The 115,343-nt window shown below is 69.8% G+C and carries 89 protein-coding genes, 2 tRNA genes, 1 pseudogene and 1 riboswitch (1 of these 93 running past the window's edge); of the genes and pseudogenes, 28 read left to right on the top strand and 64 right to left on the bottom strand.

The annotated features are described in order from the left end of the window. From SSP08S_RS06125 to SSP08S_RS06115, 3 genes are all read right to left on the bottom strand, one after another. A protein-coding gene (locus SSP08S_RS06125; protein ID WP_026178223.1) for a 4-hydroxybenzoate 3-monooxygenase crosses the window boundary here: on the bottom strand, window positions 1-543 show its 5' portion. Its footprint begins 660 nt before the window's first position; only the first 543 of its 1,203 coding nucleotides appear in the window; the start codon lies at window positions 541-543; its stop codon lies off the left edge, out of view. A 138-nt stretch (window positions 544-681) separates the two neighbouring features. After that, the gene (locus SSP08S_RS06120; RefSeq protein ID WP_026178222.1) at window positions 682-1,587 is read right to left on the bottom strand and encodes a class I SAM-dependent methyltransferase; all 906 of its coding nucleotides are present in this window, start codon (window positions 1,585-1,587) and stop codon (window positions 682-684) included. A 44-nt stretch (window positions 1,588-1,631) separates the two neighbouring features. Beyond that, a tRNA-Leu gene (locus SSP08S_RS06115) sits at window positions 1,632-1,715 on the bottom strand. Window positions 1,716-2,107: 392 nt separating this feature from the next. Between SSP08S_RS06115 and SSP08S_RS06110 the strand changes: the two genes are divergently transcribed. Then, window positions 2,108-2,878 carry an ABC transporter ATP-binding protein gene (locus tag SSP08S_RS06110; RefSeq protein ID WP_019066687.1) on the top strand — a complete coding sequence of 257 codons (771 nt, stop codon included), beginning with the start codon at window positions 2,108-2,110 and terminating at the stop codon, window positions 2,876-2,878. 60 nt (window positions 2,879-2,938) lie between these two features. Beyond that, window positions 2,939-5,467, top strand: coding sequence for an ABC transporter permease (locus SSP08S_RS06105; RefSeq protein ID WP_019066686.1), 2,529 nt, complete (start codon window positions 2,939-2,941; stop codon window positions 5,465-5,467). Window positions 5,468-5,550: 83 nt separating this feature from the next. Here SSP08S_RS06105 and SSP08S_RS06100 read toward each other — a convergent pair whose 3' ends face one another. The 16 genes and pseudogenes from SSP08S_RS06100 to SSP08S_RS06030 form a co-directional block, all read right to left on the bottom strand. Next, on the bottom strand, window positions 5,551-6,843 hold the full coding sequence (locus SSP08S_RS06100; RefSeq protein ID WP_026178221.1) for a class I SAM-dependent methyltransferase: 1,293 nt from the start codon (window positions 6,841-6,843) through the stop codon (window positions 5,551-5,553). A gap of 236 nt (window positions 6,844-7,079) precedes the next feature. After that, the gene (locus tag SSP08S_RS06095; RefSeq protein WP_026178220.1) at window positions 7,080-8,480 is read right to left on the bottom strand and encodes an NAD(P)/FAD-dependent oxidoreductase; all 1,401 of its coding nucleotides are present in this window, start codon (window positions 8,478-8,480) and stop codon (window positions 7,080-7,082) included. Window positions 8,481-9,018: 538 nt separating this feature from the next. Then, window positions 9,019-9,294, bottom strand: coding sequence for a hypothetical protein (locus tag SSP08S_RS06090; protein ID WP_019066683.1), 276 nt, complete (start codon window positions 9,292-9,294; stop codon window positions 9,019-9,021). 164 nt (window positions 9,295-9,458) lie between these two features. Then, window positions 9,459-10,436, bottom strand: a complete 978-nt coding sequence (locus tag SSP08S_RS64450; RefSeq protein WP_026178219.1) for a Ppx/GppA phosphatase family protein — start codon at window positions 10,434-10,436, stop codon at window positions 9,459-9,461. A 180-nt stretch (window positions 10,437-10,616) separates the two neighbouring features. Then, a pseudogene (locus tag SSP08S_RS64445) lies at window positions 10,617-11,021 on the bottom strand (DUF501 domain-containing protein); the annotation flags it as partial. A gap of 48 nt (window positions 11,022-11,069) precedes the next feature. Continuing rightward, window positions 11,070-11,546, bottom strand: coding sequence for an FtsB family cell division protein (locus SSP08S_RS06080; RefSeq protein ID WP_019066681.1), 477 nt, complete (start codon window positions 11,544-11,546; stop codon window positions 11,070-11,072). Window positions 11,547-11,661: 115 nt separating this feature from the next. Then, a complete protein-coding gene (gene eno / locus SSP08S_RS06075; RefSeq protein WP_019066680.1) occupies window positions 11,662-12,948 on the bottom strand; it encodes a phosphopyruvate hydratase in 1,287 nt (428 codons plus the stop codon). Between the two features lie 313 nt (window positions 12,949-13,261). Next, window positions 13,262-13,951, bottom strand: coding sequence for a LysM peptidoglycan-binding domain-containing protein (locus tag SSP08S_RS06070; protein WP_019066679.1), 690 nt, complete (start codon window positions 13,949-13,951; stop codon window positions 13,262-13,264). Between the two features lie 9 nt (window positions 13,952-13,960). After that, window positions 13,961-14,134: riboswitch (cyclic di-AMP (ydaO/yuaA leader) on the bottom strand. Between the two features lie 193 nt (window positions 14,135-14,327). Further along, entirely contained in the window at window positions 14,328-15,293 is a 966-nt protein-coding gene (locus SSP08S_RS06065; protein WP_019066678.1) for a transglycosylase family protein, read from the bottom strand. A 190-nt stretch (window positions 15,294-15,483) separates the two neighbouring features. Beyond that, window positions 15,484-16,812: a cytochrome P450 family protein gene (locus tag SSP08S_RS06060; protein WP_019066677.1), complete on the bottom strand. Its 1,329-nt coding sequence runs from the start codon at window positions 16,810-16,812 to the stop codon at window positions 15,484-15,486. Next, window positions 16,809-19,184, bottom strand: a complete 2,376-nt coding sequence (locus SSP08S_RS54855; RefSeq protein ID WP_051105856.1) for an ATP-binding protein — start codon at window positions 19,182-19,184, stop codon at window positions 16,809-16,811. The genes SSP08S_RS06060 and SSP08S_RS54855 overlap by 4 nt, the downstream gene beginning before the upstream one ends. A gap of 41 nt (window positions 19,185-19,225) precedes the next feature. Then, entirely contained in the window at window positions 19,226-20,239 is a 1,014-nt protein-coding gene (locus tag SSP08S_RS06050; RefSeq protein ID WP_019066676.1) for a nucleoside triphosphate pyrophosphohydrolase, read from the bottom strand. A gap of 85 nt (window positions 20,240-20,324) precedes the next feature. Next, complete coding sequence (locus SSP08S_RS06045) at window positions 20,325-20,972, bottom strand: SurA N-terminal domain-containing protein (protein WP_019066675.1); 648 nt, start codon at window positions 20,970-20,972, stop codon at window positions 20,325-20,327. A 144-nt stretch (window positions 20,973-21,116) separates the two neighbouring features. Further along, window positions 21,117-21,740 (bottom strand): type 1 periplasmic-binding domain-containing protein, encoded by a 624-nt coding sequence (locus SSP08S_RS06040; protein ID WP_019066674.1) that lies wholly within the window; start codon window positions 21,738-21,740, stop codon window positions 21,117-21,119. After that, window positions 21,741-22,211, bottom strand: coding sequence for a hypothetical protein (locus SSP08S_RS06035; RefSeq protein ID WP_019066673.1), 471 nt, complete (start codon window positions 22,209-22,211; stop codon window positions 21,741-21,743). Between the two features lie 33 nt (window positions 22,212-22,244). Continuing rightward, window positions 22,245-23,072 (bottom strand): glycoside hydrolase domain-containing protein, encoded by an 828-nt coding sequence (locus SSP08S_RS06030; protein ID WP_026178217.1) that lies wholly within the window; start codon window positions 23,070-23,072, stop codon window positions 22,245-22,247. Between the two features lie 412 nt (window positions 23,073-23,484). Here SSP08S_RS06030 and SSP08S_RS06025 point away from each other — a divergent pair, with 412 nt between their 5' ends. Next, a complete protein-coding gene (locus SSP08S_RS06025) occupies window positions 23,485-23,841 on the top strand; it encodes a hypothetical protein (protein WP_043259279.1) in 357 nt (118 codons plus the stop codon). Window positions 23,842-23,860: 19 nt separating this feature from the next. Here SSP08S_RS06025 and SSP08S_RS64145 read toward each other — a convergent pair whose 3' ends face one another. Both SSP08S_RS64145 and SSP08S_RS06015 read right to left on the bottom strand, forming a co-directional pair. Next, on the bottom strand, window positions 23,861-25,624 hold the full coding sequence (locus SSP08S_RS64145) for a peptidase M16 family protein (RefSeq protein WP_019066670.1): 1,764 nt from the start codon (window positions 25,622-25,624) through the stop codon (window positions 23,861-23,863). Then, window positions 25,621-26,577 carry a hypothetical protein gene (locus tag SSP08S_RS06015; protein WP_019066669.1) on the bottom strand — a complete coding sequence of 319 codons (957 nt, stop codon included), beginning with the start codon at window positions 26,575-26,577 and terminating at the stop codon, window positions 25,621-25,623. The genes SSP08S_RS64145 and SSP08S_RS06015 overlap by 4 nt, the downstream gene beginning before the upstream one ends. 187 nt (window positions 26,578-26,764) lie before the next feature. Here SSP08S_RS06015 and SSP08S_RS06010 point away from each other — a divergent pair, with 187 nt between their 5' ends. Continuing rightward, window positions 26,765-27,208, top strand: coding sequence for a hypothetical protein (locus tag SSP08S_RS06010; RefSeq protein ID WP_019066668.1), 444 nt, complete (start codon window positions 26,765-26,767; stop codon window positions 27,206-27,208). Here the strand turns inward: SSP08S_RS06010 and SSP08S_RS06005 are convergent. Continuing rightward, window positions 27,198-27,632 carry an ATP-binding protein gene (locus tag SSP08S_RS06005; protein WP_019066667.1) on the bottom strand — a complete coding sequence of 145 codons (435 nt, stop codon included), beginning with the start codon at window positions 27,630-27,632 and terminating at the stop codon, window positions 27,198-27,200. The two genes, SSP08S_RS06010 and SSP08S_RS06005, sit on opposite strands and share 11 nt — an antisense overlap. A gap of 172 nt (window positions 27,633-27,804) precedes the next feature. On the opposite strand from SSP08S_RS06005, the gene SSP08S_RS06000 reads away from it, so the two are divergent. Genes SSP08S_RS06000 through SSP08S_RS05990 form a run of 3 tightly spaced genes read left to right on the top strand, consistent with a single transcriptional unit; the run spans window position 27,805 to window position 29,091 of the window. After that, complete coding sequence (locus SSP08S_RS06000; RefSeq protein ID WP_019066666.1) at window positions 27,805-28,641, top strand: helix-turn-helix domain-containing protein; 837 nt, start codon at window positions 27,805-27,807, stop codon at window positions 28,639-28,641. Between the two features lie 9 nt (window positions 28,642-28,650). Further along, on the top strand, window positions 28,651-28,875 hold the full coding sequence (locus SSP08S_RS05995; protein WP_019066665.1) for a DUF397 domain-containing protein: 225 nt from the start codon (window positions 28,651-28,653) through the stop codon (window positions 28,873-28,875). 9 nt (window positions 28,876-28,884) lie between these two features. After that, entirely contained in the window at window positions 28,885-29,091 is a 207-nt protein-coding gene (locus tag SSP08S_RS05990) for a DUF397 domain-containing protein (protein WP_019066664.1), read from the top strand. Window positions 29,092-29,180: 89 nt separating this feature from the next. Here the strand turns inward: SSP08S_RS05990 and SSP08S_RS05985 are convergent, their stop codons facing one another. Both SSP08S_RS05985 and SSP08S_RS05980 read right to left on the bottom strand, forming a co-directional pair. Further along, on the bottom strand, window positions 29,181-29,654 hold the full coding sequence (locus SSP08S_RS05985) for a DUF6924 domain-containing protein (protein ID WP_043259278.1): 474 nt from the start codon (window positions 29,652-29,654) through the stop codon (window positions 29,181-29,183). A gap of 29 nt (window positions 29,655-29,683) precedes the next feature. Further along, complete coding sequence (locus SSP08S_RS05980; protein WP_026178216.1) at window positions 29,684-30,715, bottom strand: hypothetical protein; 1,032 nt, start codon at window positions 30,713-30,715, stop codon at window positions 29,684-29,686. Between the two features lie 225 nt (window positions 30,716-30,940). Here SSP08S_RS05980 and SSP08S_RS05975 point away from each other — a divergent pair, with 225 nt between their 5' ends. After that, window positions 30,941-31,846, top strand: coding sequence for a hypothetical protein (locus tag SSP08S_RS05975; protein WP_019066661.1), 906 nt, complete (start codon window positions 30,941-30,943; stop codon window positions 31,844-31,846). 1,323 nt (window positions 31,847-33,169) lie between these two features. Here the strand turns inward: SSP08S_RS05975 and SSP08S_RS61605 are convergent. The 6 genes from SSP08S_RS61605 to SSP08S_RS05955 form a co-directional block, all read right to left on the bottom strand. After that, on the bottom strand, window positions 33,170-33,709 hold the full coding sequence (locus SSP08S_RS61605; protein ID WP_158697135.1) for a hypothetical protein: 540 nt from the start codon (window positions 33,707-33,709) through the stop codon (window positions 33,170-33,172). A 1-nt stretch (window position 33,710) separates the two neighbouring features. After that, window positions 33,711-33,917, bottom strand: a complete 207-nt coding sequence (locus SSP08S_RS05970; RefSeq protein ID WP_019066660.1) for a hypothetical protein — start codon at window positions 33,915-33,917, stop codon at window positions 33,711-33,713. Between the two features lie 74 nt (window positions 33,918-33,991). Continuing rightward, window positions 33,992-34,489, bottom strand: coding sequence for a DUF4265 domain-containing protein (locus tag SSP08S_RS59085; protein WP_158697134.1), 498 nt, complete (start codon window positions 34,487-34,489; stop codon window positions 33,992-33,994). Next, the gene (locus tag SSP08S_RS54850; protein ID WP_051105855.1) at window positions 34,443-45,485 is read right to left on the bottom strand and encodes a LamG-like jellyroll fold domain-containing protein; all 11,043 of its coding nucleotides are present in this window, start codon (window positions 45,483-45,485) and stop codon (window positions 34,443-34,445) included. Before SSP08S_RS54850 ends, SSP08S_RS59085 begins: the two co-directional genes overlap by 47 nt. 332 nt (window positions 45,486-45,817) lie before the next feature. Next, a complete protein-coding gene (locus tag SSP08S_RS05960) occupies window positions 45,818-46,555 on the bottom strand; it encodes an HNH endonuclease family protein (RefSeq protein ID WP_019066659.1) in 738 nt (245 codons plus the stop codon). Window positions 46,556-46,803: 248 nt separating this feature from the next. Next, window positions 46,804-47,712, bottom strand: a complete 909-nt coding sequence (locus SSP08S_RS05955; RefSeq protein ID WP_019066658.1) for an SCO6745 family protein — start codon at window positions 47,710-47,712, stop codon at window positions 46,804-46,806. A 106-nt stretch (window positions 47,713-47,818) separates the two neighbouring features. Here SSP08S_RS05955 and SSP08S_RS05950 point away from each other — a divergent pair, with 106 nt between their 5' ends. Continuing rightward, on the top strand, window positions 47,819-48,397 hold the full coding sequence (locus SSP08S_RS05950; RefSeq protein WP_019066657.1) for a TetR/AcrR family transcriptional regulator: 579 nt from the start codon (window positions 47,819-47,821) through the stop codon (window positions 48,395-48,397). Between the two features lie 19 nt (window positions 48,398-48,416). Here SSP08S_RS05950 and SSP08S_RS05945 read toward each other — a convergent pair whose 3' ends face one another. From SSP08S_RS05945 to SSP08S_RS05925, 4 genes are all read right to left on the bottom strand, one after another. Further along, window positions 48,417-49,904: a hypothetical protein gene (locus tag SSP08S_RS05945; protein WP_026178213.1), complete on the bottom strand. Its 1,488-nt coding sequence runs from the start codon at window positions 49,902-49,904 to the stop codon at window positions 48,417-48,419. A gap of 939 nt (window positions 49,905-50,843) precedes the next feature. Beyond that, a complete protein-coding gene (gene mfd / locus SSP08S_RS05935; RefSeq protein ID WP_019066655.1) occupies window positions 50,844-54,374 on the bottom strand; it encodes a transcription-repair coupling factor in 3,531 nt (1,176 codons plus the stop codon). A gap of 272 nt (window positions 54,375-54,646) precedes the next feature. Then, window positions 54,647-57,220: an ABC transporter permease gene (locus SSP08S_RS05930; protein WP_019066654.1), complete on the bottom strand. Its 2,574-nt coding sequence runs from the start codon at window positions 57,218-57,220 to the stop codon at window positions 54,647-54,649. Then, window positions 57,217-58,005, bottom strand: coding sequence for an ABC transporter ATP-binding protein (locus SSP08S_RS05925; protein ID WP_026178212.1), 789 nt, complete (start codon window positions 58,003-58,005; stop codon window positions 57,217-57,219). Before SSP08S_RS05925 ends, SSP08S_RS05930 begins: the two co-directional genes overlap by 4 nt. 380 nt (window positions 58,006-58,385) lie before the next feature. Between SSP08S_RS05925 and SSP08S_RS05920 the strand changes: the two genes are divergently transcribed. Next, on the top strand, window positions 58,386-59,960 hold the full coding sequence (locus SSP08S_RS05920) for an MFS transporter (protein ID WP_078532353.1): 1,575 nt from the start codon (window positions 58,386-58,388) through the stop codon (window positions 59,958-59,960). Window positions 59,961-59,972: 12 nt separating this feature from the next. Here the strand turns inward: SSP08S_RS05920 and SSP08S_RS05915 are convergent, their stop codons facing one another. From SSP08S_RS05915 to SSP08S_RS58115, 7 genes are all read right to left on the bottom strand, one after another. Further along, window positions 59,973-61,133, bottom strand: coding sequence for an oxygenase MpaB family protein (locus tag SSP08S_RS05915; RefSeq protein ID WP_019066651.1), 1,161 nt, complete (start codon window positions 61,131-61,133; stop codon window positions 59,973-59,975). A gap of 31 nt (window positions 61,134-61,164) precedes the next feature. Then, window positions 61,165-62,220, bottom strand: coding sequence for a polyprenyl synthetase family protein (locus SSP08S_RS05910; protein ID WP_026178211.1), 1,056 nt, complete (start codon window positions 62,218-62,220; stop codon window positions 61,165-61,167). Further along, the gene (locus SSP08S_RS05905) at window positions 62,210-62,515 is read right to left on the bottom strand and encodes a hypothetical protein (RefSeq protein ID WP_019066649.1); all 306 of its coding nucleotides are present in this window, start codon (window positions 62,513-62,515) and stop codon (window positions 62,210-62,212) included. The genes SSP08S_RS05910 and SSP08S_RS05905 overlap by 11 nt, the downstream gene beginning before the upstream one ends. A 105-nt stretch (window positions 62,516-62,620) precedes the next feature. Then, complete coding sequence (locus SSP08S_RS05900; protein WP_026178210.1) at window positions 62,621-66,418, bottom strand: TIR-like protein FxsC; 3,798 nt, start codon at window positions 66,416-66,418, stop codon at window positions 62,621-62,623. Between the two features lie 7 nt (window positions 66,419-66,425). Further along, a complete protein-coding gene (locus SSP08S_RS05895) occupies window positions 66,426-67,460 on the bottom strand; it encodes an AAA family ATPase (protein ID WP_019066648.1) in 1,035 nt (344 codons plus the stop codon). Next, window positions 67,457-69,040: a VMAP-C domain-containing protein gene (locus SSP08S_RS05890; RefSeq protein WP_158697133.1), complete on the bottom strand. Its 1,584-nt coding sequence runs from the start codon at window positions 69,038-69,040 to the stop codon at window positions 67,457-67,459. Before SSP08S_RS05890 ends, SSP08S_RS05895 begins: the two co-directional genes overlap by 4 nt. Window positions 69,041-69,082: 42 nt before the next feature. Next, window positions 69,083-70,000, bottom strand: coding sequence for an SEFIR domain-containing protein (locus SSP08S_RS58115; protein ID WP_019066646.1), 918 nt, complete (start codon window positions 69,998-70,000; stop codon window positions 69,083-69,085). 297 nt (window positions 70,001-70,297) lie between these two features. Between SSP08S_RS58115 and SSP08S_RS64440 the strand changes: the two genes are divergently transcribed. From SSP08S_RS64440 to SSP08S_RS05865, 4 genes are all read left to right on the top strand, one after another. Beyond that, window positions 70,298-70,867: a DUF485 domain-containing protein gene (locus SSP08S_RS64440; RefSeq protein ID WP_019066645.1), complete on the top strand. Its 570-nt coding sequence runs from the start codon at window positions 70,298-70,300 to the stop codon at window positions 70,865-70,867. Beyond that, window positions 70,864-72,480 carry a sodium/solute symporter gene (locus SSP08S_RS05875; protein ID WP_019066644.1) on the top strand — a complete coding sequence of 539 codons (1,617 nt, stop codon included), beginning with the start codon at window positions 70,864-70,866 and terminating at the stop codon, window positions 72,478-72,480. The genes SSP08S_RS64440 and SSP08S_RS05875 overlap by 4 nt, the downstream gene beginning before the upstream one ends. A gap of 195 nt (window positions 72,481-72,675) precedes the next feature. Next, window positions 72,676-74,385, top strand: a complete 1,710-nt coding sequence (locus SSP08S_RS05870) for a PHP domain-containing protein (RefSeq protein WP_019066643.1) — start codon at window positions 72,676-72,678, stop codon at window positions 74,383-74,385. Further along, window positions 74,382-74,960 carry a hypothetical protein gene (locus SSP08S_RS05865; RefSeq protein ID WP_019066642.1) on the top strand — a complete coding sequence of 193 codons (579 nt, stop codon included), beginning with the start codon at window positions 74,382-74,384 and terminating at the stop codon, window positions 74,958-74,960. Before SSP08S_RS05870 ends, SSP08S_RS05865 begins: the two co-directional genes overlap by 4 nt. Before the next feature lie 102 nt (window positions 74,961-75,062). Here SSP08S_RS05865 and SSP08S_RS05860 read toward each other — a convergent pair whose 3' ends face one another. From SSP08S_RS05860 to SSP08S_RS05850, 3 genes are all read right to left on the bottom strand, one after another. Next, window positions 75,063-75,950 carry a cellulose-binding protein gene (locus SSP08S_RS05860; protein WP_026178209.1) on the bottom strand — a complete coding sequence of 296 codons (888 nt, stop codon included), beginning with the start codon at window positions 75,948-75,950 and terminating at the stop codon, window positions 75,063-75,065. A 187-nt stretch (window positions 75,951-76,137) separates the two neighbouring features. Then, on the bottom strand, window positions 76,138-79,269 hold the full coding sequence (locus tag SSP08S_RS59080) for an SUKH-4 family immunity protein (RefSeq protein WP_078532351.1): 3,132 nt from the start codon (window positions 79,267-79,269) through the stop codon (window positions 76,138-76,140). An 8-nt stretch (window positions 79,270-79,277) separates the two neighbouring features. Beyond that, complete coding sequence (locus SSP08S_RS05850; RefSeq protein ID WP_078532350.1) at window positions 79,278-80,276, bottom strand: SMI1/KNR4 family protein; 999 nt, start codon at window positions 80,274-80,276, stop codon at window positions 79,278-79,280. 338 nt (window positions 80,277-80,614) lie between these two features. Between SSP08S_RS05850 and SSP08S_RS05845 the strand changes: the two genes are divergently transcribed. Together SSP08S_RS05845 and SSP08S_RS05840 are read left to right on the top strand one after the other, a co-directional pair. Beyond that, the gene (locus SSP08S_RS05845) at window positions 80,615-81,154 is read left to right on the top strand and encodes a YwqJ-related putative deaminase (RefSeq protein ID WP_019066638.1); all 540 of its coding nucleotides are present in this window, start codon (window positions 80,615-80,617) and stop codon (window positions 81,152-81,154) included. A 70-nt stretch (window positions 81,155-81,224) separates the two neighbouring features. After that, a complete protein-coding gene (locus tag SSP08S_RS05840) occupies window positions 81,225-81,725 on the top strand; it encodes an SUKH-3 domain-containing protein (RefSeq protein WP_019066637.1) in 501 nt (166 codons plus the stop codon). On the opposite strand, the gene SSP08S_RS64140 is transcribed toward SSP08S_RS05840, so the two are convergent. Continuing rightward, the gene (locus SSP08S_RS64140) at window positions 81,712-81,837 is read right to left on the bottom strand and encodes a hypothetical protein (protein WP_281176125.1); all 126 of its coding nucleotides are present in this window, start codon (window positions 81,835-81,837) and stop codon (window positions 81,712-81,714) included. The two genes, SSP08S_RS05840 and SSP08S_RS64140, sit on opposite strands and share 14 nt — an antisense overlap. Before the next feature lie 98 nt (window positions 81,838-81,935). Beyond that, the gene (locus tag SSP08S_RS05835) at window positions 81,936-83,252 is read right to left on the bottom strand and encodes a sensor histidine kinase (RefSeq protein ID WP_019066636.1); all 1,317 of its coding nucleotides are present in this window, start codon (window positions 83,250-83,252) and stop codon (window positions 81,936-81,938) included. Between the two features lie 194 nt (window positions 83,253-83,446). Between SSP08S_RS05835 and SSP08S_RS05830 the strand changes: the two genes are divergently transcribed. From SSP08S_RS05830 to SSP08S_RS05805, 6 genes are all read left to right on the top strand, one after another. After that, window positions 83,447-83,518 (top strand) — tRNA-Gln (locus SSP08S_RS05830). 165 nt (window positions 83,519-83,683) lie between these two features. Then, a complete protein-coding gene (gene glmU, locus SSP08S_RS05825) occupies window positions 83,684-85,129 on the top strand; it encodes a bifunctional UDP-N-acetylglucosamine diphosphorylase/glucosamine-1-phosphate N-acetyltransferase GlmU (RefSeq protein ID WP_078532349.1) in 1,446 nt (481 codons plus the stop codon). A gap of 77 nt (window positions 85,130-85,206) precedes the next feature. Beyond that, window positions 85,207-86,187 (top strand): ribose-phosphate diphosphokinase, encoded by a 981-nt coding sequence (locus SSP08S_RS05820; protein ID WP_019066634.1) that lies wholly within the window; start codon window positions 85,207-85,209, stop codon window positions 86,185-86,187. 275 nt (window positions 86,188-86,462) lie between these two features. Then, window positions 86,463-87,047: a 50S ribosomal protein L25/general stress protein Ctc gene (locus tag SSP08S_RS05815; RefSeq protein ID WP_019066633.1), complete on the top strand. Its 585-nt coding sequence runs from the start codon at window positions 86,463-86,465 to the stop codon at window positions 87,045-87,047. A gap of 70 nt (window positions 87,048-87,117) precedes the next feature. Then, window positions 87,118-87,720 (top strand): aminoacyl-tRNA hydrolase, encoded by a 603-nt coding sequence (gene pth / locus SSP08S_RS05810; RefSeq protein ID WP_019066632.1) that lies wholly within the window; start codon window positions 87,118-87,120, stop codon window positions 87,718-87,720. A 63-nt stretch (window positions 87,721-87,783) separates the two neighbouring features. Beyond that, on the top strand, window positions 87,784-88,230 hold the full coding sequence (locus tag SSP08S_RS05805; RefSeq protein ID WP_019066631.1) for a hypothetical protein: 447 nt from the start codon (window positions 87,784-87,786) through the stop codon (window positions 88,228-88,230). Window positions 88,231-88,295: 65 nt separating this feature from the next. Here SSP08S_RS05805 and ppc read toward each other — a convergent pair whose 3' ends face one another. After that, the gene (gene ppc, locus SSP08S_RS05800) at window positions 88,296-91,028 is read right to left on the bottom strand and encodes a phosphoenolpyruvate carboxylase (protein ID WP_019066630.1); all 2,733 of its coding nucleotides are present in this window, start codon (window positions 91,026-91,028) and stop codon (window positions 88,296-88,298) included. A gap of 304 nt (window positions 91,029-91,332) precedes the next feature. Here ppc and SSP08S_RS05795 point away from each other — a divergent pair, with 304 nt between their 5' ends. Continuing rightward, window positions 91,333-92,349, top strand: a complete 1,017-nt coding sequence (locus SSP08S_RS05795; protein ID WP_019066629.1) for an acyl-CoA desaturase — start codon at window positions 91,333-91,335, stop codon at window positions 92,347-92,349. After that, window positions 92,346-93,023 carry a TetR/AcrR family transcriptional regulator gene (locus SSP08S_RS05790; RefSeq protein WP_019066628.1) on the top strand — a complete coding sequence of 226 codons (678 nt, stop codon included), beginning with the start codon at window positions 92,346-92,348 and terminating at the stop codon, window positions 93,021-93,023. The genes SSP08S_RS05795 and SSP08S_RS05790 overlap by 4 nt, the downstream gene beginning before the upstream one ends. A gap of 57 nt (window positions 93,024-93,080) precedes the next feature. On the opposite strand, the gene SSP08S_RS59075 is transcribed toward SSP08S_RS05790, so the two are convergent. The 3 genes from SSP08S_RS59075 to SSP08S_RS05775 form a co-directional block, all read right to left on the bottom strand. Beyond that, window positions 93,081-93,254 (bottom strand): CsbD family protein, encoded by a 174-nt coding sequence (locus SSP08S_RS59075; RefSeq protein ID WP_019066627.1) that lies wholly within the window; start codon window positions 93,252-93,254, stop codon window positions 93,081-93,083. Between the two features lie 81 nt (window positions 93,255-93,335). Continuing rightward, window positions 93,336-93,698 carry a VOC family protein gene (locus tag SSP08S_RS05780; protein ID WP_026178207.1) on the bottom strand — a complete coding sequence of 121 codons (363 nt, stop codon included), beginning with the start codon at window positions 93,696-93,698 and terminating at the stop codon, window positions 93,336-93,338. A 5-nt stretch (window positions 93,699-93,703) separates the two neighbouring features. Next, window positions 93,704-94,510 (bottom strand): trans-aconitate 2-methyltransferase, encoded by an 807-nt coding sequence (locus tag SSP08S_RS05775; RefSeq protein ID WP_019066625.1) that lies wholly within the window; start codon window positions 94,508-94,510, stop codon window positions 93,704-93,706. 104 nt (window positions 94,511-94,614) lie between these two features. On the opposite strand from SSP08S_RS05775, the gene tamR reads away from it, so the two are divergent. Continuing rightward, the gene (gene tamR / locus SSP08S_RS05770) at window positions 94,615-95,112 is read left to right on the top strand and encodes a MarR family transcriptional regulator TamR (protein ID WP_019066624.1); all 498 of its coding nucleotides are present in this window, start codon (window positions 94,615-94,617) and stop codon (window positions 95,110-95,112) included. Here tamR and SSP08S_RS05765 read toward each other — a convergent pair. Continuing rightward, a complete protein-coding gene (locus SSP08S_RS05765) occupies window positions 95,071-95,838 on the bottom strand; it encodes a LuxR C-terminal-related transcriptional regulator (protein ID WP_019066623.1) in 768 nt (255 codons plus the stop codon). The genes tamR and SSP08S_RS05765 overlap by 42 nt on opposite strands. Window positions 95,839-96,098: 260 nt before the next feature. Here SSP08S_RS05765 and SSP08S_RS05760 point away from each other — a divergent pair, with 260 nt between their 5' ends. Next, window positions 96,099-96,554 carry a GNAT family N-acetyltransferase gene (locus SSP08S_RS05760; protein ID WP_026178206.1) on the top strand — a complete coding sequence of 152 codons (456 nt, stop codon included), beginning with the start codon at window positions 96,099-96,101 and terminating at the stop codon, window positions 96,552-96,554. A gap of 16 nt (window positions 96,555-96,570) precedes the next feature. On the opposite strand, the gene galK is transcribed toward SSP08S_RS05760, so the two are convergent. From galK to galT, 3 genes are read right to left on the bottom strand one after another with little or no spacing between them, the layout of a single operon-like run. Next, the gene (galK, locus tag SSP08S_RS05755; protein ID WP_019066621.1) at window positions 96,571-97,713 is read right to left on the bottom strand and encodes a galactokinase; all 1,143 of its coding nucleotides are present in this window, start codon (window positions 97,711-97,713) and stop codon (window positions 96,571-96,573) included. A 10-nt stretch (window positions 97,714-97,723) separates the two neighbouring features. After that, window positions 97,724-98,689, bottom strand: coding sequence for a UDP-glucose 4-epimerase GalE (gene galE, locus SSP08S_RS05750; RefSeq protein WP_019066620.1), 966 nt, complete (start codon window positions 98,687-98,689; stop codon window positions 97,724-97,726). Next, a complete protein-coding gene (galT, locus tag SSP08S_RS05745) occupies window positions 98,689-99,747 on the bottom strand; it encodes a galactose-1-phosphate uridylyltransferase (protein WP_019066619.1) in 1,059 nt (352 codons plus the stop codon). The genes galE and galT overlap by 1 nt, the downstream gene beginning before the upstream one ends. A 146-nt stretch (window positions 99,748-99,893) precedes the next feature. Between galT and SSP08S_RS05740 the strand changes: the two genes are divergently transcribed. After that, complete coding sequence (locus SSP08S_RS05740; RefSeq protein ID WP_019066618.1) at window positions 99,894-101,582, top strand: sodium:solute symporter family protein; 1,689 nt, start codon at window positions 99,894-99,896, stop codon at window positions 101,580-101,582. A gap of 20 nt (window positions 101,583-101,602) precedes the next feature. Next, the gene (locus tag SSP08S_RS05735; RefSeq protein WP_019066617.1) at window positions 101,603-101,914 is read left to right on the top strand and encodes a hypothetical protein; all 312 of its coding nucleotides are present in this window, start codon (window positions 101,603-101,605) and stop codon (window positions 101,912-101,914) included. A 67-nt stretch (window positions 101,915-101,981) separates the two neighbouring features. On the opposite strand, the gene SSP08S_RS05730 is transcribed toward SSP08S_RS05735, so the two are convergent. The 10 genes from SSP08S_RS05730 to rsmA form a co-directional block, all read right to left on the bottom strand. Continuing rightward, the gene (locus SSP08S_RS05730) at window positions 101,982-102,329 is read right to left on the bottom strand and encodes a hypothetical protein (protein ID WP_019066616.1); all 348 of its coding nucleotides are present in this window, start codon (window positions 102,327-102,329) and stop codon (window positions 101,982-101,984) included. After that, the gene (locus SSP08S_RS05725) at window positions 102,329-103,021 is read right to left on the bottom strand and encodes a helix-turn-helix transcriptional regulator (protein WP_026178205.1); all 693 of its coding nucleotides are present in this window, start codon (window positions 103,019-103,021) and stop codon (window positions 102,329-102,331) included. The genes SSP08S_RS05730 and SSP08S_RS05725 overlap by 1 nt, the downstream gene beginning before the upstream one ends. A gap of 206 nt (window positions 103,022-103,227) precedes the next feature. Then, window positions 103,228-104,979 carry an outer membrane protein assembly factor BamB family protein gene (locus SSP08S_RS05720; RefSeq protein ID WP_019066614.1) on the bottom strand — a complete coding sequence of 584 codons (1,752 nt, stop codon included), beginning with the start codon at window positions 104,977-104,979 and terminating at the stop codon, window positions 103,228-103,230. A 52-nt stretch (window positions 104,980-105,031) separates the two neighbouring features. After that, window positions 105,032-106,759 carry an outer membrane protein assembly factor BamB family protein gene (locus tag SSP08S_RS05715; RefSeq protein ID WP_019066613.1) on the bottom strand — a complete coding sequence of 576 codons (1,728 nt, stop codon included), beginning with the start codon at window positions 106,757-106,759 and terminating at the stop codon, window positions 105,032-105,034. A 189-nt stretch (window positions 106,760-106,948) separates the two neighbouring features. Further along, on the bottom strand, window positions 106,949-108,751 hold the full coding sequence (locus SSP08S_RS05710; protein WP_019066612.1) for an ABC-F family ATP-binding cassette domain-containing protein: 1,803 nt from the start codon (window positions 108,749-108,751) through the stop codon (window positions 106,949-106,951). A gap of 71 nt (window positions 108,752-108,822) precedes the next feature. Continuing rightward, window positions 108,823-109,845, bottom strand: coding sequence for a peptidoglycan recognition protein family protein (locus SSP08S_RS05705; protein WP_019066611.1), 1,023 nt, complete (start codon window positions 109,843-109,845; stop codon window positions 108,823-108,825). A 216-nt stretch (window positions 109,846-110,061) separates the two neighbouring features. Continuing rightward, window positions 110,062-112,062, bottom strand: a complete 2,001-nt coding sequence (locus tag SSP08S_RS05700; RefSeq protein ID WP_019066610.1) for a sensor histidine kinase — start codon at window positions 112,060-112,062, stop codon at window positions 110,062-110,064. A gap of 446 nt (window positions 112,063-112,508) precedes the next feature. Then, window positions 112,509-113,288 carry an MHYT domain-containing protein gene (locus SSP08S_RS05695; protein WP_019066609.1) on the bottom strand — a complete coding sequence of 260 codons (780 nt, stop codon included), beginning with the start codon at window positions 113,286-113,288 and terminating at the stop codon, window positions 112,509-112,511. A 193-nt stretch (window positions 113,289-113,481) separates the two neighbouring features. After that, complete coding sequence (locus SSP08S_RS05690) at window positions 113,482-114,411, bottom strand: 4-(cytidine 5'-diphospho)-2-C-methyl-D-erythritol kinase (RefSeq protein WP_019066608.1); 930 nt, start codon at window positions 114,409-114,411, stop codon at window positions 113,482-113,484. Next, window positions 114,412-115,293, bottom strand: coding sequence for a 16S rRNA (adenine(1518)-N(6)/adenine(1519)-N(6))-dimethyltransferase RsmA (gene rsmA, locus SSP08S_RS05685; protein WP_019066607.1), 882 nt, complete (start codon window positions 115,291-115,293; stop codon window positions 114,412-114,414). It lies immediately after the preceding gene. Window positions 115,294-115,343 lie beyond the last annotated feature (50 nt).

Genomic DNA, 115,343 nt, shown 5'->3' with positions numbered 1-115,343 from the left:
GTACGACTGTTCGAAGACGCGGGTGAGTTCGGCGGGGATCGCGTTGCGGGCGACGCCCCAGAAGCCGTCGCAGCCGACGACGTAGTCGCAGTCGAGGACGTCCTCGCGACCGTGCTGCCGGAACCGGACACGTGGGCTGTCACCGTCCGCGCCTTCGACCGCGAGCGCCTCCGCCTCGAACAACAGCGGTCCGCCGCCCGCGAGTTGAAGCGCGATCAGGTCCTTGCACACCTCGGTCTGCGCGTAGACCATCACGCTACGGCCGCCGGTGAGGCCCGGAAAGTCCACCCGGTGCCGCTGCCGGTCGAACCGCAGCTCGATCCCGTCGTGCCGCAGCCCCTCCCGGTCCATCCGCTCCCCGGCCCCGGCCTCCCGCAGCACGTCGACGGTCCCCTGCTCCAGGATCCCGGCCCGCTGCCGGTGCTCGACGTACTCCCGGTCCCGGCTCTCCAGGACGACCGAGTCGATACCGGCGTTGTGCAGCAGCCGGGCCAGGAGGAGGCCGGCGGGGCCGGCTCCGATGATGCCGACGGTGGTACGCATCGGGGGTCCCTTCGAGTGCGGGCTGTTCAGTACGTTCATAGTGCTACGTTCGCGAGGTGAAATTTCCTTCACCTGCTTGCTCCACCTCAGTCTCCGACCGGCCGGGCCGGACTGTCAACGGTTGGAGGGCGAGCCCTTTCAGGTGGCGCGGGTGGTGTCGAGCCGGAAGTGCCAGACGACCACGAGCGGCGAGTCCTCCAGGGCCGCCGCAGACGCCTCCGGGCACCAGTGGTGCAGGTCCCAGGACGGGTGGGTCGGGAGCGGGTCCGGGGCGGCGGGGGCGAGGAAGCCGCGCGGGCGCCGGGGTTCCTCGCAGCTGCGCACCTGGAAGCCCAGCGGGAGGGCCGCGGTGAGGTAGGCGCTGAGCGGGCGGTGGTACTCGTCGAGCAGGGACGGGCGGCCGTCCGGGCCGGGGCGGCGGGGCAGCGTCGGCCGGAGATAGGACGACAGCAGGTGGGCGTCCGAGATGACGAGGTGTCCGCCGGGACGCAGGACGCGCGCGAACTCCCTCAACACCGGGGCCAGTTCGGGGACATGGGTCAGGGCGAGCGCGCACACGACGGTGTCGACCGCGTCGTCCGGAAGCGGGAGCCGGTGCAGGTCGGCCTCGCGGAAGTCGACGTCCGGGAGGCGCTCGCGGGCCCGGTCGAGCATGTCCGGGGAGGCGTCGACGCCGATGACCTTGTGACCGAGTCCGTGCAGGTGGGCGGTGTGGCGGCCGGTGCCGCAGGCCGCGTCCAGGGCCGTACCGACGGGCAGGCCGTCCAGGATGCGCCGGACGACGGGCTGCTCGATGTCGATCATCCCGTTGCCGGGGGCGTCGTAGTGCGGTGCCCAGTCCTCGTAGACCTCGGCCGTACTGATTGTGCCCGGTTCCGCCGTGATCCCCTCGGCGTGCGCGAGGGCGGGTGTGTCCAGCAGGGTGCGGATCTCGGCGATCCGGGCCTCGACGAACGCCCGGTCCGCGCTGCCCTCCCGGAGACCGCGGAGCAGGGCGACACCCTCGACGCCCAGCAGATATCCCAGGGGACTCAGATACGCCACGGCAACACACCGTTCCCGCAGGTCACCGTCAGTGACCACGATAGTGCCCGGAGCCGGACTTGAACCGGCACGCCCGCGAAGGGGCAGCGAGGTTTAAGCTCGCCGTGTCTGCATTCCACCATCCGGGCAGGCCGTGGGCTCCACATCGAGGTCCCGAGCCTATCGGGGCGCGTCTCCCCAACAGCGGGCGGGCGTACCGATGTTGTCTTATTTTATTGATGTCTGAGGGTTCATCAGACCGTGGAAAGAGCCATCAGCACTTGCCAATAGCCTTGCGTGCGGTGTGGGGGCCTGTATGCGGAATGACGGAATTTCACCGCCCGAACGAGGGTGCTCCACCGGTTCTTGACCTAGGCCTGACTCAGGGGTCGGTCCTCATCCCCAGGTATGACAGCGCCGCGTGCAGTCCGACTGGAGGCTGCCCCCGGAACCGGAACAGCGGGTGACTCCACGGCGGGATACGGCCGGAAGGATGGGACACGTCCCCAGCAACACCGTCGTCCCGACAGGAGTGCCCTCCGTGACCACCACCCCCATCGCCGACCGGACCACCTCAGTGGCCGCGCGCGCCACGGATCTTTCCAAGATCTACGGACAGGGCGAGACCCAGGTGGTCGCCCTCGACCAGGTCTCGATCTCCTTCCGGCAGGCCGAGTTCACGGCGATCATGGGCCCCTCGGGGTCCGGCAAGTCCACCCTCATGCACTGCGTGGCCGGCCTGGACACCTTCTCGTCCGGTTCCGTCCGCATCGGTGACACGGAGCTGGGTTCCCTGAAGGACAAGCAGCTCACGAAGTTGCGGCGGGACAAGATCGGTTTCATCTTCCAGGCGTTCAACCTGCTGCCGACGCTGACGGCCCTGGAGAACATCACGCTCCCCATGGACATCGCGGGCCGCAAGCCCGACAAGGAGTGGCTGGACTCGGTGATCCGGATGATCGGTCTCTCCGACCGGCTCAAGCACCGGCCCTCCCAGCTCTCCGGCGGCCAGCAGCAACGCGTCGCCGTGGCACGGGCGTTGGCCTCCCGCCCCGACATCATCTTCGGCGACGAGCCGACCGGAAACCTCGACTCGCGCTCCGGCGCGGAGGTGCTGGGCTTTCTGCGCAACTCCGTACGGGAGCTGGGGCAGACGGTGGTCATGGTGACCCACGACCCGGTGGCCGCGGCCTACGCGGACCGGGTGGTGTTCCTCGCGGACGGCCGCATCGTCGACGAGGTCTTCGAGCCGACGGCGGACTCGGTGCTCGACCGAATGAAGCGTTTCGACGCCAAGGGCCGCACCAGCTGAGCCCGAGCCCGAGTCTCCTGACGCTCCCTCACCTCTCGTACACCTGGACTGAGTAGACCCATGTTCCGAACCGCCTTGCGCAACGTACTCGCGCACAAGGCCCGGCTCCTCATGACCGTGCTCGCCGTGATGCTCGGCGTCGCGTTCGTGTCGGGGACCCTGGTCTTCACCAACACCATCTCGAACGCCTTCCAGAACAGCTCGGCCAAGGGCTTCGACCAGGTCGACGTCGCCGTGCAGGCCAAGTCCCAGGACAGCAAGGGCGACACGGTCGGCAAGACGCCCGAGCTGACCCAGGCCATGCTGGACACCAGCGCCAAGGTGCCGGGCGCCGCGTCCGCGACCGGTGTCGTCAACGGCTTCACCGCCATAGCCGACAAGAAGGGCAAGCTGATCGGCGGCGGCTTCCAGTCCGAGGGCGGCAACTACTGGGGGGACAAGGACGCCCGCTATCCCCTCAAGTCCGGTACGGCACCGCACGGTTCGGGCCAGGTCGCGATCGACTCCGAGACCGCGAAGCGCGCCGGGTACAAGGTCGGCGACACCGTCCGCATCTCGGTCGACGGGCCGGTGCTGTCCCCGAAGATCACCGGCATCTTCACCACCGACGACGGCAATGTCACCGCCGGCGGCAGCCTCGCCCTCTTCGACACGGCCACCGCGCAGAAGCTGTTCGGCAAGGCGGGGACGTACGACGAGATCGATGTGAAGGCGGCGGCCGGGACGAGCCAGGCGGCGCTGAAGTCCGCGCTGGACCAGGCCCTCCCCAAGGGGCAGACGGAGACCACCACCGCCCAGAAGCTCGCCGACGACCAGGCCGAGACCATCGCCTCCTCGATGAGCGGCCTGAAGTCGGGGCTGCTGGTCTTCGCGGGCATCGCGCTCTTCGTCGGTACGTTCATCATCGCCAACACCTTCACCATGCTGGTCGCCCAGCGCACCAAGGAACTGGCGCTGCTGCGCGCGGTCGGCGCCTCGCGTCGGCAGGTCACGCGCTCGGTACTCCTTGAGGCGTTCGTGGTCGGCGCGGTCGCCGCCGTGGCCGGTCTCGTCGCCGGTATCGGCATCGGCGCCGGGCTGCGCGGCCTGATGGGCACGATCGGCGCGACCGTCCCGGACGGCCCCCTCGTCATCACCTCGGGCACGGTCCTCAGCGCCCTCGCGGTCGGCATCCTCATCACCATGCTCGCCGCCTGGCTGCCCGGCCGCCGGGCCGCGAAGATCCCGCCGGTCGCCGCGATGAGCAGCGTCCACGCGACGGCCACCACCAAGTCGCTGGTGCTGCGCAACACGCTCGGCGCGCTGTTCTCCGGCGCGGGCATCGCGGTCGTCATCGCGGCCACGACGATGAACGGTTCGGACGGCCAGGCCCCCATGGGCGTCGGCGCCGTACTCCTCATCATCGGCGTGTTCATCCTGACCCCGCTGCTGTCCCGCCCGCTGATCGCGGCCGCGGCCCCGGTCCTGCGGATCTTCGGGATCTCCGGCAAGCTGGCCCGCCAGAACTCGGTGCGCAACCCGCGCCGTACGGCCGCCACCGCCTCCGCGCTGATGATCGGCCTCACCCTCATCACCGGTATGACGGTGATGGCCGGCAGCCTCCAGCAGGCGATCGACAAGATGGCCTCGTCCGCGATCAGCGCCGACTACATCGTCTCGATGGCGAACGGCAACCAGCTCTCCCCCGACGTGGACAAGACGCTCACCACCACCTCCGGCATCACCGCCAGCAGCCCGCTGCGCAACGCCCCTTCGCGCATCGACGGCGAGACCGAGTTCCTCACCGGGGTCAACGGCTCGGCGATCGGCAAGCTCACCGACCTCAAGGTCGACAGCGGCACCTTCAAGGTCGCCGGCACACAGGTGGTCGTAGACGATGACACGGCCAAGTCCCATGGCTGGAAGGCCGGTTCGACCTTCACCACGCACTACGAGGACGGCAAGGCGCAGCAGCTGACCGTCTCCGCGGTCTACGAGGGCAACGCGCTGATCCGCGGCATCATGCTCGACAACGCGACGCTCTCCCCGCACCAGACCGACCCGGCCGACATGCAGATCCTCGTCAAGACCGCCGACGGCGCGTCGAGTTCGACGAAGGACAAGCTGGAGAAGGCCCTCGGCTCCAACCCGGCCGTCAAGGTCCAGGACAAGAAGGACCTCTCGAACAGCATCGCGCAGGTCTTCACCCTGATCCTGAACATGGTCTACGGCCTGCTCGCCATGGCGGTGATCGTCGCGGTCCTCGGGGTCATCAACACACTCGCCATGTCGGTCTTCGAGCGCTCGCAGGAGATCGGGATGCTGCGCGCGATCGGCCTGGACCGCAAGGGCATCAAGCGGATGGTCCGCCTGGAGTCCCTGGTCATCTCGCTCTTCGGCGGGGTGCTCGGCCTCGGCCTGGGCGTCTTCTTCGGCTGGGCGGCCGGTGAGTTGATCGGCGCGAAGATGTCGACGTACGAACTGGTCGTCCCCTGGGCCCGGATGGCGCTCTTCCTGCTCCTGGCGGGCACGGTCGGCGTGCTGGCCGCGCTGTGGCCGGCCCGGCGGGCGGCGAAGCTGAACATGCTGTCGGCCATCAAGTCCGAGTAGCCATAGTGGAGTTGGCAGAAAGAGGGCAGGGGCCCCGTTCCGGATCGGAACGGGGCCCCTGGCCATGTGCCCTGAAAAGCCCGTCAGTTCCAGGTGCGGGCGCGCAACGGCATTCCGGAGCCGCCCGGTTCGGGGGTCCGGACGGCCAACACCTGGTTGACTCCTATGCGGTTGCGCTCGAAGCCGAGCGCGGAGGCCGCCATGTAGAGGCGCCACACCCGGGCCCGTCCGGCGCCGACGAGACCGACCGCGCGCCGCCACTCGGCCTCCAGATTGGCGACCCAGCGGCGCAGAGTGAGCGCGTAGTGCTCGCGGATCGCCTCGACGTCCCGCACCTCGAACCCGGCGCTCTCCAGCTGGCTCACGGTGGCCCCGATCGGCGCGAGTTCGCCGTCGGGGAAGACGTAGGCGTCGATGAACTCGTCGATGTCGTACGCCGATTCGTCCTGCCACGGGCGGCGGGCGATCTGGTGGTTGAGCAGCCGCCCGCCCGGTCCGAGCAGTGCGTAGAGAACCCTCGCGTACTCCAAGTACCGCGCGGAGCCCACGTGTTCGGCCATACCGACGGAGGAGATGGCGTCGTAGGGCCCGTCGGTGACGTCGCGGTAGTCCTGGACGCGGATCTCGACCTTGTCGGTGAGCCCCTCCTCGGCGACGCGCTTGCGGGCGTAGGCCGCCTGTTCCTGCGAGAGGGTCACGCCGACGACGCTCACGCCGTACTCGCGGGCCGCGTGGATCGCCATCGAACCCCAGCCGCAGCCGACGTCCAGGAGTCGCTGACCGGGCGTCAACTCCAGCTTGCGGCAGATGAGTTCGAGCTTGTCGCGCTGCGCGTCCTCCAAGGTGCCGTCCGGGGACTCCCAGTAGGCGCACGAGTAGACCATCGAGGGGCCGAGGACGATCTCGTAGAAGTCGTTGCCGACGTCGTAGTGGTGGCTGATGGCGCGTTTGTCGGTGCGCTTGGTGTGGAGGTGGGCGCGGCTGCGGCGGACCTCCTCCGGGGGCGGGGCGGGCGGCAGCGGGAGTCCGGCGAGCTTCACCAGTCCGCGGGCGGCGGAGCGCACCTCGGGGTCGCGCAGGGCCTGGGCGAGGCCGCGGGCGTCGGCACCGCGCTCCCACACCAGCGAGGACATCGCGTCCAGGGCCGCGTACAGGTCGCCCTCGATGTCCAGGTCTCCGGAGACCCAGGCACGCGCCATGCCCAGTTCGCCGGGCTTCCACAGGAGTCGGCGCAGGGCGCGGCGATTGCGTACGACCAGGGCCGGCGCATCGGGCGGCCCGGCCTCGGAACCGTCCCAGGCGCGGATACGCACCGGGACAGGGGTTCCCAGTAGCTGTTCGAAGAGGGATTTGAGCCGCAGCGCGGCATCAGCCATGGCGCACACCTCCGTGACGCGGATCCCGGAATTGTCCATCACTACGTAAACACCGGCCAGGCCCGATCGCAGTCCTGCTTGAGCATTACGAGTAGGCAAAACAGATGTAGAGGACATGTAGAAGGACATGTAGACGCGGGCGCCGGGAACGCCGAAGGGGCCGCCCGCACCACGGATGGCGGACGGCCCCTTCGGGCGTACTACGGGTACTACGGGTCAGACGTGACCGGAGACGGTCAGGAGGCCTTGGCCTTCGCTTCAGTCTTGCCCGCAGCGGGCTCGGCGACAGCGGCCGGAGCCGGCGCCGGCTTGGCCGCCTCGTAGAACTCCTCGCGGGGGTTCTCCATGGCGCCGAGCGAGACGACCTCGCGCTTGAGGAACATCGCGAGCGTCCAGTCGGCGAAGATGCGGATCTTGCGGTTCCAGGTCGGCATCGCCAGACCGTGGTAGCCACGGTGCATGTACCAGGCGAGACGGCCCTTGACCTTGATCTTCATCTTGCCCATGACGATCATGGCGACGCCCTTGTGGAGGCCGAGGCCGGCCACGGCGCCCTTGTTGGCGTGCGAGTACTCCTTCTGCGGGAAGCCCCGCATACCGGAGATCACGTTGTCGCCGAGGACCTTCGCCTGGCGCAGCGCGTGCTGGGCGTTCGGCGGGCACCAGGCGTTCTCGACGCCGGCCTTGCGGGCGGCGATGTCGGGCACCTGGGCGTTGTCGCCGGCGGCCCAGATGTAGTCGGTGCCGGTGACCTGGAGGGTCGGCTGGGCGTCGACGTGACCGCGCGGGCCGAGCGGCAGGCCGAAGCGGGAGAGAACGGGGTTCGGCTTGACGCCGGCCGTCCACACGATCGTGTTGGAGTCGACCTCGAGGCCGTTCTTCAGCACGACGTGGCCGTCGACGCAGGAGTCCATCGAGGTCGAGAGGTAGATCTCGATCCCGCGGCTCTCCAGGTGCTCCTTGCCGTAGAGGCCGAGCTTGGGGCCGACCTCCGGGAGGATCTTGTCGGCGGCGTCGACGAGGACGAAGCGCATGTCCTCGCGGGAGACGTTGGTGTAGTACTTGGCCGCGTCCCGGGCCATGTCCTCGACCTCACCGATGGTCTCCGCACCGGCGAAACCGCCGCCGATGAAGACGAAGGTGAGCGCCTTGCGGCGGATCTCCTCGTCGGTGGTGGAGTCGGCCTTGTCGAGCTGCTCGAGGACGTGGTTGCGCAGGCCGATGGACTCCTCGATGCCCTTCATGCCGATGCCCTGTTCGGCGAGGCCGGGGATCGGGAAGGTGCGGGAGACCGCGCCCATCGCGATGACGAGGTAGTCGAAAGGCAGCTCGTACGCCTCGCCCACGAGGGGGGCGATCGTGGCGACCTTGCGGTCCTGGTCGATGGTGGTGACCCGGCCGGTGAGGACCTCCGCCTTCGGCAGTACGCGTCGCAACGGGACGACGACGTGCCGAGGGGAGATGCTGCCGGCGGCGGCTTCGGGGAGGAAGGGCTGGTAGGTCATGTACGACCGGGGGTCGACGACCGTGACGGTCGCCTCGCCGTAGCGCATCTTCTTGAGAATGCGCCGAGCTGCGTACAGGCCTACGTACCCACCGCCTACTACGAGGATCCTGGGACGCTCCGTGGTGCTCATGCCATCGAGTATCCACCTGCCCCTGGGGGGTCGCTCGTGCGCCCCTTCACAAGCTTCCACAGAGGCTGTGTTATCCTCCGCGACTCGCATGATCCAGGTCACCTCGCGCGAGGGGAACCACGGTGCGGTTCGCCCCGTTGTCAAGGCCGCGTGAGCTGCCCCTCTGTCCCGGCGAACCCCCTGGACCACACCTCCGCGACACCCTCCCGAAACTCCCCCGAATCACTCCCGCACCGACCCGCCGAGCACGCTCCCGAGCCCGCCGGAGCCCCGGACGGGCCAACCGGGGCAGTCGGGTCGCCCAACTGGACAGAATTCCTTGTGAAGAACTTCACGAACTTTCTTACGGACACGTTCCGGAGGGGGCCGGCGAGCGCCTCTGCATCCGCTCATACGTTATATGGGCTGCTCAGGAGTTTACTACCGGCCAGTAATAATTCGGGGCGCCCGCCCACGCCGCGAGGCGTTCCGGGCGGGGCGGGAGTCGGGTCCTGTGACGGTCGTGGGGCCACGGGGACCGCCCTGAGTTACACCCCGCCTAGTGACTGGTAAGAAGGGCGATCAGGGCGACGAGGAGCCCGAGGATCCCGGCGATCTCGGCGGCCACCGTCAGCCTGGGACGCCGGCCCGCGTCACCCGCCGGTGACGGCGCGGCAGGGGTTCGGTACGCCGACCCGCTGTGCAGCGGGGCGGCCGGTCCTGCCCCCGCCTGACGGCGCGCCCGGGCACGTCGACCGCGGGAACGAACCAGCGCCGAGACCGACCACCCGACAAGGGCGACGATCAAGATCTCCACCAGCCAGGCGACGTTCATCCGCGACCCCCGTCACGCGCGCTCCGCTCACCGACCACGAGCACACATCGGTGAGTTCCCTCACCGACTATGCCCGACGGCCGGTGCGCACAGGGGGCGAATCCCGAGGCCGCCCCGCGACCGGCGGGCGGGCGCACCGTGGGTCGGTCGGTGCCTTCGGCCTCTCAGGCCTCTTCTGCCGCCTTGGTCGCGATGCCGAACGCGATCCCGTCCAGGATGTCGTGCTCGCTCACCACGACCTCCGTGGCGCCCGTGCGCTCCATGATCGAGAGGAGTACGAGGGCGCCCGCGCCGATGACGTCGACGCGGCCCGGGTGCATGGAGGGGATGGCGGCGCGTTCGGCGTGGGTGGACTTCAGCAGGGACTCCGTGATCTCGCGGACGCGGTCGTAGGAGACGCGGGAGTGGTGGATGGCCTCCGTGTCGTACTCGGGGAGGTTCTGGGCGATCGACGAGACCGTGGTGACCGAGCCGGCCAGGCCGACCAGGGTGCCGGCCTCGCGGAGCGGGACCGTCTTCGCGGCGAGGTCGAGGGCCTCCTCGATGTCGGCGCGCATCGCCGCCACCTGCTCCGGGGTCGGCGGGTCCGTGACCTTGCCGTCGCGGACCAGGTGGCGCTCGGTCATGCGCACGCAGCCGATGTCCACGGAGCGGGCCGCGCGGACCTGGTCGTCGCCGACCACGAACTCCGTCGAGCCGCCGCCGATGTCGACGACGAGATACGGCTTGGCCAGGTCGTCCCGGCCGGTCAGTTCCTTGGTCGCGCCGGTGAAGGAGAGCTCCGCCTCCTCGTCGCCGGTGATGACCTCCGGCTCGACGCCCAGGATGTCCAGGACGCCCCGGACGAAGTCCTCGCGGTTCGAGGCGTCGCGCGAGGCCGACGTGGCCACGAAACGGACCTTGTCGGCGCCCTTCTCGCGGATCACCTCCGCGTACTCACGGCAGGCCGCGAACGTCCGCTCCAGCGCCTCGGGTGCCAGCATGCCGGTCTTGTCCACGCCCTGGCCGAGCCGCACGATCGTCATCCGCCGGTCCAGCTCCCGCAGTTCACCCGTCGCCGGGTTCACGTCCGCGACGAGCAGCCGGATGGAGTTCGTACCGCAGTCGATCGCCGCTACGCGGCTGAAGCCGTCGTCGAGCAGCGGGACGTCGGAGAAAAAGGTGCTGCGGATCGTGGTGGGGTCCGAGACCTCGTCGGCCGGGTCCGGTGCCGCCAGCGGCTGTACGCAGGCGCCCTTCGCCCACCACTCCGGGAGCATCGCGAGGGCCTCGTCACCGAGCGGGTTGACGCCCGGGCCCGCGGCCAGGGAGTGGCCCACGAGGACGTGCAGGCACTTCACGCGGTCCGGCATGCCGCCCGCGCTCGGGAAGCCCTCCAGGACCTCGATGGCGTCGCGGCGCGCGATGTAGTCCTCGTGCGCGGCACGGTACGCGGCGGCCAGTTCGGGGTCCGTCGCCAGCCGGGCCGTCATCTCCTTCATGACGCCGTTCGCCTCGAGCGTGCCGATCGCCGAGGCGGCCTTCGGGCACGTCAGGTAGTACGTCGTCGGGAAGGGCGTGCCGTCGGGGAGGCGGGGGGCCGTCTCCACCACGTCGGGCTGTCCGCACGGGCAGCGGTGCGCGATCGCGCGCAGGCCGCGCGGCGGACGCCCGAGCTGCTGCTTGAAGGCCTCGACATCCGCGTCGGTGGGCTCGGTGCGCGGAGTGGACGGCGGGGGCGTTTCCATGACTGTCTTCAGGACGTCTTTCTATGGGTCAGTTCTCACTGGTGGTTCTCACTGGTCGGAGGCGTCGGACTTGTCGACGCCGTCCCAGACGTTCGCGTACCAGGGACGGTCGGCCGCCCCCAGCTCGGCGCGCGACTGCTTGGCCGCGTCCGGGTCGATCACGATGTAGCCCGTCTCCCCGGGCATCACGTAGTGCAGCCGCTGCCGGATCTGCTGCTCCGCGTACGAGTCGTCCTGCCAGCGTGCCTTGAGGTCGCGCAGCTGCTCGACGCGCTGCCGGGCCTGTTCCTGCTGCCGCTGGAGGTCGGAGATCTCGGCGCGCTGGGAGACGTACTGCCTTATCGGGTACGCCAGCGCCACGATCAGCGAGCACAGCACCAGGGCGAGGAGGGCCGCCCGGCCGGTGAGCCGGGAGCGGCGGGCCTGCCGTTTGGTCTGGGAGCGGTAGACACGGGCCGCGGTCTGCTCGCCGAGCAGCTTGAGCCTGGTCGCGGTGGAGAACCGGTCCCGGTCCTTCACGGCCATGTCCCGCCTCCCCTTCACACGTGCGTACGTCCCCGCACACGGTACGGGACCGGGTGCGGGGACGTACGTACGACTGGCTAAGGCTTAACCCGGTATGGGTCAGCCGTTACCGGTCTCAGCCCTTGAAGCGCGGGAAGGCGCTGCGGCCCGCGTACTCCGCCGCGTCGTCGAGGATCTCCTCGATGCGGAGCAGCTGGTTGTACTTGGCGACGCGGTCCGAGCGGGCCGGGGCGCCGGTCTTGATCTGGCCGCAGTTCACCGCGACGGCGAGGTCGGCGATGGTGACGTCCTCGGTCTCGCCGGAGCGGTGGGACATCATGCACTTGAAGCCGTTGCGCTGGGCCATCTCGACGGCGTCCAGGGTCTCGGTCAGCGAGCCGATCTGGTTCACCTTGACGAGCAGGGCGTTGGCGGTGCCCTCTTCGATGCCGCGGGCGAGGCGCTCGGGGTTGGTGACGAAGAGGTCGTCGCCGACGATCTGGACCTTCTCGCCGAGGCGGTCGGTGATGACCTTCCAGCCGGCCCAGTCGTCCTCGTACAGCGGGTCCTCGATGGAGACCAGCGGGTACGCGGAGACGAGCTCCTCGTAGTACTCGGTCATCTCGGCGGCCGAGCGGGACTTGCCCTCGAACTCGTACTTGCCGTCCTTGTAGAACTCGGACGCGGCGACGTCGAGCGCGAGCGCGATCTGCTCGCCGGGGATGTAACCGGCCTGCTTGATGGCCTCGATGATGAGGTCGAGGGCGGCGCGGTTGGACTCCAGGTTCGGGGCGAAGCCGCCCTCGTCGCCGAGGCCGGTGGACAGGCCCTTGGTCTTCAGCACCTTCTTGAGGGTGTGGTAGACCTCGGCGCCCCAGCGCAGCGCCTCGGAGAAGGACTCCGCGCCGATGGGGGCGATCATGAACTCCTGGATGTCCACGTTGGAGTCGGCGTGCGAGCCGCCGTTCAGGATGTTCATCATCGGAACGGGCAGCAGGTGCGCGTTCGGACCGCCGAGGTAGCGGAAGAGGGGGAGGTCGCTGGCCTCGGACGCGGCGTGCGCGACGGCGAGGGAGACGCCGAGGATGGCGTTGGCGCCGAGCGAGCCCTTGTTGTCGGTGGCGTCCAGGTCGAACATCGCCTGGTCGATCAGGCGCTGCTCGGTGGCGTCGTAGCCGACGAGCTCCGGGCCGATCTGCTCGATGACGGCGAGGACGGCCTTCTCGACGCCCTTGCCGCCGTAGCGGTTGGGGTCGCCGTCACGCAGTTCGATGGCTTCGAAGGCACCCGTGGAGGCGCCGGACGGAACGGCGGCACGACCCGTGCTGCCGTCGTCGAGGCCGACCTCGACCTCGACCGTGGGGTTGCCTCGGGAGTCCAGGATTTCCCGGGCTACGACGACGTCGATGGACGGCACGAGCATCTCCTTCTTGGGGTCTGACGCGGCTACGGCAACACCGCAGCGGCTCTGCGAGACGAGCCTAACCGGCTCGGGGCGATTGGCCATCCGGTCGGCCGCCTGATGGACAGAACCGAGAGTAAATTGTTTCCGAACGGAACAAAGAGTCCGGCAAAAATGCGCGCGGCTTGCAGAAGCGGGGCACAAAAAAGCCCCGCCCCGGTGCGTACGGGGGAACACGCACCGGAGCGGGGAGCCCGTGGGGGACGGGGGTGACCCTCACGAGGTCTCCATGATGCAGTCCACGGATGTGAGGGCGCTGTGGTTCAGCTGAGTGCTACTTAAGGTGGAGCTGCTGACCCGGGTAGATGAAGTCGGCGTCGTCGATGATGCTCTTGTTCAGCTTGAACAGCTGCTGCCAGCCGCCCTTGACCTTGTGCTTCTCGGCGATGGAGCTGAGGGTGTCGCCCTTGACGACCTTGTACTCGCCGTCACCCTTCTTGACCTTCTTGCCGGTCGGGGTGGAGACGGTCTTCTTGGCGGCCGGACGCTCGGCGGAGCGGGAGGCGGTCGTGTTGGACGTGGAGCGCTCGGTGGTGCTCTTGGAGGAGCTGTTCGAGCTGCTCGACGAGCTGGAGCTGCCGCCGGAGTACGTGGCACTCGACAGGCCGGTGCCGCAGACGGGCCAGGCACCCTTGCCCTGGGAGGCGAGAACCTTCTCGGCCACGGCTATCTGCTGCGACTTGGAGGCCTGGTTCGCGGTGGAGGCGTAGGCGGTGCCGCCGTACGCGGCCCACGTCGAGGCGGAGAACTGGAGACCGCCGTAGTAGCCGTTGCCGGTGTTGATGGACCAGTTGCCGCCGGACTCGCACTGGGCGACGGTGTCCCACTCGGAGGCGGTGGCGGCGGAGGCGCTGCCGGTCGCCATGAGCGGGGCGGCGATGGCGACACCGGTCACGCCGGCGAGCGTGGCGACGCGGGTGGCCTTGGACGGACGGCGGTGCTTGCCCTTGCTGGAAAACAGCATGGAAGATCCCAATCCCCTCACCGACGCCTGCGAGGTGAGCTGTCGGGTTCGGGCCGTGTGAGTTGCCCGGCCGCACACCTCTCGGTGCGCGACTTAACCCCAAGCCCGTTCCGGTCGTCTCTCGACTCCCGGGCCAGGCACTTACCTTGGGTCCCCCGCTCCTGCCTACGGCGCTTGACGCGACGACTGTTCCCGGAGGCCGCTGGCAGGACTCGGCGTGTGCGGCAGCCGGGGCTCGTGGTGACGAGCGGCCTTGACCGTAGACAGGGAATCGGCGGAATTTCAAAGACGATCAGGGCTTCTGAGACTCATCCCACACTTTCACCAAACCGGACATTCAGCTCGAAGTGTGACGTGAACTCCCGCTGTTTTGCTGCTACTTTCCGCCCGTTTCAGCACTGACGTCCAGGGTCTGACCGGCGACGACAGTGGACGGATCGGCGCCTATCACCTTTTTGTTCTCGGCGTAGAGCGCGCGCCATCCGCCGTCGAAGTCAAGGGAGTCGGCGATGGACGCGAGGGAGTCACCGGCGCGGACGATGTACGTCTCGGGCGTCACGCTCTCCTCGGCGCTCGCTCCGCGGTGCTTGCCGGCGCCCTGCTGCTCGACGCCTTCATCGCTGGAGTCACCGAGCGCGCCGGTGTCGACGAGGCTCCACTTGCCCACCGCCTGCCCCGAGTTGTCCGATTCGTCGAGTTTCGGCGATGCGGTGGCGGAGTCGTCGTCCGCCGAAGGGGTGGTGGACTTGTCGGACTTGGCGGGGTTGTCCGTCGCGGAGGGGGTGGGGCTCTGAGAGTCGTCGCCGGAGGTGCCCGCCGAATCCGAGGGGGTCGGGTCGGTGTTGCTGGAGTCGGACAGCCCGAACGATCCGGAGGAGCCGTCGGAGTCCGACGAACCCGAGGAGTCCGTCGCGCCGGTGGACGGCGAGTCGCTCGCGAGGCCGGTGTCGACGTTCGTCGAACCCGAGGTCGTGGTGAGGCCGGCGACCAGCGCGCAGGTGATCCACTCGGAGGTGCCCTTGGCGTCGAGGATCTTCTCGGCGACGGCTATCTGCTGGGAACGGCTGGCGAGGTCGGCGGTCGGGGCGTAGTCCTCGCCGCCGTACTTGCTCCAGTCGTCCTGGGTCAGTTGGAGACCGCCGTAGTGGCCGTTGCCGCTGTTCTCGCTCCAGGAGCCGCCGGTCTCGCACTCGGCCACCTTGTCCCAGGTGGTGCCGTCGGCGGCGTTCGCGGCGGCGGCGCCGAGGAGCGGGATGGCGATGGCGGAGCCGGTCACGCCGGCCGCGACGAGGATTGCCGGAGCCTGACGGGGGCGACGGTGACGACCGTTCCCGGAGAGCATGCGGAGGCCTTTCGCGTGACGACTGGGGGGAGCGCGCGACGGGTGATGCGGGGCGTCGCGCTGGTATTCGAACGTAGCCGCAGTCGATCACTTGTCACAAGTTAATGCCACGTAGATCACGTGAAGATCACAGACTTGAGGAACTGTCATCTTCGGGTTTACGCGGCGAGATGGACCGTTCGGTCCGGGTTTACGGCGCTGGTGTGCCCGCTCGTGGCGTGAACTCCACGGGCAGGGTGCGCAGTCCGCGCATGATGAGGCCGCCGCGCCAGCGCAAGTCGGCCGGGTCCCCGGCCAGTTGAAGGTCCGGCAGACGGGTGAGGAGCGTGGCGAGCGCGGTCTGTCCCTCCAGGCGGGCGAGCGGGGCGCCGAGGCAGTAGTGGATGCCGTGGCCGTAACCGAGGTGTTGATTGTCACGCCGTCCGAGATCGAGGACGTCGGGATCGGCGAAGCGTTCCGGATCGCGGTCCGCGGCGGCCAGTACGACTAGTACGGGGTCCCCGGCCGCGATGTCCTGCCCGCCGAGGGTGAGGGGGCGGGTGGCGAAGCGCCAGGTCGCCAGCTCCACCGGGCCGTCGTAGCGCAGGAGTTCCTCGACACCGGTCTCGAGGAGGCCGTGTTCGCCGGCGGCCAGCGACTTCTCCAGGCGGGCACGCTGCTCGGGGTGGGTGAGGAGGGCGTACGTGCCGTTGCCGATGAGGTTGACGGTCGTCTCGAAGCCGGCGAACAGCAGGATGAAGGCCATCGCCGCGGCTTCGTTCTCGGTGAGGTGCTCGCCTTCGTCGGAGGCGCGGATGAGGGCGGAGATGAGGTCTTCGGTGGGGGCGGGGTCCGGGGTGCCGGGGGAGGTCTCGCCGGGGTGCGGGGCAGGGGCGTCGGAGAGGGCGGCGCGCTTGCGGTGGATGAGGTCGGCGAGATAGGTGCGCATCTTCTTGACCGACCGCGCGACTCCGCCGCGCGGCCCGCCCCCGTGCCGGATCATCATGCCCGCCCAGTCCCGGAAGTCGTCCTGGTCCTCGCGGGGGACGCCGAGCAGGTCGCAGATGGCGTAGATGGGGAGCGGGAAGGCGAAGTCGTGGATGAGGTCGGCGGAGCCGTCCGCCGCGAACCGGTCGATGAGATCGTACGTCAACTCCTGCACGCGGGGCGCGAATTCGGCCACCCGGCGGGGTGTGAACGCCTTGCTGACCAGCCGTCGGAGCCGGGTGTGGTCCGGCGGGTCGATGTTGAGCAGATGCGTCATCAACTCGGCCTTGCGCTCACCCGGGATACCCGTCTTGCCCTTGGCGTGCGCCGGTTCGTCGTGATGCGCGGGGTTCTTGGACAGCCGCGGGTCGGCGAGCGCGAGCTTGGCATCCGCGTACCGCGTGACCAACCAGGCCTCTACTCCGCTGGGGAGCCGTGTCTTGTGCACGGGGGCGTGCTCACGGAGCCATGCGTAGGCGGGGTAGGGGTTGGTGGCGAACTCCCAGGTGAAGAGCTCGGGGGCGGGGGTCTGCGGCGGGGGGTGGTCGGTCACTCCTTGACGGTATCTGGGGTGGGGGCGCGCTCGGCGAGGGCCTTCAGGGCGGCGGGGTGTCCCATGTCGGCGGCTTTGCGGTACCAGGTTGTGGCTTCGGCGGGGTTGCCTTGCGTATCGAGGAGGGTGGCTAGGCGGTAGGCGCCGTAGGAGTCGCCGGACTCGAAGGCCTTCTCGTATTGGGCGCGGGCTTCGTCGGGGTGGCCCTGTTTTTCCAGTACGGCGCCGTAGTGGGCGATGTCTAGGGGCCAGCCGTCGGTGTCACTGAAGAAATTCGCGGCTTCCGCCAAAGAGTCCGGCTGGCGCCTCAACAGTTGTCGGAGTTCAGCTGGCCCCTCGTTGCCGTCGCTCGCCGCTCGCCCCAGCCATACCTCGGCTGCCTCGGACTCGTTGCACAAGAGATGCCACAAGACCGAGCTCAAAGCGATCCCGGCGTATCCCATGCTTGCCGCCGCGTCGTAGTAAGCGGCCGCGGATTCGACGTCCCCTTTTCCGAGCAGTACATCGCCCAACCGGTGCGCGGCCTCCGGATTCCCACCCTTGGCCCCGGCCCTCAGCCACCGTTCCGCTCGCTCCAACAGGAGTTTGCCGAGCAGCGTCGCCGCGTCGCCGTCCCCCGCTTCGGCGGCCGACTCCAGGAAGGCTTCCGCCTCCCTCTTCTGGCCGCTCTCCGAAAGTAGCCGCCCAAGGTACCCAGCGGACTCGGACCACCCGGCCTCCGCCGCCTGCCGGAAGCAGAACTCTGCCTTCTCCCCGTCCCCGAGGCTTTCTTCGAGCAGGCCAAGGGCATGCATCGCCGACGCGTCTCCCGCCTCAGCCTCGCGCAGATACGCCATCCGTGCCCCGGCGGCGACACTCTCGATGTCATACGCCGCCGGGTTCGCCCGAGCCGCCTCCAGCGCGTGACCCCACACCCAATCGCCGACAGGCGGAAACGTCTCGTCCTGTTCCGCCGTATGCACGAAATACGGCAGCACGTCCCCGAACGGCCCCTTCTCCCCTTCACCGCATCTCAGCGTGCGCAGCACCCCGTACCGCTTCCGCCCGGCCCACTCCCAGGCGTCCTCCAGGGACTCCCGCTCCAGCCCCTCGATGCCGTACCCCTCGTGCACCTTCACCAACAGGTCCTGCGGCAAAGGCCCCTTCAGCCCGCACCGGGCCAGATCAACGGCCGCGCGCACCAGTGCGTACCCACGAGGGTGCCGCTCGCGGTTCGGGGCGAGTTGCCAGTCGTTCCAGAGGCGGGGGCCGATGGCGAGGTAGGTGGCGACTCCCACCGTGCCGCTCTCACGGGCGGCCTCGATGAGCCGGGGATCACCAGTCTCCTCAGCACGCTTGCGTTCAGCGGGCCCCCAGGCGCGAGGAAGTTCGACGAGCCGCGCCAGGTCCAGCAGCCTGCCCTGCTCGGACGTCCTCCGGGCGTACTTGGCGTAGGTCTCCTCCCGCATCGTCGCCACCACGACCGCTTCGAGCCCGGTCAACTGGCCTAGCAGTCTCGGCTCCAGACCACCGCTCCCGAGATGCACGTCGAGGTCGTCGAGCCAGACGACACACCGCTCCGCCCGGCCCCGCAACAGCGCGGGCAGCTTCCGCAGTTCTTCGTGCTGGGTGGGCACGAACACCACGTGGTCGGGGAGCACTTGAGCCATCGCGGCCAGCGCCGTACGCGACTTGCCCGCATACGCCGGCCCGAGGACGACCACCAACCCGCCCTCCGAACTCACCTGCTCCAACGCTGAGTTGACCGTCCCGTCCTGGTCCCTGCGCACATACGGCGGCAGCGCGGGCAGCCCCTTCACTCTCCGGGTCGGCCGGACCCCGTGTGTGCGCGGCTCGATGTCCTTCGCCAACGGCCAGTCGAGCGGGCCCGGTTGGGCCTCCCCCGGGGACGGGGCGGCGTACGTGTTGCTCACGTGCTGGACGCCGACGACCTGTGCGTTGAAGGTTCCGTTGCGGAAGTCGAGGAGGTCTCCGCCGGTGGGCTCGGGCAGCGGGGGCAGGATCGTCGATTGGCCGGTGTCGAGAAGGGAGCCGTCTTTGGGCGGCGCGAGGAGCGCGTTCGGGCCGAACCGATCGATGAGGGCGCGGAGTTCGTCGGTCGCCATGGGATTGGACGACCGCCGGATCCCCTCAAGCAGTTGACGGCGCCACAGTGCCATCTGCGCGATGCTCGGGGACGCTCCCCTCCCCCCGTTGACAGTGGCGAGGTCCTGCCCGTACGCGTCCAGTCCACGCCGGCCGAACCAGACGACGAACTCGGCCCGGACCGCCGCCCAGTCCGTCCAGCCGGGCGCTCCCAGACCCCACACCAGCACATCGACCGCCTCGTCGGCCAGCCGCTCCAACTCCCCGTCGTCCACGCGCTCCCCCACACCCGAAACCGTCCTGAGCCAACGGTACTGAGCCCACGCCCTCAGATCCGCCCTTCAACCTCCCTGATCGCATCCCGATAAGCACGCCCCGCCGCCCGCAACGCCGCCTCCGGATCCACGCCGTCCGCCTCCGCGCGCACCGCCAGCGCGAGCAGCTCGTACCCGATGCCGTCGCCCCCCTCCGCCAGAGGCAACGGCACCTCAAGTCCCGCCGTCCGCACGCGCGATGCCAGCTTCGCCGCCAGAGCCAGACCAGGCTGGCCCATGGGGATGCCCTCGGTAATAGAGGTACGGCGCTTCTCCTCCGCCTTCGTGCGGAGCCAATGTGCCTTGACCTCCTCGGGAGTCGACGCGGTCTCGTCGCCGAAGACGTGCGGGTGGCGGTGGATCAGCTTGGTGACGATGCCGCCGGCCACGTCGTCGATCGAGAAGGGGGTGTCGGGGTCCTCTTCCGCGATGCGGGCGTGGAAGACGACCTGGAGGAGGACGTCGCCCAGTTCCTCGCGCAGTTCGTCGCGGTCGCCCTCCTCGATCGCCTCGACGAGTTCGTACGCCTCCTCGATGCCGTACTTCGCCAGCCCCTTGTGGGTCTGCTGCGAGGACCACGGGCACTCGACCCGGATGCGGTCCATGACCTGGACGAGGTCGAGGAGGCGGGCGCCCGGAAGGTCGTAGGAGGCGGGGAGGAGTTCCAGCTCGGGCATCTGCACGCGGCCGGAGCCGGCGAGGCGGGCCAGGCCGTCGGTCAGCGCCGGTTCGCCCTCGCCCGTGGCGACGACGACCACGGTGTGGCCGCCGGCGCAGGCGGCGACCAGTTCCTCGGCGGTCGGGGACGCCTCGACCACGGTTATGCCGGCCTCGCTCAGATACGGCAGCTGCGGATGCGCGGCTTCCGCACACAGCACGCGGTCGGCGGTGCGCAGCGCCTCCCAGGCGGGCCAGGACAGCAGGCCGGGGGCGACACGGTGGCTGGTGGTGAGCAGGACGATACGGCCAGGAGCGGGGGTGGGCGCGGGAGCGGGGGTGCTCTCGGGACCAGGCGTGGTTGCGTTCACACACCGAACGTAACCCACGCCGCCGACAGCCCCACGAGTTATCCACAGGCCAGTGGGCAGCCCCTCCGGAGGAGGCGCCGTACCGTTACGCCGACTCCTGCGTCTGCGCCGCCGTCACCTCACGCACCCACGGTGTCTTCGCGTCGACGCGGCTGCTCTTCTCCACGTCCCACGTGCCGTAGCGCGGGTTGAGGTCGACGTGGAGTTCCTTGGAGGCGGTCGACAGGGCCTTCCAGAAGGCGGGCTGGCTGGTGTCGGTGCCGAGTTTCGCGGCGAGTTTGCGGCCCTCCACCTGGAGGCGGAGGTTCTCGTCGAGGCGCTGCGGCGCGACGCCGTACTGTGCGAGCCAGGTCGCCTCCAGGGCCTTGGAGCCGCCGGCCTGCTGGGCGAGGGCGGCCCGCATGTCCTGGATGTCCTTGCGGGTGACGGTGACGTCGGCGTCCTGTGCGGCGCGGTGCACGACCTGGTCGAAGACCATGCCGTAGAGCGTCTCGCGGGTGAGGCCGCCGGTGGTGGCGATGGCCCGCGTGTACTGGGCCTGGTCCTGGACGGCCGCCCGCTGGGCCACGCGCACCTCGTTGACCCGGCTCTGCAGCTGCGCGACGGTGATGCGCTGCCCGCCGACGACGGCCGCCGCGCCGGGATGCGCCTCGCTTCCGCAGGCGGTCAGGGCGGGGGCCGCGGCGGCGATCACGGCGGTGAGGACGAGCGCGGTGCGACGGCGGCGGTGCAAGGGAGCCTCCCGAGGAGATTGTGCGACGGTGCACAAAGTCTTGCGGTGATCGATGTTAGGCAGTGGGTCGCCTGTGGCCAACCCATTCGACCAACGATTCACGAGGACTTCGGGCACCGGCACGCACGGGCACGCACGCGTGCGCTAGTTCCGCGCGTCCACCACTCGTTCCACGGCCGCCGCGACTGCCTCGCGGAGCCCGTCCCCGGTGGGTACCCAGGACACGTTCGTGGGGGTCTTGTCCGCGCTGCCGCCGCCCACGAGGACGAAACCGACCTTCGCGTACCGCTCCGTCGTCTCCTGTGCCGCCTTCACCTCGGCGCCGCCCACCGCGAGGACGACCTCGCAGGAGCTCTGAAGCATGGCGTTGAGGAAGGGGCGCGCGTTCGCGGTGCTCTGTTCGCCGGTCACCGAGGAGTAGGTCACGCGCGTGTGCGTCCTGAGCGATGCGTCCTGCATGCCCCGCCAGACCGTGGCGGCGGTGCTGCCGTTGATGCCTTGGTGGTCGGTGAGCAGGCAGGCGTCGGTATCGGTGTAGTGCCGGGCCCTGGTGGCGGGGATCGGCGGGCGGCTGTCGTGCCTGGAGAGGACGATTCCGGTCACGATCACCGCGAGGACGACGGCGAGCGCCGTCGCGATCATGGCGATGGTGCGACCGCCGAGCGCGCGCAGCCCGGCCACCACGGCAAGCCCCACGCGCGTGAGCCGTCGCTGTCTCTCCACCGGGACCGGACGCGCCTGCGTGACCTGCCGGACCTGCTTGCCCATCTACCGCTGCTCCTCAGCCCGTTCGACCACCGGGCCGCCCGTGAGATCGGCGACCGAATCGCTTGCCGCGCGGTCGATCGCAAGGCCCTCCGCGCGGTCGGAGACCAGGACACCTGTCCGGCCGTCCGCAACCTCCGCCGGCTCCCCCGCCCGCCGCGGCCACGCCCGCCACGCGTGCGCCGAGGCGCCCGCCATGGAGAGCGTGACCAGCAGCAGGTCCACGCCGAACAGCGCGCCGTGCGTGTCGACCGGCGTCAGCGCGAGTTCGGTGATCCAGGCCGCGAGGACCGCGGTGAACCCGGCGAAGGCCAGCCAGGCGGCGCGGGTGCGGCGGCGCAGGGCGAGGACGAGGGACGGGACGGGACAGAGCAGGCCCAGGCTGACGACCGGCAGCACGGCGAACCCCGCGCGCGCGGCCGGCGTCCGCAGCACCGGCGCGGCGGACGCCCTCAGCACCCTCACCATCTTCATCGCCCTCACCCCTCGCCCTTCAGCACCCGGCGCTCAGCCGGTGATGGCCACCGGCGCGTCCCACGCGTCGCGGTCCACGGTGATCGTGTAACCGCCGCGGGTCTCCTTGCTGTTGACCATGTACTGGTGGGCGCGGCTGTGCCCGGTGAACTGGGTGGAGCCCCAGGGCCAGTCCGAGGTGGTCGTGTTGACCTTGTCCCACAGCGCGTACCAGAGGTTGCCCGGCAGGTCCGTCTTGTTGGTCGCCGTCGCGATCGCCTTGGCGCTGGAGCTGGAGAAGCCGTAGAGGCCGGCGCGGTAGATCTTGACGTGCAGTTCCTTGTCGAAGGCGCGCACGTAGGTCAGCACGGCGTTGTTGCAGGACGTGTTCGTCGTGTCGTACGACTCCATGTCCAGGTAGATCGGGCTGCCGGCCTTGAAGCCGAGCGCCGCGGACTTGGCGACCGCGTCGTCCGCCTCGCTCTTGCCGACGGCTGCCGCGGTGGTGGCGCTGATCTTCACCGAGCCGCCGGAGCCGCAGGACGGCTGGGAGCCGACGTAGAGCGGGATGAACTTCCAGCCGACCGTGCTGAGGGACTTGACCCAGGAGGCCGTGAGGTTGGGCTGGCTGCAGCCGCGGTTCTTGCCGCCGATGTAGACGGCGGCGCCGCCGTAGAAGCCGTCGGTGTGCCAGGCCTTCATCGCGGCGAGGGAGGGGGCGGCACAGGTGTCGAAGGCGCGGCCCGTGTAGGTCTTCTGCGCGGGCCACGTCGTGGCGGCCATCGAGGTCTGCGCGGCGATACCGCCCCCGGCGACGACGGCGGCACCCGCGACGCCCCAAGCGATGTATCTGCGCTTCTTCGACTGCCGGTGCTCGGACACGAAAAACCCCACCCCTGTTCATGACAAGCGGACGTGTACGACGTCCGCCGGAAAGTTGTCGGCCCCCTGAGGGCCCCGGAAGCTGCGCGGGTCCGGCGCGGCGACGCCGTAGGAGTACGGTCGTACGGCCCTGTGTACGGAACTGTCCGTGCGCGCGCGGGACTTGGGACCCCAGCGAATCGCACGATAATCGACGGTGTCCTTCGACCTGGAAAACGGATTCTCTCGATCGCCACAAGATTCCCTCACGACACGGCAAAAACTCCCGTACCGGGGAACGCGGACCGGACAAACGCCGTACCAGTGCGCGGACGTGGCGGGCGTCCGCCGGGTCTCGGGACGGTTCACATGGCCGTTCGTCCCCCGGGCGGCGGCCCGTGCCATAACCTTGGCCCGACCTTGGGGGGTTGACATGGCAAAACGGCTCGAAGCCGGCTGGGGACAACGGATCGCCTGGGTGTTCCTCGCCTGGGGGTCGTGCGGCCTCCTGATGTGGGTGCCCTTCCTGTACGCGGCGATCCGCCGCGGGCGGGGTTCCGACTGGGGCGTGTTCGCGTCCTTCGTGCTCTACGAGTGCGTCACCCTGCCGTGGGCGGCGTCCGGCGGCAGCTCCAGCGGCGACCCGTTCCTCGGCCTGGCGGTCGTACTGACCATGTTCATGGCCGCCGGACTGCTGCTGTTCGGGATGTTCGACACCCCGCCCCCGAAACAGCAGCTGTACATGGGCATGCCGGTGCCCCCGCAGCAGGGGAACCCGTACCTGCGGTAGATCCCGTACGTCCGGTGGGTCACGCCCGCCGGGTGCGCCGCAGGATCCGTACCGCGGGCCAGACGATCAGTCCGGTGACGGCCCACAGGAAGCCCGAGAGGCCGAGCCATTCGCCGGTGCTGCTGTCTGGGTCGTGGCCGAAGACCGTCGTCGCGAGCGCGATGAAGGCGAACAGCCCGCCCAGGAGGAAGAGAACGACCAGCGCGGCGGTCTGCCCGCCGGTGCGCCGGGCGGGCGCGGCACTGCTCGCCGCGGCCGGTTCGGGCGCCTCCGCGCGCGGTGCGCTCTGCCGCGGCGGCAACTCCACGCGCGCGTGCGGCGGTACGGCCGCGTCGAGTATCGCCATCGTGTGCGCGTCGACGCCGTAGAGCCCCGGTTCTACGGCGACGGCGAGACCGTCGGTGCCGATGAGCCGCCGGCCGCCGTCGGGCCAGCTGAGCACGGCGGCGCAGGAACGGTACGGCACGGTCACCGCGAGGTCGCCGCCGTCGCGTCCGCGCACGGTCACGCTGACCCCGTCGTCCCCGACCACCAGCGCGGACCCGTCCTTGGCCACCGCCTCGAAACGCCGCCCGGTGACGGCGTACGTCGAACGGACCGGCGCCTCCGCGTATCCCGCCCAGCTCGCGCTGTGCCCCGCCGGCACCTGCAACAGCGCGGTCCCGGCGGCCTCCAGGGCCACCGCGTGCAGCTGACCGGGCGTCACCGACCACAGCTCGTGCCGCAGTTCGTCGAGCCCGCGCGGCGGCCGTCCGGCGAGCAGGTCCTCCGCCGCGCCCGGCAGTCGTCGTACGGCCGCGTCGGCCGCCGTCAGTCCCGTGTCGGCGCGCGTGCGTACGGCCTCCAGGTCGGCCGGCGCGATACGGCCGGCCTGGAGCGCGGCTAGGACGTCGACGAAGCCGCCGAGCACCGCGTCCTGCTTGGCGGGGAGCGAGTCCGCGAACGCGGTGACGACGGCGTGGCCGTCGCGGCGGGAGGTGTAGTCGGTGGCGGCGGTGTAGGAGTTGCCGTCCTCCTGGCGCAGGGCGCGGGAGAGTTCGCGTTCCAGGACGCCGGCGTAGAGGCGGGCGGCGGCGGTGTCGGTGACGACGGCGTCGAGGAGGACTCCGCCCTGGCCGTCGGCGAAGTGCGCGGGCGTGGTGGGGAGCGCTGAGGTGACGGCGGGGAGCGGGTGGCGGGCGCCCGGGGGCAGCTTGAGGGTGAGTCCGGCCGGGAAGCGCTCGCCGGCGATCCACAGCACGGCGTTGCCGCCGGTGAACCAGGTCTCCGTCCAGTGCCGTACGTCCTCCGGGCGCAGGCCCCTGACGCCCCACTCCGGGTAGCTGACCAGGCCGTAGCCCTGGGCGCCGTAGCGCCACAGCGGGAGTTGACCGGGTTCGCGGCGGGACTCCTCCGTCCGCAGGATCTCCTTCTCCGTCTCCAGGCGCTCCATGGGGAGGTCGGCGAGGGAGGCGCAGACGCCGTGGAGGTAGTCGACGATCTCGTGCTCGGCGCCCTCCACGTGGAAGTGGGTGAAGGCGGCCTTGGTCGCGCCGTTGTAGTGGTAGTCGGCGAGGCCGTGCCGGTACAGGGCGAGATGTTCGACGAGGTGCGTGACACCGGCCCGGGCGAGGGTCTCGTCGGCGGTGCCGACGCGGAAGACCAGTCCGGCGCGGAGGGGGCCGGGGGCGTAGGCGAAGAGGGTGGGTATGCCGTCGACTTCGGTGAGGTGGATGGCGTTCATGGTGGCGGCGGACTGACTGTCGTGGGAGGCCTGGTGGTACTGGGGGTCCCGTGGGTTCATCTTCGGCCTCTCAGGGCGGTGTCGCGGTGCTGGATGTATTGCTCGGCGGGCTTGCCCAGGTAGTCCCACGGATAGTCGGAGGCGAGGTTGCCGAGGGCCTGGAAGTGCGCGGCGGCCTGCGTGGTGTCGCCGATCATCGAGAACAGCGCGGCGAAGCAGCCCTGGACGGTGACCCAGCCGTAGGGCCGCGCGAACTGCGGGTGGAACACGGTGCGTTGGGCGGCCTCGACGAGTTCGGCGTGCACGTGGGGTTGTGCGAGGTATTCGGTGCGCTTGTCGGCGGCGCCGAGGTCGAGCCAGTGCTCGATGTGCGCCTCGGCGACGAGCCCGCCGTTCAACGCCCCTTCGGGGGCGGTCAGCAGACACTCGCGCGCGAACCCGTGGGCGTCCTCCCAGGTGCCGCCCCACTTGGGGCAGAGCTTCTGGAGGAGACGGGCCTGGCCGGTGAAGTGGTGGGGGTGGTAGCGGGCGAGCCGGTTGTAGCGGCGCCGGCTCTCGTTCATCCCCAGCGACAGCCCGAGGGCGGTGTTGAGACGGGCGGCCCAGGCGGCATCGTAGGAAGGGTCCAAAGCCGTTGCCCGGATGAGGAGTTGCTCCGCCTCCCGAAGGTGTTCGTGGAACGCCTTGAACTGCTCGCGGCTGACGTTCTTGGCCCGCGCGCCGGTCCGTATCTCCCACCCGGCCTCGATGAGCCGGGTCCCGAGCACGGTGAGCGCGAGAACGTCGTGCGGTACGGCAGCCAGTTGCCGCCTCAGCGCGTGCTCGAAACCGTCGTCCTCGGCCAACACACCCACGACGAAGGCCCGGTCGGTACCGGGCGGAAGGCTGTCGTGGTACTGCCGGATCGCGGCCCAGTCCGCCGCGGCGGCGGCCTGACGCAACCAGGTGACCTCCGGGAAGGCGGAGGCGAGTTCGAAGTCGGGGCCGGGATCGGCTCCGGGGGCGGATGACATGCGGCGGATCCTAGGCGAGCCCTGTGACATCGCGGGTGGCGGGGAATCCGCAGGTCAGAGATGGGATGAGCGTGGGTGTCGCTTGACCGTCGGCGGACCTTCCGTACAACTTCCGTTCATCGGGGGCTCATAACGTTCGCACCTTTCTGTACTCACATCTGTACTTACGTCTCCCAGGAGTCCCGCCATGTCCCTGAATGCCCGCCGCAACCGCCAACTCCTCGAAGCGGCAGCCCCGTTGCTCCTCCAGGGCGAACGCGTCGAGTTCACTTCCCTGGCCGCGATCGGCTCGGTGTCCGTCCGCAGGCAGGCCCTGACGGCGGCGGTGGTGGGGGTGTTGAGCGCGGGCACGGTGATGGCCACGGTCACTCCACGCCCGCTGTACATAGTCCTGACCGACCAGAGAGTCCTGTTCTTCGACGGCAACAGGGGTGGAAAACCAGGCAAGTTGATGCTGAACCTGCCGCGTCCGTATGTCTCGGCGGGCGGTTCGAAGAAGGCGTTCCTGGGATTGCAGTTCACCACGAGGCTGTCGGTGGCGGGGCAGGAGCAGGGGTTGAAGGTGACGTTTCCGGTGCAGCACCGGGGGGACGGGCCGCGGTTTGTGGGGGCGTTGCCGGTCACGCGGTGAGGAGTTCGCACCAGACGTATTTGCCGCGCGTGCCGTGCCGGGCCGAGGGCTGCCAGCCCCAGAGGTCTGCGCAGGCCCGGACCAGCGCGAGCCCTCGTCCGCCCTCGGAGTCCGTGGTCAGCTCCAACGGCCGTGACGGGGGCGGGGGTTCGGGATCGGCGTCCCACGCCCCGATCCGCAACACCCCCGCCTCCCAGCGGACCCGTAGGTCGGCGGGCCCTTTCGTATGCCGTACGGCGTTGGAGACCAGCTCGGCAGCGAGGAGTTCGGCGGTGTCGACGTGACCGATGAGTCCGTGGACGGTGAGGATCAGGCGGAGGGTGCGGCGGCTTACGGTGACGGCTCGGGGGTCGTTGGGGATGGAGAGGGAGTACTCCCAGGGGGCGGGGGCGATGGGTTCGATCTCAGGCTCGGTTTCGGGCATGGGTCAACTCCGTTCAGATGAAGGGGAGTTCGCGCGGTGGCTCTGCCACGGCCGTCACGGCATGACGGGGTGGTGCACTTCCGCAGCGTGTGCGTTGCATCACCGACGGTAGGGGTAACCTGTAACCCCATGCAAGCCGATCGCGTAATCACCCCCGAACGAGGAGCAAGTGATGGTCCAGAGGCGCGAACCGACCGCACGCCAAATGCGCCTGGGGATTGAACTGCGCAGGCTCCGCGAGGCAGCAGGGCTCACCGCCGTCGAGGCAGCGGCGCTGCTCGGGGCGAACCGCGTCCAGATGAGCCACATCGAATCCGGACTCGTGGGCGTGAGCGAGGAACGAGTGCGCCGACTCGCATCCCACTACGCCTGTACGGACAAGGAGTTCATCGAAGCGCTGGTCGCGATGGCAACTGATCGGACACGGGGCTGGTGGGAGGAGTACCGGGGCCTACTACCCACGTCGTTCCTGGACCTGTCCGAACTGAACCACCACGCCGAGTTCCGGCGCGACGTCGCGGTCTTGTACGTGCCTGGCCTGCTACAGACGGAGGATTACGCTCGCGCGGTCTTCTCCGCGAGGGTGCCCGAACTGACAGATGACGAGCTTGAGTTGCGCGTCCGGCACCGACTGGCGGGGCAGAAGGTCTCCGTCCCCTACGAGTTGGTGATCCACGAGTCGGCCCTACGGATCAGGGTCAGCGACCGCGCCGCCTCCCGGGCCCAACTCGCCAGGCTCCTGGAGCTCTCCGAAGCGGACAACATCACCGTACGTGTCATCCCTTACGACTTGGACGGCTTCGCCACAGCCGCCAGCACCATGACATACGTGGGCGGCCTCGTCTCCAAACTGGACACGGTGGTGCGGGACGTACCTCATGGCTCGGCCTTCATCGACTCCGAAGCACAGCTCGGCGCCTTTCGAACCCGCTTTCGTAAGGTGGAAGCCGCATCACTCGACCCTGAACGGTCACGTGACTTCATCGACCGGCTGACGAAAGAGCTGTGAGGCACCCCCATGAACAACTGGCGGAAGTCGTCCCACTCCGGCCCCGACGACGGCAACGAGTGCGTGGAGATCGCGACTTCCCCCACGCACACACACGTATCCATACGCGACTCGAAGGCGCCGGCCAGGGCCACGCTCACTTTCCCCGGCGGAACCTTCCACGCCTTCATCGAGACCCTCAAGACGGACGCAGGGACGCGTGCTTTCATCCGCGAACTGGCTCAGGAGCTGTGAGGTACCCCTATGGACAACTGGCGGAAGTCGTCCTACTCGGGCGAGGGAGACGGCAACGAGTGCGTGGAGATCGCGACCTCCCTCACGCACACATACGTATCCGTACGCGACTCGAAGGCGCCGGCCCTGGCCGTGCTCACCTTCCCTGGCGGAGCCTTCCACGCCTTTGTCGAAACCCTCAAGACGGACGCTGGGCGCTTGCACGCCGCGACGTAAGCGAGCTGCCCGCACACACGACAGACGAATCACCGAGACGAGTGCGGGGGATCCCGAATTCGGCTCTGACCGCCGTTTCGTGAGCCCGTTCAGAAGGACCGGTAGATCCCCTCGGGATCATCATGAGCCCGCGCCTCGTACTCCTCGAAGCCCAGGTTGCCGATGCTCAGGTTGGCGTGGACGTCGTGGAGCCCTGCGGACGTGGTGCGGAAATCGCGGCGGAACTCGGTCAGTTGTGCGTAGTCCTCTTCGTCCACGCACTCCTCACGCGTCAGCACGGTGACCGCCAGCAGCGGGTGGCTCGCGGCCTGCATGGTTGTACGGTCGGCGAGAAAGACGACGGCCAGGTCGTCGTCACCGCGGACCGCAGTCAACACCTCGTCAACGGTCGCCCCAGCCCAGACCGGATCGTTGATGAAGTGGACGTTTGCCTCGTACTGCCCGTCTCCCCAAGGCTCCAGCAGCGCCGCCGCGTCCTGCCACACCTGGTCGTCGAGGTAGTCGGTTCTGACGATCAGGGCGTCGAACTCACCACGGCCGGTGACGGCGGGCAACGCTCTCATAGATCCTTCTCCTCGGCGGACACGACAAACTACTGGATGCTCCAGCGATGCGGATGCTCGGGCTTGTTGGGACAGGCGAATACGTTGAGTTCACCCCAACGGCCAACGGTGACCTCCGTGGGAGTGGCGCAACGGTGAGTGGGGCAGTTCTGGTCCTCCAGCGGTTTCCAGCTGCCGCTGCCGCCGTCCCATTCCGAGCTGTCGATGGTCAGCAGCAGGTGCATCGGTGTCGCGCAGGTCAGGCAGTCCATGGGATACGGGTCTGTCACGTGCCAGGAGGCGAAGCCGCCCACGCGCCAGCCGGGCGGGATGGACAGGTCGTACTGGTAGCCATGCGGCTCTGTCGCGGTTTCGTCCGCCATCTGCTCGGCTTTCTCTTCGAGGGCTTCCTCCCAGGCGTCGATCCGGGCGCAGAGTTCCTCGGGCAGAAGGCCGGCAAACGGGTAGGTGACCACCTGCTCCGGGTGCAGCACGCAGGGCTCGGGCACGAAGCCGTCGGACCCGACGACCAGCGGCCGCGGCGGTGTGGTCAGTACCTCGCCGACCTTCCACGACTGCCGCCAGCGCAGATGCAGCTCCAGGTCGTACCGGCCCGGGCCGTGCGCGTTGAAGGGACACCAGAACACTTGCAGCAGATCGCAGTCGCCCGGCCCCGCCGGCAGGTCGGGCACATCCCGCCGGTACAGCTGCGCGAGGGCGATCATCGGCAGCGGGTCGGTCTCGGACGCCCCCGGGATCCGGTGCTCCTGATGCAGCTGGCCCAGGAGTTCCCGTTCCTCGTCCGTCGGGCCGGGAGCCTGCTCGCGGGCCCACGCGGAAGCCAGAACCTGCCGGTAGCGGTGGATGTCGGCCGGGCGCCGACCACGCCCACGGCCGTGCGCCTCGCCGCACACCGGCCACGGTTCGTGCGTCGGCCACAACATGGGGCCGCCCACGGAACTGGCCGAGTGGTCTGGTCTGCCCGGCCGCGGATGGAGCCGGGTTGTCGTTCCCCGAAAGGCAGCCAGTTCCGGGAAGAGCGCCTCGACGTCGAGAGGGCGTGGGGGCGTGGTCCTCGTCATGGACCCGACCTTAGAAGCCTGACATCCCTGGTCACCGAACACTCCCGGCAACTACTCGCCCGCGCTGGCGCCGCCAAAGGGTGATACGCAAGTTGATGTCCGGTTCGTGATTGCGGGTTGAGCGAGGTTGACAGGTCGGGGGCCGGGCTGAGTGAACGTGTCCGCCGATACCGAGTGAGTCTGGGCAATGTGAGCCCGTCGAGGTGTCATGGCACCATCCCCGTTGTGGATGACCGTACGGATGACGTGGACTGGTCCGGCTTGTTCCATGCCACAGGCCCGGCCACCGACACGCCCCGGCTTCTGGCTGCTCTCCTCGGCGACGATGCGAGAGGCTTCGTCGACGGGTACTCGCATCTGTGGTCGGCGACGCTTCGACGCGAGGGCAAGGCCTGGCCTGCGACGGCACCCACCGCTCTGCTTGTCGCCGAGCTCCTGGACAATCCACTGCTGGGGCTCGACGATCCCACGTTGCCCGATGCCATGCTCGCCTATCTGTACGAGGTCGGCGTCGCCGCCGACCTCGGAGACCGGGCTGCGGAGATCCGTGCTCAGGTCACGGACCGCGCACCGGAGCTGCGGGCCTGGACTGCCGAGTACGTGTCGACCGATGCGGACGGCAGGGCCCGGATGTGGCGGGACGGCACGGGTCTGGGTGAACTCGTCCTCGATCAGGCGGCGCTGGCTTGCTTCGACCTCGTTCCCGCGCTCCTGCGGCGAACATTGCCGTACCTCGCCTCGGAACGCGACAGGCGCAGGGCCTGCGCCGCAGCAGCTGTCGGATCGCTGGCGCGGCATCCCGCAGCCTCTGCGCAACGTCCGGAGCTGCTGAACCAGTTGACGTCGATGGCCCGGGCCGCCGATTCCTCCCATGACCTTGCGACGATGGTGATCGCCATCGGCCAATTTGGGGGCGACACGCGCCCCTGGCTGACTGACCCGCATGTAGGCGTCCGGGTCTGCGCGGCCCTGGCGCCCAACCTTGCCGGCGACGACGCAGCGAACCAGGTGCTGATGGAACTGGAGCGGTCGCCGCAAGCCTTCGGCAAGTCCTTCGGCGACATGGCTCCACCCCTGCAGCTCCAGTCCAAGTCGTACCAGGACCTGCGCACAGGGCGACGTACGAACTGATGCCCGGTGTCCGGGACGGGAGGACGGTCACGGCAGGGTGAGCAGCCCCTGCTCGGTCCCGGCCAGGATTCCCCGCTCGCGAGCCGCTTGAACTTCAGGCCGACGTTGTTGATGCTCTGGGGCACGATCTCCACGCCCATCGCCTCACACCGCCCCTGCCCGAAGCAGTGAGCTGGCCGCGGCGAAGACCGCCATGATCTGCTGGTGGGCGGGATGGTCCGGCAGTTCCGCGGCCGACGCCCGGCTCGCGGTGCGGGATCAGCATCACCGCCCACCTGCCCGGTCGCCGGCGTGGTCGAAGTACGTTTGTCGGCGAGTTGCTCGCTTACCTCCAGCAACTCGGAATCCAGCATGCGCAGGACCGTAGAAGGCCCTCCAGCCGCAGCGAGCAGGGACCGGCGAACCGACCGCCCCGCCAGATGATCTTCTCCGCAGACTGCCGCCCACGACCGGCGTGAGCATTCCGACAAACCCACACCCGCTCTTTGACCAGTGACTTCAAGTTGGCCGAGACTCAGTGTTCTGAATGGCCTGGGTGGGTCCACTGGCGGCCCACCCATTCGCACTTCGGGATCCCGCCCTCCCAGTGCCCCAGAGCGTTATCTGGGGTCCGCGGACCACATCGACCGCAGCGCAGAACAACAGGCTGTCACTGAAGTAGGCGTACACGGCAGGTTCCGAAGGTGCTGCACCGAACTCCAGGCCCAGGTCGACGAATTTGCGCTGGCAGATCATTCAGATCAACAAATGGTGAACTCTCAGTCTCCGATCGACTCAACACGAATGGGATCGGCTCCACCTAGATAGAGCATGCATCCCGCGTCCTCCTGGTCCGATTTTTCTGGCGGAATTACGTAGATTCCGACAGTAGGCGCGGGAGCCCAACCTAGATTCCGTGGAGGATCATACGTCTCATAGTGTCCGACATAGAGGCGTGTCGGCGGGATGGAAACCGTGCAGAAGTCTCCGCCGCAAAGCTCAGACGCGGCCGGTTCGAACCGGTATGGGACCCATTCCGAATTGGATTCTCCATAAGGCAGCGCAAAAGTTCCGTCCCAGCGAAAATTGGCAGAGTTGTCGACCACACCCCATGGCCATTCCACCGTGATGTAGCGCGCAGTCACCGATACAACCCGGGCGCTTGCCGGCTCACAAGACACGATTACTTCGCTGCCGACCTGGGGAAGCATAATTCCTTCACCTACTCCGGCTGTGAAACGACGCCAGCACGCCCGGTTTTGAACGGTACTTCATCACCATCTCTACAACGGGTAAATCCGGAACCTGCATGCCTGATTCTGGCATTTTACCTGGAGATCCACATCATCGAGCCATGAGAAAATCATCGACACTGATACCCAAAGCCGAGGAAACACTAGCAATAACTGCATATGCTTCCGCTTCCCCCGGATCAGTGCCACTCCCGAGGCCACCGCGGATAATCTCAGACGCGCTTTCGATCAGCCTCGGGGAAATAGCATGATGCAGCCATTTGAGCCATTCCATCACGGAAGCGATTCCATATCGGATTCGCGCTTCTGAAACACCTCCCTGCGAAGCATGCATCAGAATTCGCATCGCTGTCGCGAGGCGATCGACGGGGTAGTTATGGCCGTTCAGTACATGGTCGATCTGTGCCAGAGATTCGACCGCAGCTACCGAATCAACGAAAGCCTTCCTGCTCATCACATCAGGCATGGAATCGACATCGGGGTCTACAACGACAGTGACATCCGTGGCCCGATCCCAGGCATCGGCGCCGACCGACAGTGTGACTTGCTTCCCAGGGCTGGTCACTGGCCACGAAAAGAACGGCGGCTCGGATGATTCCCTCAGAGTCATATAACCCGTGGCAAGTTGCACGTCACCGGTGAAGACCTGCCTGGCCGGGCGCGGCGCCACGCCACACCCGGATCCTCACTGGCGCGATCTGGGCGCGCGTGATCACTTTCACATGGTTTATGTCGCTCGTCTGCCGCTCAGCCACCAGCAGGTCAAAATCCGGATCGCCAACCGAACCAATCACAAGGTGGCCATAGTTCAGAAAGATCTCGATCTCTGCGATCTTCACCAGAAATCCTTCATGAGGCCGCCACGAAACAGATATCCGGGGGAGAACGCCGAGCCCTGCGTTGGAGAGGGTCCCTATTCCCACCAACCTAGCGGTTCGCCATCTTCACCATAGACATTCCCATACTCCCACTCGATACCACTCTCCGGAAGCGTGGCCATAAGTGATTCAATGGCGGGAAACCCAATCCCGATCGGGAAGGTGATGACAAGCAATGTTTCCAGCTCGCCGTCAACCCTTCCACCAATCGCTACAACCCTCTTTTTGAAGGACTCGACAAGCCCACTGGAGATCCCTTCGTGGAAGATCTGGATTGCGATATTTCCACCGCGCGTGACCACTTTCGCGCTCTTGGAGATTGGGTCATATTCAATCTCATCGTCCGCCGCAATTCCTCTGTAGAAACCCGGCGACAGGCGCACAAGGTAGCGAGTCGCAGTGAGCCGAGAGGTGGCCACCATCTCGTCAGCGGTGGCTCCGTCTTCAGACTCTACTTTTAGCGGCAGTCCGATGAATCCACGTGGATTAGTCGAATCTTCCAAATCCAGCACCACACCCTCCTCGTTCAGCACATGATTTCCCTCTAGAAGGAGCCCCCCTGTCCTGCGCACTACTATTGCATGCGGCGCCTTCTATGCAGAGGTTCTCTGACTCCAGATTACCACCACCACTCCTCGGCGTATTTACGTGTCCAATCTGCACGTTATCCGGATTGGCGGTTTTCATTCCGCAACGCCAGCACTGCAGCGTCCCGTCGCCCTCCTCCTGCGCTTCAGCAATCATTTTGTTTCGGATCGTGCGTGTGACATTCCTTCCAGCCGTCGGCCCGCCCTTACTCGCTGCCATCTGCGCCGGCGAAGCAACTTCTCCGTCCCGCAATACAAACAGCGGGAGCTGCACACCACACTGGGGATTGCCAGCGTTGGTGTTATGGACCAGGACCGGCGTTGTGCCAGCCTCCACATAGTAGGTGTGGAGGCTGCCGATGGTCAGGTCGTAGGTAGTGGTGTTCGCGTGGTAGAGACGAACCCCAGTGACCTCGGCAGTACCGGTCGGAGTCTGGAGGACGTCACCGGCCTTCAGATCCTTGCCTTCGACGAATGCAGACTGGGTCTCGTCGTAGAACGGGTGGTGGAAGGTCGTCGTCAGGTGCGCGCCCCGCGCGTCGGACGTGGCCTCGGCAGCCTTGGTGTTCTCTCCGGGCGTTGCCGAGGAGACCGCCGCGACCGTTTTGGTCGTCGGCTCCTGCGCGGTGCCGTGGCCGTGGCTCGCGCCCAAGGCCCCCAGTACCGCCGCCGATGCCGCCAGGCCGAACGCCGCCTTGCGGGCGACCTTCTTGGCCAGGGACTTCGCGCCGTCCTTCACGCCCTGCTTCGCTCCGGACTCGGCCGTCGCCTTGACGGTCAGGTCTACGAAGTCGTGGTCCGTGTGCGTCACAATCACCGCGGTGACCTTGTGCGCCTCCGTACCCGTCACACCCGGCACCGAGTTGGCGATCGTGTCGCCCACCTTCACCTGGTCGATAGCCTTCGTAGCACCGTCGGCCATCAACACCCGCGTCGCACCGGTGAAGCTGTGCGGCTCGGCATTGGGTTTGCCGACCTTGCAGGACGAGCCCGACTCGCTCTCACCCGCCTCCTCCGACTGCGACTGCGACTTGGTTCCCGCCCCCTCAGCCTCCGCCGCCGAAGCCGCCTCATCCGTGGCATCCGCAGCCCCGGCCTCCCCGGCTTCAGTCGCCCCCTTCCCGAACAGCCCCCCGACGACCTCCATCGCCTTCGGAGCCGCCTTCGCAAGGAGCTTTCCGCCCAGGGAACCGAGCGCACCGCCCAGCGCGCCCGTCACCGCGCCCTCGACCGCCGACCCCGCGAACGCTCCCGCGCTGCAGTCCCCGCCGCCGTTCTGGGCGCACTTGAAGCCCTGCTCGACCAGTGAGCCGGCCGCGCCCGCCAAAGCGGCGCAGCCAATCGTGCCGACGCCCCACGTAGCCGCCTCGCAGCCCGCGAAGACCGCTGTCGAGACCACGATCGACGTGATGGCCGCCGCGTGGTTCTTGACGAACTTCGCGGTGGTCTTCACCGCCTTCACCGTGGCGTGGTAGGCCGTCCGCGTCGCATGGGCTACCGCCTTGGCCGCCTTCTTCACCGTGTGGGCGACCTTGTGTGCCGCCTTTTTCACCGCGTGGACCACGCGGTGCGCGACCCTCGATGCCTTGTGATACGCCGTATGCACCGCATGGACCGCCGCGTGATACACGCGTTTCACATGTCTGACCGTGTAGTGGTAGACGCGCCTCGTCACCCGCACCGTCGCCCGGTACACGTCCTGCACCTTGTGGACGACCTTGTGGGCCGCGTGCTTCACCGCGTGAACCACCTTGTGGGCCACGTGCTTGGCCGCGTGGTAGACCTTGTGGACCACGTGCTTGGCCTTCTTGGCCACGTGCTTGGCGGCCTTCACCTCGCACGAACCCGTCCACCAGGAACAGTGACCCGACTCGTCCGTGCCCACCATCGGGTTGTCGTCGACGTACGCGAACGGGTTCGCTGCCACCGAGTCCGGGCTCGGGTCCAGGGACACGCTGTCCTTGTTCAGGAACTCGCCTGTGTTCGGGTTGTACCAGCGTGAGGCCGTGCCTACGTCGCCCGTTCCCGGTTCCGTCCAGCCCGACTGGAAGCCCAGGTGGCCAATCAGCGACAGCGTCGCCGTCACCTTGCCCAGCGGGTCGTACGTCGCCGAGCCCGACAGGGACGTGGCACCCGACGTGAACGTGCCTACCACGTCGTCGTGCAGGTCCGTCAGGGCCAGGGCCCCAGTCGACGAGCCTGTTTGTTTGATGCCTACCAGGCCGCCCGCCGGGTCGTACGTGTACGACGCGTCCCCGTCCGTCGCGATCGTGTTGTCCGCGCCCGAGTAGGTGAACGTACGGGTCGACGACGCGGCCGTGTTGGTGTCCGTGATGTTCCGGCCCAGGGCGTCCAGCGTGTAGGACTGCGGGCCAGCGACGATCTGGCCGCCGAACGCGTCCGTCTTGAACGCGGCCGTGCCGTTCGCCGTCGACGACTCCTGGGTCATCGTGCCGCGGGCCGAGTAGGAGTAGGAGTTGGTGCCGTCCGAGGTCAGCTGGTCTCGGGCGTCGTACGTGTAGACGTCCGCGCCGACCCGCACCCGGTTGCCCGAGGCGTCGTACGAATACGCCGTCGTCGTCGAGCCGTTGTTCCACGACGTCAGGCGGTCGGACCAGTCGTACTGGTACGTGTTGGTCGACGCACCCGTCACACCCGCCGTCGTCTTCGACGTCAGGTTGCCGTTGTTGTCGTAGCCGTAGGTGAAGCTAGACAGAGTCGAGGCGCCCTGGACCATGACGTCGTTCGACAGCTCATGCGCGCTGTTGTACGTGAACGTTCGGGTCTGGCCCGTGCTGCCGTACTTGATCGTCTTCAGGTCGTTCAACTGGTCGTACGTGTACGACAGATGGGTGCCGGTCGCCGCGTCGTCCAGCGTGGACAGGCGGCCCGCCGTGTCGTAGCCGTACGACTGGGTGCCCGCCGCGTCCGTGCGGCTCAGCATCGAGCCGTCGTCGTTGTACGTGAAGCTCGACGAGCCCGCCGAGCCCGACGCCGACAACACATCACCGCGGTCGTCGTACGTGAACGCGTCGTGCGTGGACGCCTGGTGGTCCGCTGCGCCCACCGTGCCGGCCTCGTCCGTGTCCGCCGAGGTGACGCGGCCGTCGGCGTCGTAGGAGAAGCTGTGCTTCGCCGAGGCCGCCTCCGCGCCGGTGCCGGTCATCGTCTTCAGTTGGTCGTTGGCGTCGTATGTCATCGACGTCGTGACGCCACCAGGGGCGACCGCCGAGGTGACGTTGCCGTCCGCGTCGTAGGCGAAGGTCGTCGTCGTGTCGGCGGCCGAGGTGTACTGGCTCGTCGTCGGCTCGGTCACCGTCGCCTGCTGGCCCCACGGGGTGTAGCCGTAGCGCCAGGAGTTGCCGCGGCCGTCGGTGAAGCGGGTGCGGTTGCCGGCCGCGTCGTAGCCGAAGGACGTGGTGATGGAGGTCGTGGCGTCTACCGGCTCCACCTGTTGGGTGATCGTGCCCGCCGCGTCGTACGTCCAGCGGGTGGTGTGCTGGTTGGCGTCGGTGGCCGCGGTCAGGTTGCCGTTGCCGTCGTACTGCTGCGAAGTGCCGTACAGGAGCGTGCCGTTGGTGTCGTAGCTGCGAGTCGCCGTCGGGTCGTCGTTGACGTTGTAGTCCGTGACCGTGTAACTGCCGTCCGCCAGCGTCGTCTTGGTGGGGTTGTCCTCGAAGTCGTAGGCGTACGACGTGGAGTTGCCCGCGCCGTCCGTCGTCTTCGTGACGTCGCCCGCGCGGTTGTAGGCGTACGTCGAGGTCACGCCGCCCGGGCTCGTCGTCGAGGAGAGGTGGGCGCCGTAGGGGTTGCCGGTGGTGACGGCGTAGGAGTTCGTCGTGGTCAGCGTGCGGGTGGAGGGGTAGCGCTCCAGGGTGGTGGAGGTGACCTGGCGGCCGAGGTAGTCGAAGGTCGCCTGCGCCTGGGCGCCCGTGCCGTCCGTGGCCGTGCGCTGTTCGCCGTTGGTGTCGTAGGTGGCGTGGGTTTTCGTGCCGTCGGGCTCGGTTATCTGGGCCAGGTCGCCCAACTGGTCGTAGAGGTAGGAGGTGGTCCTGCCGCCCGGTGTGGTCTCACTGGTCTGGTTGCCCTCGCTGTCGTACGTCCAGACTGTCGTGCCCGCGTTGGGAGTTGAGGCTCCGGCGGGGGTGTACGACGGGAGGGTCTCGCTGACCTTGTTGCCCACGGCGTCGTAGGCCGTGGTGGTGACCAGGCCGGTCGGGTCCTTCTCCGCGACGGCCTCGCCGAAGGTGTTGAAGCCGCTGGAGGTGACCGGGTTGACGGGGGCGGCGTTCGCGGCGACGCCGTCCGGCTCCGACTGGACCGTCGGGGCGGTGGTGACCGCGAGGTTGCCCGCCTGGTCGTACGCGTAGGAGGTGGTGTGCTGTTCGGGGTCCGTCATGGACGTGGGCAGACCGCGCTTGTCGTACGTGTACTTGGTGGTCTGCTGGTCGGAGGAGCCGACCGTGCCGCCCGAACGGCCCTTGCCGTACAAGGAGTTGATCTCGCTCGTGGACAGCGCCCGCTGGTAGGTCTGGACGTTGCTGACCGCGCCGTTCACGGCGTTGCTGACGGTGCCCGAGGCGGTCTTCGCGCCGCCGATGGACAGCGGGCCCGCGCCGGTCCAGGGGGCGGGGTTGTTGGCGGTGCCCGCGAGGGTGCCGTTGACGTACAGGCTCATGGTGCCGGTCGACGCGTCGAAGGAGCCGACCAGTTGGGTCCAGGTGTTGAGCGCCGGGGTGCTGGAGGCGGCGGCGCTGTAGTACGCCGACGGGGCGGCGGAGGTGTCCTGGCTGGGCGAGATGAGACGGAAGACGCCCGTGGTGGAGGCGTACTGGAGGTAGAAGGAGGAGCGGTTGGTGCCGCCCTGCGCGACGAAGGTGCGGAAGGTCGAGGTGTCCGACAGCTTCACCCACGCCGAGACGGTGTAGGAGGAACTGGTGTCCAGGACCGGTCCGTTGGTGGCGGCGATGTCGCCGTTGCCGGAGGTGTCGCCGCTGAACTGGGCCGCGTCGTCCGACCAGGTCACGCCCGACCCTGCGGTGACGGTGTTGCCGGTGCCGGAGGAGTCGGTGACGGACCGGCCGGAGGTCTGGTTCAGCTTCCACCAGCCCGACGGGTGCCCGGAGGCGTCGCCGTACAGCGTCTCGCTGAGCAGATTGCCCATGTCGTCGTACGTGTCGGTCGTGGTGCGGTCGTAACCGGTCGCGTCGTGGTCGTTCTCCGTCGCGACCTGGTCGTCCGGGGTGTACGACACGGACGTCACGCGGTCGACACCGGTCGGGTCGACGGTCGTGGACGTGGTGCGGCTGGAGGCGTCGACCGTGAACTGGGTGACGTTCTCGCCGTTGTCGGTCGTCTGGGTCAGCAGGTTGCCGGCCGCGTCGTAGGCGTCCGACTCGAGGACATAGCTGCTGGTGCCGTCGGAGCTGGTCTTCTTCACCGTCGCGGTGAGGCCGTCGTCGGTGTAGGTGTACGACGTCGTGTTGCCCATCGCGTCGGTGACCGAGGCCAGCCGGCCGGCCGGGTCGTAGGCGCGTGAGGACTCGACGAGCTTCGCGGCGGTCTGCGGGGAGACCGGGTCGCCGGTGTACATCAGGCTCTGCGTGAGCAGGTTGCCGTTGTCGTCGTAGGTGTAGTCGGTCTCGTTGCCGGCGCTCGTCACCTCCTTGGTCTTGTTGCCGGAGGTGTCGTACGTGTACGTCGTCGTGTTGCCGTAGGACGTACCGGCCGCGACGTTGGCGTCGGACTCGGTCAGCAGCCGGTCGTAGGCGTCGTAGGTCTGGGTCTCGGTGCGCGGCGCGTCGCCGCCCTGGGCGTCGGAGACGGTCTGGGAGAGGACGTCGCCGTCGTCGTCGTAGACCGTGCTGGAGACGGCGGAGTGGTCGGCGCCCTGGACGCGGTCGGTGATCTTCGGGTCGTGCTCGGCGGTGACCTGGCCGTTCTTGTCGTACTCGTAGCTGGTGGTCAGACCGGCCGGGTAGGTGTCGGAGACGACGTTCTGGCTCAGGACCTGGCCGACGTTGTCGTAGGTGTACGACGTGACCAGGCCGATGGCGTCGGTGGTGGAGGCGACGTCGCCATTGGTGAAGTACGCCACGGAGTTGACCGCGCCGCCGGGGCTGACCGTCCTGACCGGGAGGCCCTTGGGCACGACTCCGCCGTTGGCGGACGGGTAGGTGCTGGTGCCGTCGCTGTAGACGGTGGTCGTGGTGCGGCCGGACGGGAAGCCGGGGACGGCGGGGCCGGTGACGGCGGTCTGGTTGCCCGCCGAGTCGTAGGTGTACGACGTCAGATAGGTGTTGTCGGTCGCGGACGCCGAACGGCCGTCGCGCTCGGTCAGCAGCTGGTCGTTGCGCGGGTCGGCGGTGGTCAGCTGGGCGGTCGTGTCGTCCGGGTAGTACGTGTAGTACTCGGTGTTGCACTTGTTGGCGACCTGGTCCTGGCAGGACGTGGACGAGACGATGTTGCCGCGGACGTCGTGGCCGGTGGTGGTGACCGCGCCGTTGGGGTCGGTGACCGTGTGCTCGAAGCCGGCCGTGTCGTAGCCGAAGCTGGTCTTGTTGCCGAGGCCGTCGGTCTCGGTCAGGGCGCGGTTTCCGTTGGTGACGTCGTAGGTGTACGTCAGCGTCGACGTGGTCGGCGAGGTCACCTTGACCGTCTCGACCGGGAGCAGACCGCCGGAGTCCTTGGCCGCCTCGACATGCGCCGCTACGTCCGCCGCGGTGAGCGCCGTGTGGTAGAAGGCCGCGTCGGCGATCGAACCGGTGAAGTGGCTGACGTCCGCCGGGGAGTCGAGCCAGCTCTTGGAGAAGCCGGCGCCGAGGTAGAGGTGGTTGTAGGTCTGGTCGGCCGGGGTGCCGGAGTAGCTGGACTGCTGGACGCCGTCCAGGTACAGGGTCTGGGTGGCGCCGGAGGCCGTGAGGGCGACGTGGTGCCAGGTGTTGTCGGTGACCGTGCCGGTCGAGCCGAACGCCGTCGCGGCGGAGCCGCTGCCCGAGTAGTAGTGGCCGTGCAGTTTGTTGTCGCTGCCGACGTACAGCAGCGGCGCATAGGTGCCGGACACGGTGGTCGCGCCGGAGATCGCCGCCGACTGGGCGCCGACGATGACGCCCTGCGAGGCGGTCTTGAACCAGAGTTCGAGACTGCGGTCGCTGGTGCCGAACTGCACGGACGTCGGCAGTTCGACGTAGGAGGAACTGCCGTTGAACGTCGTGGCCTTGGCGTCGCTGAACGGGCCGGTGGCGCCGAGTGTCACCCCGCTGTACGTGCCGTTGCCGCCGTGCACCTCGTTGAGGGCCGTGGTCGCGCCGGCCGCCTCGCCGAGCCGGTAGTAGCCGGCCGGTCCACCGCCGAGGACCGCGCCCCGGTACGTCTGGCTGGAACCGGTGACGGTGGGCGCGGCGAGCTTCCAGACGCCGCCGTTCTCGTCGGTGAGCTGGGTGAGGGCCGTCGTCGCCGGGTCGTAGGTCATCGTCGCGAAGGACTTGCCCGAGGGCCGCTTGACCGAGGTGAGCAGGGACGCCGAGTGAGTGCCGTACTGGTAGAGGGCGTTGACGTCGGCGGCCACCAACGGGCGTCCGTACCAGGCCGCGTCGGCGATCGAGCCGTTGAAGTAGGTCGCGTACCCGGTGGCGTCGGTGGTGCTGCTGTGGCCCTCGTCGGGCCAGCTGCCGCCCAGGAAGCCGGTGCCGAGGTAGTTGAAGACCTGGTTCTTGCCGAAGGCGACCGCGCTCTTGATGGAGACGGTGCCGGTGCGCGAGCCCACCTTCGTGTTGTCCAGGAACAGCGTCTGCGAGTTCCCGGCGGCGCTCAGCACCACGTGGTGCCACTTGCCGTCGGCCACGGACGCCGAGGACACGATCGGGTTGATGCCGCCGCTGTACCAGAACTCCGCGTTCAGCTTGCCGTCGGTGCCGACGTAGATCGACGGCGTGTAGAAGCCGGCGGCCTTCGCCGAGCCGATCGGCTGGGAGGCGTACGAGTAGAGCACGCCCGGTCCGGCCGAGGTCTTGAACCACAGGGACAGCGCGCCCGAGTCGGTGTCGTTGCCGGTGTTCTTCGGCAGGGCGACGTCGGAGGTGGTGCCGTTGAAGGTCGCCGCGGTGGAGGAGGAACCGGTGAGCGGTCCTGCCGCGCCCAGCGTCACGTTCTCGTACGTCGCGTTCTTCGTACCCTCGTTGGCGAGGACCGCGTCCTTCGCGGTGGTGCCCGAGCTCTCCGTGAGCGGCCAGGCCGCGCTCGGGTCGAGGTCGAGGGAGGCGTTCTGGTACTGCGAGCCCGTCGTGTAGCCGTACGTCGTGCACTTCGTCGTCGACAGCGGCGCGCACACGGTCGTCAACTGGTCGCCGGTGTAACCGTAGTTCCAGGTCAGCGCGGTCGACGCGGTGCCGGCGGTGACCGGGTCGGTGGTGACGGTCGCGACATGCGCGGCGAGGGCGCCGGAGGGGGTGGACCAGGTGAGGGTCAGGGTGCGGCCGGACACGTTGGACTTCATCTGCGTGACGTGGCCGCTGGTCCAAGTCAGCGATATGGAGCGGCCGTTGGCGTCGGTGACGGAGGTGAGTCCGTAGTTGCCCGTGGTCAGCAGGGTGGTGAAGGCGTAGACCGTGTCGTCCTTGTCGGTCAGGCTGTAGCCGCCCGCGCTGACCGTGGTGAACGTGGCCCAGCGGCCGGTGCCGGGCGCGAAGGTGCCGTCGCTGTTCTTGCCGTAGCCGACCTGTGAGCCGTCCGGATAGGTGACGTTGACGCTGGTGACCGCGCCGGCCGCGCTGTACTGCTCGGTGGCGCGGGCGTCGAAGATGGACGACCAGCCGGAACCGAAGGCTCCGGTCCAGCGCGGGTCACGGGAGTTGTAGTCGCGCTCGACGTCCAGGGACGGGCCGACGGTGGAGATCGAGGCGTCCGTGTCGGAGGTGGTGTAGTTGCCGATGGACGCGTCGAAGCCGTGGTCGCTGCTGTTCTGCGAGAGCCCCGAGGTGATGACCGGCTGGGGCACCTGGACGGACAACTCGTAGGGGTCGGCGGGCGAGTAGAGCCCGGTCGTCGCGTCGTACGCCTGGACTTCCCAGTTGTAGTTCTTGCCCCAGGCCAGCTTCCCGGCCGGCACGGTCCAGTCGCCGGTGGAGACCAGGCCCGAGTCGACGACCAGGGCGTTGTTGGCGTCGTAGACCTTGAACTGGTACTTGTTCGCGCTGCCGCTGGTGGAGTTGGCGCCGCCCGCCCAGGCGGTGAGCTCCGGGGTGGTGGTGCCGACGACCGCGTTGTCCGCGGGGAACTGCTCGTAGAGCTGCGGGGCGGTGTTCCCGGTGTAGGTGACGATGAGCTTCGGGCCCAGCGAGGGGTCGTTGAAGGAGCCGAACTGCTTCCAGTGCGCGGCGTCGCTCGTGGACGCGTAGAGCGCGAGGCCGTAGTCGGCGGTCGTCCCGCTGAACCAGCCCTGGATCGCCGAGGTCGACAGCGTCACGTCCACCGTGTCGCCCACGCTCCGGTCGGCACTCGTGTTCGCGCAGGCGTTCGGCACGGTCGGGGTCAGGTTGCCGATGGAGGCGCCGTAGCTCGGCCCGGGGTAGCTGGTGACGCCCTCGGGCGTCCAGGCCTGGGTGACGAGGGCGACGTCGAAACGCTCGGCGGTGCAGGTCGCGGCCCAGGTGTCGAACAGCTCCAGCTTCGCCGCGGTGACCGTCAGACCGGTGTCGTCCCAGGCGGTGTCCCAGTGGTTGACGTAGCTCGCCGCGGAGTGCGTGCCCGAGTCGTACGAACCGACCTTGATCGTCTGCTCGTAGGAGTGGTCGCCCGTCGCGTCCGAGCCCGACTCGGCGTAGGTGGTGGTCCAGCCGTCGGTGACGGTCGGGTCGACGGTGACCGGGAAGACGCGGTGCGTGTCCTTCAGCCAGGTGTCGTCGAGGGTGATCCTCAGCGCGTAGCCACTGCCGTCCCGCACGAGGGTGGTGGTGACGTCGTGGGTCGTGGTCGGGTCACCGGAGCGCGGATCGACCTTCGAGTCGTAGGCGTACGACGGCGGGACGCGCTCCACTGTCTTGCCCGCGCTGTCGCGCAGGACGATCGAGCCGTCCTTGTTCTGGACGGGGGTGAGTCCCTTGAGGTGGAGCGGGAAGGTCCAGGAGTTGCCGGCGTCCGCGGAGTGCAGGACGACCGCTTCCTTGACGCCGGTGGCGGTGGGGGCGACCTGGAGGTCGGTGTCGGTGAGCACCTCGGGGTAGGTGACGCGCGAGCCGCCGTCGACGGTGCCCTTGACGGCCTGGGCGTCCTTCAGCCCGTAGGAGACGGTGTGCTGTGCGTCGGGGGAAAGGGAGACGAGCGTCGAGTCGTCCGCCTTCGCCGCGAAGTCGACGCCGACGGAGTTGGCCTTCTCGTGCCACCGCCCGTCGGGTCCGGCCCGCACGTCCACGTCGATGGGGGCCCATCTGCCCTTGCCGACCTGGTAGTTGACCGGTGTCGGGGAGATCTGTCTGGTGATCGACCCGTCGGCGTTGTCGAAGACGGTGTCGGTCCGCGAGGACTTCCCCGCGTCCCGCTTGCTGGTCTTCGCGTTGAAACCGGCCTTGCCCGCGGCGCTCTTTCCGCGCTTCACCGACGCCGAGTGGGCGTGGTAGGCGGCGAGTTCGCCCTTGCCCTTCCCCGGCTTACGGCCCGCGCCCTGGTGTGCCTCGGTGGCGGCGGCCGAGACCCGGTGCCGCTTGCCGGCCGCCGTGCCGGACTTCTCCGACGGCAGCCGGCCCCAGTGCGGGTCCTTCAGCCAGGCGGTGAGCGAGGACAGGCTCGGCAACGAGACGTCCACGGCGTGCAGTTCGACCCCGTCGGCCATCGCCTGCTGCGTCGTCCACATCAGCGCGAGCGCGGTCAGCAGGAGCAGCGCGACACCGCGGCGGGCGCGCCGTGTACGGCGGGGTGGGCGAACACGGCGAGCGAGCCGGATACGCACGACGGGGACTCCAACGGTCGACGGGCACGAAGCAGCCGCCGTCAGCCGATGCTTGACCGGGTCCTGACAGGACAGCCACAGAAACGCACAGATCTTGCCCATCACCAACAAAGACCGAACAGACCCCAGAAGAGATCATCGACCGATCTTGACCATTACCCGGTGAACGCACCCCGAGTCACCCCTCATGCCCCTTTGTTCCTTGTGAACTCCTTTACCAGTACAACGACTTGACCAGAACAGATCGTCATCTCCCGTATATGTACTTCACGGGAAAGGGCTTGCTCTGACGGGCGCTCAGCTCACGTCGACTCACGTCGACTCAAGTCGGCTCACTTCGCGTGGAACCTGCTCGGCGCGTTCGTCGGGTTCCCGCCGGACGGGAGCTTCTGGCCCGGACAGGTCGAGAGGACCTTCTTCATCGCGGCCTTCTCGGCGGCGGTGACCCACAGCCCGTACTTCTTCTTCACGGCGACCTGCGCGGCCACATAGGTGCAGCGGTACGTCTTGTCGGGCGGCACCCAGGTCGCCGTGTCGCCGTCGCCCTTGCTGCGGTTGGCGCTCGCGCCGACGGTGAGGAGGTTGAGGGGGTCGTTGGCGAGGGCTATGCGCTTGCTGGCGTCCCAGTACTTGGCGCCCTTCTGCCAGGCGTCCGAGAGGGCGACGAGGTGGTCTATGTCGACGAGGCTGGCCCCGCGACGGTAGATCACCTCCTTGCCGGAGTACGGGTCGGATTCGAGGACGCCGTACGACACCTTGCAGGTGCCGCCGGTGAACTTCACCTGCTTCAGGTCCCGTTTGAGGATGTCGTCCCTGGTGTCGCAGCTGTTGGAATCGGTGTCGGCCCAGGCGGTGCCGAACCGCTCGCGGGAGTAACCGGTCTTCGGCGCCCGCCCCTTGACGGTCAGGGACTCGGCGGCGGTGAGCGCCGCGCCCCCACCTCCGCCGGAGTTCCCTCCGGAGTCCCCGCCGGTCGTCGCTTCGGGCCCGGAGGCCCCTGTGGTGTCCTTGCATCCGGCGACGGACAACATGATCAGGACGGCGACGGCCGCCCCACCCCTCAGACGCATCACGTGCGCCCCTCCCCTGGTTCACCCGGCCCCCGCCCCTGCGGGGGCGGATATTGACCTGGTGCCCACGTTAGCGGCGGAGATGTCGCGAACATATGGGGCCCGGGGGCGCATGACGCGCAACTCGGGTGTATCGGCACGACTTAGTCCGCGTGGGCGCCCCCACCTCGCACTCTCCCCCCACACTCTCTCCCCAGGGCCCTCTCAGACCTGAACGGACACCCTTCTCAGACCTTGCCGAGCACCTTTCAGACCTTGCCGATACCCAAGGTCGACTCCGAGGGCAGCAGCCCGGAACCGAGCACCGCGACCCAGAACTCCCCCAGCAGATCGGCGAGTCGGTCGGTGTCGGCCCTGCCGAGGAACTGCCAGGGCTCGGCGGCCAGCCGGTCGGTGTGGCGCTCCACCTCCTGGCGCAGCTCGCGACCCGCCCTCGTCGCCGTACCGAGGTCGTCCAACAGGCCGCGGGCGACCAGGCGTTGGCGGGCCGCCGCCCATTCCTCCCGGCTCCAGCCCCGGCTCTCGAAGCGCTCGACGGAGGCGGCGCCTATCGCGGCGAAGGAGACCAGGGACTCGACCGGGTCCAGGCCGGCGACGAGGAGGGCGGCGAGGTGGCCGTCGCCGCGGTGTTCGCGCAGGATCGTCGCCGCCTGCCACAGCTGGAGGTGGGGTTCCTCGGGCCAGGCCAACTCGGCGTTGGCCGCGGCGAGGGGGCGGCCGGCCGTGGTGACCGACTCGGCGGCGCGGCGGGCGAGGGCGGCGGCCTCCGCGAGTTCGGGGCTGTCGACACGGTCGCCGAATATCGCGCGGTAGGCCCGGTCCATTCCGCGCAGCCTCGCCTTCAGTACGGCGTCCGGGCTCGCGATGCGCCATGCGGGGTCGATGTGCTCGGCGACCATACGGGGGCTGAAGCTGTAGAAGGCGGAGGTCACCCGCTCGGTGCCGGCCGGGCCCAACGGGGCGGCGCGCAGCGGGAAGTAGCTCGGCCAGCGCTCCTCGGTGCCGTAGCCGAGCGCGGCGGCCTCCTCGAAGACCTCCGGCGCGTAGTACAGCAGCGCGTGCAGGGGTTCGAGCAGGTGCCAGAGCTGGCGCACCCGGCCCGGCTCCACGGTGGCGGGGTAGCTCGCGGTCTCCACTCCACGTACGTCTTCGGACATGGCACAACTCCTTGTCGCGTCCCGATCGTTCCACAACTTGACACTGACAAGATTGCCCCAACCGCTCGAACTTGTCAATGCCTAGATTCGGCGTACGCTGCTGAGTATGAGTACGACCAAGCCGACCAAGAGCCCGTACCACCACGGCGACCTGCGCCGCGCCGTCCTCACCGCCGCGCTCGACGTCATCGCCGCCGACGGCCCGTCCGGGCTGAGCCTGCGGGACCTCGCCCGCCGTGCCGGCGTCTCGCACGCGGCGCCGGCCCATCACTTCAAGGACCGCACGGGCCTGTTGACCGCCATCGCGGCCGAGGGGTTCGGGCTGCTGGCCGCCACGATCGCGGAGGCGGTGGATCTCAAGGACGCGGGAGTGCGGTACGTGCGCTTCGCGCGCGAGCATCCGGCGCACTTCCAGGTGATGTTCGCACCCGAGCTGCTGCGCGAGGGCGACCTCGAACTCACCACGGCCCGCGCACTCGCGAGCGAGGCGCTCGGCGGCGCCGTCTCCGCCGTACCTCCCGAGGGCCGCGGCCCCGACGCGCGCCTCGCCGGAGTCGCCGCGTGGTCCCTGGCGCACGGCTTCGCGACGCTGCTGCTCGGCCACAATCTGGACGGGGCGGTGGGTGAGCGGGAGCCGGAGGAGGTGTTCCGGGTGCTGGCGGGGATGCTGTTCCGGTCCGGCTGACCTGCGCGCACCGGTCGCGTCAGCGGAGCGGTTCCGGCGAGGGCGGGGAGAAGGCGGCCGTCGCCTCGGTGTCCCGGGTGAGGATCGGCACGCAGGTGTCGGTGTCACTCGCACATGCACCCGACCAGTTCAGGAAGCTGAATTCGCCGTCCGAGATGGTCGCGGTCAACTGCTGTTCGCTGTCCGAGATCTGGACCACGCACGGCTTGGGTTCGCTGGGGATGGCGATGTCGAAGCCGGACTCGATCTCACAGACCTTTCCGGCCCGGCTGTCCGTGATCGTGACGGTACGGCTGGACGCCCCGCTGGTCTTGACCGTGAGGGACGCGAATCCCGTACCGGTCAGGGCGGCCGTGTACGAGTGCCCGCCCGACGTGATCGTGAGCCGATCGCTCTCGGGCCCGACGCGACTCGGCGAGAACTCGACGGACACCGTGCAGGAGGCTTTGGCCTCCAACCGCTGTGCGCAGGTTCCGTCCGCGTAGGAGAAGCCGCTTTCGCCGGCGAAGGTCGGGGTGCCGAGGTCGATGGCCCGGTCGTTGGGGTTGGTGACCGTGAAATCCACCACGGGTGCCTCCACGGACGGGTAGGTGTGTGTCAGCCCGAACTCCTGCGCGGTGGGGGTGATTTCGGGCCCGGCGAGCGTGATGGGGGTCCCGCCGTTTCCCGTGGTCGTCTCCCCCGTCGTGGTCTCCCCCGTGGTCGTCTGACCCGTAGTGGTCTCCCCCGTGGTGGTCTGCCCGGTCGTCGTTCCGCTGCTGGTTCCGCCGGAACCCGGGCCCACGGGCGACGAGGAAGTGGGATCGCTGTTGTCGCCCGTGCCGCCGAATCCCCCCAGGGCCTGCCCGATCGCCGTGCCGATCACCAGTACCGCCACCACCGCGGCGACAGCCGTCAGCACCCGCCGCCAGGAACGCGGTGTCCCCGGTCCGGCAGGAGGCCGCGGAGGAGGTGCCACCGGTTCGAGCAGCGCGAGGTTCGCCGCGGTGACCGCCGCGCCCGCCGTGTCGCCCAGCTCGGTCCGCAGGTCCAGTGCCCGTCGCAGGAGGCGGCGGGCGAGGTCCGTGCGGTCGTGCAGGAAGTGCTGGACGCCCTGTTGGTGGGTGAAGTACGCCTCGGCCGCCTTGTCGCCGAGCCCCTGCGCGGCGGTGATCCCCTGCGCGAGGGTGTGCTGCCAGGCCTGCCAGTGTCCCTGGACGAACAGGACGCGCTCCACGGCGGTCACCAGCTGGACGACGACCTCCCACTCGCGCCGTTCGGCCGCGATGCCGAGCAGGCTCAGCGCCGCGTCGACGGCTCCGCGCGCGTCCTCACCGGTCGGGTCGCCGGAGGCGAGCCAGGTGACCAGCGAGCGCAGCGCCGAGGCCAGCCCGATGTAGCGGTACAGGATCTGCCGGTACGACTCGCACTTGCAGACCGGCAGCCCGAAACGGTCCTCGCGCTGTTCGGCCAGGCCGCTCGCGAACAGCGACTCGAAGGTCTCTCCGACGTACGCGATGTCGGCCATCTGCGCGAGCAGGCCGGCGGGCAGCAGCGCCGCCGAACAGGGTGAGCACCGCCAGCACGCGCTTGGCCTGGGGGCCGATGGTGGAGATGCTCAGTTCGTCGAGGGTGTTCGGGTCGGACTCCGCGCGCCGGGCGAGGTCGGCGAAGGAGCGGCCGTCGTGGCGCGCCAGCGCGGCGGCCTGCCGCAGATGCAGCGGCTGCCCGTCCACGGCGGCCACCAGCCGCCGTACAGCGGGCATTTCGGGGTCCGTGATGAAGCGGCCCAGCTCTCGGGAGAGCAGAGCCACCGCCGCCGGCTCGGCCAGGCCCGGCAGCGCGTGCGAGGTCCCCAGCACGCCGAGCGCCGGAGCGGCGGCGCCCGTCACCAGCGCGCAGCCCGGCAACACCCGCCGCAGATAGGCGAGTTGGTCCGGGGTGTAGGACACGTCGTCGAGTACGACGACTCCGGTGACATGGCCCAGCGCCTGGCCGCACTGCTGGGTGCTGAGCCGGGTGCCGTCGGGGAGCGGATAGACGTAGAACTGGCGCATCAGGTCCTGGAGCAGGTCCTCCAGTTCGGTGCCGCCCACCCGTACGTACGCTCCGCCCGCGGCCGCGTCCCTGAGGAGGGTGGTCTTGCCCGTTCCGCAGGGGCCCGTGAACTCCACCGCCGAGCGCTCGCGGATCGCCCTGCGCACGAGTCCGCGCTGTTCCTCCCGCCCCACAACAAACGGTGGCGCGAGGACGCCCGGGCCGTAGGGAAGCCGCACCGGTCGCGGTTCTGCGCGCAGGGGCAGGCGGGTGACGCGGGCGCCGTGCCGGTCGGTGAGAGTGACGCCGAGATTGCCGAAGACAACTCTGTTCATTCCTCCCCCTGGGAATGAACCGGGCGCCTGAAAGGCGCCGACGCTTCAACGATGGGGAGTGGGCGCCGCCCGTGTCAAGGCTTCGCCCACCGCCGCTACGACCCCAGGATCGTCGCCAGGAGCTCCCCCACCCAGCCCAGCAACTCCCGCCCCACCAACGGCTTTCCGCCCACCCTGGAGGTCTTCGGGCGGGGGACGAGGATCTGGTGGGCGGCGGGCTTGATGACGGTGCCGGGGTAGAGGCGCTTGAGGCGCAGTTCCTGGGACTCGCGCAACTCCACCGGGGCGAAGCGGATGTTGGTGCCCTGGAGGACGATGTCGCCGACGCCGCACGCGCGCGCGAGCATACGCAGGCCGGCCACCAGGAGCAGGTTCTCCACCGGCTCGGGCAGCTTGCCGTAGCGGTCGACGAGTTCCTCGCGTACGGCCTTGATGTCCTCCTCCGTGTTGGCGGAGGCGATGGAGCGGTAGGCGGAGAGGCGCAGGCGCTCGCCGGGGGCGTAGTCGTGCGGGACGTGCGCGTCGACCGGGAGCTCGATCTTGACCTCCAGGGGCGGCTCCTCCTCGACCCCGCCCTCCAGGGAGGCGCGGTAGTCGGCGACCGCCTCGCCGACCATGCGGACGTACAGGTCGAAGCCGACGCCCGCGATGTGGCCGGACTGTTCGCCGCCCAGGAGGTTTCCGGCGCCGCGGATCTCCAGGTCCTTCATGGCGACGTACATGCCGGCGCCCATCTCCGTGTGCTGGGCGATGGTCGCGAGGCGCTCGTGGGCCGTCTCCGTGAGGGGCTTCTCCGGGGGGTACAGGAAGTAGGCGTAGCCGCGCTCACGGCCACGCCCGACCCGGCCGCGCAGCTGGTGGAGCTGTGACAGACCGAAGTTGTCGCCTCGTTCAACGATCAGCGTGTTCGCGTTGGAGATGTCGATGCCGGACTCGACGATCGTCGTCGACACCAGGACGTCGAACTTCTTCTCCCAGAAGTCGACGACGACCTGCTCCAGGGCCTGTTCCGACATCTGCCCGTGGGCGGTGGCGATGCGCGCCTCCGGGACGATCTCGCGCAACCGCGCCGCCGCGCGGTCGATCGATTCCACCCGGTTGTGGATGTAGAAGACCTGGCCCTCGCGCAGGAGTTCGCGGCGGATCGCGGCGCCGATCTGCTTCTCCTCGTAGGGGCCGACGAACGTCAACACAGGGTGACGCTCCTCCGGGGGCGTCGTGATCGTCGACATCTCGCGGATGCCGGTGACCGCCATCTCCAGGGTTCTGGGGATCGGGGTGGCGGACATCGTCAGCACGTCGACGTTGGCGCGCAGCTTCTTCAACTGCTCCTTGTGCTCGACGCCGAAGCGCTGCTCCTCGTCGACGATGACCAGGCCGAGGTCCTTGAACTTGGTCTCCGAGGAGAACAGGCGGTGGGTGCCGATGACGAGGTCCACGGAGCCCTCGCGCAGGCCCTCCAGGGTCGCCTTCGCCTCGGTGTCGGTCTGGAAGCGGCTCAGCGCCCGTACGTTGACCGGGAACTGCGAGTACCGCTCGGTGAACGTCCCGAAGTGCTGCTGCACGAGCAGCGTCGTCGGGACGAGGACGGCGACCTGCTTGCCGTCCTGGACGGCCTTGAAGGCGGCCCGTACCGCGATCTCGGTCTTGCCGTAGCCGACGTCGCCGCAGACCAGCCGGTCCATGGGGACCGACTTCTCCATGTCGTCCTTGACCTCGGCGATGGTGGTCAGCTGGTCGGGGGTCTCCGCGTACGGGAAGGCGTCCTCCAGCTCGCGCTGCCAGGGCGTGTCCGCGCCGAACGCGTGCCCCGGGGCGGCCATCCGGGCCGAGTACAGCTTGATGAGGTCGGCCGCGATCTCCTTGACGGCCTTCTTGGCGCGCGCCTTGGTCTTCGTCCAGTCGGCGCCGCCCAGGCGGTGCAGGGTGGGTGCCTCGCCGCCGACGTACTTGGTGATCTGCTCCAGCTGGTCGGTGGGGATGTAGAGGCGGTCGCCGGGCTGGCCGCGCTTGGCGGGGGCGTACTCGACGACCAGGTACTCGCGGGTGGCGCCCTGCACCGTGCGCTGCACCATCTCGATGTAGCGGCCCACTCCGTGCTGCTCGTGGACGATGTAGTCGCCCGTCTCCAGGGTGAGCGGGTCGATGGTCTTGCGGCGACGGGCCGGCATGCGGGCGCCGTCCTTGCCGGCGGCCTTCTGCCCGGAGAGGTCGGTCTCGGTGAGGACGGCGAGCTTCAGCGCCGTATCGACGAACCCGTAGTCGATCGATCCGGTCGCCACGTGCACTACGGAGGGGGCGATTTCCCCGAGCTCGGTCTCCAGGCGGGCCGCGACGCCCTCGCTGCCGAGGACCTCCACGGTGCGGGCGGCGGGGCCGTGGGCCTCGGTGACGAAAACCGTGCGCCAGCCGTCGGCGAGCCAGCCCTTGGTGTCGGCGAGGGCCTTCGCGGTGTCACCGCGGTAGGTCTCCGGGGCGTGCATCCCGAGCTTGAGCGTGTCCGCGTCCAGCTCTTCATCAGCGGCGAAGGGCGAGACGGACCACCACATCATGTCCAGCTCGCGCGCCCGGTCCCGTACGTCCGCGATGGCCCACAGGGAGGCCGCGTCGACGTCGATGGGTGCCTCGCCGCCGCCCGCGGTGGCCGCCCAGGATGCCTGCAGGAACTCCTGCGACGTGGCCACGAGATCGGCGGCACGCGTGCGTACCCGCTCCGGATCGCATACGACGGCCATCGCGCCCTTGGGCAGCACGTCGAGCAGCAGCTCCATGTCGTCGACGAGCACCGGGGCGAGGGACTCCATGCCTTCTACGGCGATGCCCTCGGCGATCTTGCCGAGCAGCTCGCCGAGTTCGGGGTGGGCCTCGGCGAGGACACGCGCGCGCGTGCGGACGTCTTCCGTCAACAGGAGTTCACGGCAGGGGGGTGCCCACAGACCGTGCTCGGCGACCTCCAGGGAGCGCTGGTCGGCCACCTTGAAGTAGCGGATCTCCTCGACGTCGTCGCCCCAGAACTCGACGCGCAGGGGGTGTTCCTCGGTGGGCGGGAACACGTCCAGGATGCCGCCGCGCACGGCGAACTCGCCGCGCCGCTCGACGAGCTCCACGCGCGCGTAGGCGGCGGCGCCGAGCGCGTCCACGACCGCGTTCAGGTCGGCGGACTGGCCGGACCTCAGGGCGACCGGCTCCAGGTCTCCCAGACCCTTGACCTGCGGCTGCAGCACGGACCGCACGGGCGCTACGACGACGGAGACCGGGCCCGTCTCCGGGTCGTCGTCCCTCGGGTGGGCCAGCCGGCGCAGCACGGCGAGACGACGGCCCACGGTGTCGCTGCGCGGGCTCAGCCGCTCGTGCGGGAGGGTCTCCCAGGAGGGGTACTCCACGACGCCGTCCGGCGGGAGCAGCGAGCGCAGGGCGGCGGCCAGGTCCTCCGCCTCGCGCCCGGTCGCGGTCACCGCGAGGACGGTGCGGCCGGCCTCCCGCGCGAGTGCGGCGACGGCGAAGGGGCGGGTCGCCGGGGGGCCGACCAGGTCGACGTGCATGCGGTTGCCGTCGGCCGCCGCGCGGGTCGCTTCCGCGAGGGCGGGGTCCTTGACTACGGCGTCGAGCAGACCGTGCAGACTCATGGAGGGGCGCTTCCGTCCGGGTGGTGGGCAACACGAAGGGCCCGACGCGGGTTGCTGTGGGCCGGGGGTTCCAGCGTACGACGCTGGTCGCGCGCCCGGGGTTGGTGCTCGCGTACCAAGGGGCTTCGCCCCCTGGACCCCCGAAAAAGCCCTTGCCCGCCCACCACCCGTTTACTGCCGATCAAAAAGTCGCCGTCAACAGACAACCAACAAACCCGGCGCCGAGAAGTCCCCCGTGACTTCTCGGCGCCGGGTCTCCCCGTGGGCGGTGGCTATTCGGTGGCGATCGCGTTCAGCACGTTCATCCGGCCCGCCCGGAACGCCGGGATCAGGGCCGCGAACAGTCCCACGAACGCCGAGCCGACGAAGACGGCGATGATCGTGCCCCAGGGGATCTCCAGGACCTTCAGCCCCTCCAGGGCGAGCAGCTGCTGGGCGGTCGCGCCCCAGCCCATCCCCAGGCCCAGTCCGAGCAGCGCTCCGAAGAGGGCGATCACGACCGACTCCATGCGGATCATGCGGCGGAGCTGCCGGCGGGACATCCCGATCGCCCGCATCAGACCGATCTCCCTGGTCCGCTCGACGACCGACAGTGCCAGGGTGTTCACGACACCCAGGACCGCCACGATGATCGCGAGGGCGAGAAGGCCGTAGACCATGTTCAGGAGCTGGCCGATCTGGTCCTTCAGTTCCTGCTTGTAGTCGGTCTGGTCGCGCACCTGGTACTGCGGGTAGGGCTCCATGGCCTTCTTCAGGGCCGCGTACGCCTGCTTCTCCTGGCCGTCCTTGGCCTTGGCGAACATGATCTCGTTCGGCGGGATCTTGTTCGCGGGGAGGTACTTCTGCATCGTCGCGATGCTGGTGTAACGGGCGCCCTGGTCGATGGCGACGTCGTCGTCCGTGATGGCCGCGACCTTGAGCTTCGCCGTAGAGCCGCCCTTGAAGGCGACGCTGATCGTGTCGCCGACGTGGACGCCGTGCTTCTTGGCGTACTTGGAGCCGACGGACATCGCGTTGGTGCCGTAGGCCGCGGACAGTTCGCCGGCCGTGGTGGCGCGGCGCAGGTCCTGGGCGTAGGACGGGTCGGCGGCGGTGATGCCGTCGGTGTCCTTCTGGCCGTCGGGCGAGGTGAGCGTGGCCTCGAGGTCCTTGTAGCGGGTGACGTGGACGAGGTCGGGTGCCTGTTCCATCGCCTTCTCCGCCTGCGGGACGATCCGCTGATTGCCCTGGACGATGAAGTCGGCGCCGACGGACTTGTCGAGCTCGCTAGTCGCCGAGGCGACCATCGAGGAGCCGACCACCGACAGGCAGGCGACCAGCGCGAGGCCGATCATCAGGGCCGCACCCGTAGCACCCGTACGCCTGGGGTTGCGGAGCGCGTTGCGTTCCGCCAGGCGCCCCACCGGACCGAAGCCCCGCAGCAGGACCGCGCTGATCACCCGTACGACCCCGTTGGCCAGCAGCGGGCCGATGATCACGAAGCCGATCAGCGAGAGCACGACACCCGCGCCGAGGACCAGCGAACCGTCCGTCGCCTTCTTGGCGGTGGCCGCCGCGAACAGGGCGGCGACACCGGCACCCGTCAGCACCAGGCCGATCAGGCCCCGCACCCAGCCCGCCTTGCCGTCGGCCGGCGTACCGGCGTCGCGCAGCGCGGCCATCGGGGAAACCTTGCCGGCGCGGCGGGCCGGGAGGTAGGCGGCGAGGATGGTGACGATCACGCCGAGGAGCAGGCCGAGCACCGGAGTCGTCCACTTGACGGTCAGGTCCCGGGTCGACAGGTCCATGCCCGCCGCGCTCATCAGCTTCATCAGGCCCACGGCGATCCCGACACCGGCGCCGACACCGAGGATCGAGCCGACGATCCCGAGCAGGGTCGCCTCGACCAGCACGGAGCGGTTGACCTGCTTGCGGGAGGAGCCGATCGCCCTCATCAGGCCGATCTCGCGGGTCCGTTGGGCGACCAGCATCGAGAAGGTGTTGATGATCAGGAAGATGCCGACCAGGAACGCGATCCCGGCGAAGCCGAGCATGGCGTACTTGATGACGTTCATGAACTGGCCGACACCCTGACGGTTCTCGTCGGCGTTCTCCTTGGCCGTCTGGATCTTGTACGTCCCCGTCGCGGCGAGGGTCTGTGCCACGTTCTGCTTGAGCTGTGCGTCGGAGACACCACTCGCAGCCGTCACGCCGATCTGGGTGAACCGGCCGGTGGCGCCCAGGAGTTCGCGCTGTGCGGTGGCGGTGTCGAAGTAGACGACGGCCGCACCGGGGTTAGTCACCTTGAAGGTGGCGATGCCGACGATCCGCGCGGTGAAGTCACCGGTCTGCGAGATGGTGCGCAGCGAGTCGCCCAGCCTCAGGTGGTGCTTGTCGGCGGTGTCGGCGTCGACCATGGTCTCGGTCGGGCCGCGCGGGGCGTGTCCGGAGGTGATCTCCATCGAACGCAGGTCGTTCTTCGTCCAGTTGCCCGCGATGGTGGGCGCGCCGGTCGAGGACCCCATGTTCTTGTTGGCGCTGTTGACGACCGTCACGTTCATCGAACTGACGGCGCCCTCGACGGACTTGACGCCCTGGGCCTTGGCCACCCGCGCGACCGTGGAGGCCGGCAGCGACTCGGGCAGTCCGTTCTGCGGGGTGCTGCCGTCGGCCTTGGCGGACTTCGGCAGGACCGTCACGTCGGAGGCGGTGGCCGCGAAGAGCTTGTCGAAGGTCGTGTTCATCGTGTCGGTGAACACCAGCGTGCCGCACACGAACGCCACCGACAGCAGGACGGCTATCGCCGAGAGGGCCATCCGCCCTTTGTGCGCGAAGAAGTTGCGCATCGAGGTCTTGAGGACGGTCATGACGTACGCCCCCGCGCGTCGAAGTCCTTCATGCGGTCGAGGACGGCGTCGGCGGTCGGCTTGAACATCTCGTCGACGATCCGGCCGTCCGCGAGATACAGGACGCGGTCCGCGTACGAGGCGGCCACCGGGTCGTGCGTGACCATCACGATGGTCTGGCCCAGGTCGTCGACGGAGCGGCGCAGGAAGCCCAACACCTCAGCGCCCGCACGGGAGTCGAGGTTTCCGGTCGGCTCGTCACCGAAGATGATCTCCGGCCGGGCCGCCAACGCCCGTGCCACGGCGACGCGTTGCTGCTGACCGCCGGAGAGCTGGTTGGGCCGGTGCTTGAGCCGGCTCGACAGCCCGACCGTCTCCACGACCTGCGCCAGCCACCCCTTGTCGGGCTTGCGGCCGGCTATGTCCATGGGGAGGGTGATGTTCTCCAGCGCGTTCAGCGTCGGCAGCAGGTTGTACGCCTGGAAGATGAACCCGATCCGGTCCCGGCGCAGTTGGGTGAGCTTCTTGTCCTTGAGGCCGGTGATCTCGGTCTCGTCGAGGTAGATCTGCCCGGAGGTCACGGTGTCGAGCCCGGCGAGGCAGTGCATGAGCGTGGACTTGCCGGATCCCGAGGGGCCCATGATCGCGGTGAACTGGCCGCGGGCGATGTCCACGTCGACATGGTCGAGGGCGACGACGCGGGTCTCCCCGGCGCCGTAGGCCTTGACGACCTGCCGCGCTCGCGCGGCAACGGCCGTACGCCCTCCAGTACCCCCGTGCCTGGGAATGGTCACAGCCGATGTCACGGTATGTCTCCTAAGTCGGTCGGCGGACGAGCGTGCCGGTGTCCGGTCGATGCGTTTCAAGTGGTTACGACGATGAGTCTGGCGGCGGGAGGGGGTCCGGCGCGCTGGTGCTCAGCGCAGTCTTTCCCGGGGGAAAACCCCACCCTCTGCGGTTCGGCCTGCCGCCCCCCAGCGGCATAAAGCCAGGTTAAGGACGGCCCCGGCCCCTTCTCCTCCTCCGCCGGTACGAACCGTCCCCGGGCCGTACTGGGGAGACACCCCTAGGGGCTCTCCACCGCCGGGTGGAGTCGGTCTCGGGGTCCGGTCCACCCACCGGCCCGCTCAGCTTCCACCCTGCCGCTACGTGAGGCTCAAGTGGGAAGCTGGTGCGCGGCAGATAGATGCAAGGGGAAAGGAATCCTGTGGACCAGGGGGACAGGGACACCGACACCGACACGGACGTCGACAGCGACAGCGACAGCGAGATACGCCCCGAGGCGGCCGAGCGGTCCACGCCGGCCCCTCCCGACCGGCGCCGGGGAGCCGTCGTAGCGGCCCTCATGCTCGCGATGGCGCTGGCCGCCCTCGACTCCACCATCGTCTCCACGGCCGTACCGCAGATCGTCGGCGACCTCGGCGGCTTCTCCGTCTTCTCCTGGCTCTTCTCCGGCTATCTGCTCGCGGTGACGGTCACCCTCCCCGTCTACGGCAAGCTCTCCGACACCTTCGGCCGCAAGCCGGTGCTGATCACGGGCGCGGCGGTCTTCCTCGCCGGTTCGCTGCTGTGCTCGGCGGCCTGGAGCATGGGCGCGCTGATCGCGTTCCGCGTCGTGCAGGGCCTGGGCGGCGGGGCGTTGCAGGGCACGGTCCAGACCCTGGCCGCCGACCTGTACCCGCTGAGCGAACGCCCCAAGATCCAGTCGAAGTTGTCCACGGTGTGGGCGGTGTCGGCGGTCGCGGGTCCGGGTGTGGGCGGCCTGCTCGCGGCATACGCGGGCTGGCGCTGGATCTTCCTCGTCAACCTCCCTGTCGGAGCAGTGGCGTTGTGGCTGATCGTCCGCTACCTCCACGAACCACAGCGCACCCGCACCTCCCGCCCCCGCGTCGACTGGGCGGGCGCGCTGGCCGTGTTCGCGTGCGGAGGCGTCCTGATCACGGCCCTCGTGCAGGGCGGGGTGGCCTGGCCGTGGCTGTCGACCCCCTCAATCGCCTTGTTCGGTACGGGACTTGCGCTGGCCGGAGTCGTCGTGGCGATCGAACGCCGGGCGGCGGAGCCGATCATCCCCGGGTGGGTGTGGCGCCGCCGTACGATCGCCGCCGTCAACCTGGCCCTGGGCGCACTGGGGTTGCTCATGGTCGCGCCGAGCGTGTTCCTGCCGACGTACGCCCAGTCGGTGCTCGGTCTGGCCCCGGTGGCGGCCGGATTCGTGCTCTCCGTATGGACGTTGAGCTGGCCGGTGTCCGCGGCACTCAGCCAGCACGTGTACCGGCGGATCGGCTTCCGCAACACCGCGATGCTCGGCATCGGAACGGCCACGCTGATCCTGTTCGCGTTCCCGTTCCTGCCGTATCCGGGCGCGGCCTGGCAGCCGATGGTGTTGATGCTGCTGCTCGGCGCGGCCCTCGGCCTCTTCCAACTCCCGCTGATCGTCGGGGTGCAGTCGACCGTGGGGTGGGAGGAGCGGGGCGTGACGACCGCGTCCGTCCTGTTCTGCCGCCAGACCGGGCAGACGATCGGCGCGTCGGTCTTCGGGGCTGTGGCCAACGGGGTGTTGGCGTCGCGGCTGGGTGGCGCGAGCGATCTGGACTCGGTGACGCGGGGGTTGGACGGGGGTGCGGTGCCGGAGGGGACTCGGCGGGCTGTCGCGGATGCGGTGCATGCGGTGTACGTGGGGGCGGGGGTCGCCGCCGGGGTGGCGTTTCTGGTGCTGCTGTTTCTGGCGCCTCGGCGGTTTCCGGTGCTCAAGGAGCAGTGAGGGCCGTCCGGTTCAGGAGACCGTGGCGGCGGGCGGGGTCCAACGGCCCTTCCGCGGAACGGCGTTGGAGACGCCGTAGTCCTTCTTGAGCTGTTCGGGGATGGCGTAGTGCATGACGCGTCCGCGGGTGAGGGAGGACAGCTCCAGGACGCTGGTGAGATGGCCGAGACGGTCCAACGCCCAGGCGCCGAGCGGGGAGTGGTCCTCGATGGTCTCCAGGACGCCGAGGAGGTGGGGCACCGCCTTGACCAGGGTGTCCCATGGGGTGCGCGGCACCTGGAGCCAGTCGGCGCAGGTGTCGCCGACGAGGTGGCGGATGAGAGCGGAGACGATCGGGTCGAAGAAGGTGCCGGGCACGACCTCCTCGTAGAGGTCGATGAGCTGGCGGGTCAGGTGTGCACCCTCCTCGGACGGCCCCATGTGCCGGACCATGTAGAGGTCGAGGAACTGCCGTGCTTCCACAAGGGACTTGGGTACGGCGTCCTGGTCGACGCCGAGCATGGCGCCGACCACGCGCCAGGCGTAGTAGTAGGCCTCCGCGCCCTCCGTCGACATGTGGATGCCGAGGCGGTCCAGGCTGTCCAGCACGAGCAGCGAGAAGAACATCTGCCCGCCGATCATGTCCTCCTGGCAGATCGGGGTCCCCGACGCGGCCGTGTCCCAGCGGTTTTCGCGGACGAGATGGTGGCGGATGGAGGCGTGCAGGAGGCGGACCTTCTGCGCGGCGGGGATGAAGCGGCTGCCGGCCTCGAAGGCGTCGGGCCGCATCAGGTAGACGGTGAACTGGCCCGTCTCCGCCATCCGTTTGGACGGGTACTCCAGTCCGTGCGTCGCCGACAGGAGCCTCGCCACGGGCGGGACGACGTAGCAGGCGGGCATGGAGGCGAAGGACAGGGCTGTGGAGATGTGCACGTTGTTGTCGATGAAGAACAGCCGGGCCTTCTCCATCTCGCCCCAGTCGACCCAACTCGGCGGCGCACTCGTGGTGTTGAGGTACTCCCGGGCCACATCGGGCAGGCCGTCCGGCAGCGGGGCGCCCGCGACGGAGACGTAGCGCATGAGGGTGTTGAACTTGCCCACCTCCCCGCGGTCGAACAGGGCTGCGACGGTCGCGTCGGCGAGTTCGTCGCCGGCTGCGCGCAGGTCGTTCATCGAGGTCTCGGTGTAAGTCACGGAAGGCTCCTGGGAGTTCACGGGTCACTGGTCAGGAGAGGCGGACCGCCGCCGAGTGGGCCAGCTCGGTCAGCGCGGCCTCGGCGGGGGCGGGAATGTTCAGCTCGTGGAGGGCGTCGAGCGCCTCCTCGACCCGGGCGGCGATCATGCCCTCGACCCGGTCGGGTGCCTTCAGCCGGCGCATCGTCTCGCGCACCGTGTGCAACCCCGCCTGGTCCAGGCCCCGTTGGCCGAGCAGGGCCCGCAACCGCTCCCGGTCCTCGGCACCGGCCACCCGCCAGGTCTCGGCGAGGAGGGCGGTGGGCCGGTGGCCGCGCAGATCGTCGGCGTTGGCCTTGCCGGTGCGTTCCGGGTGCCCGAACAGACCGAGGACGTCGTCCCGCAACTGGAAGGCCTCGCCCAGCGGCAGCCCGTAGCAGGAGTAGCCCTCCCGCAGCCGCCCACCGGCCCCGGCGAGGGCGCCACCGATCAACAAGGGCTGTTCCACGGTGTACTTGGCGGTCTTGTAGCGGATCACCTTCAGGGACGCGGCGGTGTCCGGCTCGGCCCCGGTGCGCAGGATCTCCAGGCACTCCCCCGCGATCAACTCCCGTGCCAGCACGGACCACAGCGGCCGGGCCCGGGCGAGATACGCGGCGGGCAGCCCGCTGGTGGCGAACAACTCCCCTGCCAGGCCCATCAACAGGTCCCCCACCAGCATGGCGAGCGACCTCGCAGCCGAGACGGCCCGCGGGCGGCGGCGTACGGCACCGCGCAGCGCGATGTGCGCGGTGGGACGGCCGTGCCGCAACGGGCTGTCGTCGATGAGATCGTCGTGCACGACGGCCGCGGCGTGCACGAGTTCCATCGAGGCCGCCGCCCGCACCAGCGCGTCGCTGTCGGGCTGCCCCACCGCGCGCCAGCCCCAGTAACAGAACGCCGCCCGCAGCCGTTTGCCGTCCGCGACCGCGGCCTCCAACTGCCCGGCGACCGGCCCCAGCACCCGGTCGATCTCCGCGAACCGCCCGGCCTCATCCGCCACGAACCGCTGGAGCACCTGGTCCACCCGGTCCTTGAAGGCGGCCGGCTCCCACCGGTCAGACGTCATCGGCGGCGGCCTGCCGGGCGAGGGCGTGCCGGGCCAGGATCTCCAGATGCGCCGGGGGTACGCCCGTGTACCGGTCCCGTACCAGACGCCCGCGCGCCGTCAGCTCCTGCTCGGCCTCCGCGACCAGTTCGGCGGCGTCCGAACGGCGCAGCAGCCCCCGTAACGCCCCCCAGGCCGAGCCCACGGCCGAACCCACCGTGGTCACCGCCAGCTCGGCCAGACCGGCCGCCAGCAGGACCGCCCGCTCGTCCAGGCCTTCGTGCGGACCCTCATGTCCTTGCGCCGCTCGCGTCATACCGCTCCCCGCCCGCAGTCCGTCCGGGTGGCGCCGGTTGTCCGCCCCTCCTGTCAGGATCGCGACAGTTCGGGCACGGATGAGGAGGAACTCACGATCGGGTGATCACTTCGCTCGGCCGTGCGGATCACGGTCGCCACCTGGGGAGTCCCGGGTCGCGGCCACGATCTGGTGCGCGATGCGGCGGACGGCGCGGCGGTACGCGTCCTCGGGGCCCGATTCCATGAGGCCCCGGAGGCCGTGTTCGGCGTACCCGCTGACAAGTTCCTCGTACGGGAACTCGGCCAACATAGCGCTCAGCGGCCGTTGGTCACGCGAGGTGGGCGTCCACAGCACGGGCACTACCGCCGGCATGCCGCTGCTGGGGCCGTCGTCGGATCTCCGCCGCGCCCAGAAGATGTCCCACCCACTGCCGGCGAAGGCGCTCGCGAAGTATTGGGGCGAGTAGAGCGGTACGAAGACCTTGGCACGGACCATCGCCTCGTTCACCTGCTCCCGCCAGTCCTCACCCATGGTGATGTCGCGGTCGATGAATCCGACGTCCTCGCCCCGGTGGCGCGTCAACTCCCGGACGTATGCACACAGTTCGTTGAAGAAACGAACCTCAGGACTACCGGCCGGCTCCCCCGCGTCGGATTCCGGACGGGCGTAGCTCAAGAAGAACAGCGGCTCTCGCGATGCCGTCTCCGGAAGCTCGATCTCCCGTGCCCGCTCACGGACCTGGCCGACGCGTCCGACGGCCAGTGTCAGCGTGTTCTCGATCAGCAGCCTCGGGACGTGGACCCGCGCCGTGCCCTTCTGCGTCCGCACGACCATCGCGCACAGCCTGCCCTGCGCATCGAGCACGGCCGCGCCCGGCGGCAGCAGGTGCTCCTCGGACTCGGCCGGGCTCAGCCGGACCGTGGGCATGCTCGCGCCCGGCACCGGCCGCACGTACCAGGCCGCGGCGACCGCCCCCCGGTCGGCGGGAGCCGCGCGAACCGCTTGGAGGGCACTGTCCCGGAGCTGTGCCACGGTCACCCCCGGAACGCCCTTCGGCTCGGTCGTGTGGGCCACGCGCACGCTCCCGCGGCCCAGTTGATGGACCTCCAACTCCCCGTGGGATGCACCGAGTTGGGTGGTCAGTACGACATCGGGGCGTACGGCGATCCCCGTGCCGACGAAGTCCTCGCCCTCGGTGATCCAGACGAGGGAGCGCAGGCTCCGGTCGACGGCCGGGCGACTCGCCAGTTCCTCCTGGACATGGCGGGCGACCGGCACCCGGCTCCTCGTGAGGGACGAGACGACGCGGGACAGCGCGAGCGGGTTGGCCCCGGTGACCTGGACGAGATCGGCCAACTCCGTGCGCCGTAACCACAGTTCGCCGCGCCGGTCGCCGAGAGCCGTCTGCAGGTAGGACACCGCCTCGGTGAGGGTGAAGTCGGCCAGGGTCACCCTTGTCCGCCGCGTGAAGGGCAGGCGTACTCCCTCCGCGTGGGTCATCAGCAGGCGGCCGTAGCCCATCGGCGGCAGGCACAGCGCAGCCGGTGTCGGCGGCTCGCCGGGGGACGGTGTGAAGGTGTCCTCGGTGACGCCGTCGTAGACCAGCAGCCAGCCGGGGCGGCTACGCAGATAGGCGCCGAGCTCGCGCAGGTGGAGCGCGGGGAAGCCGTTCTCCGCCTCGACGGGGAGGCCGAGGTCCTGCACGAGACGGACCAGGCCCGCCAGGAGGGTCTCCCTGCGGTGTGCGTCGATCCAGCGGACCATCGTGGAGCCATCGGCGGCCCTGCGCGCACAGTCGATCGCCAGTGCTGTCTTGCCCACGCCCCGGGGACCCTCGATGACGCAGGTCGAATGTTCGGTGAAGCGGCTCATATCGAGCGCGGCCATGACGTCACCGGCCTCCGCGCGACGCACGTATCCGGACGGCAACGGCGGTATCCCGTGCGGCACTTGGGCGCTGCCGGCACCGCCGCGGTGGTCAGGCTCCCGTCTGTCGGCGATGTCCGCGTCCGGCTCCGCGCCGCGCCCGCGACCGCGCCGTCGCAGCAGGGACGGCAGGGACATGCGCCCCCGCGCCGCCGCGCCGGGCTGCTGCTCCGGCTCGCGAGGCTCGGCCGGCGTCTCCGGTGCCCGCGCCGCCGCCCAGTCCCGGGTGAGCCGGCCGGCGACCTCCGCGTAGTCCCCGCCGACACCCCTGATGACCGCGACCGTCACCTCGGCGAACGCGCGGCTCTCCTCGGGGAGTTGGAGACCGGAGAGGCCCTCTCGGCCGCCGAGTGCGGCCACCCACGCCGCGAAGTCGCTCACCCCGGCCAGCGTGGCCGCCACCCGCTCGCTCACCTCGTCCATCACCTGACGCAGGACACGCAGCGACTCGGTACGGGTCAGCCGGTCCAGCAGCGCGTCACGGACCCCGTCGCGGAAGTCGTAGAGGACGCTCTCCGGGTCCTCCCCGGGTACGGGTGGAGTACGCCGGACGAGGAGGCCGGAGAGGAAGATCTCGGCGAGGTGCATGGGGGTGGAGGCGGGCAGCATCGTGCGCTGCACCAGTCGCATGACCGGGAGGCTCAGCGGTGCCGCGGCCAGCAGCCGCAACAGGCGGAAGGCGTCCGGCGAGTAGCCCTCTTCGAACCGCTCGATCCAGCCCGCGGGATCCGCCGGTTCGGCGGCCCGGGCGGCCCGCACGGGCCGGTCGACGACGGTGAGCGGGGCGGCCTGCAGCGGTGTCCAGTCGTTGGTGGCGCCCGAGACGAGCCGGGCCCAGGGTGTGAGCCAGTCGCCGGAGACCTCCAGGACCGGCAGCCAGTGGATCAGGGCCCGGTCGGCGGCGCCCGCGGGACTGCGGTCGATGCCGGGCAGCGGACCGGAGGACCGCACCTCGATCCGGCCGTCGGCGGCGGGTGTACGGCGGGCGCGGACGAGGGACGCGCGCAGCGCCGTACGGTGCCACAGCCGGCTGGGCAGCACCTGGAGCGCGGCGACGGGGCGGGTCCGGGACCAGTCGGCGAGGGCGGCGGGGAGTTCGTCGCCGTACCAGGACTCGCCCACGCCGTCGGTCAGGACGAGGACGGCGCGGCGGCCGGTGGGGTCCGCGAGCGCCTGTCGCCAGCGGCGGGTGGGCGCCGCGGCCCGCGCGCCCCGCCGGAACGGCGCGAGTGCCGGCTCCGGGCCTTCGGTGTGCAGGGCCCACGCGCGTACGTCGGCGAAGGCTCCGTGCCGGGCGGCCAGGGTGCGCAGCTCGTCGGCCAGCCCGTGCCAGACGGACATGGTGGTACCGGTGTCGATCAACAGGTCGACGGAGAAGCGGAGTTCACGCGCCGGGCGCACGACGGGCAGGAGCAGGCCGGTGTCCGCGGAGGCCGCCGCCGTGGCCGTCACGTCCAGGGTGCGGAAGCGGGCGGAGGGGACCGTCTGGCGCAGCGGACGCAGCGCCCGGGTCAGGGCGAGGGTGTCGGGCAGCGCTCTCGGCCGGGCGACCCGCATGGCGTGCGCGCCGCCGGAGCGGGGCGGGGTGGCTGTGTCGGCGCCGGCGGGGAGGTGGAGGCCGGCCTGCGGGGGTTCGGGGCCGGCGTCCGGGGCGGGGTGCTCGGGCCGGGGAGCGGGCGTCCGGTCCTGGGCCGAACTGGCCGTGCCGGTGCGGTCGTTGGCCAGGAGCAGCGGGTCCACGGGGTCGAGCCCGCCGAGCCGGGCGATCCACAGCACGTCGAGCGCGTCGTCCGCGTCGGGTCCCCCGTCCCCGACGTCCAGCAGCCGGGCGAGCTCCGCGCGCAGGACGGCGTCACGCGCGTCCTCGTCGCGTCCGTCCTCGGTCCCGGGTGCGACCGGTGCGATCCCCGACGCGAACTGCCCGACCGCCCCCGACCCGAACGCGCTACGCGACCCGAACTGCCCTGCCCCACCCCAGAACGAGCCCCCCGGCACGACCGGTTCAGCCCCGGTCCAGTGGCCGCAGGAGATGCTCGTCGAGCAGGGTGTGCGCCGTCTGGTCGCCCCAGACTCCGCGTTCCGCCATGAGCAGCGCGTTGAGCAGCTGATCGTTGGCCAGGGCGCCCGACTCCCGCTGTTTGGCGAGGAACTGGGCGATGAGCGCGCCCCGGGCGTCGGCGGATCCGTTCGGCGGCCCGAGATGGGCGGCGACCATGCCGGCCAGCCGCTCGGAGTCGGCCGGCCCGATCTCCAGCCGGATGCAGCGGCGCAGGAACGCCATCGGGAACTCGCGCTCCTCGTTGCTGGTCAGCACCACGAACGGGAACTCGGCGCAGGCCACTTCACCCCCGGTGACCTCCACGCTGTCGTGGTCGGCGGTCATCACGGTCTGCGCGCCCTCCAGCCGGGCCAGTTCACGGATGACGAACTCGCCCTCCTCGAAGACATTCAGCAGGTCGTTGGGGAAGTCCATGTCGCTCTTGTCGATCTCGTCGATGAGCAGGACCCTCGGGCGGCGCCACGGCAGCAGCGCCGTGCCGAGCGGCCCCAGCCACATGTACTCGCCGATCCCCGGCGGTTCGGCCGACTCCCCGCCCTGCCGCGCGAGCACGCCGGCGTTGCGCAGACCGGCGTCGTAGAGGCGGCCGACCGCGTCGTACTCGTACAGGCCTTCCTTGAGGGTGGAGCGGCTGGTGATGGGCCAGCGCAGTACCGGCCCCAGTCCCAGTTCGTGGGCCACGGCGTAGGCGAGCGTGGACTTGCCGGTGCCGGGCTTGCCCGTGAGCAGCAGTGGGCGGCGCAGGTGCAGGGCCAGGTTGACGAGGTGGATCTCGCGGTCGCCGGCCTGGTAGGCGACGCCCTGGCCGACCCGGCCCAGATGACGCTGAACGGCCTCGTCGTCGGGTGCCTCGGGGGTGTCGAGGGTTCCGGTGCCGTGCCGGAACGCCCGCCACGGGGGCGCCTCGGGCAGGCGGTCGATGCGGTCGTGCGGGGTGCCGGTCCCCTCGTAGACCCACCAGTCCGGCTTGGTCGTCATGCTGCTCCCTCGCCGGCCTCGCGGGTGCCGGCCATCGGCTGGTCCTGGCCGCTGAAGACGCACGTCGGGTCGTCCCACAGCAGGGTGATCTGGTTGTGCAGGGCGTCGGGATCCTTCCGCCCGAGCTTGCGCGCCTCGTGCACGCTGTGGGGCAACTCGGCCAGCAGGCGCGGCGGTTGACAGCCCCGCAGCACATCCAGCAGCGGACCGGGTTCGCCGTCGTCACGCCGCCAGACCATGACGGGTATGCCGTCCTCCAGCAGGGCGGCCCGTACGGCGTCCCGCATCAGGCCGTCGTCGTGGTCGTACGGGACGGCCAGTCCCAGGCAGGAGAGGTCGGCGTGGGCCCGCAGCCAGTCGGCGACGTCCGCGGGGTCGGTCAGCCGCAGGGACGGATATCTGCTGTCGGGACAACTCCAGGGCTTGGCTCCGGAGTTGTCGCCGTGAGCGTCCTCGCCCCGCACCTCCGGGCCCATCCAGCCGATGCGGTCCAGCGCGTCGCCGGGCGTGCAGCCGCGGTCCAGCGCCTTCCAGCGGCGCAGCCACGCGTCATGGATCATGCTGTCCTTGTACCGGGTCAGGGACCGTACGACCACCTGGCAGGTGAGGCTCAGCGGCACTCCGGCCGGGCCGCCCGGCCATGCCTCCGCGGGGTGCGCCAGCAGCGAGTGCGGCAGCAGGAACTCCACCCGCTTGGTCAACCCCCGGGCCGCGTCGGCCGGTTCCTGCCAGGCAGTGAGGAACCCCCTTCCGCGCCGCTCCAGTTCGTCCCCGGTGAACTGCTCGGGCAGGGCTTCCGTGCCCAGGAACACCGGCCGCTGATCCCCGACGCGCTCGTAGTAGTAGCCGCGAAGGGAGTAGTGGCGCCGGGTGTACGGCAGGTCGCTGGGGGCGCCCTCCTCCTCGACCCGTATCTGGATGATGACCTGACGCTCGGTGTCGTCCGCCGGGTCCGGTCCGTCCACCCGGTCGCACACGGGGGCGAGCAGGCCGGTGAGCCCGGGGCCCATCGGCTCCTGCGCCAACAGGGTGAGAAAGCGCCGGAGTTGGCCGGTCGGTGCGCCGGAGCCGGTGGTCGGCACCCGGGCGTCGTAGAGCTTGTCGAGCAGTTGCGGAAGGTTGCCGGCGTCCACCGGGCGGCCGTCCTTTCGGCGCTCGGCGAGGTAGCGGTGTGTCGCTTCGCGTCCGAACCCGGTTGACTCGGACTGGAGTTCACGGATCAGGGACAGCATGAACTCGGGGGCGACCGAACCGGACGGGCCGGTCAGCACCCTGACCGCGAGTGCGAACCACAGGGTGCCGATGTCGTCCGCGTCCATGGCTTGCAGCGCCAGCACCAGCGACTCCAGCTTGTCTCCGCGCCGGGCCACGGAGACGATCGCACTCAGATGTGTGACGGGCGTCGACGACTCGGCGGTGATCCCCACCAGCCGCACCCCGGTCTGCCTCAACAGTTCCTGTCTGCCCGCGAGTTGCTGCAGCCACGGAATGCCGACCAGGACCTCGACGAGCACCCGGTCCGTCTCGCGGTCCTCGTCCCGCTCCGTCTCCGCCACGGCCTCCGTCCGGGCCGCGGGCATGCTGCGGTCCCTGGACCATCTGCGGTAGATACGGCGGAACACTCACGCCTCCCCGAACACGAGTCCGCACGCGACGAGCAGGTCCCGTACCCGCCTGGTGCCGATGTCGTCCGGCGCGATCTCCTCCAGGGCGAAGTACATCGCCTTCAGCGCGGTGTCGGGCGTCAGCGTCGTACGCCTGATCCGGCTGTCCAGTGCGCGCAGATGGGTCCGGGCGTCGCTGTCCTCCGGCACCTGGAAGGCATGGCCGAGTCCCAGGAACTCGCCCATCAGGAAAAGGAGTTCATGGCGGCGGGCGAGCTGGTGCAGGGCCGGACAGCCCATCAGGGCGTCGACCAGGGACTTCTGGTCGGGCATCCGGAAGGCCTGGGGCGGCGGGGAGACCGTGGCCGGCTGCCCCGCCTGCCCCGACCGGCCTTCTGCCGTGGGCTGTTCGCGGGGCGGCAGTACTGGCATCGGCCCCAGGGCCGGTTCCGTCTCGTACGGTTGGCCGGTCAGCAGGTGCAGCAGCGCTTTCGCTCCCGTCTCGGTGAACTCCTCGACGGTGTAATAGGTGTGGCTGCCCGCGCACAGCCACATCGGCAGGTCGGCCCGGGTGGCTCCGGGCAGGACGACCGGCACGATCCGGTCCAGGGCGGCTTCGGGATCGCGGCACACGAGATCGCGCAACAGCCGCGCCTCCCACTGCACTCCGGCGCCCTCTCCCGCCAGGGCGTCACCGTCCGCGCGCCGCCTGTACTGCGGCGAGGCGACGACGATCACACGCCTGCTGTCGCGGATCCCGCGCATCATCCACAGCGACCAGTCCTGACGGACCTCCCCCGCGGGCAGGTCCAGCATGGCGTCGATTCCGTTCGCGCGCAGGAACCGCCAGAACTCCCGGACCCGGTCGACGTGTTCGTCGTCGTCATGCGCGTACGAGATGAACACCCGCTCCGGAGACAGCGTCGTCCCGCTCATGTGGCCTCCCCCTTGCCTGCCGCACACCACATCGAGTGGGTACATGATGGCTCAACAGAGACTTCTTGGGGCCCTGTTCGACGATGTGCCGCCGACTTGCGCCCGGCCGCCGGGAAACCCGCGTCCCCCCGCCCAACACCCAAGGTCAGCCTCCCGTTGACACCGCAAGCGCATACCAACCGCCCACTTCACCGAAAAGCACCCACACCCCCCAACCGGCGAGTAACATGCGTGACCCGCTCCGCCCAACTCCCTGCGGTCCGCCGCCACGGACCCGAGCCACGCAAGGAGCACGGGATGTCCTACGACCCGTACCCTCCGCATGATTCATCCGCTCCGTACGACCCGTACGACCCGTACAACCCGCATGACTCGCACGGCCCGTACCCGTACGATCCCGACCCCGATCCCCCGCATGGTCCGCACGCCCCGCACCCGTACGACCCGTACGCCCCGTACGACCGGCGTGCCCCGCACGCCCCGACCCCGCCCCGCCTCACCTACCCCTGGCAGCCGCCCCCGCCCCCGCCCGAACGCCGGCGCCCGCCCCGTCGTCCCGCCCTCGGCAACCACCGGGATCTGCGCGTGCTGCGCGGCGCGTACCGGCGGCAGCGGCGCGTGGCGTCGCTCACCGCGCTCGGGTACTTCTGCCTGTTCCTGGCCCTGTCCGCGTTCGCGCCCCCGCTGATGTCGAGCACGGTCGTCGCGGGCGTGCCCACGGGACTGCTGCTCGCACTGGTCCAACTGCCCGTCACCTGGCTGGCGATAGCGCTCTACGAGCACACGGCCGCGCGGCGCGTGGACCCCCTCGCGGACCGCATCCGCAAGCAGGCCGAACTGGACGCCAGACGGGAGGCGGCACGATGACCGGCTTCCACGACCCCGCGTCGCAGACCACGTCGCTCGTCGCCTTCACCACCGTCGCCACCCTCACGCTGCTGCTGTGCGTGATGACCGGGCCCGACCGCGACGACCTCGACGAGTTCTACACGGGGTACGGCTCCCTCTCGCCGCTGCGCAACGGCCTTGCCATAGCGGGTGATTACATCTCCGCGGCGAGTGTGCTGGGCACGGGCGGCGTGATCGCCCTGTACGGCTACGACGGGGTGGTGCTCGCGCTGAGCACGGCGTTGTCGCTGATGCTGCTGATGTTCCTGCTGGCCGAACCGCTGCGCAACGCGGGCCGGTTCACGATGGGCGACGCGTTCGCCCGGCGGATGCCGGGGCGGTCCGTGCGGATGGTCGCGTGCGCGGTGACCATCATCGCGCTGCTGCCGCTGATGCTGGTCCAACTCGCGGGCGCGGGACAGCTGTTGGCGTTCATCCTCGGCTTCTCCGGCGAGTCGCTCCAGACCGGCTGCATCATCGGCCTGGGCGCGCTGATGATCAGCTACGCGGCGATCGGCGGTATGAAGGGCACCGCCCTCATCCAGATCCTGAAGATCGTGATGCTGATCGGGTCGGGGGCCGTGATCGCCGTACTGATACTGAACCGCTTCCACTGGGACCTGGGCGCCTTCTTCGACACGGCGGCGCGCCGGAGCGGGGCCGGAACGGCCTTCCTGCACTCGGGACTCGAGTTCGCGGGTGGGCCAAGTCCCCAGCTCGACATGATCAGTTCGCAGCTGACCGTCGTCCTGGGCGGCGCCTGCCTCCCGCACATCACGATGCGCATGTACACCGCGTCGAGCGCCCGGCAGGTGCGGCGGTCGATGTCGTGGGCGGTGTCGAGCGTGGCGCTGTTCGTGGTGATCGTGACGGTCGTCGGGTTCGGTGCCACGGCGCTGCTGGGGCGGGCGGCGATCGCGCGGGCCGACGCGCAGGGCAACACGGCGTATCTGCTGGGCTCGCGGGCGGTGTTCGGGGCGGACGTGTCGACGGCGGAGACGCTGTTGTTCACCGCCGTCACCACGGCCGTGTTCCTGACCCTGCTCGCCTCGGTGGCCGGGATGATCCTCGCCTGCGCCAACTCCCTTGCGCACGACGTCTTCGCGGCCCGCGTCGAGGAGATGCCGGTCCGCCGGGAGATGACGCTGGCCCGCTACTCGGCGCTGGCAGTGGGCGTCCCGGCGATCGTGCTGGCGACGCTGGTCCAGCACCGGGGCCTGCAACCCCTGGTCACCCTGTCCTTCTGTCTGGGCGCCTCGGCCATAGCGCCCGCCCTCGTCTACAGCCTCTTCTGGCGCCGGTACACGCGAACGGGCCTGCTCAGCACGCTCATCGGCGGCACGCTCGGTGTGCTGCTGCTGATGCCGGGCACCAATCTGGTCTCCGGCTCACCGGCCGCCGCGTTCCCGGGCGCCGACTTCAACTGGTTCCCGTTCACCACCACCGGGCTCGTCACCATCCCCCTCGGCTTCCTCTGCGGCTGGCTCGGCACGGTCGCCTCGGGGCGGCAGAAGGAGGACGAACAGCGCAGGCGGTACGAGGCGATGGAGGGCTGGATCCTGGCGGGCGCGGTGCGCAGGGGCGAAGGGTGACCGGTACGCGCGGGCGGAGGTGACCGGTACGCGGGGCGAAGGACGACCGACGAAAAAGCCCCGCATGACCGGCGCCATAGCCGTGCATGACTCGTTCTTTGCCACACCACCACCACGACTCCCGCTGTTCACCGCTCCTTTTCAGACTCTGCACGTCCGAGCGTGAAGGTCCCTGCATTTCAGCGGGAGTTGAACATGAGCCACGGCCACAGTCACGGCGACCACGGTCACCAACACCATCACCACCACGGGGACGCGGACGCCGGCTCGCTGCCGCCCGCCCTCGACACATCCGTCCCGGACGCCGAGTTGACGCCCAGTCAGCTGTCACGAAGAGGCATGCTGCGCCGAACCGGCTTGCTGGGCGCCGGACTCGCGGCGGGCAGCGTGCTCGCCGGCGCGGGGGAGGCAGCCGCGTCGGTGCAGCAGAGCCCGGCCAAGTCGCCGAAGGGCAACGGCGGTTACCTGTGGCTGGCCGGCGACCATCACATCCACACGCAGTACAGCAGCGACGCCAAGTACCGCGTCATCGACCACGTACGCCAGGCGAACGCGCACGGCCTGGACTGGATGGTCATCACCGACCACGGCAGTGTCGCGCACGCCAAGATCGGTGTGGAGAAGGTCAATCCGGACATCGTCGAGGCCCGTGACAAGACCGAGGACACCCTCGTCTTCCAGGGCCTGGAGTGGAACATCCCGGGCGCCGAGCACGGCACGGTGTTCGTCCACCCCGGCTCCAACGAGGTGGCCGTACTCAAGGAGTTCGAGAACTCCTTCGACGGCAGCGTCAACAACGCGAGCGGCAACTCCCCCGCCAACGAGGCCCTCGCCATCGCGGGCGTGAACTTCCTCGCCGACCAGGTCCGCCGCCGCAAGGTCAAGGACGCTCTCTTCCTCGCCAACCACCCGGCACGCAAGGGCATCGACTCCCCGCACGAGATCCGCGGCTGGCGCGACGCGCAGCCCACGATCGCCGTCGGCATGGAGGGCGCCCCCGGCCACCAGGCGGGCGGCATCCCGAAGCCCAACGGCCCGGGCAGCGGACGCGGCATCTACGACAACAGCCCGAGCGCCGACTCCTTCCCCGGTTACCCGCTGGAGAGTTACCGCACCTGGGGCGGCTTCGACTGGATGACCGCCACGGTCGGCGGTTTGTGGGACAGCCTCCTCGCCGAGGGCAAGCCCTGGTGGATCACCGCCAACTCCGACTCCCACAACGTGTACGCGGACACCGCCGTACGCGGCCCGGGCGGCGACTTCAACGCCAACGGCCGCTACAACGACCCGGTCTACGGCACCGGCATCAGCCTCACCGACACCGACTTCTGGCCCGGCCAGTACTCCCGCACGCACGTCGGCGCGGCCTCCTTCTCGTACAAGGCGGTCATGGACGGCATCCGCGCGGGCCGCGTCTGGGTCGACCACGGCGGCCTGATCAGCGGCCTCGACGCCCGCCTCTCGGCCGGCGGCCGCGAGGTCACCCTCGGCGGCGCGCTGCACGTCCGCCGCGGCGCCCAGGTCGACCTGGTCATCCGCGTCAGCCTGTCCAACGGCCCCAACTGGGCCCAGTTCCAGCCCTCGTTGGCCCGCGTCGACGTCATCCAGGGCGATGTGACAGGACCGGTCGCGGACAAGGACACCTTCTCCACCCCCACCACGAAGGTCGTCAAGTCCTTCGAGGTGGACAAGTCCACCGGCACCGTCCGCCTCACGTACTCCCTCGGCCGCCTCGACAAGCCGGTCTACGTCCGCCTCCGCGGCACCGACGGCAACCGCTCCGCCGTGGGCGCGGGCGGCGCTGCCGTAGACCCCGTAGGCCCCGCGATGGACGTCCTCGGCGACGCCGACCCGTGGAAGGACCTCTGGTTCTACTCCAACCCGATGTGGGTCCTCCCCGCATGACCACGTCCTACGACCCGTCCGGCGTCCACCCCGTCCTCGGGGTGGACGCCGGCACGACGACCCTCCGCGAGGCCGACCACCTCGTCCGCGCCCTCGCCTCCACCCTCGCACTCCCCCCGGGGACGGTCGCCTGCACCCACCTGATCCGGACGGACGCGCGCCGCGGGACAGCCGTATCCCTGGAACTGCCGGACCACGAATCGGCCGCGAACGCCTGGCGACACCTCACGGAGTCCGAGCCGCCCCGGGGCGACCGGGAAGCCGCCGCCCACGCAGCCGCCGAACACACCGCCCGCCGCTCGGGCCGCGCGGTCCTGTTCCCCGGCGCGGAACACCTCGCCGGGACGCTCCCCCTGTCCGACCTGCTGGAACGGACGGCAATCGACCGAGTGACCGTGGTCGGCGCCACCTCTGGCGGCCCTCCGGACCCCACAACTCCCGTACACACTCAGGACCACGTACGACCGGAATGGCGCCACGGCGAACTGGTACTGGCCCTGGTCCCTGCGGCGGGCAACAGCCTGGCCCCCTTCGAGGTCCCCAATCCGACACCGTGCTGCGCCGACCATGGGTGACTTGGACCGCTGGACAACTGTCCCCACCCAGGTGCGCGGGGCTGTATCAATGTGCGGCTCCGCCGCGTGGGCGCGCCCAGCCCCCACCGGCCCGCACCGAATTCACTCAGCCGGCGCCCGCCCGGTCAGCGCGGTCAGACTGCTCCGCACATGATCCATATGCGCCTGCACGTCGTCCCACATCTCCCCGTGCTCGCGCAACACCCGCTCGGTGTCGCGGGCGATCCGCTCCGCCCGCACCCGCGCCTCCGCAACCACCTCGGCCGCCCGCTCAGCCGCTTCCTCCTGCCGACGCCGGTCCGACAACTCGGCCTCGGTGTAGGCCTGTTCGGCCTCGGCCAGTGCGGCTTCCGCGAGGGCCAGCCGCTCGGCGCACCGGGCGTCCACCGCGGCGAGCCGCTCCTCCGCGAAGCGCTCCGCCTCGGCCCACCGCTCGGCGTGTTCCTTGGCCTGCTCGCCCAGCATCCCGGCGGTGCGCTGCCGTACCTCGCGCAACGCGGCGAGCGCCTCCGTGCGCCCCTCCTTCACCTCGCGCCGGGCGCCGATCCGGAGGTCGTCGGCCTCGGCGCGGGCCGCGAGGAGCCGCTGGCGGGCGCGTTCCTCCACTTCCGCCCGGAGCGCGTCCGCCTGTTCCCGTGCTTCTTGAAGTACGCCGGCGGCGTGCGCCTCGGCCCGCGCGACCTGTTCGCGCGCCGAACGCCGCGCGGACTCCCGTACGGCGGCGGCCTCCTCCTCCCCCAGCCGGAACAGCCGCTGCGCCCGCTCGCCGAGCGTCTCGTACGTCTGCGGGGCGAGCCGCGCGACGGTCTCCCGCAGCCGCTCGGCCTCCGCCTCCATGTCCCTGGCCAGTACGGTCAGCCGCGCGGCCCGCTCCCACGCGGCGTCCCGGTGCCGCGAGAGCCCCGCCGCGTACGCGTCCACCTGGGCGGGGCGGTAGCCGCGCCCCCGTACTGCCACGAAGCCACGTGGTGACACCGATGCGCTGCTCATCCTGGAACCCCTCTCCACCCGACGGACACGAAATGATGATTTCGCGCATATCTTGATGGATTGGACATAAGGGTTCATAACGCGACACTCCGGGTGCGGGTCACGGGTATCGCGCAGGCAAAAAGGGCCGGGCCCGGTCGTCCGACCGGGCCCGGCCCTCCTCTACGGCCTGTTCAGCGGGCCGGCGTCACAACAACCCGTCCCACATCTGCTCCAGCAGCACCGACCACCAGCTCTCCGGCGAACCCAGCGCCGCCGGGTCCAGCGAGGCGAGCTGCGCCTGGAAGTCGACGGTCCAGCGGCCCGCCTGCTCCTGGTTGAGCCCGTACCGCAGTCGCCACATCCGGCCGAGCAGCGCCAGACAGCGCGCGAACTCGGGCAGCCCCGTGTTCACGAACTGCGGCGGTACGGAAGCACCGCCCGGCCCCGCCTCCACGGGCACCGCGACGATGTTCGCCGTGCCGTACTGGACGCAGATCGCCTTGCCGAAGTCGCTGCCCATGACGAGGTAGGAACCTGCGTCGGCGGACGGCCGCACCCCGCGCTCCTGGGCGAGTTCGGCCAACGTCGGTACCGGGCGGCCCGGTTGGGCCTGTGCCCAGAAGAACGGGCCCATGTCCATCGGCAGCCCCGCCGCGACCAGCGTGTGCGCCACGACCGGCGGCACGCCCTGCCGGGACACCGCCGCCTGCTCGAACCGGAACACTCCCGGCCCGAACGCGCCCGCCAGTTCCTGCGCGATCGCCTCCGGCGGGATCGGCGGCGTCGGCTGCACCTGCGGCAACGGCGCCCGCACCGGGGCGAGTCGGGCAGGCCCGTCCGCCACCTGGTGCAACTCGCCCTGGTGCGCGATGAGTTCACGCATCCCCTGCTGCCGGCTCGCGTGATCCATGCCGTACGGCGCGATGCTGGCGATGCGGGCCTGCGGCCACTGTTCGCGGATCATCCGCGCGCAGTACGCGCCCGGCAGTTCGCAGGACTCCAACTCCGTGTGCAGTTCCAGGACTTGGTCCGGCGGGATGTTCAGGCCGCGCAGCTCGTGGAAGATCTGCCACTCCGGGTGCGGCGTCCCCGGCGCGGACCGCCGGATCAGCTGCTGCTCGGAACCGTCCGGCGCGCGGTACCGCAACACGGCCTGATAACCCGGTCCCACGGTCGGCTGCCCCTGTTGCGGATAGCCGTAGGCAGGCTGCTGCTGACCGGGGAACGGCTGCCCGGGCCCGGGAGGCGCGGGGTGACCGTGGCCGGGCGCCGGCTGTCCCGGAGGCGGCATCGCACCCGGCGGCATCGGCTGCGGCGGAGCCCCCGGAGGCATCCCCGGAGCCCCCAACGCACCGGGCGCGCCCGGGAATTGCGGCGCCGGAGGAGCACCGGGTCCACCCGCCGGAGGCCCGGACAGCATGGTCTCCGCGCGATGCACGGCACCGGGCGCACCGCCCTGGGGCGCGGAAGCGCCGGGGGTACCGGGGCTGTACGGCGGCGGAGGCGTACCGGGGGCGCCAGGAGCGCCGGGCGCACCCGGCGGCTTGGGCGCACCGGGAGTACCCAGAGCACCGGGAACGCCAGGGGCACCCGGCGGCTGCGGAGCACCGGGCCCCGCCGGCCCGCCCTGACCAGGGTCGGCGAACATCGTCGCGGCCTGGTGAACCCCACCCGGAGGCGGACCCCCGGGAGTATTCGGCGCACTGGGACCACCCGGACCGGCCAGCCCCTCCGGCCCGAGCCCCGAAACCATCTGCGTCGGCACATACCCGCCCGCCGGCGGAGGCGGAGGCGGCGGCCCGGCAGGCGAAGCACCCGGCCGCGCGCCCGGCGTCCCCGGGGCACCCGGCGGAGGCGGCGGGTTGGAACCCCCGCTCCGCGCCCGCCGCGGCGGAGGCGCCGCCTTGCTGGTGGCCGCGTCGGCGATGTCCCCGGCATTGGGCGCGAGCGCCCGCCCCGGCGCACCGGGACTCCCAGGAGCGGGCGGCACGTTGCCGGCACCGCCCGGCCCCTGGGGATACCCGTAGGCCGACGGATCGCCCCCGGGCCCACCCTGGGGACCACCGGAGGGCGAAGCACCAGAACCACCCGGAGCACCGGGAGCACCCGCCCCCTGCGGATACCCGTACGACGACGCCCCCGCCCCAGGCCCACCCTGCGGACCACCCGAGGCCGACGCACCAGGACCACCGGGAGCACCCGAAGCACCCGGAGCACCAGGGCCACCCGCTCCTTGCGGGTACCCGTACGACGACGAACCCACCCCGGGCCCACCTTGCGGACCACCGGGAGGCGGCGTACCGGGCGCCCCACCCGGAGCACCCGGAGCAGGCGGAGCACCCGCCCCCTGGGGATACCCGTACGACGACGAACCGGGCGCCCCCTGCGGACCTGGCCCGCCCGGAGCCTGAGCCCCGGCGCCCTGCGGATACCCGTAAGACGACGGAGGCGGGGAAGGCGGCGTACCACCGGCGCCACCAGAGCCGCCGCCGGGTCCACCCCCCTGTCCTCCCGAACTCCCGACTCCCCCACGGGCGTTGCCATCCCCCAGCGCCGATGCGACTGCCGTGGGCGGGAGTTGGCTGCCGCCGGACATCAGAGCGGTCTCGGCGTCTGCCGGGGTCTCGTCCTCGCGCCGCTCGCTCAGCGGCGGTGCGAACACGGTCGCGGGCAGCGGTACCGAACGGTCCTCGCCGGCATCGGCGTTGGTGTCGGTCCCCGCCCACGGCGTGGCCCCGGCCGGCACACCGGGCGCACCCGGCGCCTCGGCACTCCCCCCGGCATCCGGCCAGGCAGAAGCGGCCGGCACCCCGGCCTGAGTCTCCGGCAGCGATCCCGAACGCGCGCCCGACAACGGCCCCGAAGGCGAACCGGCCGACGGCGACGAGGGCGAGGGCGAAGCCGAGCCCGAACCCCCAACACCCGCCCCCGCACCCGAAGTTCCGGCCCCCCGCCGATCCTGAATCCCGATCTTGTCCGCCGCCTCCTGCAACCACTCCGGCGGACTCAGCAGGAACGACGTCTGGTTGAGGTCCACCCGCGCGGGAGCGGCCGGCACCGCGTCGGCGACCTCCTCGGGCCGGCCGTACTCCTCCTCGTAGCGGCGGATGACCTCGCCCACGGGCAGCGCGGGCCACAGCGTGGCCTCGCCGCTGTCGCGGGCGAGGACGAGGCGCTGCCCACCGCCGTCCGAACGCGGGCCGTCGGCGCGGTCCTCGGCCCAGGCCACGAAGCCGAGTTCGAACTCCCGCACCCGCACCTCGCGGTGCTGGTACGCGGGCACGTCCCCGTTGATCCATTCCTCGGCGCGCTCCTGCGCCTGTGCGAAGGTCACCATCGCGTCGCTCACTCCCCCACCGCGGCCGTAGAAGGCACCGGCACCGATCGGGCGAACCCACCGTCCACCATCAGGTTCGCCACCGTCTCCAACTCCGGTGGATTTCCGGCGAGTCGGCCCAGGAACTGGTCGAAGTCGCCCCCGGCGGACAGCAACAGCCGCTCCACCCGGTCGGCCGGCGCCCACGACGGGTCGACGTCGCGGGCATCGTCGTAGGCGCAGAACCACACCGAACCGAGCGCCGCACCCTTCACCTTCACCGCGAGCAGACCGCCCTGGACGAAGCCGACGGCGAGGTAGTCCTTCGTGAGGTGATCGCGGAGGCATTTGTTGACGTAGACGAGGTCGTTGACGGCCGCCTCGTCCCGCACCGTGAAGAACGGCTGGTCGATCAGGAGGCCCAACTCGGCGTCCAGCGCGGTACCGATGGGCGCGCTCCCGCCGGCCGCCTTGAGGAACGACCGGTAGGCGCCCGGGAGTCGGTAGCCGAGGTCCTCCTCGACGCCCTGCACCTGCGCCTCGGTGACCGCGAGCGAGGACTTCGGCAGGCCGAAGTGCGCGGGGCGGGTCTCCTGGAGCGGGCGGGTGCCGCGCTTGTTGTGGTCGACGGCCGCGGTGGCGATCCCACCGTGGTGCCGCAGCAGCGCCTTGACCTCGACGGGAACGAGTTCGAGGCGCCGGGTGCCGACCACGTGGTGCCAGGTCCAGCCGTGCGGGGTGGCCACCGCGGGCACCGTGTCCCACAGCTGGTGCCCGGCCGCCGCGAGTGCGGCGTTCGCCGACACGTAGTCGGTCAGCCGCAGTTCGTCGACCCCGAAGCCCTCCGGCGGATCGGCGATCTCGGCCGCCGCGCGCGCGTACGGCGAGAAGTCGGGGTAGCCGCGCTCGTCCATCCGCACCCCTCTCGGGTGACGGGCCGCCCGGACTGGGTCCGGGAAGTGCACGACCTGCCCGGCGTAGGCCGCGTTCGGTGGCGCGGCTTGCTGCCCGAGCCGACCTGTCGTCATGGCGGTTGCCCCCTGCGGCATTCAGTACGATTCACAGCAGGCGAAAGTCCAACTCGCCCCACTGTGCCCCGTATCGACTGTCTCGTCTTCTTGACGTCTTCGTTCGACTGTCTCCACGCGTCGACCGCGTGGATCGCGGTGCGGACAGCCTATGCGGTACGGCGGCACGGGTCACCGGCAGCGGTCGCCGACCCCCCTCACCGGACCTTCACTTCCGTGACCTGCCGTCACCCCGCCGTGACAGCCAGCCGAAGCCCTGGCGTGTCGGACCGCCCCAGCTTCCGCACCAGCCACGGCATTTGGCACTCTGAGTCCCGCCGGGGGATGCTCGGGAGGGGATGACGATCATGAACGCGACGCAGACGGGACCGCACACCGGGGCGCACACCGGGCCTTCGGGCGACCCCAGGGTCGGCTGGAGCGCCACCGAGGGACGGCAGGTGCCCGCCCTCAACCACCGCCGTGACGGCATACTTCCGACCGTCGCCGCCGCCCTCTCCGTACGCGGCGCGACCACCCTCACCGGCACCGCCGCGCGAGGCGACCAGCCGCCCGCCCTGCACCCCCTGGTACAGGACTTCCTCGACACCCTCACCAGCGCCCAGCGCGACCGTTTCACCGGCCGCTGCGCCGAGGCGATCCTGATCTCCCGCCACATCGCCGCCGCCGACGCCGAGCGCAGCAAGCGCGCCGCGCGCAAGCCGATGACCAACGGCGAGGCCCGCAAGACCCTCAAGCAGGCCAAGCTCACCGCCCGCCGCATCCGCGAGGACGGCGACCCCCTGCACGGCAGCTTCGCGGCACCCTGCCGAGCCTGCGCGGCCCTCAGCGCCCACTTCGGCGTCCGAGTCGTAGACCCCACGACGGAGACCGCCTGACCCCCACCCCCGCCCAACACCACTCAGCACCACGGTTCCACCGTCCCCGCCGCCGACGATCGAAGGGCAGATGCACCCCGACCGCCACTCCCACTCCTCCACGCGGTTCTCCGTACCCGTCGACGCCGCGCTGCGCGCCGCCGGCTGGCAGCCCGGCCGCTGGGACATAAAGCAGGCCGAGATCTGGGCGGACACCCTGCGCGACCACACCTCGCCCGCCGGCCACCAGCACGCCGTGTTCCCGGCAGCAGTGGAGGCGTGGGCCGAGTTCGGCGGCCTGCGCATCGCACCCACCGGCCCCGGCCGCCAGATCGCCCCCGCAGCCCTCCACCTGGACCCGCTGCACGGCCTCCACATGGCCCGCACCCTCGGCGACCTCGGCCGCGCCCTGGACACCGACGTCAGCCCCCTGGGCGAGGAACCCGACACCCAGTCCCTCCTGGCCATCGACGCCGAGGGCCGCGTCTACGCCCTGGACCACACCGGCGACTGGTACCTGGGCCAGGACATCGACCAGGCCCTGACCGCCCTGGTCTCAGGCATGGAGCCGGTACGCCTCACAGCAGGCTGACCCGAGCGGACGGCAGGCGACCGGTGGACACCCCGGGACGGCCGTCGGCCGCGTACGGCGAGAAGGTGCCGTGTCGGGGGGTGTCCGCCCGCAGCGGTTGGCGCGTCAACATCCTCAAATTCTTGCGAGACCGATTCCGCGCCGTTCCGAGGACGGACACCCCCCGACACGGCACCGACCCACACCGAACCCAAGGCGAAACCCGCGGCATCAGACAGCCGGAATAACCGCCGAAACCCGAAACCCCCCGGCATCCGTGGGCCCCGAAACAAACACCCCGCCCAACGCGAGAACCCGCTCCCGCATCCCAACCAGACCGTTCCCCCCAGAGGGCAACCGAGCCGCCGAGGCGGACGCAGGCTCGGGCGGCGGTTCGTTCTCGACCTGCATCGCGATCTCCGACACCCGATGCGCGAGCCGTACATGCGTCTTCGCACCGGCCGCGTGCTTGTGGACGTTGGTCAACGCCTCCTGCACCACCCGGTAAGCGGTCTGCTCGATCTCAGCCGCGTACGACCGCGTCTCGCCCTCCACGGACAGATCGACGGCCATCCCAGCCGCCGCGGACTGCCCGAGCAACTCGTCCACGTCCGACAGACACGGCCCGTCGCCCCCACCCTCGTCGTCCACGACCCGCGAGGCCGCCGCCGCGGCGGCCACCCCCACCGCGACCAGCGGCACGGCGGCCCGCTCCCGACTGCCCACCCCGTCCCCGCTCCGCAACACCCCGAGCATCTCCCGCAGTTCGGTCAGCGCCTGCCGCCCCATGTCCCCCACGAGGGCCGCGTTCTTGACGGCCTTCTCCGGGTCCTTCCGGGCAACGGCCTGCAGTGCGGCGGCATGCACAACCATCAGACTCACCCGGTGCGCGACAACGTCGTGCATCTCCCGAGCGATCCGCGTCCGCTCCTCACCCCGCGCCCACTCCGCCCGCTCCTCGGCCCGCTCCGCGAGAAGCTGCAACTCCCGCTCCAGGCTGTCGGCCCGCTCCCGGAGGCTCTCCATCAACCGCCGCCGGGCACCCACGTACATCCCGAGCAGCACAGGCGGCGCGGTCATCCCGACCGCGGTGGTGATGGAGGCGAACGGCACGAACCAGTCGCCGAGTTCCCAGGTCCCGCGCTGGGTGTCCTGCTTCACCCGCACGAACATGACGATCAGCATGCCGAGGAAGGACATCCCGGCCAGCGACCCGATGATCCGCCGCGGCAGCTCGGACGCGGCGAGCGTGTAGAGCCCGACGATGCCCATCAGGTAGCCCATCTGGGCCGGAGTAATGGCGATGGACACCAGAACAACGGCGATCGGCCACTTCCGCCGCACGACCAACGTGGATCCGGCCAGCACCCCGAAGACGACGCCCACAGCCGCCGGAACCCCCGCGTCGTGCGCGAACCGGACCCCCTCCGCCCCGCACTCCGCCGCGGAGCCGGCGGCAAGCCCCACGTCGAGTACCGCACTACGCCACCTGGTCCACCACCACGGCCCTCCCCGGCCCGTGGTGTGCTCTTCCCCCGTCGTGGTCATGCCTCCAGCCTACGGGCGCCGGGCCCCGGTTTTCCGTCGAGTTTCGACGAGTTGCCTACACCACTGCGCGTAATCGAACAATGACGAAACCGATCACCGCGGAGAAGTACCGTCGCACGGAGGGCATCCGGTACGGCATAGTGTTTGTTGCCCACTCGGCGACCAGACTAAATGTCCGGTTCAGACGAGTTTGATCCCCCGTGGTGTAATTGGCAGCACCGTGGCTTTTGGTGCCATTTGTCCGGGTTCGAGTCCTGGCGGGGGAGCAAAACCGAGCGACAACCGAGCACCAACTGAGCAACCCCTTCCCCCAGCACACCTCTTCAGGCCCTGACAGCTCTGTCAGGGCCCACTCTCATGTCCCCCATGAAACGCCCCGGTATCCTGCGAATGTCCACCCCCCATGCATTCCGAAGCCGAAGGGCAAACCCGTGAGCGCCATTCGCCCGGCAGCCGTCGTCGTACTCGCAGCGGGTGAGGGCACCCGTATGAAGTCGGCCACACCGAAGGTCCTGCACCAGATCTGTGGCCGGACCCTGGTGGGCCATGTGCTGGCCGCCGCCCGCGAGTTGGAGCCGGAGAACCTGGTCGTCGTCGTGGGCCACGCCCGCGAGCAGGTGACCGCCCACCTCGGCGAAACGGACCCCGGAGTGCGCACCGCGGTCCAGGCCGAGCAGAACGGCACGGGTCACGCCGTACGGATGGCGCTGGAGGAACTCGGAAGCATCGACGGAACCGTCGTCGTCGTCTGCGGCGACACCCCTCTGCTCCGCGGCGCGACGCTGCGCGAACTCACCGCCAACCACACCACCGACGGCAACGCGGTGACCGTGCTCACCGCCGAGGTCCCGGACGCGACCGGCTACGGCCGGATCGTGCGCGACGGCGCCTCCGGCGCGGTGACGGCGATCGTCGAGCACAAGGACGCCTCCGACTCCCAACGCACGATCCGCGAGATCAACTCCGGGGTCTTCGCGTTCGACGGCCAGCTGCTCGCGGACGCCCTCGGCAAGGTGCGCACCGACAACAGCCAGGGCGAGGAGTACCTCACGGACGTGCTCGGCATCCTGCGCGAGGCCGGGCACCGAGTCGGCGCCTCCGTCGCGGGCGACCACCGCGAGATCGCCGGCATCAACAACCGCGTGCAGCTCTCCGAGGCGCGCCGCATCCTCAACGACCGGCTGCTCACCGAGGCGATGCTCGGCGGGGTCACCGTCGTCGACCCGGCGACGACCTGGATCGACGTCACCGTCACCTTCGGCCAGGACGCGACGATCCAGCCGGGCACCCAGCTGCACGGCACCACGCACATCGGTGAGGGCGCCGACGTCGGCCCCAACAGCCGCCTGACGGACACCGTGGTCGAGGCCGGCGCCCGCGTCGACAACACCGTCGCCGTCAGCTCGCACATCGGCCCGCAGGCCTCCGTCGGGCCGTACGCCTACCTCCGTCCCGGCACGCGCCTGGGCACGAAGGGCAAGATCGGGACCTACGTCGAGACGAAGAACGCGACGATCGGGGAGGGGACGAAGATCCCGCATCTCTCCTATGTCGGGGACGCGACGATCGGCGAGTACAGCAACATCGGGGCCGCGAGCGTGTTCGTCAACTACGACGGACAGGCGAAACATCACACCACCATCGGGTCGCACTGCCGGACAGGGTCGGACAATATGTTTGTGGCACCTGTCACGGTCGGGGACGGCGCGTACACCGCCGCCGGCTCCGTGATCACGAAGGACGTACCGCCCGGTTCGCTGGCCGTGGCCCGTGGCCAGCAGCGGAATATCGAGGGCTGGGTGGCGCGCAAGCGTCCCGGAAGCGCGGCGGCCAAGGCCGCGGAAACGGCTTCCCGCCAGGGCGAGAGCGAGAACTGACCGGAAACGGACGCGTCGAACACGGCGTACCGTGATAAACGCACACCCAGTTGAATGACCTCTGAGGAGACAGTGCTGTGACCGGGATCAAGACGACCGGCGAGAAGAAGATGATGTTCTTCTCCGGCCGCGCCCACCCCGAGCTTGCCAAGGAGGTCGCCCACCAGCTGGGTGTCGGGGTCGTCCCGACCAAGGCCTTCGACTTCGCGAACGGCGAGATCTACGTCCGCTTCGAGGAGTCGGTGCGCGGCGCGGACTGTTTCGTGATCCAGAGCCACACGGCCCCGATCAACCAGTGGGTCATGGAGCAGCTGATCATGATCGACGCCCTGAAGCGCGCGTCGGCCCGCTCCATCACGGTGATCGTGCCGTTCTACGGCTACGCCCGCCAGGACAAGAAGCACCGCGGCCGTGAGCCGATCTCGGCCCGCCTGGTCGCGGACCTGATGAAGACGGCGGGCGCCCACCGCATCCTCACCGTCGACCTGCACACCGACCAGATCCAGGGCTTCTTCGACGGCCCCGTGGACCACCTCTTCGCCCTCCCGCTCCTCGCGGACTACGTGGGCTCCAAGGTCGACCGCAGCAAGCTGACCGTCGTCTCCCCGGACGCCGGCCGCGTGCGCGTCGCCGACCGCTGGTGCGACCGCCTCGGCGCGCCGCTGGCGATCGTGCACAAGCGGCGCGACAAGGACGTGGCGAACCAGGTGACGGTCCACGAGGTGGTCGGCGAGGTCAAGGGCCGCGTCTGCGTCCTGGTCGACGACATGATCGACACCGGCGGCACGATCTGCGCCGCGGCGGACGCGCTGTTCGCGCACGGCGCGGAGGACGTCATCGTGACGGCCACCCACGGCGTGCTCTCCGGCCCGGCCGCGGACCGCCTGAAGAACTCCCGCGTCAGCGAGTTCGTCCTCACCGACACGCTCCCCACCCCCGGTGAACTCGGCGCCGACCTCGACAAGATCACGGTCCTGTCGATCGCCCCGACCATCGCCAGCGCGGTCCGAGAGGTCTTCGAGGACGGCTCGGTGACGAGCCTCTTCGACGAGCACTGAGAGCTCCGCTGGATGCCGTAGATCGTCTGCGGCGCCGTCGTGGCTGGTCGCGCAGTTCCCCGCGCCCCTTCAGGGGCGCTGATGAACCGGCGCTTCTGGAAGATCGATTTTCTTTACGGCCTCCCCGCCGAGTAAGCTGCGACAGTTGCTCGGCGAGGGAGGCCGTACCGCTTCGCAAGAAGTTCGTACGGCGGTCCGTTATCGACGCGCTCTTCGTAGCAGGCCGATGTTCGGCCGGGTGACCACCTTCCCCGACTTTTCTACGAGGAGTGACCATGGCCGACGTCAAGCTCACCGCCGAGACCCGCACCGAGTTCGGCAAGGGTGCCGCCCGCCGTATCCGCCGTGACAAGAAGGTTCCCGCCGTGGTCTACGGCCACGGTGTGGACCCGCTGCACGTCACGCTGCCGGGCCACGAGCTGCAGCTCGCCCTGCGTACCCCGAACGTCCTGCTCACCCTGGACATCGAGGGCAAGACCCAGCTCGCCATCCCGAAGGCCGTCCAGCGCGACGCCATCAAGGGCTTCCTCGAGCACGTCGACCTGCTCACCGTGAAGAGCGGCGAGAAGGTCACCGTCGAGGTCTACGTCCACACCGAGGGCGAGCTGGCCCCGGGCTCCTTCCTGCTGGAGCACGTGCTCAGCACGATCACCGTCGAGGCCGAGGCCACGCACATCCCCGAGTCGGTCACCGTGTCCATCGCGGGCCTGGAGGCCGGTGCCTCCATCGCCGCCAAGGACATCCCGCTCCCCAAGGGCACCACGCTGGCGATCGACGAGGACGCGGTCGTCCTCCAGGTCCTGGCCGCCCAGGCGGAGGAGGCGCCCGCCGAGGGCGAGGCCGAGGCCACCGAGGCCTGATCCTCACCTTCACCACTGCTGTCAGCCGCTGTTCCCACCGGGAGCAGCGGCTGGCGCGTATCAAGGAGACATGGACGTGACGACCGACGCCAATGCCCCCTGGCTGATCGTGGGCCTCGGGAACCCGGGCCCCGAGTACGCGAACAACCGCCACAACGTGGGCTTCATGGTGGCCGACCTGCTCGCGGAGCGGATCGGCGGCAAGTTCAAGCGGGCCGGGAAGGCGCAGGCGCAGGTCCTGGAGGGCCGGCTCGGCGCACCGGGTCCGGCGAGCCGCCGGATCGTGCTGGTGAAGCCGATGTCGTACATGAACCTGTCGGGCGGCCCGGTCAACGCGCTGCGCGACTTCTACAAGGTGCCCGTCGCGAACATCGTCGCCGTGCACGACGAGCTGGACATCGACTACGGCACCCTCCGCCTCAAGCTCGGTGGCGGCGACAACGGCCACAACGGGCTGAAGTCGATGACGAAGGCGATGGGCCCGGACTACCACCGGGTGCGGTTCGGGATCGGGCGCCCGCCGGGCCGTATGCAGGTGGCGGACTTCGTGCTGAAGGACTTCTCCTCCACGGAGCGCAAGGAACTCGACTTCCTCGTGGACCGCGCCACCGACTCGGTGGAGTGTCTGGTGAGCGAGGGCCTGGAGCGGGCGCAGAGCGCGTACAACTCCTGACTTGACCGACTTGTCGGTGACCGAAGTTGACCGCGTGTGCGGGTATGGCCAATGATCCCCGCCATGAACTTCGGACGGCTCGCGGCGATGGGCACGGTCGCCGCGCTGATCCTGATCGCCGGGGTCTGGGGCTCCTGGCCCACCGCGCACAACGTGATGCTCACCAAGGGCCGCGAGACCGGCACGATCGAGGTCACCGCGTGCGGCGACGACACCTGCACCGGTCCCTACACACCGGTCTCGACCGGATCGAGGGCCCGCGCCAAGGTCGTCATCGAGCACACGGTCGCGGTGAAGAAGGGCCAGACGTACGCGGTGGTCGTGAAGCCCGGCACCGACGAGGTCATGCGCTCGGGCCCCGCCGGCATCCTCTACGCCTGGGTCCCCCTCGGCGGCGCCCTCCTGCTGGCCTCGGTGGTGGTCGCGGGCGGCCTGCGCCTGACCCGGCCCGCGTGGGTACTGGCCTGGTCGGGGATCGCGTTGCTGACGGCGGCGTTCGTAGCCCTCTGATCGCTTGAAAAGACGGGTGCCCCCGAGCTGCTACGGCAGCTCGGGGGCACCCTTTTCGCTGTTCCTCAGCCGGTGTTGCGCAGGCCCGCCGCCACACCGTTGACGGTGAGGAGGAGGGCGCGGCTCAGCAGCGGGTCGGGTTCCGCACCCGCGGCCGCCTCGTCGCGCTGGCGCTTGAGGAGGGTGACCTGGAGGTAGGAGATCGGGTCGAGGTAGGCGTCCCGGATGGTGAAGGTCTGCTTCAACACCGGGGTGGCGTCGAGGAGTTCGGCCTCACCGGTGACGCGGAGCACCTCGGCGACGGTCAGGTCGTGCTCGGCCCTGATGGTGTCGAACACGTGCTTGAGCTCGTCCGGGACGAGGGTGTCGACGTAGTGCTGGGCGATCCGCAGGTCCGTCTTCGCGAGGGTCATCTCCACGTTGGAGATGAAGTTGCGGAAGAAGTGCCACTGCTCGTGCATCTCGTCGAGCACGGTGTCGAGGCCCGCCTCGCGCAGCGCCTTCAGCCCGGAACCCACGCCGTACCAGCCGGGCACGATCTGCCGGGACTGGGTCCAGCCGAACACCCACGGGATGGCGCGCAGTCCGTCGAGCGAGACGCCCGAGCCGGGGCGGCGGGAGGGCCGCGAGCCCAGGTGCAGATCGGCGAGCTGGTCCACCGGCGTGGAGGCGAGGAAGTACGTCGGAAGGTCCGGGTCCTCGACCAGCCTGCGGTAGGCGGCGTGGGCGGCGTCGCTCACCACGTCCATGGCCGCGTCCCAGCGGGCCAGCGCCTCGTCGGACTGGCGGGGCGAGGTGTGCAGGGCGGAGGCCTGGAGGGTGGCGGCGACCGTCAACTCCAGGTTCTCGCGGGCCAGTGACGGCACCAGGTACTTGTCGGAGATGACCTCGCCCTGCTCGGTCACCTTGATCTCGCCCTCCAGGGTGCCCCAGGGCTGGGCGAGGATCGCGTCGTGCGAGGGGCCGCCGCCGCGGCCGACGGTTCCGCCGCGACCGTGGAAGAGCCGGAGCCGCACGCCGTAGCGGTGCGCCACGTCACGCAGCCGCCGCTGGGCACGATGGATCTCCCACTGCGAAGTCGTGATGCCACCGAACTTCGACGAGTCCGAGTACCCGAGCATGACCTCCTGGACGTCCCCGCGCAGCGCCACGAGCCGCCGGTAGGACGGGTCGGAGAGCATGTCCTCGAGGATCGTGTCGGCGGCCTTCAGCTCGTCCGTGGTCTCCAGGAGCGGCACGATGCCGACCTTCGCCCAGCCGGCGTGCAGGTCGATCAGCCCGGCCTCGCGGGCGAGGACGGCGGCGGCGAACACGTCGTCGGCGCCCTGGCACATCGAGATGATGTACGACTCGATGACCTCGGGCCCGAAGACGGCGAGGGCCTTCTTGACGGTCTCGAACACCCCGAGGGTCTTCTCACCGGCCGCGTCGACGGGCGCGGGGGTGGGCGCGAGCGGGCGCCTCGACCGCAGCTCCTTGGCGAGCAGCTTGGTGCGGTACTCGCGGGGCATGTCGGAGTACCGCCAGGACTCCTCGCCGAGCCGGTCGAAGAGCTGGCCGAGGGCGTGGTGGTGGGCGTCCGCGTGCTCGCGTACGTCCATGGTGGCGAGCTGGAGGCCGAACGCGCCGAGCGTGCGGATCGTACGGTCCATGCGGCCGTCGGCGAAGAGGCCGCCGCGGTGGGCGCGCAGGGAGGTCTGGATCAGGGTGAGGTCGTGCAGCAGCTCGGCCGTGCCCAGGTAGTCGCGGCCGGGCTGGTGCGGGGTGTCCTTGGCCAGGCGGCTCTTGGTGTTCTCCAGCTTCTGCCGGATGCAGGTGGCCTTGAGCCGGTAGGGCTCCTCGGCGTTGAGCCGCTTGTAGCGGGGGCTGATCTCGGGCAGCAGTTCCAGGTCGGCCTGGAGGGACTCCAGCAGCTCGTCCGTCGCCCCGGTGTAGCGGATGGAGTTGGAGAGGAAGCCGCGCAGCTCGTCGATCGTCTCCAGCGCGTCGTTGATGCCGTGCTCGTGCTGGAGGATCAGGACGTCCCAGGTGACCTGGGGGGTGACGTTCGGGTTGCCGTCGCGGTCGCCGCCGATCCAGGTGCCGAAGGTGAGTGGGCGGGTGTCGTCGGGCAGCTTGACGCCGACGCGCTCCAGCTCTGCGGTGAGGTCCTCGAGGACGTCACCGACGGCGCCCGCGTGCAGCTCGTCCAGGTAGTAGATGGCGTTACGCGCTTCGTCCGCGGGCTCCGGACGCACGACGCGCAGCTCGTCCGTCTGCCACACCAGGTCGATGTTCTCGGCCAGCCGGGTGTCGTAGCGGCGGCGGTCGGACTCGATGACCGGGGTCTCCAGGAGCGTGGCGATGCGCCGGAGCTTGTTGAGGACCGACCGGCGCGCGGCCTCGGTGGGGTGCGCGGTGAAGACCGGGCGGACGTTCAGGTTCTTGACCGTCTCGCGCAGGTGGTCGGGGTCGGCGTCCTTGAGGCGGTCGGCCGTACGGGCGAGGAGACCGCCCTCGGCGGCACGCTTGGCGCGCAGCTCACGGCCGCGGTGCACCTGCTCGGTGACGTTGGCTAGGTGGAAGTAGGTGGAGAAGGCGCGGACCAGCTTCGCGGCGGTCTCCAGCCCTGTGCCGCGCAGCAGCTCGGCGGCGGCCTCGCCGTCCTCCCGGGTGAGGCGGCGGACCTTCTCGACCAGTTCGAGCAGTTCGGGGCCCTCCTGGCGGACGAGGGTCTCGCCCAGCAGGTCGCCGAGGCGCCGGATGTCGGCGCGCAGCTCGTTGTTGGTCGTGGTGGCCTGGTCGTCGGCACTGCTCACAGGTGCGGCTCCTTGCAGTGTTTGAAGCTCGTCCGGAGGGAACCCGGACGGCGGTCCCGCGGCGGCTGTCGCATACGGGACGGACATCCGGGAAGAAAACAGAGCGGACCGCGCTGTCCGACCGACACCAAGGATAGGTGTCCACTCTGACGCGCGGTCTCACGGGCTTCGTCCACCGGTCGACGCACTGCCATACTTACGTCGCCGTAGGTTACGGAACCGTAGGGAAGTCCATGGTGAACTCATACTCGGCTCCCGCCGTCCGACGCTCCGCCTCCACCTCCGAACCCCACAGGGGACGCCCATGACCACGAGCTCCGATGTGATCGACGACGCCCCGCGGGCGAACGACGACGGCACTCCGCTGCCCGCCGCCACCCTGGGCGGCGAGAAAAAGGGGACGCTGGAACAGCTGACACTCCTCCTCTTCATCACCGTCCCCTTCCTGGCGCTGGTCGCGGCGGTGCCGCTGGCCTGGAGCTGGGGCGGGGTGAGCTGGCTCGATCTCGGCCTGCTGGTGTTCTTCTACTACCTGGGCTGCCACGGCGTGACGATCGGCTACCACCGGTACTTCACGCACGGCTCCTTCAAGGCGAAGCGCCCGCTGCGGATCGCGATCGCCATCGCCGGGTCGATGGCGGTCGAGGGCCCGCTGGTGCGCTGGGTGGCCGACCACCGCAAGCACCACAAGTTCTCCGACGCGGAGGGCGACCCGCATTCGCCGTGGCGCTACGGCGAGACCGTGCCGGCGCTGATCAAGGGCCTGTGGTGGGCGCACATCGCGTGGATGTTCGACGAGGAGCGCACCCCGCAGGACAAGTACGCGCCGGACCTGATCAAGGACCGGACGATCCGGGCGATCTCCCGCCAGTTCATCTTCTGGACGATGCTGTCGCTCGCGCTGCCCCCGCTGATCGGCGGCCTGGCGACGATGTCCTGGTGGGGCGCGTTCACCGGCTTCTTCTGGGGGTCGCTCGTCCGGGTGGCGCTGCTGCACCACGTCACCTGGTCGATCAACTCGATCTGCCACGCGGTCGGCAAGCGCCCCTTCAAGTCCCGTGACCGTTCGGGCAACGTGTGGTGGCTGGCGGTCCTGTCCTGCGGCGAGTCCTGGCACAACCTGCACCACGCCGACCCGACGTCCGCGCGGCACGGTGTGATGCGCGGCCAGATCGACTCCTCGGCGCGGATCATCCGCTGGTGCGAGCAACTCGGCTGGGCCTATGACGTGCGCTGGCCGTCACGCTCGCGTATCGATTCGCGCCGTATCTCCGGTCCGGACAGCTCTCGGCCCCGGAAGGAGTCGGCGGAGGCGGCATGATTGACGCCGTGGCGACCGATCCCAGCAGCACCCCGAGCAACGAGAAGCCCCGGCGCGCGCGCCGCACCCGGATGACGGGAGCCGAACGCCGGGCCCAGCTGCTGGAAGTCGGTCGCACGCTCTTCGCGGCGAAAGGTTTCGAGGCCACGTCGGTGGAGGAGATCGCGGCGAAGGCCGGGGTCTCCAAGCCGGTGGTCTACGAGCACTTCGGCGGCAAGGAGGGCCTGTACGCGGTGGTCGTGGACCGCGAGATGCGTCGCCTGCTGGACATGGTGACCAGCTCCCTGACGGCCGGCCACCCCCGCGAGCTGTGCGAACAGGCGGCCTTCGCCCTCCTCGACTACATCGAGGAGTACACGGACGGCTTCCGCATCCTGGTCCGCGACTCCCCCATCCCGCAATCGACCGGCTCCTTCGCGTCCCTGATCTCGGACATCGCGACGCAGGTCGAGGACATCCTGGGCCGCGAGTTCAAGAGCCGCGGCTTCGACGCCAAACTCGCCCCCCTCTACGCCCAGGCCCTCGTCGGCATGGTCGCCCTGACCGGCCAGTGGTGGCTGGACGTCCGCCGCCCGAAGAAGGCGGAGGTGGCGGCACATCTGGTGAACCTGGCGTGGCACGGGCTGGACGGGCTGGAGGCGAAGCCGCGCCTGATAGGCCACAGAAAGAGCTGAGTACACAGAGGGGCCCCTGCCGTCCGGCAGGGGCCCTCATCGCTTCCGGCGCCGACGTCAGCGCTTGAAGGCGTCCTTCGCCTTCTCCTTGGCCTGCCGCGCGTCCCCCTTGGACTTCTCGGCCTGCCCCTTGGCCGCCATGGTCTCGTTGCCCACGGCCCGGCCCACGGTCTCCTTGACCTTGCCCTTGACCTGTTCCTTCTTGGCCTTGGCCTTCTCGTCCTTCGCCACGGTTCATCAACTCCCGGTCGGATCGGTACGCGGAACTCGGTCACCATGCGAGTAGCCGCGATCACGGCGGACAAACGCCGTTCAGCCTTCCGGTTCGAGGAACTCCAGCCGGTTCCCCACCGGATCCTCCGAGTAGAAGCGCCGGTGTCCCGGCAGGCCCTCGTCCCACGTGACCTTCGCCCCGCGGGCCTCCAGCCGGGCCGCGTACGCCTCGATGTCGACGACCCGGAGCCCGGGGTGGGCCTTGGCCGACGGACGGAAGTCGGCCTCGATCCCCAGGTGGAGCTGGACCGCCCCCGCCCCGAACCAACACCCGCCCCGCGCCGCCAGTACCGGCGGCTTCGGGATCTCGGTCATGCCGAGGACGCCGACGTAGTAGCCGCGCAGCGCGTCCTCCGACCCCGCCGGGGCAGCCAACTGCACATGATCCACGGCCGAGATCACCGCCGTCACGCCCCCTTGCGGGCCACCGCGAACAGCCGCCGGAACGGCAGCACCGTGCCGTACTCCGCCGTCGGATACGCCTCGCGGAGCAGGTCGCGGTACTCGGTGACGAAGGCGTCCCGTGCCTCCGGGTCGTCGGCGAGGGCGGTGAGGGCGGGGCGGAGGCCGGTGCCCTTGACCCAGTCGAGGACGGGGTCGGGGCCGGGCAGGATGTGCTGGTACGTCGTCTGCCAGACGTCGGCCGCGCAGCCGAGGCGGGCCAGGCGGTCGAGGTAGACACCGGGGGTGTGCACCGAGTCCTCGTGCCGGAGGACCTCCCCGAGCCGGCTCTTCCAGCGGGCGGTGGCGGCGAGTTCGCGCATCAGGGCGTGCAGGGGCGCGTCGATGTTGTCCGGGACCTGGAAGGCGAAGGTGCCGCCGGGCGCGAGCGCGGCCACCCAGTCGCCGAAGCGGTCCAGATGTCCCGGCACCCACTGCAGCGCCGCGTTCGACACGATCAGGTCGTACGGCTGCGCGGGCGCCCACTCCGTCGCGTCCGCGTGGGCGAAGTCGAGGCTGCCGCCACCCGCCGTGGGGCCGGCGTGGGCGGCGGCCTTCTCCAGCATCTCGGGCGAGTTGTCGTAGCCGGTGATGTGCGCGGCGGGCCAGCGGTCGGCGAGGACGGCGGTCACGTTGCCGGGGCCGCAGCCGAGGTCGGCGATGCGGGGCGGGGTGCCGAGGACGTCGGTGACGCGGGCGAGGAGGTCGGCGAACGGGCGGGCGCGGTGGCCGGCGTGCCGCAGGTACTGGGCGGGGTCCCAAGTCGTCGTCATGTCACCCACCCTCCTCCCCGACTTATCTCGATGTCAAGAGACTTCGAGGCGAGTTAGTTGATATCAAGAGACTTCATGTCGACACAACCACTACACTGATCGTCATGGAGGACGAGGTCGATCGGCTTGTCGCAGCGTGGCGCCGGGAGCGCCCGGACCTCGACGTGGAGCCACTTGAGGTACTCAGCCGGGTGAGCAGACTGGCCCGGCACCTGGACCGGGCCCGCCGGCTGGCGTTCGCCGAGCACAGCCTGGAACCCTGGGAGTTCGACGTGCTGACGGCGCTGAGGCGCGCGGGCAGCCCCTACCAGCTCTCCCCCGGCCAGCTGCTGACGCAGACCCTGGTCACGTCCGGCACGATGACGAACCGTATCGACCGCCTGGCGAAGAAGGGCCTGGTCGAACGGCTCCCCGACCCCAGCGACCGCCGGGGCGTGCTGGTCCGCCTCACCGAGGAGGGCCAGGACCGCGCGGACCAGGCCCTGGCCGGACTGCTGGCGCAGGAGCGCGCGATCCTCGCGGAACTCTCCCGCGCCCAGCGGGGCGAACTGGCCGGACTGCTACGCCAGTTGACCGCCCCGTTCGACAACATCCCCGGCTAGATCGACGGGCCCGACCCCCGCGCGCCGGGCCAGAGCCACCGCCGCGAGAGTCGAGTGCACCCCCAACTTGCCGAGCACGTTTTGCATATGCGTCCGGACTGTGTGCGGCGAAAGGAACAGCCGCTCGGCGACGGCCTTCCGCCCCAGCCCGGCCACCATGCAGCGCAACACCTCGCGCTCCCGCGGAGTCAGCGACTCCACCAGCCGCTCGCTCTCGGTACGGTGCTTGCGCGCGGCCGTCAACTCACGCAGGACCCCGGTCAGCAGGGCCGGCGGCAGATGCGTCTCGTCGCGCAGGACACCTCGGATGACGGTTAAAAGCCTGGACAGCGAGCAGTCCTTGGCGACCCAGCCGGAGGCCCCGGCCTGCAGGGCCAGCGCGGCCCGGCGCGGATCGTCCTTCTCCGCCAGTACGACCATCCGTACGCTCGGCTGGGCGGAACGGACCCCGGCGACCAGGGAGATCCCGTCCACCAGCCCGTCCTCGTTGCCCGCCTGCACGGGCACGGCGGGCCGGATGCCCTGCACATTCCCGCCCAGGTCGGCGTCCACCAGCAGGACGTCGAATCTGCGGCCCTCGGCGTTGGCGCGCTCCATGCTGCGCAGCGCGGCGGGACCACTGCCGGCCGCGGACACGTCGACATCGGGCTCGGCCGCCAGTGCCGCGGCGAGCGACTCGGCGAAGATGCGATGGTCGTCGACGACCAGGACTCGGATGCGAACCACGAAACCCCCTTCCCCAGGCTCCTGGTGGAGCAGGGGATACCTCATCGTCGGGAGACGAGCGTTGGTTGCGGGTACGACGCCCGGGAGCGGCCGAAGCCGCACGGCCGCCGCCGTGCAGAAACTGCTACCCCCACATCGGGCGTCGTACCCGACTTGTCTCGCCCCCTGATCAGCACCGGCCCCCACCGGTGCTGTTCACAGGGTACGGCCGGGGCGCAGCAGCGGAAGCTAATTTGCAGAACTGACTGTCCGGCCCGTTTATGGTGAGCCGCATGTTTCGTATTGAGACGGAAGTCGACAGAGAGCGACGCGATCTGCTCCGCGCCCGGCTGCTCGAAACCAACACGGCCGCGTCCCCGGTCCTACGGGCCCTCCGCGGAACCCCTCGCGAACGTGAAGTTCCGCTTCAGGTCTGGGCGTTGGACGACTCCGGCGACCTGGCGGCCGGAGCCGTCTGCCACACCTGGGCGGACTGGCTCCACGTGACGTATCTGTGGGTGGACGGCCGACACCGAGGGTCGGGACTGGGCTCCCGGGTGCTCGCGGAGGCGGAGCGCATCGCCCGCGACGAGCGCGCCTGCGTGGCAGCCCGCCTGGAGACCTGGGACTTCCAGGCACCGGAGTTCTACAAGAAGCAGGGGTACGAGGTGGTGTGCGTGATCCCGGACTATCCGCCGGGGATCACGGAGTACACCCTGATCAAGAACCTTCGGTGAGCGAACGGCCGCGCTCTCAGCTCACCCGCCGAGCCCCCGCCGAAGGCACCGCCAAAAACACCCGAGGTGCCGTATAGCCGGCGCCCGCGAACGCCTCCTCGACCGCCTTCGTGACCGTATCCGCCTCCGTGGCCTCGACCAGGACGATCGCCGAGCCGCCGAAGCCGCCGCCTGTCATGCGGGCGCCGAGGGCACCCGCGCCGACCGCTGTGTCGACCACGAGGTCCAGCTCCGGGCAGGAGATGCGCAGATCGTCGCGGAGCGAGATGTGGCCCTCCGTCAGGACCGGGCCGATCGCTCGGACCTCGCCCGCGTCGAGCAGGGCGATCACCTGGTCCACCCGGTGGTCGTCCGACACCACGTGGCGGACGTAGCGCTGGATCCGCTCGTCCGACAGTCGCGCCAGTGACGACTCCAGGTCCTCGTACGGCACGTCCCGCAGGAAGGGGACGCCGAGTTGGCGGGCGCCCTCCTCGCAGCCTTCTCGGCGTTCCGCGTACTCGCCGTCTCCGAGGGCGTGCTTCACGCGGCTGTCGACGACCAGGAGGGACAGGCCCTCCGACGCCAGGTCGAAGGGGATCTGACGGATCGACAGGTCTCGGCAGTCGAGGTGGAGCGCGTGGCCCTCCTCGGCGCAGGCGGAGGCCGTCTGGTCCATGATGCCGCAGGGGACGCCTACGAAGTCGTTCTCCGCGCGCTGTGAGAAGCGGGCCAACTCCGGGCCGGAGAGGCCCAGTTCGAAGAGGTCGTTGAGGGCCAGGGCCGTGACGACCTCCAGGGCCGCCGAGGACGACAGGCCCGCGCCCGTCGGGACCGTGGACGACAAGTGGATGTCCGCGCCGGTGACTTGGTGGCCCGCCTCGCGCAACACCCAGACCACGCCCGCCGGGTACGCGGCCCAGCTGGTGTTCGTGCGCGGGGCGAGGTCGTCGACGTGCAGTTCCACCATCGGGCCCTCGATGTCCGCCGAGTGGAGGCGGAGGACTCCGTCCGTGCGGCGGGACACCGCCGCCACCGCCGTGTGCGGCAGGGCGAGCGGCATCACGAAGCCCTCGTTGAAGTCGGTGTACTCGCCGATCAGGTTGACCCGGCCCGGCGCGGCCCAGACGCCCTCGGGAGCGGTGCCGTACAGCTCCTCGAAGCCCTCAAGTACACCCACGTGTTCTCTCCTAACCCTTCGATACGTTCTGCGCGAACGCCCACGCGTCCGCGACGATGCCCGCGAGGTCCGCGCGGGTCGGGTTCCAGCCGAGGCGCTCCTTGGCGCGGGTCGCCGAGGCGACCAGGGACGCCGGGTCGCCGCCGCGGCGCGGGGCGACGACCTCGGGGATCGGGTGCCCGGTGACCTGGCGGACGGTCTCGATGACCTGGCGGACGGAGAAGCCCTCGCCGTTGCCCAGGTTGCAGATCAGGTGCTCGCCGGGGGTCGCCGCCTTGAGTGCCAGCAAGTGTGCGTCCGCCAGGTCCGCCACGTGGATGTAGTCACGGACGCACGTGCCGTCCGGCGTCGGGTAGTCGTCGCCGTAGACGGAGATCGCGTCCCGCTTGCCCTGCGCGACCTGGAGCACGAGGGGGATCAGGTGCGACTCCGGGGCGTGCCGCTCGCCGCAACTGCCGTACGCGCCCGCCACGTTGAAGTAGCGCAGCGAGACCGCGCCGAGGCCGTGGGCCGCCGCCTCGCTCGTGATCATGAAGTCGACCGAGAGCTTCGACGCGCCGTAGGGGTTGGTCGGGGAGGTGCGGGCGGTCTCGACGATCGGGACCTCCTCCGGCTCGCCGTACGTGGCCGCCGTAGAAGAGAAGACCAGCTTGCGGACTCCCGCCTCGCGCATCGCTGCGAGCAGGGCCATCGAGCCGCCGACGTTGTTCTCCCAGTACTTCTCGGGCTTGACGACGGACTCGCCGACCTGCGAGAACGCGGCGAAGTGGAGCACGGCGTCGTAAGAGGAGTCGAGCCACTTGGCCGCGTCCCTGATGTCGCCCTCGATGAAGGAAGCACCCGCCGGGACCCCTTCACGGAAACCAGTCGACAGGTTGTCCAGGACGGTGACCTCGTGGCCCGCCTCCAGCAGGTGCTGGGCGACCACGCTGCCGACGTAACCCGCCCCGCCCGTGACCAGGTACTTACCGCTCATCAACTCGCTACCTCTCGCAGTCGCTGTGCCGCGAACTCCGGCGGCACGTCGTTGATGAACACGCTCATGCCGGACTCGGAACCCGCGAGGAACTTCAGCTTGCCGGACGTACGGCGAATGGTGAAAAGCTCGAGGTGGAGCGCGAAGTCGTCCCTGCTCACACCCTCGAACTCCTCCAGCGTGCCGAACGGCGCCTGGTGCCAGGCGGCGATGTACGGCGTCGGAGGCTCGCCCTCACCGAAGATCCGGTCGAAGCGCCTCAAGAGTTCCAGATAGACCTTGGGGAACTCTGTGCGCGCCGCCTCGTCGAGCCCGAGCAGATCGGGCACGCGGCGCTTGGGGTACAGGTGGACCTCGTAGGGCCAGTGCGCCGCGTACGGCACGAAGGCGACCCAGTGTTCACCCTCAAGGACGACCCGCTCACCGGCGAGTTCACGCTCCAGGACGGCGTCGAAGAGGTTCTCCCCGCCGGTCGCCTCCTTGTGGGCCGCGAGTGAACGCAGCATCAGGGCGGTGCGCGGGGTGGTGAACGGGTAGGCGTAGATCTGGCCGTGGGGATGACCGAGGGTCACACCGATCTCTTCGCCGCGGTTCTCGAAACAGAAGACCTGCTCGACGGAGGGAAGATGCGACAGCTCCGAGGTCCGGTCCGTCCACGCCTCGAGGACGAGGGCCGCCTGCTCCTCGGTCAGCGAGGCGAAGGACGCGTCGTGGTCGGAGGTGAAGCAGACCACCTCGCAGCGGCCGGAGTCCCCGGCGAGCGAGGGGAAACGGTTCTCGAACACGACGACGTCGTACGAGGAGTCCGGGATCTCGCTGAGCCGGTCGCCCGTCGTCGGGCAGAGCGGGCACTGGTCGGCCGGCGGGTGGTAGGTGCGGCCCTGGCGGTGCGAGGCGATCGCCACCGAGTCGCCGAGCAGCACGTCCCGCCGTACCTCCGAAGTGGTGACCGTGCGCTCCAGCGGGCGGCGGTCCACCGCGTCGCGCACGGTGTCGTCCCGCAGGTCGTAGTAGATGAGCTCACGACCGTCGGCCAACCGGGTCGAGGTCTTCTTCACGCCGGGCTCTCCATCCGTACGTACATCCACGCCACATCCGGGCTTCACACAGAACTAAACACATCAAACCACCGATCCCCCCAGTCGTCACCATCAAAATCAAACAAAGAACACCAAACTAAGAACACACACAAGGTGAGCGCTTGATGCAGACTCTGCAGCCCCCCACCTCTCTCGCCGCCGAGCTCCGGCTCCCCACCAACGGGCTCGACTACACGATCCTGGCGATCTACTTCGTCGTCGTCCTCGGCATCGGTCTGGCTGCCCGCAGATCGGTGAGGACGAGCCTCGACTTCTTCCTCTCCGGGCGTTCGCTGCCCGCGTGGATCACCGGTCTCGCCTTCATCTCGGCCAACCTCGCCGCCACCGAGATCCTGGGCATGGCCGCCAACAGCGCGCAGTACGGCGCCTACACCGTGCACTGGTACTGGATCGGCGCCATCCCCGCCATGGTCTTCCTCGGCCTGGTGATGATGCCCTTCTACTACGGCTCGAAGGTGCGCTCGGTCCCCGAGTTCCTGCTGCTGCGCTTCGACAAGTGGGCACACCTGCTGAGTTCGATCCTGTTCGCCTTCGCGGCCATCCTGATCGCCGGTGTGAACCTGTACGCCCTCGCGATCGTCGTCGAGGCGCTGCTGGGCTGGCCGCAGTGGGTGGCGATCGTCGTCGCCGGCGCGTTCGTGCTCGCGTACATCACCCTCGGCGGGCTGTCGTCCGCGATCTACAACGAAGTGCTCCAGTTCTTCGTGATCCTCGCGGCCCTCATCCCCATCTCCTACCTCGGCCTGAAGAAGGTCGGCGGCTGGGACGGCCTGACCGACAAGCTGGACGCGACCCACGGCCACAACTTCACCACCGCGTGGGGCGGCACCGGCATCGGCAGCGTCAACCCGCTGGGGGCGAACTGGCTGACCATCGTGCTGGGGCTGGGCTTCGTGCTGTCGTTCGGCTACTGGACGACCAACTTCGCGGAGGTGCAGCGCGCGCTCTCCGCGAAGAACCTGTCCGCCGCCCAGCGCACCCCGCTCATCGCCGCGTACCCGAAGGTCTTCATCGTGTTCCTGGTGATGATCCCGGGGCTGGTGGCAGCGGCGCTGGTCCCGAAGATCGGTACCAGTGGGTCCGATCTCCAGTACAACGACGCGATTCCGTACCTGATGGAACAGCTGCTGCCCAACGGCGTCCTCGGCATCGCGGTGACGGGGCTGCTGGCGGCCTTCATGGCGGGTATGGCGGCCAATGTGTCGTCCTTCAACACGGTCTTCACGAACGACATCTGGGCCAAGTACGTCGTGAAGGACCGCGAGGACGAGTACTACGTCCGCTTCGGCCGCCTGATCACGGTGATCGGCGTGGCGGCGTCGGTGGGCACGGCGTTCCTGGCCTCGTCGTTCTCGAACATCATGAGCTACCTCCAGACCCTGTTCTCCTTCTTCAACGTGCCGATGTTCGTCGTCTTCATCGTCGGCATGTTCTGGAAGCGGGCCACCCCGAAGTCCGGCTTCTGGGGGCTGCTCGCGGGCACGGTCACCGCGATGGTCAACTACTTCTGGATCTACAAGCAGGGGATCATCTCCATCCCCTCCGACCAGGGCGCCAACTTCGTCTCCGCGATCGCCGGTTTCGTCGCCGGTGCGGTGGTCATGTTCGCGGTGTCCCTGTTCACCCAGCCCAAGTCGGCCGAACAGCTCCAGGGCCTCGTCTACGGCACGACGTCCCCCGGCATGACCGAGGCGCCCGCCGCGGGCGACGACGCGTGGTACCGCCGGCCGGCCCTGCTCGGCTGGGGCGCGGTGGCCCTGGCCGCCCTCTGCTACATCCCGTTCTCGTTCTAGGCGCGGAGGATTGAGAGACCATGTCTGAAAACTCCGGACACTCAGAGCACGACCTCCAGCGCGAAGTCAGTGAGCTGGAGGGCAAGTCGACGACCGCGTCCCGGCTGTTCGATCTACGGCTGATCATCGGGGGGTTGTTCGTCGTCTACGGCGTGATCGTCACGATCGCGGGGATCAACCCGTCGGACTCGTCGCTGGACAAGTCCGAGGGGGTCAACATCAACCTGTGGACCGGGATCGCGATGTTGCTGCTCGGGATCTTCTTCCTGGGGTGGTTGAAGCTGCGGCCGGTACCTCCGGTGGAGGTTACGGAGGAGGAAGAGGGGGCTTAGGACTGCTGCCGGGTGCGGGTGGGCTGTGGCTGGTCGCGCAGTTCCCCGCGCCCCTGAGGAGTCACCTTCAGCCCATTTCCACGCCCCGCGACTCCAGGAACGGCAAGTACGCCGCCTCGACCCTTCGGGCATCGCGGCGGACGTATGTGCGGACGTCGTTCCGCTCGGTGCCGTCGTAGATGTCCGTGAGGAAAGCAGCGGGCCTGAGATCCAGCAAGGCGTCTCCCCAGGGGTAGCGCCTGCGGGCATGGGGCGGGCCTATGACGGTCCACGCCCAGTGCAGCGCCAGCAGCGCCGTGGCCGGGTCCCGTATCGGCTCGCCCTTGCGGACCGCCCGCACGACAGTCGCGTGTTCGCGCCTGCTCATCGCCTCCCACGCGACGCGGGACTCCTCCCGCACCCACCGCTGATCCATTACGCGTCCGGGCCCGCCGAATTGTTCAGTGGGCCCGCCCTGTCCAGCAGTCCCGTCCTCGCCGCCAGCGCCGCCGCCTCGAGCCGCGACCCCACCCCCAGCTTCATCAGCACCCGCTGCACATGCGTACGCGCCGTCGACGGGGCTATGCCCATGCCCGCCGCGATCAGGCGGGTGTCCTCGCCGTCGGCCACCCGGACCAGGACCTCTACCTCCCTGGGCGTGAGCATCTGGAGCAGGCGCTGGCCCTCGTCGTCGGGCTGGGCCGCCGGGTTGAGGAGTTCGCTGAAGGCTCCCTGCAACAACTGTGGTGCTACGGCCGCCTCGCCCGCCCTGGCCTTCATGATGGCGCGCTCCACGCCCTCTATGCGCTCGTCGTGACGGACGTAGCCCGAGGCGCCGGCCGCGAAGGCCGCGGCGATGCCTCGGGGGCTCGGGACCGGGCCGAGGACCAGTACCGCTACTTGCGGACGTTCCCGCTTGATCTTCACCACCGGGTCGAAGATGCCCGGCTCGGCCGGTGTCGCCGTGCCCAGCAGGCACACCTCGGGTGCGCGGGTGATCACCAGTTCCGCCGCGCCCGCCGCGGGCGCCGCCGCGGCCAGCACCCGGTGTCCCCGCAGCTTCAGTGCCGAGGCCAGTGCCTCGGCGAGCAATCGGTGGTCGTCGACCACCATCAGCCGCACTCCCATCGAGCAACCCCCCAGTCCCCCCAATGGATGCCCACTATGGATGCCCACTGGTCCCCAAGAACAGAGGGCCCCCAGCACCCCCGTCCTTCATGCCCCCGGAAGCTACACGCTTGTTCGACGTTGCGCTGCCCCTACCGGAGAGAAGTGCCCCGGATCGACGGACTTTTTCGCATTCCGGGGCATTCACACATGATGGGGGGGGTGGTTCAGCCTGTTGTGCCGAAGGCGATCGCCAGGTCCTTGTCGTCCGTGGAGGACGACGAGGGCTTGTCCGCGTAGACGCCCGACATGTACAGCCGGCCCTCCGAGTAGAGGATCTCCGCGTAGTCCGGCAGGAAGCTGGTCTCGACGTCCCGTACCGTCTCGGTGCTCGGGTTCTCCAGGAGCGTCGTCTCCTTGAAGGAGTTGCCGTCGATGCTGACGATCTGGCCGCCCTTGTCGTAGGGCGGGGACTTGTAGGCGAGCAGGTTGCTGCCGTCCATGCGCAGCGGGGTGATGGTGTAGCCGTCGCCCGCGTCGGCGCGCTGGCCGGTCTGCTTGCCGGTGGCGAGGTCGAAGGCGACGATCTCGTTGGTACGGCTGTAGGAGTCGCCGGAGCCGTCGTGTTCCTCGGTGGGGACGTACAACCGGTCGTTCCCTACGGCGAGTTCGGTGCAGTACTCGACGCGGGTGATGCCGTCGCAGCGGCCCGCGTACTGCTTGCCCGGTGCCGGGATGTGGGCGCGCAGGGCGCCGGTCTTGTTGTCGATGGAGAAGAAGTCGGAGATGCCGCTGCCGTCGCCCGCGCTGTCGCCGACGTCGGCCGCGACGACCAGCGGGTCGGTCGACACGACGCTCGCGTACTCGATGCCCTGGGCCATCTTGTAGTCGGAGAGCACCTTGCCGGAGGTCGGGTCGATGGTCTGGATGTGGAGCGTGGGCGAGTCGTACGTGCCGCACCTGCGCACCGCGACCAGCTTGGCGCCGCCGCCGTAGCCGGCGTCGTAGCAGTCGTCGGCCTTCGGGCTCCACAGGACCTTGCCGGTGGCGATGTCGAAGGCTGCGCCGCCGTCGGTCGAGCCGACCGCGACCGTGTTGGCGCTGACGGTGACGTTCTCGAAACTGATCGGCTGGTCACCGGAGTTGGCGGTCTTGGTCCACAGCTTGGTGCCCGTGTTCAGGTCGAGCGCGGCGATCTGGCTGCAGCCGTTCGAGGGCTTGGCCTTGGTCGGCATGGCGGGCTCGTAGATGATCGCCGTTCTGCCGTCGGTGGTGGTGTTCCTGGTGGCCTGGCAGACCGGGCCGGGGAGTTTGATCGTCCACAGTTTGGCGCCGGTGTCGCGGTCGTAGCCGTCGATCTCGGCGGCCCCGCTCTTGGCGTACACCTTGTCGGTGAGCCAGGAGCCGGTGGTCACCATGGTGTCGGTGACCTTGGGCATCGGGACCTGGAAGAGGACCTTGGAGGCGGTGTCGGCGGGCACCTTCTCCTTGCCGCCCGAGGTCGTACCGCCCTTGCTGTCGGAGGGAGTCGAGTCGGCGGTGGTCTTCTTGTCGTCGGCCTTGTCGTCCTTGTTGGACGAGGCCGAGTACCAGATGCCGCCGCCGACGATCAGCGCGATCGCCACGACCGCCACCGTGATGATCACCGCGGACGCCCCGAACTTCCGTCCACCGCCGCCCGGCCCGCCCGGCTGCGGGTGCAACGGCATGGTCGGCTGACCGGGCCCGCCCGGCCCCGGGTAGCCGTAGCCGGGCTGCTGGCCATAGGGGTTGGGCTGCTGCCCGTACGGCTGCTGCGGGGGCTGCGCGTACGGGTTGGGCTGCTGGCCGGGGTAGCCGTAGCCGGGCTGCTGGGGCGGTGCCTGCGGGTAGCCGTAGCCGGGCGGGGGCGGGGGCTGCTGCGGGGGCTGGTCCTGGGGCGGGCCGAAGCCGCCCTGCTGCGGGGGCTGGTTCGGCGGGGGCGGGGGCGGCTGGGTCATGACGGGTACCTCGGGGACGGGTCGACGGAAGCGAACAGGACGGCGGAAGGCGTCACTTGCCGTAGGCGAGCATCAACTTCTCCTTCGTGTCGTCATTGCCGTTCAGCCGGGTCGACGAGATGTAGAAGCGCCCGTCGACGTAGTCGATGTCCCGGGAGAAGAAGCTCGACTCGATGCGCGCGGTGCCGGCCGGCAGCTGGAGCAGTTTCGTCGGGGTGTGCGAGGAGCCGGTCGTCGGGACGGAGACGACCTGGCCGCCCGCGTCGTAGGCGGCCTCCACATAGGCGGTCAGCTTTCCGCCCTCGGCCTTGACCGGCAGCATCGACTCGTCCGCCGGGGACTTGACGCGCCACTTCTCCTTGCCGGTGGCCAGGTCGATCGCGACGATCTGGTTGGGGCCGGTCGTCGCGTCGGTCGGGAGGTAGAGGGTGTTCGCGTCGGCCGCGACGGCCTCGCAGCCCTGCAGATCGTCGTTGAAGGTGCCGCAGCCGGGGGCGAAGGACGCCTTGGAGTCGACCTGGGAGCGGACGGAGCCGTCGCTCTTCAGGGTCGAGATGTTCCAGTGCTTGTCGTCCGCGTCGGTCATGTAGAGGACGACCGGGTTCACCGAGTACACATGGGAGACCGTCCAGCCCTTGGGGATCGCCTTCGTCCACTTGGCCCTGCCGGTCGCCGGGTCGAGTTCCTGCACCTCGTCGTGCTCGGTGTCGGAGCCCGCCCCGCAGGACGAGACCACGAGCAGCTTGCTGCCGCCCGCGAACCCGGACGGGAAGCAGGCCGCGCCGTACTTCTTCTTCTCGTAGAGCTGCTTGCCGGTGGCGAGGTCGTAGGCCACGCCCGACTGCGAGCGGCCCACCATCAGGGTCTTGCCGGTGATGGTCAGGCCGATGCTGAGCGCGCTGTCGAACAGGTCGCCGTCCGCGACGGTCGCCGTCCAGCCCTTCGCCCCGGTGTTCAGGTCGAGCTGCTGGAGGTGGTTGCACTTGGCGCTGTCGCTGACACCGCTCATGTACGCCACCACGACCTTGTCGTCGGCGGACTTCTCGGGGGTGACCGCGCAGATCTTCTGCGGGAAGGTGATCGTGGCCCAGGTCGGGTTGCCGTCACCGACGTTGTAGGCGACGACCTCCTTGTACGCGGCCTTCACCGCGGTCTTGCCGGTGATCCACATGCCGGGGGCGTCGGCGCCGGAACCGGGCGCGTCCGGCGCCTCCTTGTACCAGAGCACCTTCGCCTCGCCGGACTTGCGGCCTTCGTTGAGGTTCTCAGGGTCCTTGCCGCCGTCGCCGCTGCCGTCACCGGGGTTGGCGGGGTCGTCGGCGGTTCCGGAGGCGCTCGGGCTGCCGCTCTTCTCCGCGACCGGCTTCTTGTCCCCGCCGCCGCCGGTGACCGCCCACACCGTGCCGCCGACGACCAGCAGACCGGCGACCGCCGCCGCGATCAGCAGGGCGGGCCTGCCCTTGAAGGGGCCGCGGCCGGAGGGGGGCTGGGGCGGGGCGAACTGCGGTGGCGGGGGCGGGGGGTAGCCGTATCCGCCGTAGGGGCCGGGCTGTTGGGGCTGCTGACCGTAGGGGCCGGGCTGCTGCGGCTGGCCGTACGGACCCGGTTGCTGCGGATTGCCGTAGGGACCCGAGCCGTACGGGCCCGGCTGCTGCTGCGGGTAGCCGTAGCCGGGCGCCGGAGGAACCGGAGCGCCGAAGCCGCCGGACGGTGGCTGTGGCGGTTGGTTCGGCGGCGCTCCGTAACCGCCGGACGGCGGCTGTTCGGGCGGCTGAGTCATCAGCGGCTCCCCCTCGTTCACTGATTTTTAGCCACGCCCCGAGGTTCGCGAGGACCCGGAGGCGCGTTCAAGCAGGTCTCAGACGGCCCTTTCTATCACTCGGCCGTCCATGGACAACGGGCCGGTTCACCCCTGTACCCAAGGGAGAACCGGCCCGTGACAGCCCCGTTATGCGCCTTCACTCACCCTTCACGCGTCCTCGGCGAGTTCCAGCCACCGCATCTCCAGCTCCTCGCGCTCGCCGCCCAAGTCCCGCAGCTTCGCGTCCAGTTCGGCCACCTTCGCGAAGTCCGTGGCGTTGTCGGCGATCTGGGCGTGCAGCTTGGCCTCCTTCTCGGAGACCTTGTCCAACTGCCGCTCGATCTTCTGGAGTTCCTTCTTCGCGGCCCGCTGGTCGGCGGCGCTCACGGCGGGCGCGGCCTTCTCCACGACGGGGACGGCAGCGGCGGCGACCTCCTCCATACGGTGGCGCCGCTCCAGGTACTCGTCGATGCCGCGCGGCAGCATCCGCAGGGTCGCGTCGCCGAGGAGGGCGTACACCTTGTCGGTGGTGCGCTCGACGAAGAACCGGTCGTGGGAGATCACGATCATCGAACCGGGCCAGCCGTCGAGGACGTCCTCCAGCTGGGTCAGGGTCTCGATGTCGAGGTCGTTGGTGGGCTCGTCGAGGAACAGGACATTGGGCTCGTCCATGAGAAGCCGCAGGAGTTGGAGCCTGCGCCGCTCACCGCCCGACAGGTCCCCGACCGGCGTCCACTGCTTCTCCTTGTTGAAGCCGAACGTCTCGCACAGCTGCCCGGCGGTCATCTCCCGCCCCTTGCCGAGGTCGACCCGCTCCCGCACCTGCTGCACGGCCTCCAACACCCGCAGCGTGGGCTTGAGTTCGGCGACCTCCTGCGAGAGATACGCGAGCTTCACGGTCTTTCCCACGACGACCTTGCCGGCCACGGGCTGGGTCTCGCCGTCGCTGCGGGCGGCGTCCGCGAGGGCGCGCAGCAGGGAGGTCTTCCCGGCGCCGTTGACCCCGACCAGGCCGACGCGGTCGCCGGGGCCGAGGTGCCAGGTGATGTGCTTCAGCAGCACCTTCGGACCGGCCTGGACGGTCACGTCCTCCAGGTCGAAGACGGTCCGGCCCAGCCGCGAGGAGGCGAACTTCATCAGCTCGCTGGTGTCGCGCGGCGGCGGCACGTCCGCGATCAGTTCGTTGGCGGCCTCGACGCGGAACCGCGGCTTCGACGTACGGGCCGGGGCGCCCCGGCGCAGCCACGCGAGTTCCTTGCGGACCAGGTTCTGCCGCTTGGTCTCCTCGGTGGCGGCGATGCGCTCGCGCTCGGCACGGGCGAAGACGTAGTCGGTGTAGCCGCCCTCGTACTCGTAGACATCGCCCTTCTGCACGTCCCACATCTGCGTGCAGACCTGGTCCAGGAACCAGCGGTCGTGGGTCACGCAGACGAGCGCGGAGCGCCGCTCGCGCAGGTGCTGGGCGAGCCAGGCGATGCCCTCGACGTCCAGGTGGTTCGTCGGCTCGTCGAGGACGACCAGGTCCTGGTCCTCGATGAGCAGCTTGGCGAGCGCGATACGACGGCGCTCACCGCCGGAGAGCGGGCCGATCACGGTATCGAGTCCCTGCGGGAAGCCCGGCAGGTCCAGCCCGCCGAACAGTCCCGTCAGTACGTCGCGGATCTTGGCGTTGCCCGCCCACTCGTGGTCGGCCATGTCCCGGATGACCTCGTGGCGGACGGTCGCCTCCGGGTCGAGGGAGTCGTGCTGGGTGAGGACTCCCAGCCGGAGTCCGCCGGAGTGGGTGACACGGCCGGTGTCGGACTCCTCCAGCTTGGCGAGCATCCGGATCAGGGTGGTCTTGCCGTCTCCGTTACGGCCCACGACCCCGATCCGGTCCCCTTCGGAGACACCGAGCGAGACACCGTCGAGCAGGGCACGGGTGCCGTACACCTTGCTGACGTTCTCGACATTGACCAGGTTGACGGCCATTTCTCTCCTGACAGGGGGGACGGTCAGCCTCCCAGAGTAATGCGCGGCGGGAGGCTGACGATCCGTGCAGGTCAGCGAGCTGCCGCTGCCCTGACCTCGCCCAGCAGGTCGTACATCGTCTGACCCGGGCAGTCCGTCTGGAGCCAGTCCCGGTGGCCGCTGACTGTCTCGTTGTCCTTCTGCACGCCGTTCACCGGGTTGGTGTAGGTGATCTTCGCCTGGGGGTCGAGGCTCTTGAAGCGGGCGATGACCTTGATGAGGCGGATCAACGACGCCTTCGCCGCGTCGGTCGGAGGCTGGGACACGAGGTTGCCGATGAGGGCGATGCCCAGGTTGCCCGAGTTGAAGCCGGCCGTGTGGAAGGCGGTGACGAGGTTGCCGTCGGGGTTGAAGGCCGGGACGAGATCGTCGCCGGAGTAACGGCCCTCGTAGACGACGCCCGCCTCGTCGATGAGGAAGTGGTAGCCGATGTCGCCCCAGTCGAGGGTGACCGCGTGGTACTCGTAGATGCCCCGGACGGTCGCGGCCGGGTCCGGGTCGGCGTTCGGGGTGTCCGTGTGGTGGACGGTGATCGACTGCAACGGGTAGTACGCCTCGGGGGTGTTGACCTTGCCGTCCTTGTACCGCTTGGACTCGTCGGCGCCCCAGGCCGGGCGCGAGAGGTAGCGGACGCCACGGACGCGGGTCGGCTCGGACGGTACGTGGAAGGTGCGGCCGGGGCCCCGCGTGCAGTCGATCGCGACCGTGTGTACGTCCGTCGCGCCCGCCGGTGTCTTTACCTCGTAGCTCGTGGCCTCGTCGGCCGCGACCAGGGCCGTGCCGCCGCCGTCGACGGTCGCGCAACCGGTGCCGATCTGCTGCCAGTTGCCGTCCGCGAGGCGGATGCCGGCGCCGTTCTGGTCGCCGGTCCAGCGGAGGCCGACGTAGGACGCGGCGAAGGCCGTGGTGGCGGGGGCGGTGCCGGTGGCGGTCTCGGTGCGGGTGGCCGGGAAGGTCTGCGGCGTCGTGCCCGACGGGGTCGTGTCGGGGGTGGAGTCCGAGCCGGAGTCGGTGGCCGCGAACACCACCGGGGTGAGGGCGGCCCCGGCCGCCACGGCTCCGGCGGCCCCTATCGCGCCGCGACGCGAGAGGGACCGCTTCCTGCGGTGGGACGGGGTGGGGGACGACGGTGTGGGGGCGTCGGACACGGAACAGACCCTTCCAGCAGTGCACTTGAAGTATCAAACGAACCTATCCGCCCCATCCGCCCCACCTGTACTGCTATTGCGGTACATCTGTGTGGAGATGGTGCGGAGGGACCCGGCGGTGCCTCAGGCTCCCGCCCCGCGCAGCCGTTGCTGCGGGACCAGGGCCGAGGCCGGTGCCAACCCCCGCCCGCCGGACGCCTGTTGCTGTTCGCCCACCGGCATGTCGTCGCGCATCAGGCCCTCGGGGATGAGTACGGCGGCCGTGACGCCGCCGCTGCGCGAGTGCCGTATCTCGACGCGCAGGCCCTGGCGTTCGCGCAGCCGGTTGACCACGAAGAGGCCGATCTGCTTGGCGTCGAGGAGGTCGACCTTCTCGGACTGGATCTTGCGGTTGGCGTCGGCCAGCGCGTCGTCCTTCATGCCGAAGCCGCTGTCCTCGATCTCGATGAGGACGCCGCCCTCCCGCAGCCTGGCCGCGCGCAACTGCACTTGGGTGCTGGGCGGGGAGAAGGCCGTGGCGTTCTCGACGAGTTCGGCGAGCAGGTGGATCACGTCGGCGACGGAACCGCCGGTCAGCGACACCTTCGGTACGGCCCAGATCTGCACCCGGGACGAGTTCTCGATCTCGGCGACGGCGGCGCGCAGGATGTCGGTCAGCGGGATCGGGTCGCGCCAGCCGCGGCCGGGTGCGATGCCGGAGAGGATCAGCAGGCTCTCGGAGTGGCGGCGCATGCGGGTGGCGAGGTAGTCGACGCGGTAGAGCTCCTGGAGTTCGGCCGGGTCGTTCTGGCGGCGCACCATCCCGTCGAGCAGGTCGAGTTGGCGGTGCAGCAGGACCTGGCTGCGGCGGGCGAGGCTGACGTAGACGCCGGAGATGCCGCTGAGGAGTTCGGCGCGTTCGGAGGCGGCCCTGAGGGCGGCGCGCTGGACGGCGGTCAACGCGGTGCCGACCTGGGCGAGTTCGTCACCGGCGAGGCGGCGGATGGGGGCCTCGGCGTCGATGTCGACGCCCTGTCCCGCGTGCAGTCGGCGCATGGCCCGCGGGAGGCTGCGGCCGGCCACTTCGAGGGCGGAGTTGCGCAGGTCGAGGAGTTCGACGATGAGGCCGCGGCCGACGAGCACGGAGACGAGCAGCGACAGCAGTACGCCGACCAGGCCGAGGACCACGGCGATCCCGGAGGCGCCGAGCGTGTCCCAGCCGAAGGGGTCGGCGGCGGCCGTGGCCCCCGTACCGGCCTTCGTCTCGGCCGCGTCGAGCGAGGTGAGCACCCCGCTCGCGGCGGAGTCCCAGCCGCGCAGCAGTCCGGCGGAGACGGCGGAGGTGCCGGGGCCCGCGCTGCGCACCCGGTTCTCGACGGCCTGGAACTGGGCGTAGCCGGTGCCGTCCAGGATCTTGCGGTACGCCTTCCGGTGCTCGGCCTTGAGGTCGGCGACGGCGGGTTCGAGCAGGGCCTGCCGGGTGGCGACGGCGCCGACGAACAGCGCGTACTGGTCCTGTGTCAGCTCGCCCCCGGTGCGGGCGGCGCCGAGCAGTGCCTGTTCCTGGGCGACCGCCTCGCGGGCCCGGGAGAGTTCGAGCACCACGCGGGCCCCGGAGGCGTCGGCGGCGGTCTTGTCGCCGGTGAGGGCACCGGTGACGGAGAAGCCGTGCTCGACCATCGCCGAGTAACCGGCGTAGACGGCGGTCGGCTTGGCGCCCTTGGCGGTGGCGCTCGCGCGCAGCGCCGCGAGGCCGTCGGCGTCGGCCTCCAGTTTGTCGATCCGGCCCGGCAGCGAGGAGTCGATGAGTGCCGCGTCGGAGCTGGAGTCGTTGATGCCGTCGCGCAGTGCGGCGGCGGCCGTGTCGGTGGCCTTCGTGGCGGCCTTGAAGGCGGCCGGGGCGTCCGCGCGGCGCAGGGCGGCGGTCCGCTCGCCCTGCACGGCGGTGATGAACTCCGCTACGGGGGTGAGGAGTTCGGAGTTGACGTCCTTGGCGGTCTCGGTGTCGGCGATGCTCGACGCGGTCGTCACCGCGGCGAAGCCCCACAGGGCCATCAGGGACACGACGGGCAGCATCAGCAGGGCGACGATCTTCGCGCGGACAGATCTGGGGCGCAGTCGGGCCGGTGCGCGGAGGACACGCATGGGGGACCTCGTTCGGGAGGGGAAGTGCGGGTGGTTCGAACGGCGCCGGCCGCCGGGGGAGTTGGCGGGCCGGTGCCGAGAGGAGAGCCGAAGCGGGCTCAGACCGTGGCGAGTTGGATCTCGCGCAGCGATTCGGGGGCGGAGTCCCGGGGAGGGGGCCGGTGCCGCGAGGAGCCTAAGTCGGCTCGGGCCGGGGCGTGTTCGACGCCGATCGGCGGCCGACATCGGCGCCCCGGAGAGCGGCGGCCGATGCCGTAGGAGCGGTTGAAGTCGGGTCGGTCCATGACGTGTTCGACATATCGATCGACGACCGGCGCCCAAGGGAGCGGGGAGCCGTGGCCGTAGGACTGGTTGGAGTCGGGGCGGACCGCGGTCGGTTCGAAGCTCGCGCCACGACCGGTGCCGAGCGGCCCGGGGGCATCGCCGTCGGTGCGGCCGAAGTCGGTTCAGACCGTGGCGAGTTCGACCTCGCGCAGCAGCTCGGCCGCGAAGGCCGACTCGTGGCGCTTGCCGGTCGGGGAGAGGGCGACGTAGGCGGAGGCCAGGAAGAGGAAGGAGCCGAGGACGACGGCGAGCGGGAAGATGAACTCCGTGGCGGTGGCGCCGGAGAGGGTCGCGCCGCTGGGGGTGAGGGTGACGCTCACGGCGTACATGCCGGTGTAGTGCATGGTGCTGACCGCGAGTCCCATGACGAGGGCGGCGAGCGTGGCGAGGACCGGGCCTCGGACGATCAGGGTGAGGGTGAGGGCGGCGGTCGCGGCGACGACGGCGATCACGACGGAGGCGATGACCAGCCAGGGGTCGTAGTCGATCCGGCCGTGCAGGTCGAGCGCGGCCATGCCGGTGTAGTGCATGGCGGCGACGCCGAGGCCGGTGCCGAGTCCGCCGAAGGCGACCGAGGTGACGCGGGAGCGGCCGTAGCCGGCGGTGAAGACGCCGGCGGCGACCACGCCGATCGACATCAGGAGGCTCAGGACGGTGAGCGGGACGTCGTAGCGGATGGGGGTGCCTTCGACGCTGAAGCCGAGCATCGCCACGAAGTGCATGGTCCAGATGCCGGAGCCGATGGCGACGGAGGCGAGGGTCAGCCAGTTCCGTTTGGAGGCGCCGTCCGCCTCAAGTGCCCTTACGGTGCAGCGCAGTCCGAGCGCGGCGCCGACGCAGGCCATCGCGTAGGACAGGACCGGGGTGACCCAGCCGGCGCTGAAGTGGTCCATGTGGCCCATGGGGAGGTTCCTCTCGGGCGTGGCGCGGCGAGACCGCGCGCGCAGGGAGTACCGCCGGTAACGAGGACCGGGGTTGGCTGATCATGCCAGCCGTACCCTGTAGGACATACGCCATGAAAGGGATCTTGAGGTTGATTGGCGAACATTAGATCAATGTGGTTTCGATAACACCGCACATGCGCATTTTCGCAGTTCAGGCGGGGTTTTCGTGGACCTGGTGTGAAGGTCGGGCGATCACGGTCGCGCCGACCGCCGGACCCGCCGCCGTGCGTACCGTCCGGCATGTTCCCGAGGCCGCCAGCGCCTGAGCCACCTTCTCCGCCGACCCGGGATCACGGGCGAGGAACGCGGTCGTCGGGCCCGAGCCGGAGACCAGCGCGGCGAGCGCACCCGCGGCGCGGCCCGCGGCGAGGGTGTCGGCGAGTTCCGGGAAGAGCGAAAGGGCCGCCGGCTGAAGGTCGTTGGAGACGGCGGCGGCCAGCGCGTCCGGGTCACCCTTCGCGAGCGCGTCGAGCAGCGGCTGCGAGGCGATCGGCTCGGGGATGTCGACCCCTTCCGCCAGGCGGTCGAACTCCCGGAAGACCGCCGGGGTCGACAGCCCCCGCCCGGCCATCGCGAACACCCAGTGGAAGGTGCCGCCGGTCTCCAGTGGGGTGAGCTTCTCCCCGCGACCGACGCCCAACGCCGCCCCGCCCACCAGGCTGAACGGCACATCGCTGCCCAACTCGGCGCAGATGTCCAGGAGTTCGGCCCGCGAGGCGCCGGTGCCCCACAGCGCGTCGCACGCCACCAGCGCGCCCGCACCGTCCGCGCTGCCGCCCGCCATGCCGCCGGCGACGGGGATGTCCTTGGCGATGTGGATGTGCACGGCCTCGCTGCGGCCGTACCGCTCGGCGAGGGCTACGGCCGCCCGCGCCGCCAAGTTCGTGCGGTCCAGGGGGACTTGGGCCGCGTCCGGGCCCGAGCAGGTGACGCGGAGCTCGTCGGCCGGGGTCACGGTGACCTCGTCGTACAGGCCGACCGCGAGGAAGACATTGGCCAGGTCGTGGAAGCCGTCGGGGCGCGCTGCGCCGACCGCGAGTTGGACGTTGACCTTGGCGGGGACGCGGACCGTGACGCTCACTTACTCGGACTCTCCCTCGTGCTCTGCGACCTTGTGTTCCGCGATGCGGGCGAACTCCTCGACCGTCAGGGACTCGCCGCGTGCCTGCGGGGACACCCCGGCCGCGACGAGCGCCGTCTCGGCCGCCGCCGCCGAGCCCGCCCAGCCGGCGAGCGCGGCCCGCAGCGTCTTGCGGCGCTGCGCGAAGGCCGCGTCGACCACGGCGAAGACCTCGCGGCGGTCGGCGGTGGTCTTCAGCGGCTCCGGCCTGCGGGTCAGCGACACGAGGCCGCTGTCCACGTTCGGCGCGGGCCAGAAGACGGTACGGCCGATGGAGCCGGCCCGCTTGACCTCGGCGTACCAGTTCGCCTTCACGGACGGGACGCCGTACACCTTCGAACCGGGCGGCGCGGCGAGGCGGTCCGCCACCTCCGCCTGGACCATCACGAGGGTGCGCTCGATGGTCGGGAAGTGCTCCAGCATGTGGAGGAGGACCGGTACGGCCACGTTGTACGGGAGGTTCGCGACCAGGGCGGTGGGGGGTGGGCCGGGGAGTTCGGTCACCTGCATCGCGTCGGAGTGGACCAGTGCGAAGCGCTCGGCCCGCTCGGGCATTCGGGCCGTTACGGTCGCCGGTAGTGCGCTCGCCAGGGTGTCGTCGATCTCCACGGCGGTCACGTGGGCGGCCGCTTCGAGGAGGGCGAGGGTGAGTGAGCCGAGGCCGGGGCCTACCTCCACGACCACGTCGTCGGGGCGGACGTCTGCGGTGCGGACGATGCGGCGGACGGTGTTCGCGTCGATCACGAAGTTCTGGCCGCGCTGCTTGGTGGGGCGTACGCCCAAGGCTGCCGCCAGCTCGCGGATGTCGGCTGGGCCCAGTAGGGCGTCGGGGTTGCTGCTCACGGCTCCTAGGGTACGGGGCCGTTTTTGGGTGCGGGTCCGTTGTGGCTGGT

It is taken from the genome of Streptomyces hokutonensis (genome assembly GCF_000376565.1).
In the GTDB taxonomy this organism is placed as follows: Bacteria; Actinomycetota; Actinomycetes; order Streptomycetales; family Streptomycetaceae; genus Streptomyces; species Streptomyces hokutonensis.
Note: the sequence above shows the minus strand (reverse complement) of the source record. Positions and strands in the feature narration are given on the sequence as shown.

Coding starts and splice junctions, on each gene's coding strand:
- SSP08S_RS06105 (WP_019066686.1), top strand. CDS start 2,939: ATGTTCCGAACCGCCTTGCGCAACGTACTCGCGCACAAGGCCCGGCTC.
- SSP08S_RS06100 (WP_026178221.1), bottom strand. CDS start 6,843: ATGGCTGATGCCGCGCTGCGGCTCAAATCCCTCTTCGAACAGCTACTG.
- SSP08S_RS06095 (WP_026178220.1), bottom strand. CDS start 8,480: ATGAGCACCACGGAGCGTCCCAGGATCCTCGTAGTAGGCGGTGGGTAC.
- SSP08S_RS06090 (WP_019066683.1), bottom strand. CDS start 9,294: ATGAACGTCGCCTGGCTGGTGGAGATCTTGATCGTCGCCCTTGTCGGG.
- SSP08S_RS06080 (WP_019066681.1), bottom strand. CDS start 11,546: ATGGCCGTGAAGGACCGGGACCGGTTCTCCACCGCGACCAGGCTCAAG.
- eno (WP_019066680.1), bottom strand. CDS start 12,948: ATGCTCGTGCCGTCCATCGACGTCGTCGTAGCCCGGGAAATCCTGGAC.
- SSP08S_RS06070 (WP_019066679.1), bottom strand. CDS start 13,951: ATGCTGTTTTCCAGCAAGGGCAAGCACCGCCGTCCGTCCAAGGCCACC.
- SSP08S_RS06065 (WP_019066678.1), bottom strand. CDS start 15,293: ATGCTCTCCGGGAACGGTCGTCACCGTCGCCCCCGTCAGGCTCCGGCA.
- SSP08S_RS06040 (WP_019066674.1), bottom strand. CDS start 21,740: ATGGGCAAGCAGGTCCGGCAGGTCACGCAGGCGCGTCCGGTCCCGGTG.
- SSP08S_RS06035 (WP_019066673.1), bottom strand. CDS start 22,211: ATGAAGATGGTGAGGGTGCTGAGGGCGTCCGCCGCGCCGGTGCTGCGG.
- SSP08S_RS06025 (WP_043259279.1), top strand. CDS start 23,485: ATGGCAAAACGGCTCGAAGCCGGCTGGGGACAACGGATCGCCTGGGTG.
- SSP08S_RS64145 (WP_019066670.1), bottom strand. CDS start 25,624: ATGAACCCACGGGACCCCCAGTACCACCAGGCCTCCCACGACAGTCAG.
- SSP08S_RS06015 (WP_019066669.1), bottom strand. CDS start 26,577: ATGTCATCCGCCCCCGGAGCCGATCCCGGCCCCGACTTCGAACTCGCC.
- SSP08S_RS06010 (WP_019066668.1), top strand. CDS start 26,765: ATGTCCCTGAATGCCCGCCGCAACCGCCAACTCCTCGAAGCGGCAGCC.
- SSP08S_RS06005 (WP_019066667.1), bottom strand. CDS start 27,632: ATGCCCGAAACCGAGCCTGAGATCGAACCCATCGCCCCCGCCCCCTGG.
- SSP08S_RS06000 (WP_019066666.1), top strand. CDS start 27,805: ATGGTCCAGAGGCGCGAACCGACCGCACGCCAAATGCGCCTGGGGATT.
- SSP08S_RS05995 (WP_019066665.1), top strand. CDS start 28,651: ATGAACAACTGGCGGAAGTCGTCCCACTCCGGCCCCGACGACGGCAAC.
- SSP08S_RS05990 (WP_019066664.1), top strand. CDS start 28,885: ATGGACAACTGGCGGAAGTCGTCCTACTCGGGCGAGGGAGACGGCAAC.
- SSP08S_RS05985 (WP_043259278.1), bottom strand. CDS start 29,654: ATGAGAGCGTTGCCCGCCGTCACCGGCCGTGGTGAGTTCGACGCCCTG.
- SSP08S_RS05980 (WP_026178216.1), bottom strand. CDS start 30,715: ATGACGAGGACCACGCCCCCACGCCCTCTCGACGTCGAGGCGCTCTTC.
- SSP08S_RS05960 (WP_019066659.1), bottom strand. CDS start 46,555: ATGCGTCTGAGGGGTGGGGCGGCCGTCGCCGTCCTGATCATGTTGTCC.
- SSP08S_RS05955 (WP_019066658.1), bottom strand. CDS start 47,712: ATGTCCGAAGACGTACGTGGAGTGGAGACCGCGAGCTACCCCGCCACC.
- SSP08S_RS05950 (WP_019066657.1), top strand. CDS start 47,819: ATGAGTACGACCAAGCCGACCAAGAGCCCGTACCACCACGGCGACCTG.
- SSP08S_RS05945 (WP_026178213.1), bottom strand. CDS start 49,904: ATGGCCGACATCGCGTACGTCGGAGAGACCTTCGAGTCGCTGTTCGCG.
- mfd (WP_019066655.1), bottom strand. CDS start 54,374: ATGAGTCTGCACGGTCTGCTCGACGCCGTAGTCAAGGACCCCGCCCTC.
- SSP08S_RS05930 (WP_019066654.1), bottom strand. CDS start 57,220: ATGACCGTCCTCAAGACCTCGATGCGCAACTTCTTCGCGCACAAAGGG.
- SSP08S_RS05920 (WP_078532353.1), top strand. CDS start 58,386: ATGCAAGGGGAAAGGAATCCTGTGGACCAGGGGGACAGGGACACCGAC.
- SSP08S_RS05910 (WP_026178211.1), bottom strand. CDS start 62,220: ATGACGTCTGACCGGTGGGAGCCGGCCGCCTTCAAGGACCGGGTGGAC.
- SSP08S_RS05905 (WP_019066649.1), bottom strand. CDS start 62,515: ATGACGCGAGCGGCGCAAGGACATGAGGGTCCGCACGAAGGCCTGGAC.
- SSP08S_RS05895 (WP_019066648.1), bottom strand. CDS start 67,460: ATGACGACCAAGCCGGACTGGTGGGTCTACGAGGGGACCGGCACCCCG.
- SSP08S_RS05890 (WP_158697133.1), bottom strand. CDS start 69,040: ATGCCCGCGGCCCGGACGGAGGCCGTGGCGGAGACGGAGCGGGACGAG.
- SSP08S_RS58115 (WP_019066646.1), bottom strand. CDS start 70,000: ATGAGCGGGACGACGCTGTCTCCGGAGCGGGTGTTCATCTCGTACGCG.
- SSP08S_RS64440 (WP_019066645.1), top strand. CDS start 70,298: ATGTCCTACGACCCGTACCCTCCGCATGATTCATCCGCTCCGTACGAC.
- SSP08S_RS05875 (WP_019066644.1), top strand. CDS start 70,864: ATGACCGGCTTCCACGACCCCGCGTCGCAGACCACGTCGCTCGTCGCC.
- SSP08S_RS05870 (WP_019066643.1), top strand. CDS start 72,676: ATGAGCCACGGCCACAGTCACGGCGACCACGGTCACCAACACCATCAC.
- SSP08S_RS05865 (WP_019066642.1), top strand. CDS start 74,382: ATGACCACGTCCTACGACCCGTCCGGCGTCCACCCCGTCCTCGGGGTG.
- SSP08S_RS05860 (WP_026178209.1), bottom strand. CDS start 75,950: ATGAGCAGCGCATCGGTGTCACCACGTGGCTTCGTGGCAGTACGGGGG.
- SSP08S_RS59080 (WP_078532351.1), bottom strand. CDS start 79,269: ATGGTGACCTTCGCACAGGCGCAGGAGCGCGCCGAGGAATGGATCAAC.
- SSP08S_RS05850 (WP_078532350.1), bottom strand. CDS start 80,276: ATGACGACAGGTCGGCTCGGGCAGCAAGCCGCGCCACCGAACGCGGCC.
- SSP08S_RS05845 (WP_019066638.1), top strand. CDS start 80,615: ATGACGATCATGAACGCGACGCAGACGGGACCGCACACCGGGGCGCAC.
- SSP08S_RS05840 (WP_019066637.1), top strand. CDS start 81,225: ATGCACCCCGACCGCCACTCCCACTCCTCCACGCGGTTCTCCGTACCC.
- SSP08S_RS64140 (WP_281176125.1), bottom strand. CDS start 81,837: ATGTTGACGCGCCAACCGCTGCGGGCGGACACCCCCCGACACGGCACC.
- SSP08S_RS05835 (WP_019066636.1), bottom strand. CDS start 83,252: ATGACCACGACGGGGGAAGAGCACACCACGGGCCGGGGAGGGCCGTGG.
- SSP08S_RS05815 (WP_019066633.1), top strand. CDS start 86,463: ATGGCCGACGTCAAGCTCACCGCCGAGACCCGCACCGAGTTCGGCAAG.
- pth (WP_019066632.1), top strand. CDS start 87,118: ATGGACGTGACGACCGACGCCAATGCCCCCTGGCTGATCGTGGGCCTC.
- SSP08S_RS05805 (WP_019066631.1), top strand. CDS start 87,784: ATGAACTTCGGACGGCTCGCGGCGATGGGCACGGTCGCCGCGCTGATC.
- SSP08S_RS05795 (WP_019066629.1), top strand. CDS start 91,333: ATGACCACGAGCTCCGATGTGATCGACGACGCCCCGCGGGCGAACGAC.
- SSP08S_RS05790 (WP_019066628.1), top strand. CDS start 92,346: ATGATTGACGCCGTGGCGACCGATCCCAGCAGCACCCCGAGCAACGAG.
- SSP08S_RS05775 (WP_019066625.1), bottom strand. CDS start 94,510: ATGACGACGACTTGGGACCCCGCCCAGTACCTGCGGCACGCCGGCCAC.
- tamR (WP_019066624.1), top strand. CDS start 94,615: ATGGAGGACGAGGTCGATCGGCTTGTCGCAGCGTGGCGCCGGGAGCGC.
- SSP08S_RS05760 (WP_026178206.1), top strand. CDS start 96,099: ATGGTGAGCCGCATGTTTCGTATTGAGACGGAAGTCGACAGAGAGCGA.
- galE (WP_019066620.1), bottom strand. CDS start 98,689: ATGAGCGGTAAGTACCTGGTCACGGGCGGGGCGGGTTACGTCGGCAGC.
- SSP08S_RS05740 (WP_019066618.1), top strand. CDS start 99,894: ATGCAGACTCTGCAGCCCCCCACCTCTCTCGCCGCCGAGCTCCGGCTC.
- SSP08S_RS05735 (WP_019066617.1), top strand. CDS start 101,603: ATGTCTGAAAACTCCGGACACTCAGAGCACGACCTCCAGCGCGAAGTC.
- SSP08S_RS05730 (WP_019066616.1), bottom strand. CDS start 102,329: ATGGATCAGCGGTGGGTGCGGGAGGAGTCCCGCGTCGCGTGGGAGGCG.
- SSP08S_RS05725 (WP_026178205.1), bottom strand. CDS start 103,021: ATGGGAGTGCGGCTGATGGTGGTCGACGACCACCGATTGCTCGCCGAG.
- SSP08S_RS05720 (WP_019066614.1), bottom strand. CDS start 104,979: ATGACCCAGCCGCCCCCGCCCCCGCCGAACCAGCCCCCGCAGCAGGGC.
- SSP08S_RS05715 (WP_019066613.1), bottom strand. CDS start 106,759: ATGACTCAGCCGCCCGAACAGCCGCCGTCCGGCGGTTACGGAGCGCCG.
- SSP08S_RS05710 (WP_019066612.1), bottom strand. CDS start 108,751: ATGGCCGTCAACCTGGTCAATGTCGAGAACGTCAGCAAGGTGTACGGC.
- SSP08S_RS05700 (WP_019066610.1), bottom strand. CDS start 112,062: ATGCGTGTCCTCCGCGCACCGGCCCGACTGCGCCCCAGATCTGTCCGC.
- SSP08S_RS05695 (WP_019066609.1), bottom strand. CDS start 113,288: ATGGGCCACATGGACCACTTCAGCGCCGGCTGGGTCACCCCGGTCCTG.